Origin of the sequence: Paraburkholderia silviterrae (assembly GCF_004353915.1) — a bacterium.
GTDB lineage: Bacteria > Pseudomonadota > Gammaproteobacteria > Burkholderiales > Burkholderiaceae > Paraburkholderia > Paraburkholderia silviterrae.
Genome location: NZ_SMRP01000004.1, coordinates 115344 through 227243 on the forward strand (window position 1 = coordinate 115344; position 111900 = coordinate 227243).

General features: G+C 64.6%; 108 protein-coding genes and 2 tRNA genes (2 of these 110 running past the window's edge). 48 read left to right on the top strand and 62 right to left on the bottom strand.

Translation table 11 applies throughout. The features are described 5' to 3' along the window. The 4 genes in view from gspK to EYW47_RS10880 are tightly spaced (at most 34 nt apart) and all read left to right on the top strand, a layout consistent with a single transcriptional unit that may run on beyond the window. Positions 1 to 387, top strand: partial view of a type II secretion system minor pseudopilin GspK gene (gene gspK / locus EYW47_RS10865; RefSeq protein WP_165976529.1) — the final stretch only. It extends 780 nt beyond the left edge of the window; only the last 387 of its 1167 coding nucleotides appear in the window; its start codon lies beyond the left edge, outside the window; it ends in the stop codon at positions 385 to 387. Positions 388 to 421: 34 nt separating this feature from the next. Continuing rightward, the gene (gene gspL, locus EYW47_RS10870) at positions 422 to 1864 is read left to right on the top strand and encodes a type II secretion system protein GspL (RefSeq protein WP_133194865.1); all 1443 of its coding nucleotides are present in this window, start codon (positions 422 to 424) and stop codon (positions 1862 to 1864) included. Then, complete coding sequence (locus EYW47_RS10875) at positions 1840 to 2391, top strand: type II secretion system protein M (RefSeq protein WP_133194866.1); 552 nt, start codon at positions 1840 to 1842, stop codon at positions 2389 to 2391. Before gspL ends, EYW47_RS10875 begins: the two co-directional genes overlap by 25 nt. 28 nt (positions 2392 to 2419) lie before the next feature. Next, positions 2420 to 3199, top strand: a complete 780-nt coding sequence (locus EYW47_RS10880) for a type II secretion system protein N (RefSeq protein ID WP_133194867.1) — start codon at positions 2420 to 2422, stop codon at positions 3197 to 3199. Positions 3200 to 3322: 123 nt separating this feature from the next. On the opposite strand, the gene EYW47_RS10885 is transcribed toward EYW47_RS10880, so the two are convergent. Together EYW47_RS10885 and EYW47_RS10890 are read right to left on the bottom strand one after the other, a co-directional pair. Further along, on the bottom strand, positions 3323 to 4855 hold the full coding sequence (locus EYW47_RS10885; RefSeq protein ID WP_133195109.1) for an efflux transporter outer membrane subunit: 1533 nt from the start codon (positions 4853 to 4855) through the stop codon (positions 3323 to 3325). A 389-nt stretch (positions 4856 to 5244) separates the two neighbouring features. Beyond that, positions 5245 to 5676, bottom strand: coding sequence for a hypothetical protein (locus EYW47_RS10890; RefSeq protein ID WP_133194868.1), 432 nt, complete (start codon positions 5674 to 5676; stop codon positions 5245 to 5247). A gap of 232 nt (positions 5677 to 5908) precedes the next feature. Here EYW47_RS10890 and EYW47_RS10895 point away from each other — a divergent pair, with 232 nt between their 5' ends. Both EYW47_RS10895 and EYW47_RS10900 read left to right on the top strand, forming a co-directional pair. Beyond that, positions 5909 to 6439 carry a MarR family winged helix-turn-helix transcriptional regulator gene (locus EYW47_RS10895; protein WP_133194869.1) on the top strand — a complete coding sequence of 177 codons (531 nt, stop codon included), beginning with the start codon at positions 5909 to 5911 and terminating at the stop codon, positions 6437 to 6439. A gap of 192 nt (positions 6440 to 6631) precedes the next feature. Continuing rightward, positions 6632 to 8200 carry a DHA2 family efflux MFS transporter permease subunit gene (locus tag EYW47_RS10900; protein ID WP_133194870.1) on the top strand — a complete coding sequence of 523 codons (1569 nt, stop codon included), beginning with the start codon at positions 6632 to 6634 and terminating at the stop codon, positions 8198 to 8200. A gap of 84 nt (positions 8201 to 8284) precedes the next feature. Here EYW47_RS10900 and EYW47_RS10905 read toward each other — a convergent pair whose 3' ends face one another. The 5 genes from EYW47_RS10905 to ada form a co-directional block, all read right to left on the bottom strand. After that, on the bottom strand, positions 8285 to 8998 hold the full coding sequence (locus tag EYW47_RS10905; protein WP_133194871.1) for an OmpA family protein: 714 nt from the start codon (positions 8996 to 8998) through the stop codon (positions 8285 to 8287). 230 nt (positions 8999 to 9228) lie between these two features. After that, positions 9229 to 9723 (bottom strand): DUF859 domain-containing protein, encoded by a 495-nt coding sequence (locus EYW47_RS10910; protein WP_240763637.1) that lies wholly within the window; start codon positions 9721 to 9723, stop codon positions 9229 to 9231. Between the two features lie 265 nt (positions 9724 to 9988). Next, positions 9989 to 11611, bottom strand: a complete 1623-nt coding sequence (gene gshA / locus EYW47_RS10915; protein WP_133194872.1) for a glutamate--cysteine ligase — start codon at positions 11609 to 11611, stop codon at positions 9989 to 9991. A gap of 246 nt (positions 11612 to 11857) precedes the next feature. After that, entirely contained in the window at positions 11858 to 12790 is a 933-nt protein-coding gene (locus tag EYW47_RS10920) for a DNA-3-methyladenine glycosylase family protein (RefSeq protein ID WP_133195110.1), read from the bottom strand. 101 nt (positions 12791 to 12891) lie between these two features. Further along, on the bottom strand, positions 12892 to 14106 hold the full coding sequence (ada, locus tag EYW47_RS10925) for a bifunctional DNA-binding transcriptional regulator/O6-methylguanine-DNA methyltransferase Ada (RefSeq protein ID WP_133194873.1): 1215 nt from the start codon (positions 14104 to 14106) through the stop codon (positions 12892 to 12894). Between the two features lie 466 nt (positions 14107 to 14572). Between ada and EYW47_RS10930 the strand changes: the two genes are divergently transcribed. Next, a complete protein-coding gene (locus EYW47_RS10930) occupies positions 14573 to 14983 on the top strand; it encodes a VOC family protein (RefSeq protein WP_133194874.1) in 411 nt (136 codons plus the stop codon). 90 nt (positions 14984 to 15073) lie between these two features. Here EYW47_RS10930 and EYW47_RS10935 read toward each other — a convergent pair whose 3' ends face one another. Both EYW47_RS10935 and sap1 read right to left on the bottom strand, forming a co-directional pair. Next, positions 15074 to 15628, bottom strand: a complete 555-nt coding sequence (locus EYW47_RS10935) for a YaeQ family protein (RefSeq protein WP_133194875.1) — start codon at positions 15626 to 15628, stop codon at positions 15074 to 15076. A 339-nt stretch (positions 15629 to 15967) separates the two neighbouring features. Continuing rightward, complete coding sequence (gene sap1 / locus EYW47_RS10940) at positions 15968 to 16309, bottom strand: surface attachment protein Sap1 (RefSeq protein WP_377785241.1); 342 nt, start codon at positions 16307 to 16309, stop codon at positions 15968 to 15970. Between the two features lie 555 nt (positions 16310 to 16864). Between sap1 and EYW47_RS10945 the strand changes: the two genes are divergently transcribed. From EYW47_RS10945 to EYW47_RS10955, 4 genes are all read left to right on the top strand, one after another. Continuing rightward, a complete protein-coding gene (locus EYW47_RS10945) occupies positions 16865 to 17491 on the top strand; it encodes a LysE family translocator (protein ID WP_133194876.1) in 627 nt (208 codons plus the stop codon). A 279-nt stretch (positions 17492 to 17770) separates the two neighbouring features. Then, positions 17771 to 17932: a hypothetical protein gene (locus EYW47_RS40825; protein ID WP_165976530.1), complete on the top strand. Its 162-nt coding sequence runs from the start codon at positions 17771 to 17773 to the stop codon at positions 17930 to 17932. A 91-nt stretch (positions 17933 to 18023) separates the two neighbouring features. Further along, entirely contained in the window at positions 18024 to 18248 is a 225-nt protein-coding gene (locus EYW47_RS10950; RefSeq protein ID WP_133194877.1) for a hypothetical protein, read from the top strand. Between the two features lie 161 nt (positions 18249 to 18409). After that, a complete protein-coding gene (locus tag EYW47_RS10955) occupies positions 18410 to 18787 on the top strand; it encodes an ecotin precursor (protein ID WP_133194878.1) in 378 nt (125 codons plus the stop codon). A 97-nt stretch (positions 18788 to 18884) separates the two neighbouring features. Here EYW47_RS10955 and EYW47_RS10960 read toward each other — a convergent pair whose 3' ends face one another. From EYW47_RS10960 to EYW47_RS10970, 3 genes are all read right to left on the bottom strand, one after another. Then, positions 18885 to 19913 (bottom strand): S1C family serine protease, encoded by a 1029-nt coding sequence (locus EYW47_RS10960; RefSeq protein ID WP_133194879.1) that lies wholly within the window; start codon positions 19911 to 19913, stop codon positions 18885 to 18887. A gap of 434 nt (positions 19914 to 20347) precedes the next feature. Next, positions 20348 to 20563, bottom strand: coding sequence for a hypothetical protein (locus EYW47_RS10965; RefSeq protein WP_133194880.1), 216 nt, complete (start codon positions 20561 to 20563; stop codon positions 20348 to 20350). Positions 20564 to 20779: 216 nt separating this feature from the next. Further along, positions 20780 to 20977: a hypothetical protein gene (locus tag EYW47_RS10970; RefSeq protein ID WP_133194881.1), complete on the bottom strand. Its 198-nt coding sequence runs from the start codon at positions 20975 to 20977 to the stop codon at positions 20780 to 20782. Between the two features lie 298 nt (positions 20978 to 21275). On the opposite strand from EYW47_RS10970, the gene EYW47_RS10975 reads away from it, so the two are divergent. Further along, positions 21276 to 21968 carry a phosphatase PAP2 family protein gene (locus EYW47_RS10975; protein WP_133194882.1) on the top strand — a complete coding sequence of 231 codons (693 nt, stop codon included), beginning with the start codon at positions 21276 to 21278 and terminating at the stop codon, positions 21966 to 21968. A gap of 44 nt (positions 21969 to 22012) precedes the next feature. Here EYW47_RS10975 and EYW47_RS10980 read toward each other — a convergent pair whose 3' ends face one another. Continuing rightward, positions 22013 to 22459 carry a hypothetical protein gene (locus EYW47_RS10980; protein ID WP_377785242.1) on the bottom strand — a complete coding sequence of 149 codons (447 nt, stop codon included), beginning with the start codon at positions 22457 to 22459 and terminating at the stop codon, positions 22013 to 22015. Between the two features lie 405 nt (positions 22460 to 22864). On the opposite strand from EYW47_RS10980, the gene EYW47_RS10985 reads away from it, so the two are divergent. The 3 genes from EYW47_RS10985 (at position 22865) to EYW47_RS10995 (ending at position 23840) form a co-directional block, all read left to right on the top strand. Then, positions 22865 to 23077, top strand: coding sequence for a helix-turn-helix domain-containing protein (locus EYW47_RS10985; protein WP_133194883.1), 213 nt, complete (start codon positions 22865 to 22867; stop codon positions 23075 to 23077). Positions 23078 to 23096: 19 nt separating this feature from the next. Continuing rightward, positions 23097 to 23438, top strand: a complete 342-nt coding sequence (locus EYW47_RS10990; protein WP_133194884.1) for a pyocin activator PrtN family protein — start codon at positions 23097 to 23099, stop codon at positions 23436 to 23438. A gap of 195 nt (positions 23439 to 23633) precedes the next feature. Further along, positions 23634 to 23840 carry a hypothetical protein gene (locus EYW47_RS10995; RefSeq protein WP_133194885.1) on the top strand — a complete coding sequence of 69 codons (207 nt, stop codon included), beginning with the start codon at positions 23634 to 23636 and terminating at the stop codon, positions 23838 to 23840. Positions 23841 to 23992: 152 nt separating this feature from the next. Here the strand turns inward: EYW47_RS10995 and EYW47_RS11000 are convergent, their stop codons facing one another. From EYW47_RS11000 to mnmE, 17 genes are all read right to left on the bottom strand, one after another. After that, positions 23993 to 24499: a DUF2280 domain-containing protein gene (locus EYW47_RS11000; RefSeq protein ID WP_133194886.1), complete on the bottom strand. Its 507-nt coding sequence runs from the start codon at positions 24497 to 24499 to the stop codon at positions 23993 to 23995. Positions 24500 to 24751: 252 nt separating this feature from the next. Continuing rightward, a complete protein-coding gene (locus EYW47_RS41340; RefSeq protein WP_205710053.1) occupies positions 24752 to 26821 on the bottom strand; it encodes a hypothetical protein in 2070 nt (689 codons plus the stop codon). A 116-nt stretch (positions 26822 to 26937) separates the two neighbouring features. Further along, a complete protein-coding gene (locus tag EYW47_RS11010) occupies positions 26938 to 27141 on the bottom strand; it encodes a hypothetical protein (RefSeq protein ID WP_133194887.1) in 204 nt (67 codons plus the stop codon). A 9-nt stretch (positions 27142 to 27150) separates the two neighbouring features. Then, positions 27151 to 28134, bottom strand: a complete 984-nt coding sequence (locus EYW47_RS11015) for a phage protein (RefSeq protein WP_133194888.1) — start codon at positions 28132 to 28134, stop codon at positions 27151 to 27153. A 46-nt stretch (positions 28135 to 28180) separates the two neighbouring features. Continuing rightward, positions 28181 to 29113 (bottom strand): hypothetical protein, encoded by a 933-nt coding sequence (locus EYW47_RS41775; protein WP_240763638.1) that lies wholly within the window; start codon positions 29111 to 29113, stop codon positions 28181 to 28183. Next, entirely contained in the window at positions 29103 to 29231 is a 129-nt protein-coding gene (locus tag EYW47_RS42420) for a hypothetical protein (RefSeq protein ID WP_276322940.1), read from the bottom strand. Before EYW47_RS42420 ends, EYW47_RS41775 begins: the two co-directional genes overlap by 11 nt. A 608-nt stretch (positions 29232 to 29839) precedes the next feature. Further along, the gene (locus tag EYW47_RS11025; RefSeq protein ID WP_133194889.1) at positions 29840 to 30097 is read right to left on the bottom strand and encodes a hypothetical protein; all 258 of its coding nucleotides are present in this window, start codon (positions 30095 to 30097) and stop codon (positions 29840 to 29842) included. After that, the gene (locus EYW47_RS11030) at positions 30094 to 30969 is read right to left on the bottom strand and encodes a hypothetical protein (protein WP_133194890.1); all 876 of its coding nucleotides are present in this window, start codon (positions 30967 to 30969) and stop codon (positions 30094 to 30096) included. The genes EYW47_RS11025 and EYW47_RS11030 overlap by 4 nt, the downstream gene beginning before the upstream one ends. Then, the gene (locus EYW47_RS11035) at positions 30969 to 31217 is read right to left on the bottom strand and encodes a hypothetical protein (RefSeq protein WP_133194891.1); all 249 of its coding nucleotides are present in this window, start codon (positions 31215 to 31217) and stop codon (positions 30969 to 30971) included. Before EYW47_RS11035 ends, EYW47_RS11030 begins: the two co-directional genes overlap by 1 nt. Then, entirely contained in the window at positions 31207 to 31515 is a 309-nt protein-coding gene (locus EYW47_RS11040) for a helix-turn-helix domain-containing protein (protein ID WP_133194892.1), read from the bottom strand. Before EYW47_RS11040 ends, EYW47_RS11035 begins: the two co-directional genes overlap by 11 nt. A 72-nt stretch (positions 31516 to 31587) precedes the next feature. Beyond that, positions 31588 to 32067, bottom strand: coding sequence for a hypothetical protein (locus EYW47_RS11045; protein ID WP_133194893.1), 480 nt, complete (start codon positions 32065 to 32067; stop codon positions 31588 to 31590). A gap of 329 nt (positions 32068 to 32396) precedes the next feature. Continuing rightward, positions 32397 to 32861 carry a hypothetical protein gene (locus tag EYW47_RS11050; protein WP_133194894.1) on the bottom strand — a complete coding sequence of 155 codons (465 nt, stop codon included), beginning with the start codon at positions 32859 to 32861 and terminating at the stop codon, positions 32397 to 32399. Beyond that, on the bottom strand, positions 32858 to 34507 hold the full coding sequence (locus EYW47_RS11055) for a YfjI family protein (RefSeq protein WP_133194895.1): 1650 nt from the start codon (positions 34505 to 34507) through the stop codon (positions 32858 to 32860). The genes EYW47_RS11050 and EYW47_RS11055 overlap by 4 nt, the downstream gene beginning before the upstream one ends. A gap of 150 nt (positions 34508 to 34657) precedes the next feature. After that, the gene (locus tag EYW47_RS40830; protein WP_165976531.1) at positions 34658 to 35026 is read right to left on the bottom strand and encodes a hypothetical protein; all 369 of its coding nucleotides are present in this window, start codon (positions 35024 to 35026) and stop codon (positions 34658 to 34660) included. Between the two features lie 323 nt (positions 35027 to 35349). Then, entirely contained in the window at positions 35350 to 35595 is a 246-nt protein-coding gene (locus tag EYW47_RS11065; RefSeq protein WP_240763639.1) for a helix-turn-helix transcriptional regulator, read from the bottom strand. 375 nt (positions 35596 to 35970) lie between these two features. Next, on the bottom strand, positions 35971 to 37197 hold the full coding sequence (locus EYW47_RS11070; protein ID WP_133194897.1) for a tyrosine-type recombinase/integrase: 1227 nt from the start codon (positions 37195 to 37197) through the stop codon (positions 35971 to 35973). A 234-nt stretch (positions 37198 to 37431) separates the two neighbouring features. Continuing rightward, positions 37432 to 38841: a tRNA uridine-5-carboxymethylaminomethyl(34) synthesis GTPase MnmE gene (gene mnmE / locus EYW47_RS11075; RefSeq protein ID WP_133194898.1), complete on the bottom strand. Its 1410-nt coding sequence runs from the start codon at positions 38839 to 38841 to the stop codon at positions 37432 to 37434. A 446-nt stretch (positions 38842 to 39287) separates the two neighbouring features. Between mnmE and EYW47_RS11080 the strand changes: the two genes are divergently transcribed. Then, positions 39288 to 39710, top strand: a complete 423-nt coding sequence (locus EYW47_RS11080) for a transcriptional regulator (protein ID WP_133194899.1) — start codon at positions 39288 to 39290, stop codon at positions 39708 to 39710. 169 nt (positions 39711 to 39879) lie between these two features. Here the strand turns inward: EYW47_RS11080 and yidC are convergent, their stop codons facing one another. From yidC to rpmH, 4 genes are all read right to left on the bottom strand, one after another. Continuing rightward, the gene (gene yidC / locus EYW47_RS11085) at positions 39880 to 41574 is read right to left on the bottom strand and encodes a membrane protein insertase YidC (RefSeq protein WP_133194900.1); all 1695 of its coding nucleotides are present in this window, start codon (positions 41572 to 41574) and stop codon (positions 39880 to 39882) included. Positions 41575 to 41604: 30 nt separating this feature from the next. Beyond that, entirely contained in the window at positions 41605 to 41835 is a 231-nt protein-coding gene (gene yidD, locus EYW47_RS11090) for a membrane protein insertion efficiency factor YidD (RefSeq protein WP_043287862.1), read from the bottom strand. A gap of 98 nt (positions 41836 to 41933) precedes the next feature. Further along, on the bottom strand, positions 41934 to 42401 hold the full coding sequence (gene rnpA / locus EYW47_RS11095; RefSeq protein ID WP_240763640.1) for a ribonuclease P protein component: 468 nt from the start codon (positions 42399 to 42401) through the stop codon (positions 41934 to 41936). A gap of 65 nt (positions 42402 to 42466) precedes the next feature. Beyond that, positions 42467 to 42601 (bottom strand): 50S ribosomal protein L34, encoded by a 135-nt coding sequence (rpmH, locus tag EYW47_RS11100; protein ID WP_004198824.1) that lies wholly within the window; start codon positions 42599 to 42601, stop codon positions 42467 to 42469. 422 nt (positions 42602 to 43023) lie between these two features. Here rpmH and dnaA point away from each other — a divergent pair, with 422 nt between their 5' ends. The 3 genes from dnaA (at position 43024) to gyrB (ending at position 48687) form a co-directional block, all read left to right on the top strand. Further along, positions 43024 to 44652, top strand: a complete 1629-nt coding sequence (dnaA, locus tag EYW47_RS11105; protein WP_240763641.1) for a chromosomal replication initiator protein DnaA — start codon at positions 43024 to 43026, stop codon at positions 44650 to 44652. Between the two features lie 343 nt (positions 44653 to 44995). After that, on the top strand, positions 44996 to 46099 hold the full coding sequence (gene dnaN, locus EYW47_RS11110) for a DNA polymerase III subunit beta (protein ID WP_028221544.1): 1104 nt from the start codon (positions 44996 to 44998) through the stop codon (positions 46097 to 46099). A gap of 113 nt (positions 46100 to 46212) precedes the next feature. Then, complete coding sequence (gyrB, locus tag EYW47_RS11115) at positions 46213 to 48687, top strand: DNA topoisomerase (ATP-hydrolyzing) subunit B (RefSeq protein ID WP_133194902.1); 2475 nt, start codon at positions 46213 to 46215, stop codon at positions 48685 to 48687. Between the two features lie 406 nt (positions 48688 to 49093). On the opposite strand, the gene EYW47_RS11120 is transcribed toward gyrB, so the two are convergent. The 3 genes from EYW47_RS11120 to adh form a co-directional block, all read right to left on the bottom strand. After that, positions 49094 to 49573, bottom strand: a complete 480-nt coding sequence (locus tag EYW47_RS11120; RefSeq protein WP_133194903.1) for an AraC family transcriptional regulator — start codon at positions 49571 to 49573, stop codon at positions 49094 to 49096. Positions 49574 to 49725: 152 nt separating this feature from the next. After that, a complete protein-coding gene (locus EYW47_RS11125) occupies positions 49726 to 50106 on the bottom strand; it encodes a DUF779 domain-containing protein (protein ID WP_133194904.1) in 381 nt (126 codons plus the stop codon). Positions 50107 to 50282: 176 nt separating this feature from the next. Continuing rightward, a complete protein-coding gene (adh, locus tag EYW47_RS11130; protein WP_133194905.1) occupies positions 50283 to 51803 on the bottom strand; it encodes an aldehyde dehydrogenase in 1521 nt (506 codons plus the stop codon). 415 nt (positions 51804 to 52218) lie between these two features. Here adh and EYW47_RS11135 point away from each other — a divergent pair, with 415 nt between their 5' ends. Continuing rightward, positions 52219 to 52413 (top strand): hypothetical protein, encoded by a 195-nt coding sequence (locus EYW47_RS11135; protein WP_133194906.1) that lies wholly within the window; start codon positions 52219 to 52221, stop codon positions 52411 to 52413. Positions 52414 to 52438: 25 nt separating this feature from the next. Here EYW47_RS11135 and EYW47_RS11140 read toward each other — a convergent pair whose 3' ends face one another. Next, the gene (locus tag EYW47_RS11140; RefSeq protein WP_133194907.1) at positions 52439 to 52756 is read right to left on the bottom strand and encodes a hypothetical protein; all 318 of its coding nucleotides are present in this window, start codon (positions 52754 to 52756) and stop codon (positions 52439 to 52441) included. Between the two features lie 242 nt (positions 52757 to 52998). On the opposite strand from EYW47_RS11140, the gene EYW47_RS11145 reads away from it, so the two are divergent. Then, a complete protein-coding gene (locus EYW47_RS11145; protein ID WP_205710054.1) occupies positions 52999 to 53280 on the top strand; it encodes a hypothetical protein in 282 nt (93 codons plus the stop codon). Between the two features lie 86 nt (positions 53281 to 53366). On the opposite strand, the gene EYW47_RS11150 is transcribed toward EYW47_RS11145, so the two are convergent. After that, positions 53367 to 53442: transfer RNA gene (locus EYW47_RS11150), tRNA-Lys, on the bottom strand. 315 nt (positions 53443 to 53757) lie between these two features. Here EYW47_RS11150 and EYW47_RS11155 point away from each other — a divergent pair. Both EYW47_RS11155 and EYW47_RS11160 read left to right on the top strand, forming a co-directional pair. Then, entirely contained in the window at positions 53758 to 54162 is a 405-nt protein-coding gene (locus EYW47_RS11155) for a PaaI family thioesterase (RefSeq protein WP_133194908.1), read from the top strand. Positions 54163 to 54201: 39 nt separating this feature from the next. Then, a complete protein-coding gene (locus EYW47_RS11160; protein ID WP_133194909.1) occupies positions 54202 to 55110 on the top strand; it encodes a patatin-like phospholipase family protein in 909 nt (302 codons plus the stop codon). A 73-nt stretch (positions 55111 to 55183) separates the two neighbouring features. Here the strand turns inward: EYW47_RS11160 and EYW47_RS11165 are convergent, their stop codons facing one another. Continuing rightward, complete coding sequence (locus tag EYW47_RS11165; RefSeq protein ID WP_133194910.1) at positions 55184 to 56197, bottom strand: D-2-hydroxyacid dehydrogenase family protein; 1014 nt, start codon at positions 56195 to 56197, stop codon at positions 55184 to 55186. A gap of 385 nt (positions 56198 to 56582) precedes the next feature. Here EYW47_RS11165 and EYW47_RS11170 point away from each other — a divergent pair, with 385 nt between their 5' ends. Both EYW47_RS11170 and EYW47_RS11175 read left to right on the top strand, forming a co-directional pair. After that, positions 56583 to 58433 carry a phosphoenolpyruvate carboxykinase (GTP) gene (locus tag EYW47_RS11170; RefSeq protein WP_133194911.1) on the top strand — a complete coding sequence of 617 codons (1851 nt, stop codon included), beginning with the start codon at positions 56583 to 56585 and terminating at the stop codon, positions 58431 to 58433. Positions 58434 to 58798: 365 nt separating this feature from the next. Beyond that, positions 58799 to 59902 (top strand): LysR family transcriptional regulator, encoded by a 1104-nt coding sequence (locus tag EYW47_RS11175; RefSeq protein ID WP_133194912.1) that lies wholly within the window; start codon positions 58799 to 58801, stop codon positions 59900 to 59902. 128 nt (positions 59903 to 60030) lie between these two features. On the opposite strand, the gene EYW47_RS11180 is transcribed toward EYW47_RS11175, so the two are convergent. From EYW47_RS11180 to dprA, 3 genes are all read right to left on the bottom strand, one after another. Then, the gene (locus tag EYW47_RS11180; RefSeq protein ID WP_133194913.1) at positions 60031 to 62673 is read right to left on the bottom strand and encodes a DNA topoisomerase III; all 2643 of its coding nucleotides are present in this window, start codon (positions 62671 to 62673) and stop codon (positions 60031 to 60033) included. Positions 62674 to 63084: 411 nt separating this feature from the next. After that, the gene (locus EYW47_RS11185; protein WP_133194914.1) at positions 63085 to 63462 is read right to left on the bottom strand and encodes a thioredoxin family protein; all 378 of its coding nucleotides are present in this window, start codon (positions 63460 to 63462) and stop codon (positions 63085 to 63087) included. A gap of 76 nt (positions 63463 to 63538) precedes the next feature. After that, positions 63539 to 64780, bottom strand: coding sequence for a DNA-processing protein DprA (dprA, locus tag EYW47_RS11190; RefSeq protein ID WP_133194915.1), 1242 nt, complete (start codon positions 64778 to 64780; stop codon positions 63539 to 63541). 323 nt (positions 64781 to 65103) lie between these two features. Here dprA and def point away from each other — a divergent pair, with 323 nt between their 5' ends. The 14 genes from def to EYW47_RS11260 all read left to right on the top strand — a co-directional run bounded on the left by def (position 65104) and on the right by EYW47_RS11260 (position 78245). Then, positions 65104 to 65607, top strand: coding sequence for a peptide deformylase (def, locus tag EYW47_RS11195; RefSeq protein ID WP_028221529.1), 504 nt, complete (start codon positions 65104 to 65106; stop codon positions 65605 to 65607). 51 nt (positions 65608 to 65658) lie between these two features. Next, positions 65659 to 66657, top strand: coding sequence for a methionyl-tRNA formyltransferase (fmt, locus tag EYW47_RS11200; RefSeq protein ID WP_133194916.1), 999 nt, complete (start codon positions 65659 to 65661; stop codon positions 66655 to 66657). A gap of 158 nt (positions 66658 to 66815) precedes the next feature. Beyond that, positions 66816 to 67469, top strand: coding sequence for a LysE family translocator (locus EYW47_RS11205; RefSeq protein WP_133194917.1), 654 nt, complete (start codon positions 66816 to 66818; stop codon positions 67467 to 67469). Between the two features lie 135 nt (positions 67470 to 67604). Continuing rightward, positions 67605 to 68462 (top strand): zinc metalloprotease HtpX, encoded by an 858-nt coding sequence (gene htpX, locus EYW47_RS11210; RefSeq protein WP_133194918.1) that lies wholly within the window; start codon positions 67605 to 67607, stop codon positions 68460 to 68462. 228 nt (positions 68463 to 68690) lie between these two features. Further along, on the top strand, positions 68691 to 70316 hold the full coding sequence (rsmB, locus tag EYW47_RS11215; RefSeq protein WP_133194919.1) for a 16S rRNA (cytosine(967)-C(5))-methyltransferase RsmB: 1626 nt from the start codon (positions 68691 to 68693) through the stop codon (positions 70314 to 70316). Beyond that, positions 70313 to 70903 (top strand): DUF4390 domain-containing protein, encoded by a 591-nt coding sequence (locus EYW47_RS11220; RefSeq protein ID WP_133194920.1) that lies wholly within the window; start codon positions 70313 to 70315, stop codon positions 70901 to 70903. Before rsmB ends, EYW47_RS11220 begins: the two co-directional genes overlap by 4 nt. Further along, on the top strand, positions 70893 to 73328 hold the full coding sequence (locus EYW47_RS11225; RefSeq protein WP_133194921.1) for a sensor histidine kinase: 2436 nt from the start codon (positions 70893 to 70895) through the stop codon (positions 73326 to 73328). Before EYW47_RS11220 ends, EYW47_RS11225 begins: the two co-directional genes overlap by 11 nt. Beyond that, positions 73329 to 74021, top strand: a complete 693-nt coding sequence (gene esaR, locus EYW47_RS11230) for a response regulator transcription factor EsaR (RefSeq protein ID WP_133194922.1) — start codon at positions 73329 to 73331, stop codon at positions 74019 to 74021. A gap of 65 nt (positions 74022 to 74086) precedes the next feature. Beyond that, positions 74087 to 74162, top strand: a tRNA-Phe gene (locus tag EYW47_RS11235). A 315-nt stretch (positions 74163 to 74477) separates the two neighbouring features. Further along, positions 74478 to 75179 carry a 7-cyano-7-deazaguanine synthase QueC gene (gene queC / locus EYW47_RS11240; protein ID WP_377785268.1) on the top strand — a complete coding sequence of 234 codons (702 nt, stop codon included), beginning with the start codon at positions 74478 to 74480 and terminating at the stop codon, positions 75177 to 75179. 189 nt (positions 75180 to 75368) lie between these two features. Continuing rightward, entirely contained in the window at positions 75369 to 76001 is a 633-nt protein-coding gene (gene queE, locus EYW47_RS11245) for a 7-carboxy-7-deazaguanine synthase (protein WP_133194924.1), read from the top strand. A 35-nt stretch (positions 76002 to 76036) separates the two neighbouring features. Then, complete coding sequence (queD, locus tag EYW47_RS11250) at positions 76037 to 76480, top strand: 6-carboxytetrahydropterin synthase QueD (RefSeq protein WP_133195115.1); 444 nt, start codon at positions 76037 to 76039, stop codon at positions 76478 to 76480. A 227-nt stretch (positions 76481 to 76707) separates the two neighbouring features. Further along, entirely contained in the window at positions 76708 to 77490 is a 783-nt protein-coding gene (locus EYW47_RS11255) for an HpcH/HpaI aldolase family protein (protein WP_133194925.1), read from the top strand. Beyond that, positions 77487 to 78245: a tetratricopeptide repeat protein gene (locus tag EYW47_RS11260; protein ID WP_133194926.1), complete on the top strand. Its 759-nt coding sequence runs from the start codon at positions 77487 to 77489 to the stop codon at positions 78243 to 78245. Before EYW47_RS11255 ends, EYW47_RS11260 begins: the two co-directional genes overlap by 4 nt. A 133-nt stretch (positions 78246 to 78378) precedes the next feature. Here EYW47_RS11260 and rodA read toward each other — a convergent pair whose 3' ends face one another. From rodA to EYW47_RS11285, 5 genes are all read right to left on the bottom strand, one after another. Then, positions 78379 to 79545 (bottom strand): rod shape-determining protein RodA, encoded by a 1167-nt coding sequence (gene rodA / locus EYW47_RS11265; protein ID WP_133194927.1) that lies wholly within the window; start codon positions 79543 to 79545, stop codon positions 78379 to 78381. 114 nt (positions 79546 to 79659) lie between these two features. After that, entirely contained in the window at positions 79660 to 82134 is a 2475-nt protein-coding gene (gene mrdA / locus EYW47_RS11270; protein WP_133194928.1) for a penicillin-binding protein 2, read from the bottom strand. A gap of 105 nt (positions 82135 to 82239) precedes the next feature. Further along, positions 82240 to 82752 carry a rod shape-determining protein MreD gene (gene mreD / locus EYW47_RS11275; protein ID WP_133194929.1) on the bottom strand — a complete coding sequence of 171 codons (513 nt, stop codon included), beginning with the start codon at positions 82750 to 82752 and terminating at the stop codon, positions 82240 to 82242. Then, positions 82752 to 83807, bottom strand: a complete 1056-nt coding sequence (mreC, locus tag EYW47_RS11280) for a rod shape-determining protein MreC (RefSeq protein ID WP_133194930.1) — start codon at positions 83805 to 83807, stop codon at positions 82752 to 82754. Before mreC ends, mreD begins: the two co-directional genes overlap by 1 nt. A 169-nt stretch (positions 83808 to 83976) precedes the next feature. After that, the gene (locus EYW47_RS11285; protein WP_004189550.1) at positions 83977 to 85020 is read right to left on the bottom strand and encodes a rod shape-determining protein; all 1044 of its coding nucleotides are present in this window, start codon (positions 85018 to 85020) and stop codon (positions 83977 to 83979) included. Positions 85021 to 85402: 382 nt separating this feature from the next. On the opposite strand from EYW47_RS11285, the gene gatC reads away from it, so the two are divergent. The 5 genes from gatC to EYW47_RS11310 all read left to right on the top strand — a co-directional run bounded on the left by gatC (position 85403) and on the right by EYW47_RS11310 (position 90631). Continuing rightward, complete coding sequence (gene gatC, locus EYW47_RS11290; protein WP_028217261.1) at positions 85403 to 85702, top strand: Asp-tRNA(Asn)/Glu-tRNA(Gln) amidotransferase subunit GatC; 300 nt, start codon at positions 85403 to 85405, stop codon at positions 85700 to 85702. Between the two features lie 169 nt (positions 85703 to 85871). Next, positions 85872 to 87362, top strand: a complete 1491-nt coding sequence (gene gatA / locus EYW47_RS11295) for an Asp-tRNA(Asn)/Glu-tRNA(Gln) amidotransferase subunit GatA (RefSeq protein ID WP_133194931.1) — start codon at positions 85872 to 85874, stop codon at positions 87360 to 87362. Between the two features lie 2 nt (positions 87363 to 87364). Further along, complete coding sequence (gene gatB, locus EYW47_RS11300) at positions 87365 to 88840, top strand: Asp-tRNA(Asn)/Glu-tRNA(Gln) amidotransferase subunit GatB (RefSeq protein WP_133194932.1); 1476 nt, start codon at positions 87365 to 87367, stop codon at positions 88838 to 88840. Between the two features lie 108 nt (positions 88841 to 88948). Continuing rightward, a complete protein-coding gene (locus tag EYW47_RS11305; protein WP_133194933.1) occupies positions 88949 to 89785 on the top strand; it encodes a PPK2 family polyphosphate kinase in 837 nt (278 codons plus the stop codon). A 63-nt stretch (positions 89786 to 89848) separates the two neighbouring features. Further along, positions 89849 to 90631: an exodeoxyribonuclease III gene (locus tag EYW47_RS11310; RefSeq protein WP_133194934.1), complete on the top strand. Its 783-nt coding sequence runs from the start codon at positions 89849 to 89851 to the stop codon at positions 90629 to 90631. A 17-nt stretch (positions 90632 to 90648) separates the two neighbouring features. Here the strand turns inward: EYW47_RS11310 and EYW47_RS11315 are convergent, their stop codons facing one another. The 8 genes from EYW47_RS11315 to argB all read right to left on the bottom strand — a co-directional run bounded on the left by EYW47_RS11315 (position 90649) and on the right by argB (position 99160). Next, the gene (locus tag EYW47_RS11315) at positions 90649 to 91941 is read right to left on the bottom strand and encodes a M48 family metallopeptidase (protein WP_240763643.1); all 1293 of its coding nucleotides are present in this window, start codon (positions 91939 to 91941) and stop codon (positions 90649 to 90651) included. Next, a complete protein-coding gene (locus tag EYW47_RS11320) occupies positions 91938 to 93365 on the bottom strand; it encodes an AmpG family muropeptide MFS transporter (protein ID WP_133194935.1) in 1428 nt (475 codons plus the stop codon). Before EYW47_RS11320 ends, EYW47_RS11315 begins: the two co-directional genes overlap by 4 nt. A gap of 94 nt (positions 93366 to 93459) precedes the next feature. Continuing rightward, positions 93460 to 94068: a methionine biosynthesis protein MetW gene (gene metW / locus EYW47_RS11325; RefSeq protein WP_133194936.1), complete on the bottom strand. Its 609-nt coding sequence runs from the start codon at positions 94066 to 94068 to the stop codon at positions 93460 to 93462. Next, on the bottom strand, positions 94065 to 95210 hold the full coding sequence (metX, locus tag EYW47_RS11330; protein WP_133194937.1) for a homoserine O-succinyltransferase MetX: 1146 nt from the start codon (positions 95208 to 95210) through the stop codon (positions 94065 to 94067). The genes metW and metX overlap by 4 nt, the downstream gene beginning before the upstream one ends. Before the next feature lie 272 nt (positions 95211 to 95482). Beyond that, the gene (locus tag EYW47_RS11335; protein ID WP_133194938.1) at positions 95483 to 96064 is read right to left on the bottom strand and encodes an HdeD family acid-resistance protein; all 582 of its coding nucleotides are present in this window, start codon (positions 96062 to 96064) and stop codon (positions 95483 to 95485) included. Between the two features lie 150 nt (positions 96065 to 96214). Next, positions 96215 to 96901: a nucleoid occlusion factor SlmA gene (gene slmA / locus EYW47_RS11340; protein WP_133194939.1), complete on the bottom strand. Its 687-nt coding sequence runs from the start codon at positions 96899 to 96901 to the stop codon at positions 96215 to 96217. 327 nt (positions 96902 to 97228) lie between these two features. Continuing rightward, entirely contained in the window at positions 97229 to 98005 is a 777-nt protein-coding gene (locus EYW47_RS11345) for a pyrimidine 5'-nucleotidase (protein ID WP_165976542.1), read from the bottom strand. 255 nt (positions 98006 to 98260) lie between these two features. Further along, positions 98261 to 99160, bottom strand: coding sequence for an acetylglutamate kinase (gene argB, locus EYW47_RS11350; RefSeq protein WP_028203194.1), 900 nt, complete (start codon positions 99158 to 99160; stop codon positions 98261 to 98263). A 341-nt stretch (positions 99161 to 99501) separates the two neighbouring features. Between argB and EYW47_RS11355 the strand changes: the two genes are divergently transcribed. Next, complete coding sequence (locus EYW47_RS11355; protein ID WP_133194940.1) at positions 99502 to 99732, top strand: cysteine-rich CWC family protein; 231 nt, start codon at positions 99502 to 99504, stop codon at positions 99730 to 99732. 127 nt (positions 99733 to 99859) lie between these two features. Here the strand turns inward: EYW47_RS11355 and EYW47_RS11360 are convergent, their stop codons facing one another. Further along, positions 99860 to 101542 (bottom strand): hypothetical protein, encoded by a 1683-nt coding sequence (locus EYW47_RS11360; RefSeq protein ID WP_240763644.1) that lies wholly within the window; start codon positions 101540 to 101542, stop codon positions 99860 to 99862. 117 nt (positions 101543 to 101659) lie between these two features. Between EYW47_RS11360 and EYW47_RS11365 the strand changes: the two genes are divergently transcribed. Together EYW47_RS11365 and EYW47_RS11370 are read left to right on the top strand one after the other, a co-directional pair. Next, the gene (locus EYW47_RS11365; RefSeq protein ID WP_133194941.1) at positions 101660 to 103225 is read left to right on the top strand and encodes an ATP-binding protein; all 1566 of its coding nucleotides are present in this window, start codon (positions 101660 to 101662) and stop codon (positions 103223 to 103225) included. Between the two features lie 17 nt (positions 103226 to 103242). After that, entirely contained in the window at positions 103243 to 103785 is a 543-nt protein-coding gene (locus EYW47_RS11370) for a response regulator transcription factor (RefSeq protein ID WP_133194942.1), read from the top strand. A gap of 152 nt (positions 103786 to 103937) precedes the next feature. Here EYW47_RS11370 and hslU read toward each other — a convergent pair whose 3' ends face one another. The 4 genes from hslU to EYW47_RS11390 all read right to left on the bottom strand — a co-directional run bounded on the left by hslU (position 103938) and on the right by EYW47_RS11390 (position 108402). After that, the gene (hslU, locus tag EYW47_RS11375) at positions 103938 to 105287 is read right to left on the bottom strand and encodes an ATP-dependent protease ATPase subunit HslU (RefSeq protein WP_133194943.1); all 1350 of its coding nucleotides are present in this window, start codon (positions 105285 to 105287) and stop codon (positions 103938 to 103940) included. 49 nt (positions 105288 to 105336) lie between these two features. Beyond that, complete coding sequence (gene hslV, locus EYW47_RS11380) at positions 105337 to 105873, bottom strand: ATP-dependent protease subunit HslV (RefSeq protein WP_133194944.1); 537 nt, start codon at positions 105871 to 105873, stop codon at positions 105337 to 105339. Between the two features lie 404 nt (positions 105874 to 106277). Continuing rightward, entirely contained in the window at positions 106278 to 106697 is a 420-nt protein-coding gene (gene dksA / locus EYW47_RS11385) for an RNA polymerase-binding protein DksA (RefSeq protein WP_090541141.1), read from the bottom strand. A gap of 610 nt (positions 106698 to 107307) precedes the next feature. Continuing rightward, a complete protein-coding gene (locus EYW47_RS11390; RefSeq protein ID WP_133194945.1) occupies positions 107308 to 108402 on the bottom strand; it encodes a CobW family GTP-binding protein in 1095 nt (364 codons plus the stop codon). A gap of 719 nt (positions 108403 to 109121) precedes the next feature. On the opposite strand from EYW47_RS11390, the gene EYW47_RS11395 reads away from it, so the two are divergent. Beyond that, the gene (locus EYW47_RS11395) at positions 109122 to 111575 is read left to right on the top strand and encodes a YadA family autotransporter adhesin (RefSeq protein WP_165976533.1); all 2454 of its coding nucleotides are present in this window, start codon (positions 109122 to 109124) and stop codon (positions 111573 to 111575) included. A 100-nt stretch (positions 111576 to 111675) separates the two neighbouring features. Here the strand turns inward: EYW47_RS11395 and EYW47_RS11400 are convergent, their stop codons facing one another. Next, on the bottom strand, positions 111676 to 111900 hold the 3' portion of the coding sequence (locus tag EYW47_RS11400; protein WP_133194947.1) for a class I SAM-dependent rRNA methyltransferase. Its footprint extends 984 nt past the window's final position; only the last 225 of its 1209 coding nucleotides appear in the window; the start codon falls outside the window, past its right edge; its stop codon occupies positions 111676 to 111678.

The window sequence follows — 111900 nt, forward strand, 5'->3', positions numbered from 1 at the left end:
GTGCCGGGTTTCACACCCGACACCGTCGCGCGTCTGCGGCCCTTCGTGACGATCCTGCCCACCACGACGCCCGTGAACATGAACACGGCCAGCGCCGAGGTGATTGCGGCGATCGTGCCGGGCATGAGCCTCTCGAGTGCGCAAGCCTTCGTGGCGCGGCGCCAGACGGTGTTTTTCCATAACCTCGCCGACGTGCAGCTCGCGCTGCAAGGCGCCGGAACTCCACAGAGCAGCGTCGATTCGACGCTCTGCGACGTCAATACGAGCTATTTTCTGGTCCATGGGCGCGTGCAGCACGAGCGCGCCGTCGTGGACCGGATGACGCTCGTGTGGCGCGACCCGCTCACCCATACGACGCGCATCGTGCGCGTGCGCGACGAACCATGAAACCGTACCCGTCCCACATCGAAAAGAGGTGCGTTTGAGCACGCTGATCGTCCTGATGCCGCCGCGCGATCCGGCGGTCCACTCGCAGGAATGGCAGTTGCCGGAGCTGCCGTTCGTGCTGCTCGACAAGGCGGGCCAGACGCAGCGCGCGGGCCGCGCGGCGCTCGGTCTCTTGCCGAAAGCATCCGCCACCGTGCTGCTGATCGCCGCGCGCGACCTGCTCACGGTCGCCGCCGCGGTGCCGCCGCTCAAAGGGCCGCGGCTGCGACAGGCGCTGCCGAATGTCGTCGAGGATCATCTGATCCAGGATCCGCAGACCTGCCATCTCGCGCTGGATCCCGCGCGCCTGCCCGACGGGAAGCAGACCGTCGCGGCCATCGACCGCGGCTGGTTCCGCTTCCTCGTCGAAGCTTTCACGGGCGCGGGGCACCGCAACCTGCGCGCAGTGCCGGTGGCGTGCTGCCTGCCCGTCCCCGTCCCCGTCGCCCAGGGGGAAGCCGGCGCCGCGGTGGCAGCAGCCACGCAAGCCGGCGCGGGCGCCGCCGACGCGCATGCGGGCAAGCCCGCCGGAGCGGCCGGTCCGGCCGAAGCGGCCGGCTCCGCTGAAGCTGCCGGCAGCACCGGTGTCCCGGTGACAGCCTGCGTATTCGGCCCGGTCATGTCGACGGCGCCGGCGCTGTTGCCGGACATGGCAACGCCCACGGCCAGCACCGTTGCAACGGCGCTGGGCGCGCTGCTCGAGCTCACGATCGTGCGCGGCCCATCGGCGGAGGGCTTCGCGGTGCCGGCGGCGAGTCTCGCCGCGACCGTCGAGGCGCTGGCCGGCGACGCGAGCGTCACGCGCTATGTCCTGACCGGCGTGCCGGGCGAGCCCGCGAGCGCCGCCGAGAAGGCCGCGCTCGCTGCCACGCTGCCCGGCGCACAGCCGCTCGGCTTCGAGACGCTCGCGAGGCGTGCGCTCGCGTGCAAATTCGACCTCTGCCAGTTCGAGTTCGCGGTGCAGCCGTGGCGACTCGACCGCGCGACGCTGCGCCGGCTGCGCGTGCCCATTGCGCTGGTGGCGGCCTCGCTCGTGGTGGCGATCGTTGGCGCGAACGTGCAGTGGCTGATGCTTGCGCGTCAGCGCGACGCCATCAACACGCAGATGACCGAATTGCTGCTCAACGCCTTCCCGAAGACCACCGTGGTGCTCGATCCCGCCGGGCAGATGTCGCGCCAGCTTTCGCAACTGCGCGTGGCCGCGGGCGAGCCCTCGCCCGACGACTTCCTCGTGCTCGCGGACGGCCTCGCACGCTCGCTCGGGCCCGTGCCTTTGAACGGGATTGCGGCGCTCGACTATCACGACCGGCGCCTCGACGTGACCTTCAAGCCGGGCGTCAATGTCGACGCCGACCTCAACAAGCGCCTCGCGCGCAATGGCCTTGCGGGCACGCAGGACAGCAGCAGCGGCAAATGGACGATCAGGAGCGCATCGTGAAGACATCGGGTTCGAGCGGCGCATGGGCTCAGGCTCTGAGCGAGCAGTGGAGCAACTTCTGGGAGGGGCGCACGGCGCGCGAACAAGTGCTCCTGACGTGGGGCGGTGCGCTGCTGGCTGTGGCGATCGGCTATTCGGTGCTGTGGCAGCCGGCGGCGGACGGCCGCGCGCGTCTGCGCGAGAGCCTTCCCGCGCTGCAGCGAGGGCTCGCGCAGATGACCGCGCAGGCCGACGAGGCCCGCGCGCTCGCGGGCGCGGCGGCGAGCGTGGCGCCGGGTGGCCAGGCGCTCAAGGACGCGCTCACCGCTTCGCTCTCCGACCACGGCATGCCGGCCGCGCAGGTCCAGTTGATCGGCACGACGGCGCAGGTACAGATGAAGAATGCGTCGTTCCCTGCCTGGTCGGCCTGGCTCGACGACGTGCGCAAGCAGTACAAGGTGCAGGTGGTCGAGGCGCACATCACGGCGCTCAAGGCCGACGGTCAGGTCGATTTGACCGCGTCGCTGCAGCCGGCGAACGCGCGTTGAGCGCGGGCAGCGACAGGAGATCCTTAGCATGTCTTACTGGATGCGGCGAGCCCGCGCCGTGTTGCCCTGGCTTTTCGTAGCCGTGTTGTCCGTGGGCGTGGTGCTGCTCGTACGTCTGCCCGCTGCGTGGATCGCGCCGCAGTTCGCGCGCGCAACCCAAGGCCACATCAATCTCGTCGATCCGCAAGGCTCGCTCTGGCGCGGCTCGGCCACACTCATGCTCGCCGCTGGCCACGACGTGCAGGGGGCGACGCTCCTGCCGGGCCGCATCGAATGGCGCACTTCGTTCTGGGCGCTCCTCACGGGTCGTGTGCGCATGCAGATGCGCCAGACCGAGGCCATGCCCGACCCCGTCGACGTCGAAGCGACGTTGCGCGGCGCTACCGTCACGCCAGGCGCGATCGCGGTGCCCGCGTCGCTGCTCACCGGGCTCGGCGCACCGTTCAACACGCTCGATCTCGATGGCAACGTGCGGCTCGCGTGGAGCCCCTGGCGCGTATTCGGCACCGATGCGTTCGGGCGGCTCACCGTCACGCTCGCCGAGATGAGCTCGCGCGTCTCGCTGGTGAAGCCGCTAGGGTCGTATGAGGCGGTGCTCCAGGCGCAAGGGGCGTCGTCCACGCTCGATCTGAGCACACAGAAGGGGCCGTTGCTGCTCGATGGGCACGGCACGTTCTCGCGCACGTCGGCGTCGTTCAACGGCACCGCGAGCGCAACGCCCGATCAGCGAGAGAATCTGGCGGGATTGCTGAACCTGCTGGGACGGCCCACTGGGGAAGGGGCCGTGGCGTTGAGTTTCATGCGCTGAGATTCGCCGTTCACGAGCTCGCGCCGCGCAAAGCGTCCCAAAGCGGCCCGTAGCAACACTAAACAGCCCCAAATGGCCCCAAGCGGCCCCAAGCGGCCCGTGGCGCCGCCCGCGTCTGCGGGCTTACTCCGAGCGTGTGCCTTGCGCCGCCGCGTCCTGTGTTGCACCGCGCGCGGATGAAACCGACCCTTGCACGCCCGATGCCTCGACAGGCGCCGGCACTGCAACGCCCCCCGTTTCCCGATCCATCTGCGAGACGTCCCAGCCGCCGCCGAGCGCCTTCACGAGTCCCACCGATGACACCATGCGCTGCCCCGCGATGCTCGCGAGCTTCTGCTGCGCCGTGAATGCCGTGGTCTGGGAGGACAGCACGTTCTGATAGTCGGTTGTGCCCGCCTTGTATTCGTTCGTGACGATCTGCAGCGCGTGCTGCGCCGACTGCACGGCCTGCAGCTGCACCACGATTTCCTGCGCGAGGATGCGCTGCGACGCGAGATTGTCCTCGACGTCCTGGAACGCGGCCAGCACGGTCTGGCGGTAGACCGCGACCTGTTGGTCGTAGGCCGCGCGCGCCGCTTCGGTCTGTGCGCTGCGCAAGCCCGCGTCGAACACCGTGGCTGCGAGCGACGGGCCGAGCGTCCAGAAACGTGACGGCATGGAGAGCAGCTGCGAGAGCACCGAGCTTTCGAAGCCACCGCTGGCCGAGAGCGTCAGCGTGGGAAAGAACGCGGAGATCGCTACGCCGATCTGCTCGTTCGCCGCCGCCGCCTTGCGCTCCGCCGAGGCGATGTCGGGGCGCCGTTCGAGCAGCGCCGAGGGCATCGTGACTGGCACGGTGGGCGGCGTGGCCGTCAGCGGCGAGGGTGGAACCGAGAACGCCGAGGCCGGCTGGCCGACCAGCACGGCGATTGCGTGTTCGTCCTGGGCGCGGGCCACGCCATTGTCGATGGCGGCGGCCTGTGCCGACTGCAGCTGCGTTTGCGCCTGAATCACGTCGGCGCGCCCCGCGACGCCCTGCGCGTACTGGTTCTGCGTGAGCTGCAGCGACTTCTGATAGGCCACGACGGTATCGTCGAGCAGCTTTTGCTGCGCATCGAGCGAGCGCAGCGCGAAGTACGTCTGCGCGAGCGTGGCCTGTGCGGAAAGGCGCGCGTTGGCCAGGTCGGCGGCGGCGCCCTGCTGGCCGGCTTCCTGTGCGCTGACCGTGCGGCTCACCTTGCCCCAGAGGTCCGGCTCCCAGGTGGCGTCCAAGCCCAGGTTGACGTTGTTGGTGATCGAGTTGCCGCCCGTAAAGCCGCTGTTCGAGCTCGACACGCGCGAGGGGCTGCGCGAGCGCGAGCCGGAGAACGAGGCGCTCACCACCGGGAAATACGCGGCGCGCGCCTCGCCCACCAGCGCGCGCGCCTGGCGGTACGCGGCGGCGTATTGCGCGACGGTCTGGTTGCTGGCGTTGAGCTGATCCATCAGCCCGTTGAGCTGCGCGTCGTCGTAGATGAGCCACCAGGGCCCACGATCGGTGGTATCGCCGGGCTGCGCAACTTTCCAGCCTTCCGGCGCCTCCTTGTAGGACGCGGGTACCGCGGTGGCCGGCTTGTGATAGTCGGGACCCACGGCGCAACCGCTCAACTGAAACGCGAGCGCCGCCGCCGCGCACATCAGGGCAAGCCTGGGCGCACGACGCGCGCTGCGGCTAACGTGGGCAGCGCCATCGGCTAGCGCGCCCTCGCGCAGGCGGCTCGACGCTTGAAGATGGCGGTCGGAATGGACGAAACGGCAAGACATGCAAGGAATTCCTGTCGATGCGGCTGGCGAATTGGGCGAAAGTCCAGGTCGAGAGTCCAGGGCGAAAGTCGCGAATGGCCAGGGCGCGTAAACACTCGGCGGCGCGCGCCATTGTCATTGTGTGCGCAGCTACGGCCAGGCCCGACTCGGATCGAGGGGCCAGCAAGTTGCGGCAATGGTAGCGCACACGCCGCGCGCAGCGCGGAACCTGCAAGGGTAAGCCGGGAGTGTCTGAGGGTGTGTTACGGCGCGCCGGCCGCAAATTACGCGTCGTTACGGCGCCAGCGGCGCAGCGCATGGACGGCGTGCAGGGCGGCGGTGCCCGCGCGCGTATGCGTGCCACGCGTGGTGCTGGCCCGGCGGCACGCGACCTGGACGCCAGAACACGCGGCTTTTGCTGCCGCCGTGGTGGCTGCCGCTGCGCTCATGGCCGCAGCGACCACGGCCGAATCCGCTGCACGGGGCGTCACGGCGCCGGCGGCCACGGATGTGTCCGCCTCGCCGCGCTGGGCGCGGCGGCGGTCGGCCCACATCATCAGCACGACGGCAATCGAGCCGCCGGGCAGGACGAACATCGCTGCGTAGACCGCAAGCTTGCGCCAACGCGCCGCCCCGCCGGCTTGCGCGAAGGCAAGTCGGGCAGTGCAGGAGACCGAGCGGCCGATGCCGCCGAGCGCGTTCTTGAGGTACAGCATGGCGCAATGAACAGGAGAATTGGGGATTACCGGGAGCCTAAGTGCTTGCCTGTAATAATATTGACTATGCAATCAAACCACAACATACTTTGCATCGCATCAATTGTGCTGTTGTTTTTACGCCGCGATAGCGACGAATCGATGACCGATGCGTCACTCGATTTACCTGCCCAGGCAGACATATTACGGGCTAAAATTCGCCGGTCTTCGAAATGCATGAGAGCCATTCCCCATGAGCGAGGGTTCGTACGTGCCAGGCAAGGTCGGTGTCGAGCCGAGCCTCGGCTATTTCCTGTCAACGGCGCGCAACGTGCTGGCCGCGCGGATGGACCGCGCCGTTGCGCCGCTCGGGCTGACATCGTCGCAGATCGGCGTGATTTTGCTGCTGTGGTTCGAGCGTGCCAGCACGCCCAACGAGATGTCGCGCGTGTTGTCGTACGACACCGGCTCGATGACGCGCATGCTCGACCGCCTGGAAAAGAAAGGCTTTCTCGTACGCCAGCGCAGTCATGCGGACCGCCGCGTGGTCGAGCTCGCGCTCACGCCACTCGGGCGCGACGCAGCGCAGCAATTGCCCGCTCGGATTGCCACGGTGATGAACGACCAGTTGCGAGGCTTTTCCGCCGACGAAGTCACGACGCTCGTCACCCTGTTGCAACGCTTCATCGCGAACGACGCCCATGCGACGATGACGTGCGGCCAGGCGCAAAGCCCCACGGATTGGCCATCCTGGACATCTGACGAAGATCACGGCGAGGCATAGGGTAGATTTCGCGGCGCTTTTGCGCCAGATAGACTTCGCCTCGGCCGCGTCGTATTGCGCCTGGATTACTGTCTGGGCAGACAATGCCTCGACATGAAATTGCGGACTGTCGCCCGCGTGCGGTTCGTTGCAGCAGCAACGCTTCGCCTGAACCCGAAACTTCAGTAATGAAACTGAGCAAGGATCCTGAAGATGGACGCTTCCACCGCCGCGCCCTCGCCCGCTCCTGCCCGTGCGGAGCCCGCACCGTTCTCCGGCGGCACGCTCGCGCTGCTGACCGTGGGCCTCGCGCTCGGCACCTTCATGGAGGTGCTCGACACCTCGATTGCCAACGTTGCCGTGCCGACCATCTCCGGCAATCTCGGCGTCGCCAATAGCGAAGGCACGTGGGTGATCTCCTCGTATTCGGTCGCCTCGGCAATCGCCGTGCCGCTCACCGGCTGGCTCGCGCGGCGCGTGGGCGAAGTGCGCCTCTTCACGCTCTCGGTGATCCTGTTTACGTTCGCCTCTGCGGCCTGCGGCTTTGCCTCCAATTTCGAGACGCTGATCGCCTTCCGTCTCGTGCAAGGCCTCGTCTCCGGTCCCATGGTGCCGCTGTCGCAGACGATCCTCATGCGCTCGTATCCGCCCGAGAAGCGGGGGCTCGCGCTGGGGCTCTGGGCCATGACGGTGATCGTCGCGCCCATCTTCGGGCCGGTCATGGGCGGCTGGATCACTGACAACTACAGCTGGCCGTGGATCTTCTACATCAACGTGCCGATTGGCCTGTTCTCGGGCGCGTGCGCGTACCTGCTGCTGCGCGGGCGCGAGACGAAAACCACGAAGCAGCGTATCGACGCCGTGGGGCTCGCGCTGCTCGTGATCGGCGTGTCGTGCCTGCAGATGATGCTCGACCTCGGCAAGGACCGCGACTGGTTCAACTCGAAATTCATCGTCGCGCTCGCGATCATCGCGGCCGTATCGCTGGCGTTCATGCTCGCGTGGGAAGCCACGGAGAAGGAGCCCGTCGTCGATCTCTCGCTCTTTCGCGACCGAAACTTCGCGCTCGGCGCACTGATCATTTCGTTCGGCTTCATGGCGTTCTTCGGCTCGGTCGTGATCTTCCCGCTCTGGCTGCAGACGGTGATGGGCTACACGGCCGGAATCGCGGGCCTCGCGACTGCGCCGGTGGGACTGCTCGCGCTCGTGCTCTCGCCGCTGATCGGACGCAACATGCACCGGCTCGATCTGCGCATGGTGGCGAGCCTCGCGTTCATCGTGTTTGCGTTCGTTTCGCTATGGAACTCCACATTCACGCTGGACGTGCCATTCAGCACGGTGATCCTGCCGCGCCTCGTGCAGGGCATAGGCGTGGCGTGCTTCTTCGTGCCGATGACGACCATCACGCTATCGAGCATCTCCGACGAACGCCTCGCGAGCGCCTCGGGGCTCTCCAATTTCCTGCGCACGCTCTCGGGCGCGATCGGCACGGCGGCGAGCACGACGTTCTGGGAAAACGCGGCGATCTATCACCACGCGGTGCTATCGGAGTCGGTGAGCGTGTATTCGCCGAACACCAATGCGTACAGCGACGCGTTGAAGGGCCTTGGCTACGCGGGGGCGAACTTGACCGCGAAGCTCAATGAAGTGGTGACGGCGCAGGGCTACATGATGGCGACCAACGACTTCTTCCGCATTTCGTGCGCGGTATTCATCGTGCTTGCGGCGCTGGTCTGGATCACGAAGCCCAGAAAAGGAGCGGGACCGGCAATGGGCCATTGATGGCCCGCTGACGGTCCCGAGGTGACCGCCCGCGTGAGAGGTGCGGGCGGTGTGTGCTGTTGCAGCCGTGACGACGCGCGCGTATTAGCGTGCCGTGATGCCGCTGGTCTTGATTTCGACGCGGCGGTTTTGCGCACGGCCTTCGGCCGTGGCGTTCGATGCGATCGGCCGCGACTTGCCGTAGCCGTGCACTTCATACTGGCCGACATGCAGGCCATGCGACTGCAGGTAGTTGCGCACGGTTTGCGCACGGCGCAGGGAGAGGCGGTCGTTCAGTGCATTCGAGCCCGTGGAATCGGTATGGCCGTCGATCACGACCGTGCCGATGTTCACGCCGTCGCTGTCCGCGATGAGCTTGTTGAGCGCCTGCTTGCCTGCCGGCAGCAGGTCGTACTTGTTGACGGCGAAGTTGGCGTCTGCGCCCAGCGTGATGGTTTGCGGCTGCGTGTTGGCCTGCGGAGCCTGCGGCGGCGGGGGCGGCGGCTGGACAGCGGGCGGCGGCGGCGTCTGGCAAATGAACATGATCTCGCGCGGATCGTTCTCGGGCTTGAAGCCCGACACGGCGCGATCGGTCGACGAGACGCGCAGCGGCTCCTTGTCGCCGCAAATCTCGGTGACCTTCTTCATACAGGCCTTGGAGCTTTCGAACAGGCCGAGACACTGTACGCGATAGGCCTGCGTGCCGTTGGCGAGCGTCACGATGTCAAGGTTGTAGGTCGGGCCCGACGCGGTCGTGCAACCAGCCGCGACGACGATAAGGGCAGCCAGTGCGCTGACTGGCAGAAGTCGCATTTTCATTTTCGATTCGAATGATGGAAGAGGAATGTACTGTCGTCCGGCGCACGCCGAAGCAGTGCCACGATACGACCCCTCGACACGTCACCCAATCAGATAATGCTTAAATGCACAATCGAAGTGATTCGATTCGGAGTCCGCGCGATCAGGATGAGCGGGCCGCTTTGTGCTGGTCGCGGCGCGCGCCCTGACAGACTCAGCGCGTCGTCAGGGCGCAGACTCATCACGCAGATTCAAGGAGAGGAGGCAGTGGGGGCCGCGCCCGACACCGCCGATGCGGGTTCCTGCGCGGGCGCCGCACTCGTGTCGGCGGCGTCGTTGGCCGCGCCCTGGATCGGCTGCTCGATACCGGTGCGCACGTATTGCTTGAATGCCGCGCCCGCAGCCCACGGGTCGGGCTTGCAGCCGAGCGAGCTGTCGCAATGCGCCGCGAAGCCGATGGTGGTCGTGCCGTCGCTGTTGTGAGTCCGCGTGATTTCGTAGGCGAGCGCGCGCTTGCCGCCGCCGGGGCCGGCGGTCTGGATCAGCGTGTCGGTCACGGTCTGCACTTCGTATTTCGAATGACCGCGCACCCAGTCCTGGGCGCGCTGCCACCAGATGTCGCACTGTGGCTTGTCGCTGCAGGTGAGCGGCGCGGTGGCGATCTGCATGACGTCGGGATTCACCTGGCCCGGTGGCGCGCAGGCCGCAAGCGCCGCGCAAAGCAGGATCGGCAGAGTTCGTTTCATCGCGTGGGTTCCTCCCTGAATGGGCACGCGTCGCGCGCGGCCCGGTCGTCTTGTCGTTGGCATGCGGGGCATCGGCGTGCACGGCGTATTTCGGCGCGCAATGCCCATAAAACATTGGACCGCGCACGCGCATTCGCGTTTCAAGCAAATGGGATGCCCGAATCGGGCGACGCAGCGCGCTGCATGGCGCGCGCTGCCGTCACGCGCCATCCGATGGCGTTTTGCGTCGCGCAGAATGCGGCGCAAAACGCGGCACGGCAACGGGTCAAACGCTGAAGCGGTTGAGCGTGTAGGCGCGATACGCGGTCACGAAGGCGTCGAACGAGCCGACTTCCTCGCGCTCGAGCTTCGCTTGTTCATCTAGCGACTCGCGCGCGAGCGCTTCGAATTGTGCCATCGCTTGCGTGTCGAGCGGACGCGAGAGGAAATGCGCCGCATGACGCTCGCTTTGCGCGAGCGCAAATTGCAGGAAGGATTGCTGGTTGTCGCGCATCGTTTGCAGCACGCGCGCCGAGGGCGTGAGCGATGCATCAGCGAGCTTCGCGCGCTGTGTCGCGAGCGAGCGCGCATGCTCGTCGCCACCGTGCAGCGCGTCCAGCACGGCTGCACTGTGCTCGATCTTCGCGAGCAGTTCGGCGGCCCAATCCTGCAGCGAGATCGTCTCATTGGCGCGCTTGAGCTCGAGGCCCGGGCGGCGCCCCTCTTTCGTGACGAGCCCGAAGTTCTCGTTGGCCTGCTCATATTCGGCTGCGGGCAACAGCGGGCTGTCTTCGAGCGCGCAAGCGAGCAGGTAGGCGTCGAGAAAACGCGCCGTCTCGAGCGAGATGCCGGTGGGCTCGAACGGATCGATGTCCATGCAGCGCACCTCGACGTATTGCACGCCGCGCGCGGCGAGCGCATGCAGCGGCCGCTCGCCGGGGTACGTGATGCGCTTGGGGCGGATCGTCGAATAGAACTCGTTTTCGATCTGCAGCACGTTGGTGTTGATCTGCACCCACTCGCCGTCGCGGTGCGTGCCGATCGCCTCGTACGGCGGATACGGCTGGCTCACCGCCTGCGCGAGCGCGTCGAGATAGCCCGGCAGCGTGTCGTAGTCGGCGCGCAGCGCGGACTGGCCCGTGGTGTTCGAGTAGCCGAGGTCGCTCATGCGCAGGCTCGTCGCGTACGGCAGATAGAGCGTGTTCGCGTCGAAGGTGTCGAGCGCATGCGCGCGGCCGCGCAAAAAGCGCCCGTCGAGCGCCGGCGAGGCGCCGAACAGATACATCAGCAGCCAGTTCGTGCGGCGGAAGTTGCGGATCAGCGCCAGGTAGCGCTCCGACTGATAGTCCGTCTGCGTGGCTGTGGACTGCTCGTGCGCGTGCAGTGCGCGCCACACTTCTTCGTTAAGCGAATAGTTGTAGTGGATGCCCGCGATGCACTGCATGGTGCGGCCGTAACGCAGCGCGAGCCCCATGCGGTAGACGTACTTGAGGCGGCCGATGTTCGAGTCGCCGTAGCGGGCGATGGGAATGCCGTCGTCGGTGTCGGGCAACAGGCCCGGCATCGATTCGTTCCACAGCATTTCGCCGTCGCGCGCGAGCACCCCGTAGACATAGCGATGAAGCTCGTCGAGCTTCGCGAGCGTGATGGAGGCGTCTTTTTCGGCGGGCGTGATGATCTCGATCAGCGCTTCCGAATAGTCGGTCGTGAGCGACGGATGCGTGAGGGCCGAGCCAAGCGCTGTCGCATGCGGCGTCATGGCGAGATGGCCGTCGCGCGTCACCCGCAGGCTTTCCTTTTCGATGCCGCGCAGACCGCGTGTGAGCGCGTCGCGGTGTGGCCCGGCGCTCAGCACGGAAAGGCGCTGCGTGAGAACGTCGTTCGTGCGTGTAGAGGTCGTGTCTGGCATTGAAGGCAGGTCGGGCTCTGGCCGGCGACGCCGTGCTGCACGCGCCGCCGACAAGGGATTTTCGGTAGCGGGCACTTTAACATCTCGCCGGAAGACCTGCTTGAGGCCCCTTCGGGCGGGGTTTTGCGGCTGGCTCAGCGCGTGCGCGCGACGGCCCGCCATGGCCCGCCGCGATCGGGTGTGCGGATCGGCGAGCGTTTCGCGCGCTCGCGCGAGCGCCGTAATCGGATGGATGTCGCGGAAGCGCTAGCCGCCGCGCGCCGCGCCAGCGCGATCGGCAATCTCATTCCAGAGATGCATCGCGGCATAGGCGCGCCAGGGCCGCCACGCCTCGGTGCGCGCGCGCTGCTGCGTCGCGCGCACGAGCGCGGGGTCGCGTGCGGCGATGGCCTGCATGAGCACGAGGTCGGTGGCGGGCCACGCATCGGCGTCGCGCCACGCACGCATGGCCACATACTCCACCGTCCAGGGGCCGATGCCAGGCAGTGCGAGCAGTCCGGCGCGCATGGCGTCGAGGGTGGCGCGCTCGGCGGCCCTGTCGGCACTGGGCTCGCCAGGACAATTGCGGCGTTTGCTGGCTGCGCGAGGCGCGGCGTGTTGCGCCGGCGCACGCTCGATGGCGAGCTCACCGCTTGCCACCGCCGCCGCGAAGCCCTGTAGCGCGGCCACACGCTTGCCTGGCATGCCGATGCCTGCGAGGTCGGCAGCGGCCAGCGCGGCCGGCGTTGGAAAGCGCCACGCGGTGCGTGCGTGCGCGTGGCCGTCGATGCGCTTGCCTACGCGCTCGACTAGGCGGCCCACGATGGTGGTCGCGGCTTTCACGCTCACCTGCTGGCCGACGATCGCGCGCACCACGAGCTCGAAGCCCGACCACGCACCCGGCACGCGCAGCCCCGGCGCCGCGGCGACGAGCGGCGCGAACCATGGATCGGTGGCGAGACCCGCACCGATTGCAACCGGATCTGCCGCCACGTCGAAGATGCGTGCGAGCGGTGCGGCAAGCGCGGCTGCATGAGCGCTCACTGGTCCGTCGATCTCGACGACGAGGCAACGCTTTCGCGCATGGCGGCGCACGGCCAGCGTGCCGCTCGCACCGTTGAAATCAATCGCGCGCAGCCAGGCACCGTCCTCCACGGCCTCGACGCCGGGCGTGGCACGCCCGGCCAGAAAGCGCAGCATGCGCGGCCAGTCGTACGGCGCGCGAAACGGCAGCTCGAGGGTGGCATCCGGCTGCGGGACGGCGTTTCGCGATTGCTGCGGTTCGTTCGGCAGGACGGCGCTCAAGCGGTGGTCTCCGGCGTGGCGGTAGCGCGGGCGCGCTTCGAGCCCCGCACCGGTGGGTCATCGGCAAGTCCCGGTTCGGCTACGCGGACTTCGCCCGCGCGCGCCTCGGCATCGATGAGCGCTGCCTTGCGCGCGAGCCCCCAGCGGTAGCCCGCGAGCGCGCCGCCCTTTTGCACGACGCGGTGGCACGGAATCGCCAGTGCCACGGGGTTCGACGCGCACGCGCTCGCGACGGCGCGTACCGCGCGCGGCGCGCCGAGCGTTTCGGCGATCTGCGTGTAGCTGCGCGTCTCGCCGTACGGAATGTGCTGGAGCGCGTCCCAGACACGTTGCTGGAATGCCGTTGCGGCAATGTCGAGTGGCAGCTCGATATGTTCGCGGCGGCCATGCAGATAGGCGTCGATTTGCGCGACGAACGGCGCGAGTCCCGCCGCGTCCTCGATGCAGCGCGCGTTCGCGAAGTCGGTGGCGAGGCTCGCGCTCAGCTCGCCCGGATCGTCACCGAATGCGATCCGGCAGATGCCCTTGTCCGTCGCCGCGACGAGCACGCGCCCGAGCGGTGTGACCGCGTTCGCATAGCGGATCGTGAGTCCCGCGCCCTTGCGGCGAAACGCCGACGGTGCCATGCCCAGCTCGCCCGCCACGCTCTCGTAGAGCCGCGATGACGAGTTGAAGCCGGCGTCGGCGCTCGCGCGCGTGACGTCGGCGCCTTGCGCGAGCGCGTCGCGCAGCACGGCGCCGCGGCGGGCGGCCTGGTATTGGCGCGGCGAGACGCCCAGCACGCGCTTGAAGAGACGCTGCAGATGAAACGGGCTCAGATGCACGGCCTCGCCGAGCTGCGCGAGCGTGAGGCGCGCCTGGGGATCGGCGTCGAGGGCGGCACAGGCGCGGCGCACGATCTCGAGCTCGCGCGGCAGGCCGCCGGGCCGGCAACGCTTGCATTCGCGGTAGCCAGCAGCGCGCGCGGCGTCGGCATCGGCGAACAACTCTACGTTCTCGCGGCGCGGCAGGCGCGACGCACAGGACGGACGGCAAAACACGCCCGTCGTGCGCACGCCGTAGAAGAACTGGCCATCGGCACGCGCGTCGCGCGCCGCGATGGCGGCCCAGCGCTCGTTATCGGTGGAAAAAGCGGTGGCAGACCCGGAGACAGACGCGCTGTCGAAGTCGGCGGCGAGCTCGCCGTGAGCGGCGGTCGGGATGGCGTTCATTTCGTGACTCCCGGAAATGGCGGATTCGATGGTCCCACTGTAGCGGCTTGTACGCATGACGGCCTGCCGGATCTTGCGCTGTCGTTCAGATGCGGTCGGCTAGATGCGGTCGGCCAGATGCGCTCAGCTAGACGCGGTCGGATAGCCGATCTGGCACCGCTTAGACGCCGCCGTTACCTGGCTGCCGCCTGACTGCCATAGGGATGCGACAACGAGTGCGTCAATTTGGCACGATTGCGGGTTTTCCCTTAAAAACTTGTTGCGTCGCGTCAGGCCGCTGTGTATAGTGGTTCCTGTCTCCTCCATGTCTCCTCCTGATATGGATTAAGCCCGCTCACCGTAGCGGGCTTTTTTTCGTCCAGCGATTCCATCGCCCTGCCAGCTGGCTCCCCGTGGCCGCGCATCGCCATTTTCCGCCTGATCTCCCTCCCCTACACTGTGTAGATGTGCCACTTTGGGAAGAGCCATGCAAATCCAGATTCGCGAAATCGACCATGTTGTGATCCGCGCGGCTGATCTCGCCGCCATGACGCGCTTCTACTGCGACGTGCTGGGCTGCAGCGTCGAGCGCGAGGAGCAAAAATTAGGGCTCGTGCAGTTGCGCGCGGGCCGCTCGCTCGTCGATCTGGCCGCGGTCGGTGGGCCGCTCGACCGCGATGGCGGTGCGGCGCCGTCGAGCGCGGCCGGCAATATGGATCATCTGTGCCTGCGTGTGGAGCCCTTCGATGGCGAGGCGCTCAAGGCCTGGCTTACGCAGATGGGCGCACGCCCGGGTGAGGTGGTCGAACGCAACGGCGCAGAAGGTATCGGACCGTCGTTGTACCTGTTCGACCCCGAGGGCAACATGGTCGAACTGAAAGGGCCGGCTGCGCGCTGATTGCTTCGTTCGGCCGCCCGGTAGCCGCGCTTTGGCCCTGACCGGCTGCATCAAGTCTGGCGCGGCGGCCGCGAGGCCCCCGCTGCCCAATCAAACGTTCTCAGGTGCCTTTAAGACGGTCCATTCGACCGCTACCGGCTCGCTCACGGTATTGCCGATCCAGGCGGCGCGGTCCTGCACGGTGCATTGCAGGCGCATCGTACGCTCCGCCAGTGCGCCGAGGGACGCCGCCACGCCCTCGCCCAGCGACCAGACGGTCACGTTGCGCAGCCGTTCCACCTTGCCGCGCACACCCTGCCACCAGATCTCCGAGGTGCGTCCACCGTAGGCGATCACGATCACCTCCTCGGCGCGCGAACTCGCTTTGGCGATCCGGCGCTCGTCGGGCTGCCCCACTTCGATCCACGTCTGCACCGCGCCGGTGTAGTCCTTGCTCCAGAGGTCGGGCTCGTCGGTGTCCGACAGGCCCTTGCAGAATTCGAGACGCTCGCTCGCGAAAAGCGCGAATGCGACGATGCGCACCATCATCCGCTCGTCAGTTTCGGACGGATGACGCGCGATCGTGAGCGCATGGTCGGCGTAGTAATGCCGGTCCATGTCCGCGATCTGCAGTTCTGTCTTATAGATGGTCGATTTGAGTGCCATACCGAGTCCAGCGCGAGTTCAGCGCCGCGCAAAAGCCGCACATGATAGCGAGTTTCCAGCACATCCTGTGCCGCAATCATCGAACGGCGACGCGCTGGACCGTCAGGATGGTCGGTCGCAAAAATGACGGTGCAATGACGGGATTAAGGCAGGCGGGCCGCTTGAAGACCCGATCGGGGTGCGCATGCCGCTCGTGGCGGGCCGAGTGCCATGGGCCCGACGCGCTTGCGGCATGCCTTTGGAGCGTTGGTGCAACGGACGATGCGCGAGCGGCATGGCTCGCGTGGGACGCGTAGAGATCGGCGGCTTGCAGGCGCGCCGGGGTCCAGCTTGCGTGCGTTACTGCTTGATGAAGCGGTCGGTGGTCCAGAGCCCTTGATCGTCTGCATTCGCCGCGTTGACGAACTCGACATCGTGGCCCACTACGCGCACGACGCGGAACGACTGATTCTCAGGCGTGGAGAGGCAACGGTAATCGGCGAAATACTCCTGCACCTGCTGATGCTCACCGGCTTGCTCGTGCATGGAGACCGCGTCGAGCTTGTCCTTCGAGAGGCAGCCATACGAACCGGCCTTGAGCTGCACGGTTTGCTGTGGTTTCACCACGAAATCCTGCGCCTGAGCGGAAACGGCGCAAAAGAGACCGGTGGTGAATGCGGTCATCGCGAATAGCATTTTCATGATTGCCTCCTGTCTTATCAGAGCTGGCACTTTACGGCTTACTCCGATCCCGTATAGAGCTGCGGACTTATACTCAGGTTAGCTATGTATTTAACTTCCACTCACGAGGCAACTTTTCCAATCTAGAAGACTGCAAAAGAACTGCAAGAAGAACTTGTGTGCGAGCGCAGCAGTCATGCATGGCCACATCGGGCTTAGGGTCCGCCAAAATCTGCCCCGACTCTGTTCCAGCGCGATTGGCTGGAGCGCGAACGCTATCGAGTCCGGCGCTCACCCTTGCAAGACAAGGCAGACGCCGCTCAAAGACTGTTTGATGAAGCGTGCGAATGAAGTGCTTTAATACATTGCCCGCTTATTTGACGCGGTGCACATCAAGTCGAAGCATAGCCACTCGAGCGCCTAGCCAGTTAGTCATCGAATGCAGAATAAAAACGATGCCAGGCACGCACCGGGGTGTCGTTCTGCCAGGCGCTCGTTGCGTGAAATACACTTTCGTCTTCACTTGCGCGACTGCAATCTTCGTGGATAAATCGGGCTTCCCCACTGGAGAAACCCATGACTCTCGCCCACTGGTTGCCGTTCGCGATCGCGTCGGCCATTCTCGTTGCCATTCCCGGGCCCACCGTTCTGCTAGTCGTGTCCTATGCGCTTGGCCATGGCCGCCGCTACGCGCTGGCGACGACTGCTGGCGTCGCGCTCGGCGACTTCAGTGCGATGACGGCATCCATGCTCGGCCTTGGTGTGATCCTGGCCGCCTCTGCGGCGCTTTTTTCGATGCTCAAGTGGGTGGGTGCCGTGTACCTGATCTATCTGGGCATCAAGCTCTGGCGCGCACCCGTGAGCACCGCAGAGGCGCCCGATACCTCCGAAACCCGCACCGGCCGAATCTTCGCGCACGCCTACGCCGTCACCGCGCTCAATCCGAAGAGCATCATTTTCTTCGTCGCATTCGTCCCGCAGTTCATCGACCCGCATGCGGCCGCGCTGCCGCAGATCGTTGTGTTCGAGGCCACGTTCCTCACCCTCGCCACGCTCAATGCGTTCGGCTACGCCTTGCTCGCGGCGGCCGCACGCAAGGCGGTGCGCAGCCCGCGTGTGCAGCGTCTCGTCAATCGCATTGGCGGTTCGCTGTTGATCGGCGCGGGGCTTTTCGCCGCCGCATGGAAGAAGTCGGCGACCTGAGCGCCCTTACTCCTGTGGCCGCCAGTTCGCAATCCATGTTTGCACCTGGTCGTCGCATTTCGCTCCTGCTTTGCGGCGCTGCCTTGCGCAGCGCGTCTGCGCCTGGCCGTGTCCGCCGGCCCGCTCATGCTCTACCATTACCGCCCAGGCATGCACGCTGCTGCACGGGGTGCGTGCGGCAGCCCACCTTGGCTCACGAGACCAGGTAATCACCTGTCGCACACGCTGTAGCTTTCCGGCTACAATGGAATCGCACCGCTTGACAACCAGGAGGTTATCGTGATCGAACACGTAATACTGGGCGCGTTTCTGGTTATACCCCTCGTCATTGTCGTCTTCCTGTTTTCCGACGAAATCCTCGAGGAGCATAGGCAGCGCGTGCAAGCGGGGGCTCCTCATATCGACTGGCGTCATCCGCTGCGTAGCATCCTGCACCACTGAGCCCCAGTGGCAGGATTGCAGCCCGGGCTGATTCCCGGGCAAATGGCCCGCGCGCCACGCGGGAGGACGCGCTTGAGCGTGGGAGGCACTCGTGGAATTCGAGTTCTCCTGGATGGCGTATTTCCTCTCGCTGTTCGCGCTGATGGTGTGCTCCATCGCGCTCACCCTGCTCTGTCCTGGCGCCGGCAAGCGTGAGGACGGCGTTGCGCGCGAGCGCGGCGCCGATTCGGCTCCATCCACGGAAGAAGCCGCGCACGGCGCGTCGCAACCCTGCGATCGCGGTACCTTGCCTGCGCATCCGGGCGATGACGCATGACCGGCGTGCGCGCCTGCGCCTGCCGTCAATTCCACGCGCTGAGCCGGCATCCGCGTAATTCTTCGCTCGCGTAATTCGTCGTTACCACTTGCAGCACCTGTATCCGTGCTTCGCACCCACAATCCCACGCATGTATTCGAACGGTTCTCGAGGGGAACAACATGCGAAAGATTGCAGCCGTACTGCTGACGGCGGGATGCGTGATGGCGGCTGGCCCGGCCAGTGCGCATGATCATGGCGGCGACGTGGTGGGTGCACTGGTCGGCGGAGCGCTGATCGGTGCGGTTGTGGGTGCCGCGATGAACAGTGCCCCAGCGGTGGTTTATCAGGCGCCGCCCCCGGTCTATGCCGAGCCGGCACCGGTGGCCGCTCCGGTCTACGCGGAACAGGCCCCCATGTACGCCGCCGCGCCTGCACCGGCGCCTGGCGGTTGCTACGATCAATACTCGGGCCGCTACGTGCAATGTGCGCCGGCACAACTTGCTCCGCCGCCGCCGGCACAGTATGACGACGACTACGGACAGCCTGCCGGTTGGTAAGCCAGATAGTTCGGTATGCAAACCAATGTTGGATTGACCCCACTGAAACACGGCTGCCTTTCGGAAACCGGAAGGCAGCCGCGAGCGCGCTCATCGCCTACAGCAAAACCGCCTGCTCTACAGGTGTGACCTGCAGATTCAGTTTTTGCGTCAGCCGGACCACGGTGAACTCCACCGCGCGCCCGATGCGCGAAGCGTCGAGCAAGCGCTGCAGCGCATCGATTCCATCGACGGCCAAGCCGTCGATCGCGACGATCGTATCGTCGACCCGCAGACCACCTAACGCGGCGGGGCTTCCCTTGACGATTTCCATCACACGCACACCGCTAGTCGTTGGGAGTTCGAAATAACGTTGCACCTTGCGCGCGACCGGCACGGTGGTGCCGGCAATGCCGACGTGTGCGCGTCGCACGCGTCCGTGAGCGAAGAGTTGCGTGATGACCCATTTGGCGGTGTCGATAGCCGTGGCGAAGCAGATGGCCTGCGCGCCGGGAATGATCGCGGTATTCACGCCGATCACTTGGCCCGCCGAATTCACGAGCGGACCGCCGGAATTGCCGGGATTGAGCGCGGCGTCGGTCTGGATCACGTCGTAGATCATGCGCCCGGAGTTCGAGCGCAGCGAACGGCCGAGCGCGGAGACCACGCCCGTGGTGACGGTTTGCGCGAGGCCCAGTGGACTGCCTACGGCAATCGCAATCTGTCCGACGCGCAGCTTCGCTGATTCGCCGAGTTCGGCGTGCGGCAGAACCTCGGACGCGCCGATGCGCAGCACGGCGAGATCGGTGCTCGGGTCGTCGCCGATGAGGTCGGCGTCATAGGTCGAACCGTCGGCAAGCGTCACGCGCAGCGCGCTTGCGCCGTGAACGACATGGCTATTGGTGAGCAGATAGCCGTCGGGCGTGAACAGAAAACCCGAGCCGGTGCCACCGCGTACGGCGGCGCTGCCAGGCGTTCTGCGCTCGACAGCAATATGGGCGACGGATTGCTGGACACGTTCGAGTGCCCCGATGACGGTTCGCGAATAGGCGTCGAGGAGGGCGCCGTCGTCCTCAGCGCGAGGGTGTGCACCGTCAGACGAAAGGCCGCGAGCGAGATCGTCAATGAAGGAGGGTCGGCTTCCCACGATCAGAATTCTCCGATGAGTGTGGGCCGTACATGCAGGGAACACGCGGCAATTTCAAGAGGCCCGCCGATTTGGCAAAAAGCTGCGGGAGGCCGCGTATCGAGGGTCGGAAGATCTTGTCTGCACGAAGGTTAACGATTGTCAGATCGACGGCTCGGCCATTGATGGTCAAGAAGCGAGCCGCGCCAATGATTTGGCGGCGACGTCCCCTCGCGCCGTGTAGTTAGTAGTGGCAAGCTCTTGGCCGCGGCCCCTGCCGCGGCATTTTTTTTGTCTGCGAATTCATCTGAAGAGATCACTGGCGCGATCGCGGCGGCGTGCCCGAAAAGAAAGAAGCCCGCTCTTTGGCGGGCTAATCCATGCTCGGGTTACATGGCGAGGACAATCGGTTGTGCCGTGCCGCCATGAAGGTGGCGGGCAGGCCGGTAGTGCGTTCAGGCCGCAGCGCTCCTTGTCTGGAGGCGCTCGAGTTGCGTCATGAGCGAGTCAATCGTACGGAACTGGGCGTGCGAGAGCTGTGCGGTATCGAGCAGATTTGAAAGGCGCTGGTGCCAATAGTCGAACGAGAGAAAGGGGATCGTGCCCTCCGTGAGCAGCGACGGAACCATGACGCGCATGATGTGCGCAATTTCCTGATCGATGAATTTCACTGTGCGCCCCGGTGAACCGTCGAGATCTCATGGTTGGATACGTCGTCTTGCCACTCTAGTGCGCCGGCAAAGCGTGTACAGCTATCACAATGGATAGGGGGCAAAGAGGGCGGCATGCCCGGTGCGCCGAACCCTTGTCAATAGGGGCGTCGAGCCCTCCCGCCGCGTGCCCGGCAGGCTCGAATCGGGGCATATCCTGGTGTCGTGCCGTGGCACTCAGTGTCGCCAGCCATGGCCGTAGCCGCCAAAGCCGACCCCAATATCGACGGACGGCGCCGCATAGTAGCCCGGCGCATAGCCGTAACCGTAGGCCGGTGCCGGCGCATAGGCATACGGCGGGGCGACGATGCAGCCTGTGAGGCTCGCAAGCCCCGTGGCTAGCGCGATTGTGCAACAGAGTCGGATTGTCTTCATCGTTTTCTCCCAATGCACCTATTGTTGGCGCGCGCGCCGTGGGAAAACGAAACGATATGTGACGGGAGTTTACGAAGCCGCGGGACTCGTGAGGCAGCAGCCGTGGCCAGACGGTTTCGCGACGTAGCGCATGGCGACGCGCGTTACTTACACTTGCTTTCGATTCCTTACCTTTGTGGATTTTGGCGGAATTTACGATGCGGTATTTCCCGTGCAGCTATGGGGCGAAATAGCGTGTCTGAATTATGGCGTCAGACCGCTTTTCATATGATTAAAACAGCGGAATGGCCCACAATCAATGAACGCTTTTGACACAGTCATTCTGACTTTCCTCACACAAATACATCTCGCACCCATCGCCGACCACGCGATAAGGGTGATCGCAGGGCTTTATACCTTCAAAGGCTTTTTGCTGATTCCATTGCTGTGGTGGATGTGGTTTCAGCCCGGCGAGCGCCGCGACTGGCGGCGCGAGATGGTTATCGCGACGGTGGCGAGCGGTCTGATCGCGCTTGCTGTCGGCCGTTTTCTGGCGCATTTTCTGCCGTTCAGGGTACGGCCGATCTTCAACCCGGATCTGCATTTGCACTTCGCAATGGAGTCGCTGCGCGATAGCGGATTGACCGGCTTCAGTTCCTTTCCAAGCGATCACGCGATGCTATGGGCGGCGATTGCCATGGGGATATTTCTGGTTTGGCGGACAGTGGGTGCGCTGGCGCTTGTTTATACCGCGATCTTTATTTGCCTGCCGCGCGCCTATCTTGGCTTTCATTACCCGACTGACCTGCTCGCCGGCGCCGCAATCGGCATCGTCATTACCTGGATCTTGACGCGCGACTGCGTCCGCGAGCGCACCGCCGCTCCGGTTCTGCACTTGACGGTGCGCTTTCCGGGGCCCGCTTCGGTGCTCGCGTTTCTCGTGTGTTTCGAGCTGATCACGCAGTTCGACGACCTGTTGAGGCTCGCGCACTCGGTCTCGAAAGCGGTCTGAGTGGTGCGAGCAGCGGGGAGGGGCTTGGAGCCCTTGCGCTGCGCTCACTCCTCGCACCGAACGTCCTGCTTGCGGACGACGATGATCACCGGATACGTGCCGTGCTCGAGCTCCACGCGCGTGACTACCGACATCGTCGTGTCGCCGCTGTCGTCATACACGCTCACTCGCTCGTTGCGCAAACTGACAACGCCAACGCAGTTGGACGCACGCCCTTCCTCGGAAACCTGGCACTGGATGGGATTGTCGGCCAGGTAGCGATACTTGTTGTCGCTCGACTGGTATTCGCGAAAGCTTTGCGCCGAACCGCCCACGCCGGTGACATAACCGATGGCGCACGATTCGTTCGACGTGTCGCTCGCCGGGGATGTCCCGGCCACTGCAAGCGCGCTCGTGGCCGCGAGGGCCGCTGAAAGTAGCGATACGACGATGGGGTTTTTGGTGCCGTGTTTCATTGGGTCGACTTTGAGTAACGTGGGGCGTCCGGTCATTTCAATACATAACCTTCTAAAGGCCGTCATTGTGCTCTCGTATAAGGGTTTTGAGACGGGCGCGTCGATATTGTGTACTAACCTGTGTACTAAAAACCGAAAGTGCCCCGGTTATCCACAGCCTCCGCCAGTATTTTGCCCAAGTGACACCAACCGCGCAGCGGGCACCGCAAGCGGTCTTCTGGAGAGCGCCTCGTGTTTTCAAAAATAGCCTCCCCACCGACCCGACAAAACTGACGGAATAGCGCTCGCGAGTTTGCAATCACGCCCACCTGGGCACCCGACAGAACCGACAAAAGTATCGGTTCTAGGTCCGTTCTGGCATCGCGATACTACTGCGGTATCGCTCGCCCACAAGCGCGAAATCCTCTGCTAGGCTGAGTTCCCGAACGCTTGGAGATGCCAGTGAACGAAGAACTCCGCATTGCCATTCTCGCGGTCCGACTCTACGCCGAACGTCATCCGCGACCGCCGCAAGTCTCGATGTCACAGGCTGCTGAGATGCTCGGCATCAGCCGTCAAACAGTCGCCAAGATGGTCCGGTTCGGGCAAATCAAGCTGAACAAGTACGGCAGAATTTCAATCGAGCAGGTTGATGCGGTACTCGAGTCGGTGTGAGCAGTAGAGGTATGACCACATGAGTGATCTGCTGACGAGACTCGAGGCACAATTCAACGCGCCGCTCCTGCCCGTCGAGGTTGTTCGCGCGAACTTCTTTCCGCACCTGTCAGAAGAGGTCTTCAACCGCCGCGCGCGGGCCAATGACTTCGGCTTCCCAGTTATGAGCGCCGACCGGTCGCAGAAGGCCGCCATGTTCGTCCACATTGAAGACCTAGCTGCCTACCTGGACACACGGCGCGCCGTCGCTACACGAGAGCACGCAGTGCTGTCCAGTGTTAGGCCGCCTGCGATCCTTGAGGCGTCCAGTCACGATAACCAAGTTATGAACCGCATAGTGCATGAGCGCTACCGCCGCTAACCTTCGCGCTTCAAACGCGACCCTTGCTCGGATTTGAAATCTCACCAAGGCGCGTCGAAAGTTGCTATGATCGTGCCGTGTTCCGGTTACCGTTGCTCCTGCAACGGTCGACTCGCGGTGAGGCATGGAATTGCGGACGGGCAGCGCCCGGAACATATGACCCTCCCCCGCTTCTTGCATTCGAAGGAGTGGCACATGTCGCAGCAACAAGAACGCAGTTTGGATCAGAAGGCACGACGCGCGGCGAAGTGCGCAGGACTGGTTGCAGTTAAGTCCCGCGCTGGCGAGTCGGTAGATAACCTCGGCGGCTTTCGCATTGTCGACCCCAATCGCAACACGATTGAGGCCGGCGAGCGGTTCAATATGACCGCAGAACAGGTTATCGCGTACTGCCGTGACTGATCCAGCAAGAGCCCGCTTCGGCGGGCTTTTTTGCGTCCGCTCGCTCTATGCGTTATCGCCGCTAACGTGCGCTAGTCGACAAGGGCACTGATACAATGAGGTGGCCCCGGAGGTTCAAACCATCCCGCCCTGGCAGCGGCGAGGTACCTCACTCAAACGGGGCCCTTCTTCTGCACTGCCTGCTCACCCATTACCCTGCGATAGATCTTCTCCGCCTCCCCGAGATCTTCATTCGAGGGTGGCAGCCATTGAATCGGGCCGCCGCCCTTGCCGGTGTGCTCCAGCTTGTGAGTGGTGGTGTACATCCCGCCGACCTCTTTCGCCGCTTGCTCGAGCAATTTCATCGTCAGCTTAACGTTTCCCCGTGCCTCGGCCTCATTGCACATGCGATCCAGAATGCGTAGTCGCCTGGCTCGATGAGCAATCGGGATCAGCTCCTGGTCTTGCAGGTACGCTGCACGCGCCGCTTCGAAAATCGCGCGGTACTTCTTCCCCACGCCTTTGCCAGCCGCCTTGGTCGGGTCATACGCCTCACATTGTTGCGGCGTGACCGACAGCCCGAACTCCTCTTTGATGGCCCGAGCCACCTGAGATGGTGTGTCGTAGCAGGCAAGGCCTTGCACGATCCGCCGCTTTACATCGTCAGTAAGGGTCGCCATTTTCAGAATCTATCTATGTTCCTTCTGGGTTTCGGGGCGCCGAACCCGTGGAAACCAGTGGAAACCTCCGCGCGTGGAAACCGCGTTTGCCGTGGTAACCGGGGTGGTAACCGACCGCTGGTAGCCACCGCCAGATGGGCGTTTCCCGTGGCTACCAGAGTGGCTACCAGTCGGTTTTGCTGTTACATACGCTATAACAATCGCCAATACGCCGTTACCGCGATTCTTCCACCTCGACCGGCGCCACTGCCGTCAGTTCCCGGAGACGGAGTACGCGTAAGTGTGCCCCGCCGTCGCAGTAGTGATCGTGATGCCGGTCTTGCTGATGGCGTAAGGAGGCACGCTCCCGGCTTTGTCGACGACTGTTCCGTTGGCACTATTCGGGAAGCCCGCCCCGGGAAATGAAAGCGAGCAGGCCGTGCCGCCACTCCCAACAGTCACACTGCCTGACAGTGCAGTCGATCCTGCGGTAACGGTCGGACTTGTTCCGCAAGAACTAGCGATGGGCAGGTAGTTGAATCCGGTCGTGCTCGGGACGATAAAGAGCATCGAATGCGGATCGGTGTATGCATAGTTTGTTTGAGCACCAGAATATATCGAGCTGTCACTCTGGTATGTCTGCCATACATACGACCCGACACGAACTGCAAACGGTCCTGCGGCAGACGTCTCGCGGTCGAAGATGAAGAAGTTGCTGACGCCAGACAGCCCGTTACCACTCGTGACCTGCGGCCCGTCGTTCAGACCATGCAAGTTCAGGGTGCCGATCTCGAGGAGCGCCTGGTTGTACAGACTCGCGACGTTACCCGTCAGGTTCGCAGAATCGTAGATTCGCGCCACATACCAACCTGTCGTCTTGATAGGCGGATAGTAGATGCTCAACGAACCAATGCGCCCGGTCGAATTCCGCCATTCAATCAAGCCCGAATAGTTATTTCGCAGCGTGATCTCTTCGAGGTGAAACGTCCCGGCACTCACCCCGGTAACACCGCAAAAGCGAATCGCATTCGCGACGGTCGCCCATTCAACGTTGATCTGGTTGAACGATGCCTCGGAGATGTCTGTGTTCGATACAACCCCCGAGCTACTGCACTGTCCGAATACCGCCCCAGCATCCGCGCCGGCGGTGAACAGGTTGGAGCCATTGTTGTTCGAGATGTACAGGTTCTCGAATACGGACCCGGTTTGTAACGGCCCGGCAATGTCGATTCCCCGGAACGAATACCCGTTGATTTCAAGGTTCATGACCTGCGCCGAGAATAGGCTGGTCATCGCCGATGACGGCGGGTTATAGATGCCGGTACCGGTGTAGCTGATGTACAGGTTTTCGATTCGGCCGCCGCGTTGCAATGCGAGTCCAGATGTTGGCGAATACGCCTGAACGCCTACGCGCTGGCCTTGCGTTTCCGCGCCGGTGATCAGCGCCGAATTGAATCCGATCCCGACATTTCCGATGCGAGCGGCCGCGCCCATTGTGACGACCGGGTCTGATGCGTTTGAATCGTAGTCAACGATCCGGGCAAGGTGCGCGCCGGCACCAGCCAGCGTCTGATTGCTCAAGTCAAGCGTTGCGCTTGTGCGATAGCACCCGTACGGCAACCAGACGGCGCCATAGGTATTCACAGAGCTCTGAATGACAGACGTGACATCTTGCGTCAACGTGCACGCCTGCACATCCGAGATCTGCGCCGGCGTCATCGAGTTGAAGACGTTGTAGTAGCTGGTCGGGTTACCCCAGACCGGATCAGCGCTCGATCCCTGCGACTGGAGGAATTGGCCCGCCGCTCCAGCACCAGGCGACGACGAGATCGCGCCCGATCCTTGCCCGATGAGCGGCGCATGCGCAGTCTGTGACGTTGCGCCCATGCCGCCCTGCGCCACTGACAGAGCCGTCGTCAGGCCGGTCAGAGACGTAATATTGCCATTCGCGCCGGCCGAGGCGACCGTGCCGCAGGTAAAGCCACTGCCAGCCGTCCACTGTAGGGCGCTCGACGACGAACTGCAGCTCGGCATCGTGAATGCGATCGGCGACGCGGAAGACGACGTGGCGTTCGCAAGGACCGTATTAGCTGCCTGAGTTGCGAGGTCGGACGTTGTCACCAGTCCGGTTGCTGTCAGAGCGCCTGTGACCGTCATTGTCGGCACCGACAGCGGCCCAGTCAGCGTACCTCCAGCGAGCGGCAGATAGTGCGCAAACTGGCTGTTCAGTTGCGCGGCCGTCAGTACCTGCCCGGGGTTAAACTGGGCAAATGTTGGTGCCGCCGCCAATAGAGCGGGGACTGCGTAGAGAAGCCTTCTGAACCTTGATGCGGTCTGCCGCATAGATTCTCCTGTGTATGTGGGTGTGATACGACGAGTGCGTTTTCATGGCTTCCTTCCTTTGTTGGTTTAGATGTGTGTTCAAAGGGCACAAACTCTGTGCCTGATGCGTAATCGGCCTAAGCCGCTCTTCGTCGCTTCCGTTCTTCGATTGGCTCTTTCGGAGCAATCGTCCACTCGAGCTCCAGGCAACTCGCGACGATGCGATCAAACGCAATGACGGCGGCGCTGGTGCTGCGCGAGCCCAGAGGCCGCGTAGCGATCGCTGCAGGCCTTGCGTGGCAAGCAACGTTGGCGATCGCCGCGTGCGTCATATCGAACATGTGTGCCTCCTAGCCATACGGGTTGATGACGCCCAACTTCGCCGGTGCCGGCGCGCTTACGCCACTCGCGGCATTTCGCAGCTCGATGCCGCCTGTCGCGTCCACCGCGAGGCAAATCACCTCGGTGTAAAAATCGTTGCCGCGCGTGTCGCCCCAGATTTCCGACGTCATCACGTAGTAGTACCCATCGCCGTTGATCTTGTTTTGGCTTGCAATCTTGTAGTTTTCAGGCTGCTGGCTGATCGACAACCCGAATTCGTACTTCTGGATGCTCGAGTTGTCGAGCTGGATCAGGCGACCGATCTTGATGCTCGGATTGAGTAGCATCCGCACCTTGATGCCGTTCTGGATCTGCTCCGGCATACCGACCATGCCCGTTTGCGCGTTGATCACGGGGACGGCGCCGGGCACGTACGACGTTTCGGGGACAATCTGCAGCTTGCCGTCTTGGATCGACCAGAGGCTCTGCGTCGACTTCGCGACGGTCGACAGGTGATCGCGCGCCATCCCAAAAAGCACCTTGCCGCGCGACAGTGGATTCGCCGGCAAGTCGGCAGCAACGTACCCGACGCTGACACCGTACGGAGCCATCGCGTCCGCGCATACCTTGATGATGTCCGCCTGAGTCGATCCCGCGGCGAGTGTCGTGTTCACGGTGGCGAAGTTGTACGCCATGTCGCCATCGGCAGCCGTGATGTCGAGATACGTGTCTGTCGGGTTCTCGCGTCCGCGGCGAACCTGGATAACATTGCCGTCGAAGACGATGCCAAAATTGCCCTCGTAGCCGGCCTGCAACACCACGCGTGTGAATTCCTTCTCGATGCGCTGCGCGGTGTTGTTGGACACGTTGTAGACCCGGATGCGCGCCGAGTTTGGCGTCTGCAGGTCGCCGCGCTGCACGTTGAAAACGATGCGTAGATCGGACAGGTCAAGCGCTGCGCCCGCGTCCTGCCCAATGATGAGAGAAATTTTCCTGCCGAATTGTTGAGACATCGGAAGTCCTCATACGGACGATGACATGGGCGTATTGCCCCATGGATCATCGGCTGCCAAATTCAAAAATCATTACCCACCCATCGCCGCCGTTCCCGCCGCCGACGAGAGGACTCAACGGACCTTGTGCTGCGCCTCGTCCACCACCGCCAAGAATGCCCGCGATTCCTCCCGTACCCGGAGGCCCTTGAGTCGCAGCAATGCTATTACCGAGAGGCGAAGGACCGCCGCCGCCGGCGACCAGACCAGCAGTTCCAGCGCTAACCTGTATCGCCATTCCGAACGTTCCAGCCCATCCCTGCGAGTTGCAAATGTTGCCGCCGGTTGCCACCGGCGCAAGCGATGTCCCGGTCGTCCACGGGATGCTCGTGCTTTGCAGGCCACTCGTCGATCCGCCGACGCCACCCGGGCAGGTAATCAACGAGCCAACGGAAGTTGTGCCGCCATTTCCACCGGCCGCGCCAGGAACGGTGAAGCCTCCAGCGCCAATCGTGATCGGGATCGGTGTCGCACTGGCTAGTTGATAAAAGCCTTCGGCGTATGCTCCGGTAGAGCCACCGCTGGCGATCGCGTACTGGTTGGCGCCGGTGGCTGGAGTGCTGCCACCGGCGGCGCCAGCGCCCATTGCACGCATATAGATCGACGAGTTGGGCGTGGCAGGTATGAAATTTACATTTCCGTGCGTCGCAAACATGTTGACGGTGAGGAGGCGTCCTTGAAATGCACTCTTCAGATTCGCCAACAGCGTCGTCGTTGTGCCGTCATCGATCGCCGGCTGTCCGGTTTCATCGACGATGAGCTGTGCAAGCACGGCCGACATGATGCTCGCCTGACGCCATACCTTATTCACCGCAGCAGACTGCGCAGTGCCAGCCTGAAATCCGGAACTAACTGCCGCCAATGCAGCATAGTCAGATTGGGCAAGCACGTTCGCCCCCGGGCCAGCAGCGAAAGCGAGAAAATCATTTTCAACGGTCATTACCGCCCTCCGTTTCTTCGCCTACTTCGCGAGCCATCACGCCTTCATCCATGCCAGCGCCAGGCTCATCGAGCGCAAACGGCACCAACTCTTTTTCTTCGATTTCGCTTCCCTGCATGTAGGAGGCTCCTAAGTACAAGATGGAATAGAGATTTGCCTACACTGGAGGGAGCGGTGTCTATACGCCACCTCCGTATCGGCCGTTCGCGTCTCCTAGTGAACTCTCCACGATCTGCCATTACAGAGAGCTAGGATCACAGACGACGCGCCACCGACGAGGGGCCCGTTGTAGGTCGGGGACTTCGCGTCGGACACTACGACCAGCAGTCCAACCCGCGAGGGATCGCACACGGGAAGCGCAGCGACCGTCGTCGTCGCGTCAGAGCGGACATTGGCATTCGCCTGCGAGATTGGCGCCAAGGGCTCAGACGCGCCATTGGCGAACGACGCGCTACAGCCGAGCAGGACGGCTGCTGCGCAGAAAAGTCCGATAAGTTGCTTGGTTCGCATAAAGCCTCTATACAGTTGCTGGCTAGCTACCAGCGAGGACGTGTGTCGCTACGCCGGAAGAAAGCGGGAACTCCCGCCTCCTTCCGGCCAGCGGCCGGCCGCGCCCATTCCAGGGCCGCCGACAGTCGGGGTTTTGTAGAGCCGCGGCACTCGCCGACTAATCCGCGCCGAGCAAAAAGCCCAAACAGCTCGGCAATGGCTCCGCATGGCAACTGGTTACGCCTTGTGCTTCGCCCAGAAGCGGCGATGGCGCTCGTTGATGTCGTCCGCGCGTGAGGTGCTATCGGCCGTTTGCGTGGCCTCGCCAGCGCCAGCGCCGGCGTCCAGCACGGACTGTTGAGCCCAGAACTTGCGGTTCCGCTCGTTGATGTCTTGCCGGGCCCGGGGGGCTGTCATTTGCGGCTTGGCGTCCTTCGAGCGCGCGGGCTTGAACACACTTCGATCGATCGTGCGGCAGCGGATTCGGCGCGTCATGCGATCACCTTCTCGGGTTGATCAGCGAACGCAGCGTCCGCGTTCTGCAAGAGCGCCTTGCGATAGTTGGCAAGCTGCCCGACGTAACGGGCCCCTGCGTTCGGCGGCAGCTCCGGCGGCTGCAGTACTGCCAGCGCGTCCACGCCGGGCGGAAAGCCGACGTAGCGCGCGCCGTCGATGGTCAGCTTCAACGGCACGATCTTCTGCCAGAGCTGTTTCAGTTCCGCGAGCATGTATTGAAGGTCAGCATGAATCAGCGCATCGACACTTCGCTCAACGGCCTGTTCAGCAGTAGCAAGCGCGTCTTCCGCTGCTGATACTTCAGAATTGAGTAGAGCTGCGGCCTTTCTTGCTGCATCACAGCGAGCCTCGGCATCGAGTAACGCGTGGCGCCCGGTCCGCAAGTTGGGCTCAAGCGATGCGGATGCGCCAGCCTTAAATCGTGTCGCGAGCGTTGCACCAGCGGCAGCCACCTCGGCTTCGTCGGCGGCACGCAGGCGCACCACTTCGGCAAGGCAATCGGAGTAGTGCGCTTTCCCACGTTTCGCCGCATCGGCGGCAAGATCGAGCACGTCACGCGCTTCCGAGCGTCGCGCAAAGCACTCACGAAGATGGTCTCGCTCAGCACCATCTGCAATCACTGGCAGTCCGATAGCGCGGTTCTCGACATGCGTGGGGAACGTTTGAAAGTGCACGCGAACCGGTGGAACGTCGGTAATCGGCTCGTTCGGTTTGATCAGCAGAGTAACGCCGCCGCCACTTCCCGCATACTTTGCGAGCCATTCATCCCGCAGTGCCTGCGCGCCGCCATAGGTGAGCCCGCGCGAGATAACGTCACCGTCACTGTCGACCAACATGAACAGGTCGCTCATCACGCGCCTCCAGATTGGTCGTCCAACGGTGGCGGGAACAGTTGGTCGGCCGGCACTTCTTGGAACGTGAAGCGCACGCTCGGATTGATCATGTGATGCATGAGTTGCACGAAATGCCAGACGGCGTTGTGAGGCAGAAAATTGACGACGATGCGGCCGTCCGGCGCAACGAGCTGGTAAAGCTTGCCCTGCACGCCTGGCAGGAAGTAGTCAGCAGGGAGATTCGGATTGTTCGGGTTAGCGGGCATCGGGGGTACTCAGATGGGGTTGCAGGCACAAGCGGGCCGGCTCGAACTTGAGCTCGTACATCGCGACGCGGGGATGTGAGAAGCCATCGCCATCGACCGTCGTGACCCGGGTCGATTTGATGTCGCAGCCGAGCGCGATCAGTTCCTTGATTCGCTGCGCGGGGTGGCTGACGCCTTGTCGGCGGAATTCGTAAGTACTGCGCGGTTGGCGGCGCAGCATCGCGAGCATCTTGAGGCGTTGCGCCTGGACGCTGTTATCCGAGCGCTTGGCGCGCCCGTTTGCAGAGGGGGAAGACATTCGGAGATCACTCCGTTCGATTGGTACGAACGAAGTGTCTCAACCTAGATTCACGGGTTCGCTAACCCGTGATTAAGGAGGCGCTATCCCGTGATTTTCGAGCAGCTTTCTCTCCTTCGACGCGGCGTTCCCGAAGGTACGAAAACTCATGTTTTGGCCGGCTCGCGGGCCTTCGATGTAGCGTCCTTGGCGGTTGTCGAAGAACGCCCAACCACGCGGCGGCTTCTGTGCTACGAGCGTCCAGAGCGTCTCGGTCGACGCGCTGGGATCACGCTTGAGCTCGCGCCTGATTGCCAGGCGGACAGGGCCCACGGTGTTCCGTTTGCGGCCCTGCAGAAACTTCTCGCCAATCTCTCCGACGTGCTGCAGATAGGCGGCGACCACGGCTTCCTCGAAGCCGATCGCGAAGCCGCCCAAGATCCGCGCACGAGCTTCGTCACGGCTGATCATCTGCATAGCGCGCCGCACGATCGCCGGCTGCGCAACGGCCCTGCGGAACTGCTCGTTACGAGCCGCCCAGAATTCCTGTAAGTACGCGTTGTCGATCTTCATGTTTCACCTTTCGCTATCGCGTTAGTGGCATAGTTATTGTGATTCAATAACTATGCGCGTGCAAGAAGTTTTTGTGATTCAGTTTCTTGAGTAGAATGGGGGTATGGAAAAGACAAAACACCCCGGCGGCCGCCCTCGACTCCCAGACGAGCAGCGGCTAATCCAGCGCTCAATACGGCTCTCTGCGGAGCAGTGGGCGAAGATTGATGAATGCGGGCTCGAGTGGCTGCGCCAACTCATCCAGCGAGCGAAGCCGCCTCGTGAAACGGCGCCGCGATCGGACGATTGACCTCCGGAACGAAGCGGGCGTTGATGCCCGCTCCCCCCCACTACGGACGCGCCCTTGCTATGCGATCGATGGCGCCACGCACGGCGAGCTCGGCGCGCCTCTCCTGCAGCCTGCTGGCAAAGTGGCCTAGGTCAGATGCCAGTGCCGAGAGCGGGCCGCGCATGGCGCGCGTGAATACATCCTTCAGGCTGTGCTCTGGCCAGCGCTCCAAATCAGCCAGCGCTACGATCGTTTCCGCCAGATCGCGACGCATCCGATGCACGTCGCTGGCTTGCATGTACGGCGCCCACGGCAGGTAATGGGCTCCGCTCTCGTCGTCGATCAACGTACCGATGCAGTCGTCGGGCAAGGTCGCCCAATCGTTCGCGACGTCACGGATTTGCGGAATTGGGTCATGCGAACTCCCGACAAAACCGACGGAATTACCGTTCATGAGTTTTGGCAGTTTTGTCGGTGAGGTGGTATGGATATTTTCAGATTTCAACATCGCGAGATATTTGCTCATCGCATCGTCTCCGGGTTGATTACGTATCGCGGCTCGGGTGGCCGGCCTTTCCTGACGGCTCCTTCCGCCTCGCGCACCTCGACGAGGTGCCCGTGTTGCACGAGAACGTTCACAGCCTGGGCGGCCTCGTCTCGGTCGGTCAGCATCGACCATTCGTGCCGGTAGATGTCGCGTAGCGTGAATGGCTCGGCTGGCAGGCGTCCTTCCTTGATCCGTCGCAGCAGAGCGCGCGCACGGTCTATTTGCGTCACCATGCCCGTGCCGTACGCCCGTAAGGCGTGAGACTTCAGGTAGTCGGACCAAGCCAGCGCGCGGACCATCGCATCCGCCGTTACCGGCCCGCGCCCCTCGTCTGCCAGATGACAGATCAGTGCCAGTGACGGTACGAGTTTTCGGTACTTGGCGAGGTGCGATTCGATTGCGGGGTGCAAGTCTCCCGTGCGCAGGCCTACCTCCCACTCACGCCGCCACTCGCGGAAAAGCTCGAGCGCGGCGTCATTCAGGCGAAGGTATGGCGGTGTCCCTTCTTCCTGGCTGCCTTCGTGGTCTAAAGCAATCTCGGCTTGCCAGTCGGTTACCGGATCGGCTTCGGCCAGTCGCTGGAACACTGCAAAGGCGGCGCTCTTCTTGCTGGCGTCAGGCGCGCGGTCGACGTCCGTCCAATCGGGCGATATGTCCGGCCAGATCAACAGGCCGAAGCGCTGCATCAGGCCGTCATTGCCGGCGCCATCCGAAATTGCTTCATTCAGATATGACGTGACACGGCCCGGCTGCGTGCTGCCGAGAAGGGATAGGCATACGGCTTCCGCGCGAAGGTTGCGCCCTCGCCCGATCCGGTCAACGGTATAGCCGCCATTGCCATTCCAGCCGGTTAGGTAAAATCCGCGCGCTGATTCCTGGCCCTCACGGTCCAAGCTCTTGAGAAGCGAGACGAGCTCGTCGCGAAACACGCCGACGCCCTGCGGGTTCTCGGAGCAGATCTCGTGAAGCGACTCAACGTAGGCATCGTTGACCAAGTATCTCCGAAGCAGCGGAGCTTGCGGCTCATCCAGCTCGATGCGATCGACGCGGGCCGTTGGGTCTTTGATAAGCGCCTTCTTCGTATTCTTTTGGGCCGCCTCGACGCGCATCTCGTGCAGGTCTTTTTCCTCGTTGTAGCCCTGCATTTCGAACTCATACTGCTTGATCGCCTCTGCTTCGAGGCGCTTAAATGGCGCGAGTGCTGCCGTCATGGCGGGCGACTTCATCACGCTCGGGCGGCCGACGATGCAGACCCACTGATTGGCGTATTCGGTCCAGTCATCGTTGGCCTTGGGACGAATGCCAACACGGCGCCCGATGACGACGCCGAGCGCGGCCATGATCGTGGCGGCGACGAAATCGGCCGGGCACTGCATACGCTCGGCAATGTCGGCGCCCCATGGTTGCAATGACTCAGGCAGCAACGCCGTATCGAACGGTTGGACTGACGCCAGATCCTGCTTTGGAAGCGGGACCGGTGTCGGCAGTGCCGCTCCGGTTTGCCAGGTCGCCCAAAATGTATCGCGCGCATCATCCTCGGGCGTCTTGCTGCGCTTCACGCGGTCAATTCGCTTAACCGCGGCGTCCATGTCGTAATCGCTAAGGTGATCGATAGTGGCACTCATGCGCGGCCTCCCGCCCCTTGATTGAGCCACTGTTTGGCAGATGCGACAACGTTCGAGGTTACCCAGTCACCGTGGGCTCGCCATGCCTCTTGACTCATCGCAGCACGGCAACGGGCAAGCTCCCTCTCGATCATCGCGTTGATGCGGTCCTTAAGCGTTTGCGCGCGGCCCATGCGCCCCCTTTGCCGAAAGCGGCTGTTGGAACGCCGTAAAGATGCCGGGCGAGGACGCGCGAACGAGAAGCTCATCGACGCGCGTCCAAAAGCCAACGGCGACTCCGTGCGAACAATCTGTGGAGGTGAGGTGATGCGAGATCTGGCCTAATAACCCGAAGCCGACCCAGCGGCGGTCATCACGAAGGCACGCGGCAAATTCGTCAGCGGCTCGTTTGCCTATCTGGCAGGCGGCGCCGTAGTTTTCAGTGCGGGTGTTCAGAAGCGTGAGCACATCGCGCAGAATCGCGGAATGGCCGGCGGCGTTGGAGTGGACTTTCGAGGGACGAGCGGACGCTTGGCGCATGATGCGGCCTCCTTTTGCTGGGTACGGGACCCGGCCCCCAACGCCAATTGGGGTGGCCGGACACATGACGGAGTTGGCGTACCGGCGCAAAAGGAAACCGGCGTGCCCGAAGGCACCCCCGCCAAGGCCCGACCATTGAAGGCGCTTAGCGTGCGGACGTAAAAAAACCGCGCTGCGGCGGTTGTCCGCCTTTTGCATTACCCGGACGCCAATCCGGTGGCCTGTTGTTTCAGGCACGAGACCAGCATAAGTCACCGGGTTTACCAATGTCAAGAGAGCATCGGCACTTTTTGCGACGACTCCAGACGGCGGTGCGAATGGCATCATGCGGCCTCCGCGTGATCGTCGTTGCGTGCGGATTCGCGCGATGCGAGCCAAGCTTCGATGTCGTCAATACGCCAGCCGACCGCGCGAGGCCCAAGCTTTACCGGTGCCGGCGCGAGACCACGTCTCACCCAGTCGTACCAGCTCGACTTCGACATGCCAACACAATCCAACACGCCAACGAGGCGCAAGATCTTTACGGCCATATTTAGCACTCCAAATTGGCCGGAGTCGTAGTTCACCATGCGAGCGCGGACAAGTGTTGACAACGCATGAGGATGTCTTTAGTATCGCGCCATAGTCGATGCTCAAATAGCATCTTCTAGGTGTTCCGGGTAAGGGACTCCAGCAGTTTCAAATGTCGGTCGCGGTGTTTGTCCACCTAGATCGACGCTCAATAGGCCTCCAATGCGGGGCCTATTCGTGCTTCTACGTCCAGTACGGGGGGAAGTATAACTGCAAAATTTCCACTTCCCTAAATTGGGGGCGATTTGGAGTTTTGTCGGTTTTGTCGGGCTGCTACGTGGGCGGTTTCGCGTATCAGCGCCCGCCCCAGCGAACCTTTTGTCGGTTTTGTCTGGACCTTAGGTGGGCGCTTTTAGAAAATGCTCCTGCATCGACTACGCTGTACCGAACCTCCCGATAACCACCTTCCGGCCTTCGTCGATCTGCGCATCCACGAACTCAGCCCAGAGCTGCAGGATGCGTTTCCGCTCTGGGGCGTACTCGGCGCGGTTGTACACACCCTTGATGCCCTTGATCGTGTGCGCGAGTGCCTTCTCGATCGCGTCCGATGGCTGGCCCATCTCGTGCAAGTGCGTGGATGCAGTGCGGCGGAAGTCGTGCAGGACGAAGTGCTGAACCTCCATGTCGAGCGCCCGGATAGCCTGGTTGAGCGTGCTCTTGGCAATGGGTCGATCGACGCCGCGGACGGTTGGGAAGACGTATTCGGCGCTGGTGCGGCTGTCGAGGAGTTCTCGGAACATGGCGACGGCCTGCGACGACAGATACACCCAGTGCTCCCTGTCTTTCTTCATGCGATCAGCCGGAATGCGCCAAATGGCGTCGTCGAGATCGAGTTCATCCCATCGAGCCTCGATCAGTTCAGACTTGCGAACCATCGTCAGCACCAGAAGGTGAATCGCCAGCTTCAGCGGCCGGCGGATGCTCGATGCGTACACGGCACGCAGTACGCGACCGATCTCTTCCGGAGACAGCACGCGGTCTCGGCTTTCCTGCGTGGCCACAAAGCGGGCCACGATAGCGGACGCGGGGTTGGTGAGCACTAACTGGCGCGCAATGGCGTACTCGAACATGCGCTTGATCACGTTGCGCGTATGGAGCGCCATCTTCGGCGCGCCGCGCTTCTTGATGCGGTCGCAAATTGCCAGCACGTCGCCTGGCGTCACTTCAGCAAGTGGCTTGTTGCCAAGAGCCGGATAGACGTCCTTCTCGAGCGCGCGCTTCGTCGTTCGCTGATATTCCGCGGACTTGTCCGCCATCTGCTGCTCGATCCAATAGGCGCCGAACTCCTTCACCGTGTCCAAGTTCTTGACGGCGCCGCGGTCCTTCTTCGCGTCAGCCACCGGCGAGATACCGCCCGCGACGATTTCAGCGTAGCGACGGGCTCGCTCCCGCGCAGCGAGGAGGCTGGTGGACGGGTACTCGCCGATCGTCACCATAGGCTGCTGCTTGCCGTGCAGCGAATACCGGTAGCGCCAGATCTTCGAGCCTGACGCCATCACCTCCAGTATCAAGCCGCCGCCGTCAGAGACGCTGTAGCGGCTCGGCTTGGGCTTCAAGGACTTGATGCGGGTATCAGTTAGCGGGGTAGCGGTCTTTGGCATGGTCTAGTACACAGGGATTGTGGAGCGCCGCAGCCCGCAAACCCTTTCCAGCGTTGACTTTCACTGGCTTAAGTACACAATATGCAGGGGCGTCCGGCTTTGCGTACTAAAGTGTGTACTAACGAAGGCTGGTTTGCAATGCTCCGATCTGCTCTTTGCTGGACCATAAATCCCTTACCCATCGGGGGATTCACAGGGTCGGCTGCACTGTTCCGCCCTGCACTGGACGACAACTTATTTTCCAATACAGAACCGACTAAAAATCACCCCAAGCAAATCATCGGACGTGAACTCGCCCGTGATTGAATTGAGTGACTCCTGCGCGAGTCTCAGCTCCTCGGCGAAGAGGTCGAGCGCTTGAGCGTTCTGGTCCGCGTGCGCTGCCGCCTGCGCGAGATGCTCGCGTGCCGTGCGCAGCGCGATGAGATGGCGCTCGCGCGCGAGGTAGACACTCTGCGCGTGCGCTTGCCAGCCTGCGATGCGCAGCAGTTCGGCACGCAAGAGCGCAACGCCGTCGCCTTGCTTCGCCGATAGCCGCACCTCACACACTTCGGCGCCATCACCTGCCTGGCCCACGGGACGTCTGGCCACCTCGGGCGCCACGCCGGTCAGATCGGTCTTGTTGAGCACGCGCACGACCGGCACGCCCGCAGGAAAGCGCGCCGCGATCGCTTCGTCCTCGGCGGTCATGCCAGTGCGCGCGTCGAGCAGATGCAGCACCACGTCCGCGCGACCGATCTCGCTCCAGGTGCGCTCGATGCCGATCTTCTCGACTTCGTCCTCCGTGTCGCGCAGGCCTGCCGTATCGATCACGTGCAGCGGAATCCCTTCGATCTGGATCGTCTGCGAAATCTTGTCCCGCGTCGTACCGGCTACCGGGGTGACGATCGCGAGCTCGGCGCCCGCAAGCGCATTGAGCAGCGACGACTTGCCCACGTTCGGCTGTCCGGCGAGCACGACTGCGAGCCCTTCGCGCAACAGCGCGCCCTGACGCGCCTCCGAAAGCACGTGATCGAGTTGCGCCCGAATGTTCGACAACTTGCCGCGCGCGTCGGCGGCCTCCAGGAAGTCGATCTCTTCCTCGGGGAAGTCGAGCGTGGCCTCCACGAGCATGCGCAGCGTCACGACGTCGTCCACGAGCGCATGGATGTCGCGCGAGAACGCGCCGTCGAGCGAGCGGCCCGCCGAGCGTGCGGCCGCTTCCGTGCTGGCTTCGATCAGATCGGCGACGGCCTCGGCCTGTGCAAGGTCGAGCTTGTCGTTGAGGAACGCACGGCGCGTGAACTCGCCCGGCTCGGCAAGGCGCAGGCCGAACGCACGGCCCGCCTCGATACAGCGCTGCAAGACGAGCTGCAGCACGATCGGGCCGCCATGGCCCTGCAATTCGAATACATGCTCACCGGTGTACGAGTGCGGCGCCGGGAAGTAGAGCGCAATGCCGCGGTCGAGCACGGTGCCCGCGCCGTCGAGGAACGGCACGTAGCTGGCATGGCGCGCACTCAGCGTCTGGCCGGTCAGCGCCTGCATCAGCGCCTCGGCAGCGGCGGCGCCCGCGCGGCCAGCCGAGACGCGCACCACGCCGATTCCACCGCGTCCGGGCGCTGTGGCAATGGCGACAATGGGATCGGTATCGGTGGCGAGCATGGCGGACTGGATCAACGTGATTCGACGAGGTTAGGTGCGGCCGGCCAAGTGTGACAGGCGAGGTAGCCGACACGTGCAGCCCACCAGGTGCAGTTGGCGAAGCGTGGACTGTGTGATGCGGCTAAACGCGGCGTGCCGACGTCGTCTGGCTGCACCCGCGAAAGTGCGTGGATTGTAACGCGATGCGTGCACGCGCTTCCCGCGAAGATTCCACCAAGACTCATCCGAATTTATCTCAATTTAGATAAGATTAGTCTCTAGATGAATTGGCATTTCTGGGAGTAAAGAGCCTGTCGATCGGGCAAAGCTCCAATCTGGCGGGGCATCCTGTCGGACCACGCTGTTCTTGTGCTACCAACAACTTCAGGTGATATGTAGCTTTCATGAGTTATATATCGCCCAATTGGTTGCTAACTTCGGTGAAAGCTGGTTGCACAATTTAAAACATGCCAACCATCGAAGAAAAAGCCGCCTTTTCCGAACGTCTGAAGTTCGCGATGAAGCGCGCCCCGGAAAAGCTGCGTGGCAGCACCGACCTCGCGAACAAGTTCAACCTGCGCCACCACGGCGATCAGCCGGTGTCTCCGCAGACTGCCCACAAGTGGCTGAGCGGCCGCACCATTCCCACCAATGACAAACTGGAAACGCTTGCGCAATGGTTCGACGTAGACGCACACTGGCTCCATTACGGGCCGTCGCCGGGCAACGCCTTGGGCGCCGTTCCCCAACCACGCAAACCGGACGAAAAATATCCGCTCTCCGAGGAAACACTGGAGCTGGCTTCGAAGATCGAGGCGCTGAGCGTGCATCACCGCTATCTCGTTGAAGAGCTGGTCTCGCAGTTCTACGGCAGCGGCAAGAAGCTCTAGCAGAGCAGTATCGCCCGACCGCGCTTTGGCACGGCAAGCAGACAAAACGCCGCACGCGAAGCACACCCCGCGCAGGAAATAAAAAAGCCGCCCGGCTCTTTGCCGGGCGGCTTCATTTTTGGCGCGCCTCATTGCGAGGCGAGGGCGGCGTTCAGCGCCGCCCCCGCACTCAGGCGGCGTCCTTCTTCGGCGCGATGTCTTTCTTCGCCTTGCCTTTGCCCATCATGCGCGTGATGTAGTACTGCTGCGCGATCGACAGCACGTTGTTCACGACGTAATAGAGCACGAGGCCCGCCGGGAAGAAGAAGAACATGACCGAGAACGCGATCGGCATGAACATCATCATCTTGGCCTGGACCGGGTCCGGCGGCGTCGGGTTCAGCTTGGTCTGCACGAACATCGAAACGGCCATCAGGACCGGCAGGATGAAGAACGGATCCTGCTGCGAGAGGTCGTGAATCCAGAGCATCCACGGCGCGCCACGCATTTCCACCGACGAGAGCAGCACCCAGTACAGCGAGATGAACACCGGAATCTGGATCACCACCGGCAGACAGCCGCCGAACGGATTCACCTTCTCGGTCTTGTAGAGCTCCATGAGCGCCGCGTTCATCTTCTGCGGGTCGCTCTTGAAGCGCTCGCGCAGCGCCTGCATGCGCGGCGTGATCTCCTTCATGCGCGCCATCGACTTGTAGCTGGCAGCCGAGAGCGGGAAGAACACGGCCTTGATGAGCAGCGTGAGCAGCACGATCGCCCAGCCCCAGTTACCCACATAGCTGTGGATCTTCTCGAGCAGCCAGAACAGCGGCTTGGCGATGATCGTCACCCAGCCATAGTCCTTCACGAGCTCCAGACCCGGCGCGATGCCTTCGAGCATGCGCTCTTCTTCCGGACCGGCAAACAGTTGCGCCTGCACGTTGTCGGTCGCGCCCGGCGCGATCGTGCCGAGCGGCTGCTTCACGCCCACGCGGTAGAGCGAGTTGTCGAACTTCTCGACGTAAATATCACGCTTGGCGCCCTGCTGCGGAATCCAGGCCGTCGCGAAGTAGTGCTGCACCATCGCAATCCAGCCGTTGTTGGCCTGGTTCACGTAGTCGGCCTTGTTCTTGTCGATGTCGCTAAACGAGATCTTCTGGAAGTGATGCTCGTTCGAGTACACCGCCGGGCCGATGAAGGTGTGCGAGAAGCGCGGCGTTTCCACCGGTTCGCTGTCGCGCACGAGCTCCATGTAGAGCGTGGGCGAGACCGGCGCGCTGCCGACGTTCTGCACCTTCGTGTCCACGCCGATCACATAGCTGCCCTTCGTGAACGTGTAGGTCTTGGTGACCTTCACGCCGCCCTTTTCGGGCGACTCGAGGCTGATCTGGAACGAGCTGGCGTCGCCGCTCAGCTCGCGCGGACCGTTGGCCGCCGTGTACACGTCGTTGTGGTTCGGGAAGTCGCCACCGAGGAGCCCCGTACGCGCGAGGTACGTGTGGTCCTTGGTGTGGTCGAACAGCGTGATGTACTGATTGGCCTTGCCGTTCTCTTCCTTCACGAGCGAGAGCTTCACGAGCGTGCCGCCGCGCGTGTCGATCTCACCGTCATAGACGTCGGTGCGGAAGTGCACGAGCTGCGCGGCCGCTTCGGCGGGCTGGGCCGTCGTCGCGGGCGCCTGGCCCGCGCTGGCTGCCGGCAGGTCGGATGCGGCGTTAGCCGCGTTCGCCGAACTCGTGGGCGCGGCGCCGCTGGCGGCGCTCTGCTGGGTTTGCGTCGCGCTCGGGAAGAACATCGACTGGCGTCCGTGGTCGCGCTGCCAGTTGTCGTACAGCATGACCGCTGACATGAAGAAGATGACCCATAGGACGGTGCGTTTGATATCCATGCGTTGTCTCAGTGTCGATGGAATGGCGCGTCAGCGCTTTTTCGGGGGTGCAGGGGGGACCAGGTCGACGCCGCCCGCCGAAAACGGGTGGCAGCGGCACAGCCGCTTCGCGGCGAGGTAAGTCCCACGCGCGGCGCCATGATACTGGATTGCCTCGCGCGCGTAATCGGAACAAGAAGGATAAAAGCGGCACCGGTTGCCGAGCAGAGGACTCACGGCAAGCTTGTAGAAACGCAGTAACGCGATCAGTACCGTTTGCATGGCGTGGCGGCCGGACTGCGCCGCATAGAAGTTCGAACCTCGAGCCGTGCCGTCGGGCGCGGCCCGCACAGCGCGAACGCCGGGTTCGCGCGCGCTCGTCATGAGCCGGCGGGCGCTGGCGGCCCAGACTCATGCATGCGGCGCTTTCCGGCCTCACGAGCCGCCTTCTCGAGCAAGGTCTCGATTTCGGCCCGGCACAACGCCTTGAGCGGCGGCGACGAGGCACCCGGCATGGCCTTGCGGTCGAATTTCGTATGCAGGCGCAGCAGCAGGTCGAAGCCTTCGAACTGCGCGCGGCGCACGCGAAACGCCTCGCGGGCCATGCGGCGCACCAGGTTGCGCGTGACCGCGCGCGGCGCGTACTTCTTGCCAATCACGAGCCCAAGCCGCGCATCCTTGCCGGTGGGCCGCCCATACACGACGAAGTGCGCGGTGCGGCGCCAGGGGCGCAAACGAAAAACGGATGAGAACTCATCCGTTTTCAGTAGCCTTGCGGCTTTCGGGAAAGCGGCCTGCGTTCGCAACAGGGTAGTGCGCGCGTCGTCCGCTTGTTCCGACAGTTTCACGTCAGGCCCGCTATCGTTGATTGTGCTGATAGCGATGCTATCGACAAAACTGGAAAGCGGCGCGCTTAGATGGCGAGGCGCTTGCGACCCTTCGCACGGCGTGCGTTGATCACTTTGCGGCCACCGGCGGTCTTCATACGCACGCGGAAGCCATGGGTACGCTTGCGGCGGGTAACGGAAGGTTGGTAAGTACGTTTCATGTTGCTCTCACTTGTTGAGAATTGACCGCGGCGAGCATCGCGGAAAAAGCAATGGCCGGTGGTACAAGGGATTGGTTTTCGCGGAACCCGCTATTTAATCCCGTTTTTCGTTGGCCGTCAACAGGTTAGAGCATCACCGCAGCAAGATCGCCCCTGGCGTGATCCTGCCCCCACATGTGCGGAGCAGGGTGCGCCGCGCTGATCCGTCCCTGTGGATAACTTCCTGGCGAAGGGATTTCGGCGTTAGAATCTCGCCTATCCCAAGAATCCTGCATGCCGCTCTGGCCCGCCTGCTTGCCGCAAAACCCTTGCCGCGCGGGCGTCCGGAGCATTTGCCGTCGTCCCGTCAGGGCCTCGTTGCATTTGTGCAACACACACGGGCCGGCCGCAACGCATGCAAACAAAACGACCACAGCAACTCGATGAACGAATTTTGGCAACACTGTTCCGCACTGCTGGAGCGCGAGCTAACGCCCCAGCAGTACGTGACGTGGATTAAACCGTTGGCCCCGGTTGCCTTCGATGCTGCGGCGAACACGCTGCAGATCGCCGCCCCCAACCGTTTCAAGCTCGATTGGGTCAAGAGCCAGTTTTCGGGCCGGATCACCGATATGGCGCGCGACTTCTGGCAGACGCCCGTCGACGTGCAGTTCGTCCTCGACCCGAAGGCCGGCATGCGTGCGCCGCACGTCGCCCCGGCGGCCGCGCCGCGCGCGCCGCTGGCCGCTGCGCACGCCGAAACCGCGCACGCGGCGGCTCAAGCGCAACATCTGACACGCCAGGCAGCCTTGTCCCAGGCGGGCATATCTCAGGCGGGCACGTCCTACACGAGCCCCGCCGCCGCGGCGCTCGCGGGCATGACGCACGCGGCAACGCAGAGCGCGGCTGCCGCGCAAGCGGCCGAAGACGCCGCCGACCTCGACCTGCCGAGCCTCGACGCCAACGAAGCCGCTGCGGGCCGCCGTGGCTGGCGGCCAGGGCAGAGCGCGGCTGCGGCCGCCTCGAGCGGCGAACCCGACCCGACCTACGAGCGCTCGAAACTCAACCCGGTGCTCACGTTCGACAACTTCGTGACGGGTAAGGCGAACCAGCTCGCGCGCGCCGCGGCCATCCAGGTGGCCGACAACCCCGGCATTTCGTACAACCCGCTGTTTCTCTACGGCGGGGTGGGCCTCGGCAAGACTCACTTGATCCACGCGATCGGCAATCAGCTGTTGATCGACAAGCCCGGCGCACGCATCCGCTACATCCACGCGGAGCAGTACGTGTCCGACGTGGTGAAGGCGTACCAGCGCAAGGCGTTCGACGACTTCAAGCGCTACTACCACTCGCTCGACCTGCTGCTGATCGACGATATTCAGTTCTTCTCGGGCAAGTCGCGCACGCAGGAAGAGTTCTTCTATGCATTCGAGGCGCTGGTCGCCAACAAGGCGCAGGTGATCATCACGAGCGATACGTATCCGAAGGAGATTTCGGGTATCGACGACCGCCTGATCTCGCGCTTCGACTCGGGCCTGACCGTGGCGATCGAGCCGCCCGAGCTGGAAATGCGCGTGGCCATTCTGATGCGCAAGGCGCAATCGGAAGGCGTGAGCCTGAACGAGGACGTGGCGTTCTTCGTCGCCAAGCACCTGCGCTCGAACGTGCGCGAGCTCGAAGGCGCGCTGCGCAAGATCCTCGCGTATTCGAAGTTCCATGGCCGCGACATTTCCATCGAGCTGACCAAGGAAGCGCTCAAAGACCTGCTGACGGTGCAAAACCGCCAGATTTCGGTGGAAAACATCCAGAAGACGGTGGCCGACTTCTACAGCATCAAGGTCGCCGACATGTACTCGAAAAAGCGCCCCGCGAACATCGCGCGGCCGCGCCAGATTGCGATGTATCTCGCCAAGGAGCTTACGCAGAAGAGCCTGCCGGAAATCGGCGAGCTGTTCGGTGGTCGCGACCACACGACGGTGCTGCATGCCGTGCGCAAGATTGCCGACGAGCGCACCAAGGACGCCCAGCTCAACCACGAGCTGCACGTCCTCGAGCAGACCCTCAAGGGCTGACGCTTCCCGAGTGCCGGTTAGAGCCCTGACTCTAACCGGCTGTAAAGCAGCAAGTCACACAGCACAGAAGTCTGGGACCACGCGGGTGCCCGGGTAGCCAGGCTGCCGGGGCACCCGCGCAGCCCGACCTGTGACCTGTTTATTGCGCGGATCGCCCCCAATTTAGGGAAGCGGTCCGTTTTCAGGCACAATATGGGTTTAACCGCGCTGCGGCCAGGCTGCCGCGCGGATTTCACGCCGCGGCCTGCGCTGCAGGGCGGCTCCAGGGTTTGGGGCGCTGGGTTCAACGCTGGCGCCGGCCCTGGACGGGGTGCGCAGACCGTCACATCAACGAAGGAACTCTATGCAACTGGTCAAGACCGAACGCGATAACCTGCTGAGGCCGCTGCAAACGGTGAGCGGCATTGTCGAACGCCGCCACACGTTGCCGATCCTCGCCAATCTGCTGATCACCAAAACCGGTTCCGACGTCTCGTTCCTGTCGACCGACCTCGAGTTGCAGATCACCACGACCGCCGACTTCGGCGTCGGCAACGACCAGGTGGCCACGACGGTCGCGGCCCGCAAGCTGCTCGACATCCTGCGCGCGATGCCCGACGGACAGGTCACGCTCACGCTCGCCGACAAGCGCCTCACGGTGCAGTCGGGCAAGAGCCGCTTCGCCCTGCAGACGCTCGCCGCGGACGAGTTCCCCACGGTGGCCCAGGCGAAGGACTTCGGCGCGAACCTCTCCGTGCCGCAGAAGACCTTCCGCCAATTGCTCGGCATGGTCTACTTCGCGATGGCGCAGCAGGACATTCGCTACTACCTGAACGGCATGCTGCTCGTCGTGGACGGCGACCAGCTCATGGCGGTCGCCACCGACGGCCACCGCCTCGCGTTCTCGTCGATGAAGATCGAAGGCTCGTTCGCGCGCCAGGAAGTCATCATCCCGCGCAAGACCATTCTCGAACTCCAGCGCCTGCTCGAAGACATCGACGACACGCTGCAGATCGACATTGGCTCCACGCAGGTGAAGTTCACGTTCGGCCAGGTCGAGCTCGTCTCGAAGCTCGTGGAAGGCAAGTTCCCCGACTTCCAGCGCGTGATTCCGAAGGCGCACAAGAACACCTTCCAGATCGGCCGCGAAGAACTGCAGCGCTCGCTGCAACGCGCGGCGATTCTCACGTCCGACAAGTTCAAGGGCGTGCGCTGCATTATTGAGCCGGGCCAGCTCAAAATCATGTCGACCAACGCCGACCAGGAAGAGGCGCAGGAAGAGCTGGAAATCGCCTACCAGGGCGACACCATCGACATCGGGTTCAACGTCACGTATCTGCTCGACGTCCTCGCGAACCTGAAGGTCGACACGCTGGAAGTGAGCCTTGGCGACGCCAGCTCCAGCGCGCTCATCACGATTCCCGAGAACGAGGAATTCAAGTACGTCGTGATGCCAATGCGCATCTAAAAAGCGCGACAGAAGAAGAACACCAGGGGGCGCTGCGCCCCTTTGGCGTTTTTATGGCTTTTTGAAAAAGTCTCGAGCAGTAACCCAGGCAGTACGCAGAACCGGAAAATTCCATGACTGATACGAACAACTCGCAACCCGACAACAGCAGCTATGGCGCCTCGTCGATCCAGATCCTCGAAGGACTGGAGGCAGTGCGCAAGCGGCCCGGGATGTACATCGGCGACACGTCGGACGGCACCGGTCTGCACCATCTCGTCTTCGAAGTGCTCGACAACTCGATCGACGAAGCCCTCGCCGGCTACTGCAACGACATCCACGTGGTGATTCACGCGGACAACTCCATCTCGATCACCGACAACGGCCGCGGCATTCCCACGGACGTGAAGATGGACGACAAGCACGATCCGAAGCGCAGCGCCGCCGAAATTGTGATGACCGAGCTGCACGCGGGCGGCAAGTTCGACCAGAACAGCTACAAGGTCTCGGGTGGCCTGCACGGCGTGGGCGTGTCGTGCGTGAACGCGCTCTCGAGCTTTTTGCGCCTCACGGTGCGCCGCAACGGCAAGAAGTACTTCATGGAATTCCACCGTGGCGTGCCGCAGAACCGCGTGCTCGAAGAGCGCGACGGCCACATGGTCTCGCCCATGCAACTGCTCGGCGACACGGAAAACCGCGGCACCGAAGTGCACTTCATGGCCGACGAAACCATTTTCGGCAGCGTCGAGTACCACTACGACATTCTCGCCAAGCGTATTCGCGAGCTCTCGTTCCTGAACAACGGCGTGCGCATTCGCCTGACCGACCAGCGCACCGGCAAGGAAGACGATTTCGCGTTCGCGGGCGGCGTGAAGGGCTTCGTCGAGTACATCAACAAGCAGAAGCAGGTGCTGCACCCGAACATCTTCTACGTGTCGAGCGAGAAGGACAGCGTGGGCGTTGAAGTGGCGATGCAGTGGAACGACAGCTACAACGAAAGCGTGCTGTGCTTCACGAATAACATTCCGCAGCGCGACGGCGGCACGCACTTGACCGGCTTGCGCGCGGCGATGACGCGTGTGATCAACAAGTACATCGCCGATAACGAAATCGCGAAGAAGGCCAAGGTCGAGACCTCGGGCGACGACATGCGCGAAGGTCTCTCGTGCGTGCTCTCCGTGAAGGTGCCGGAGCCGAAGTTCAGCTCGCAGACCAAGGACAAGCTGGTTTCGTCGGAGGTGCGTGCGCCGGTCGAGGAAGTCGTGGCGAAGGCGCTGGAAGAGTTCCTGCTGGAAACGCCGAACGACGCGAAGACCATTTGCAGCAAGATCGTCGATGCCGCGCGTGCGCGCGACGCCGCGCGCAAGGCGCGCGAGATGACGCGCCGCAAGGGCGTGCTCGACGGCGTGGGCCTGCCGGGCAAGCTCGCGGACTGCCAGGAAAAGGATCCGGCGAAATCGGAAGTCTATATCGTCGAGGGCGACTCGGCAGGTGGCTCGGCCAAGCAGGGCCGCGACCGCAAGTTCCAGGCAATCCTGCCGCTGCGCGGCAAGGTGCTGAACGTGGAGAAGGCGCGTTACGACAAGCTGCTGTCTTCCGAGCAGATCGTCACGCTGATCACGGCGCTTGGCTGCGGCATCGGTAAGGACGACTACAACCTCGACAAGCTGCGCTATCACCGCATCATCATCATGACCGACGCGGACGTGGACGGCGCGCACATCCGCACGCTGCTGCTCACGTTCTTCTATCGGCAGATGCCGGACATGATCGAGCGCGGCTATGTGTATATCGCGCAGCCGCCGCTGTACAAGCTCAAGGCGGGCAAGGACGAGCGCTATCTCAAGGACGAGACGGAGCTCAACGCGCATATGCTGCGCCTCGCGCTGCAGGGCTCGGAGCTCGTGCCGAACGAAGGCGCGACACCCATTTCCGGCGACGCACTGGGTGAGCTCGCGCGGTCGTACCAGCTCGCGCGCGGCGTGGTGGATCGTCTCTCGCGTTTGTACGACGAGCGTGCGCTCGAAGCGATCATGGATGGCGTGTCGATCGATCTGTCGAGCGAAGCTTCCACCGAGGCTTCGGCGCGTGCGCTCGAAGCGCAGTTGCGCGACGATCCCCTGAAGCCCGAAGTGACGGTCGTGCCGATGTACGACGCGGTGCGCGAGCAGCGCTCGCTGCGCGTGGAGCGCCGTCATCACGGCAACGTGAAGGTCTCGGTGATCGACGAGGAGTTCCAGCTCACGGCCGATTATCAGCAGCTCGTGAATACGTCCAATACGTTCAAGGGCTTGATCGGCAAGAACGCCCTCATCAAGCGCGGCGAGCGCAGCATGGCGGTGACCAACTTCAAGAGCGCGATGAAGTGGCTGATCGCGGATGCCGAGCGCAATGTCTCGAAGCAGCGTTATAAGGGGCTCGGCGAGATGAACCCCGGGCAGCTCTGGGAAACGACGATGGATCCGACCGTGCGGCGTTTGCTGCGCGTGCAGATCGAGGACGCGATTGCCGCCGATGGCATCTTCACGACGCTCATGGGCGACGATGTGGAGCCGCGTCGCGCGTTTATCGAGAGCAATGCGCTGCGGGCGGGGAATATTGACGTTTGAGGCGTTATAACTCCGTTTGAACAACAAAGCCGGCGCGTGCCGGCTTTGTTGTTTCTGGCGACAAGAGAGCGGCAAACCCGGCGCGAAGCTATCCACAGAAGCCTGCGGATAACCCTCGGAAAACCCCTGGAAATCGCTGTGCACGAATCGGGGATAACTTCGGCGCCGGGAAAACGCCCGAAAAGTTACCAGCAGCATCCTGGTGTTGTCCCGCTCTCGCCCGCAGAGTTATGAATTATCCACAGCTTTGTTTACTCAATGGTTTTTCCCGCTTATCCACAGGAAACCCAGGGGCTTGTTAACTACTACTATGTTTACGTATACATAGATTAAAAAAACCTTAGAACCCTCGTGCCGGAAGCGTCTCAAGCCGCCGGGTACGCCTTCGCCGGCGGATGGAGCAACATCAAATCAGCCGGATATACAACTCCGTGCGCAAGTCTTCAGGCGCCACTTCATCGGGCGTATTCAAATAGATCTCGAACGAAGGCATCGAAAAATCCGCCTTGCGCCCCGACTTCGGCAGCCACTCGTTGTAGAACCACATCCACGAGTCTCCGAGACCCTCATACGGTCCCTTGTGCAGCAGCATCGCGTGATCGCCGCCGCGTAGATGGATCTTCTCGACGGGCGAAATGACTTCGACGTCCGTTTCCTGCTTCAGATGAATCGCCGCTTTCGAACGCAGTTTCGACTCTTCGACCTGGGTGGGATCGTCGTAGAAAATGCCGACCATGTGTGCGCCCGACGTGCGCACCTGACGCTCGCCGAGCCATTGCGCGAGCGTGGAGAACGCGTCGCTGATCTTCATGTACGGCCCCACGTGGCCGACGGCGAGCAAGTCCATCGGATCGAGGGTGAGGATCTTTACGTCGCTGAGTTGCATGGTGGCGTCTCCAGGTTCGACGGCCGCTCGGGCCGCGCAGGTTCGGATGCTTGAACGCGCAGGTTCATGCGCTTCAAGATAGCACCGCGCTTCGGGAGACGTTCTTTACTGGGCCTCGTGCACCTCGGGCGCAACTCGCGCCTCCCAGACGCTCACAGGCTGACCCGCGTCACCGGATGCGCCTGAAGCCACGCGCTTTCTTCATCGTCATAAAGCCGCGAGCGCGTGAGAAAGCGCAGCCCCGTGGGCCGCTCCAGCGAAAACATGCCGCCGTTGCCCGGCACCGCGTCGATGATGAGCTGCGTATGTTGCCAGTACTCAAACTGTGCCTCGGTCATATAGAACGGTATCCCGCCGATCTCGCCGAGCTGCACGTCGGCGTTGCCGACCATGAACTCGCCGGCGGGAAAGCACATGGGCGCGCTGCCGTCGCAGCAGCCGCCCGATTGGTGGAAGAGCAAGGGGCCGTGCTCGCGTGCAAGCTGCTCGATCAGTGCGAGTGCGGCCGGCGTAGCGGTAACGCGTGCAACCATGAGGCGGTTCTCCGGACTTCGTGGTCTGGCCGGCGCGGGCGAACAGGCGCAAGCGCAAACGGCTGCATACAGGTGTCAGTGCGCCGCCGGTTCGCGTCGCGCCACGCAATGCGTCTGCGCCAGGGCGACCGGGAAAGCTCCTCGGCCCGCTCGCCCCAGCCGCTCAGCCGTCGCGATCAGAAGAAGCCAAGTGGCTTCTCGCTATAGCTGACGAGCAGGTTCTTCGTCTGCTGATAGTGGTCGAGCATCATCTTATGGTTCTCACGGCCGATGCCCGACTGCTTGTAGCCACCGAACGCCGCGTGCGCCGGATAGGCGTGATAGCAGTTGGTCCAGACGCGTCCGGCCTGGATCGCCCGGCCAAAGCGGTACGCGCGCGTGCCGTCGCGCGTCCAGACGCCGGCGCCCAGGCCATAGAGCGTGTCGTTGGCGATTTCCAGCGCTTCCTCTTCGGTCTTGAAGGTCGTCACGGAAACGACCGGCCCGAAGATCTCTTCCTGGAAGATGCGCATCTTGTTGTGGCCGCGGAAGACCGTGGGCTTCACGTAGTAGCCGTCGCCGAGCTCGCCGGCCAGCTTGTTGCGCTCGCCGCCGATCAGGCATTGCGCGCCTTCCTGCTTGCCGAGGTCGATGTACGAAAGGATCTTTTCGAGCTGCTCCTGCGAGGCCTGTGCGCCGATCATCGTCTTCGTATCGAGCGGGTGACCCTGCTGGATCGCGGCCACGCGCTTGATCGCGCGCTCCATGAAACGGTCGTAGATCTTCTCGTCGATCAGCACGCGCGACGGGCAGGTGCACACTTCGCCCTGGTTGAGCGCGAACATCGCAAAGCCCTCGAGCGCCTTGTCGAAGTAGCTGTCGTCGTGGTCGAGCACGTCGGCGAAGAAGATGTTCGGGCTCTTGCCGCCGAGCTCCAGCGTCACGGGAATGATGTTCTGGCTCGCGTACTGCATGATCAAGCGGCCCGTGGTGGTCTCGCCGGTGAAGGCGATCTTGGTGATGCGGCGGCTCGAGGCGAGCGGCTTGCCGGCTTCGAGGCCAAAGCCGTTCACCACGTTGAGCACGCCCGGCGGCAGCAGGTCCTGAATCAGCTCGACGAGCACGAGCAGCGAGGCGGGCGTCTGCTCGGCGGGCTTGAGCACCACGCAGTTGCCGGCCGCGAGCGCGGGCGCGAGCTTCCAGGCGGCCATCAGGATCGGGAAGTTCCACGGAATGATCTGGCCGACCACGCCGAGCGGCTCGTGGAAGTGATAGGCGACCGTGTCGTGATCGATCTCCGAGATGCCGCCTTCTTGCGCGCGCACGCAGCTCGCGAAGTAGCGGAAATGATCGATGGCGAGCGGGATATCGGCGGCGAGCGTCTCGCGCAGCGGCTTGCCGTTATCGATGGTTTCGGCCACGGCGAGCTTGTGCAGGTTCTGCTCGAGGCGGTCGGCGATGCGGTTGAGGATGTTGGCGCGGTCGGTCGACGAGCGCTTGCCCCACGCGTCCTTGGCCTTGTGCGCGGCGTCGAGCGCGAGCTCGACGTCGGCTTCGCGCGAGCGCGGAATCGAGGTGAACGGATGCCCGGTGATGGGCGAAATGTCGTCGAAATACTCGCCGCCGAGCGGCGCCACCCATTCGCCGCCGATGAAATTGCCGTACTGCTTCTTGTAGGGGAACTCGGTGTTCAGAAACTGCATGTCCGCGTGATTCATCTGCGTGCTCCTCACTGATCTCTGTCGATATGGATGGGCGCGGAAGCCCCGATGCTGCTGGCGGTCGCGCAACCGGAGCGCACATACGCCAGAAGCGTGCCAGTGAGCACGCATTCACGGTGCGGCGGGCGTTTGCGGGATCATCGGATCAAAAGAAGGGCGTCGGGCGCCGCTTGCGCGCGCGAAGCGGTCTGTGCCCGCTGTGCCGCGGAGGAACAGCGCGGCACGAGGCTGCTCAGAAAAGGAACAACCGGCCAACGGTGCCCGGAACACTGCACTGAGCATCACGCAATACGAACGCGGCGAGCAAACGAGGGCGCGGGCGAGCAGAAAGCGCAGCGCCGCGCGGGAAAAATGCGGCGCGCGGGGCGCGCATGCTGTAGGCTTTGCACCCGTAACAGCAAGGAGAGTTTGCATGTCGAGCACATTCGTCTGCCGCAATCAGTCGTGCGGCACCCCGTGGGAACAGAGCGAGGTAGTGATCAAGAACGAGGGCCAGGGCCCGCTGTTCCGTTGCCCGCTGTGTGGCGCCCGCAATTACCTCGAGCAGTTGGAAGACGACGAGGGCAATGTCGTCTACGAGCAGGTGGACGGCAAGCCGTTCCTCTAAGCCCGGCGCGCGCCCCCGCGGTTCGTTAGAGAATTTCGGAAGCGAGCGAGATACCGAAGATCAGGCCGCCGATCAGACCGAGCGCGCGGCCTACGAGCAGCAGATTCAAGTCTTCGTCGAGCATGCCGGCGTCGCGCCGCTCGCGCAGCACGGTCCGGTGCAGCAGGGGGCGCGGGAACAACAGGCAGGCGGAAATCAGGGCCGGCACGGCTAGCCGGACGGCTGCGCTGTAATGGCGGTCCGAGGGAAAATCGAGCCAGACTAGCAGCACAACGAGGAGCGCGGTGATGATTGCGCCGACGATTGCGCCGGCGACGAGTTTGTCGGTGGGATGCCCGTGCATGACAACTGCCTAAGAGGATTTTCAGTAGCACCATCATCTGATGTACGTCAGAAAAACCCCATCGGAGCAGTCTTAAAACACAGGCGTGCTGTCTGGCGGGGCGCAAAAGCATAGTGCGTGCCAGCGCTCGTGTTTTGCGATGGGTTTGCACCTATCCGTTCGAGTAGGCTGGCGTCGCCGTCCCAGCGTCCTACAGTACCGTCATACGATAAGAATGACTGTCGGACATTACGGGGTGTGCCATGACATTTGTCGAACAAGAAATCGCGCATATCGCGCGCGTGATGCCGCTCTCGCTCGCGAGCGACTTCGAGGAGCCGGTCATGGGCGTCGATTACTGGCGCAAACGGCTGCACACCCTGCTCAAGCAGAATCACCTGACCCACTTTCAGCTTGCGACTGTCGACACGCTGTTGCGTCAACTCGACGGCTTCGAGGCGCTGGGCCGCTGGCTGCCGGAACCGAATAAGGTCGCGCGGCTGCCGGTGCGGATGAGAGAAAGCCGCGCCATGGCGGCGGTTTGAATCGGTTTGCCCACCCGTCCGCGCAAGGCAGGCGCGGAAAAGCAAAAAGCCCGGTCGCGGTGACCGGGCTTTTTGCATGAATTCGCTGGTGGGGCGTGAGTGACTCGAACACTCGACCTACGGATTAAGAGTCCGCTGCTCTACCAACTGAGCTAACGCCCCAACAGAAAAAAGATTATGCCCGGCTTTTTGAGAGTTGGCAAGCCCTTTTCGCAAATTTCCTAAAAATAGTTGTCGGCAGGTAGAGGTTCCCATCGGCGGGGGGCGGATGAGCTTCGGCCATCGCTTTGACATCGTGCCGTGTTGAGCCGTCGGCGATGCCTCCCGGTATGATGTCGCCACGCCGCGCTGATTCCCAGCCGGCAAGCCGCTTGGTGTTTCCCGATTCCGCTGCCCGATCGATTCGATGCGATTCGATGCGCCGGGTCAGGCGGCCTTGCCGCGCGGCATGAATCCCAGACAAGAAGGCATAAGACGATGGACGATAAGGCAATCGACGCGCTGCTCGAGCGCGTGCTGGCGCCGTGGGTCAAGGCGCTCGGGATGAGGCCGGTCGAAGTCACGGAGGAGAGCGCCACGATGCGTCTGCCGTTTTCCGGCGAGTTCCGTCACTCGGGCGGCGTGATCTGCGGCCAGGTGTTCATGGCGGCCGCGGATACGGCGATGATCGTCGCCATTGTCGCGGCGCTCGGCGAGTTCAAGCCCATGAGCACAGTTGCACTGAACACCAACTTCATGCGCGCCGTGCGCAAGGGCGACGTGACGATCACGGCCCGCGTGCTGCGCATGGGCCGCAATCTGGTGTTCGGTGAAATAGAACTCTACGACGAAGAGGGCCGAATGGCCGTCCACGCCACTTCGACCTACGCGCTGCTCGATTAAGCTCTTGCCTTCAGGACTTTATCGAGAGTTAGAGGGCGCATGTTCGATCAGGTTGTCTTTGCCGGCGGCGGCAATCGTTGCTGGTGGCAGGCGGGGTTCTGGGACGTCGTGCAGCCGCAACTGCAGATACGCCCGCGCGTGATCACGGGCATCTCGGCGGGGGCGGCCACCGCCTGCATGCTCTACATGCGCGACTCGCAGTGGGTCATGCGCTATTACGAGGAAGCGCTCAAGCACAACAAGCGCAACGCCTATTGGGGCAATCTGCTGCGCGGCGAAGCGGTTTTTCCGCACTACCGCATCTATCGCCAGGCGCTGCTCGACATCTACGGCCCGCAGTTCGCCAGGCTGCAGGACGCGCCCGAGATCCGCATCGGCGTGTCGCATCTGCCGCGCTGGCTGGGCGCGCGCAGTGCCGTCGCGGCGGGGCTCATCGCGTACAACATCGAAAAGCACGTCCGCAAGACGCTGCATCCCACGCTCGGGCGCAAGCTCGGCTTTCATCCGGAATTCGTCACCGCGCAGGATTGCGAGCGCGTGGACGACCTCGCCGATCTCGTATTGCAGTCCTCGTGCACGCCGCCTTTCACGCCGGTCCTGCGCCGCAACGGGCGGCCGGTGCTCGACGGCGGCATGGTCGACAACGTGCCCGTGGACGCGCTCGACGACACGCCGGGCCGCGTGCTCGTGATGGTGACGCGTCTTTATCCGCGTCCGCAGATGTTTGTCGTGCAGCACCGCACGGGCGCTGCCGGCGGCGCATCAGGTGGCGAACCGGCCGGCGTGCAGCAGCGTCTGTATGTGCAGCCCTCGGCCAAGGTGCCGATTTCGAGCTGGGACTACACGAGCCCGCTGCAAATGCAACACGCATACAACCTCGGCGCTCAGGACGGCGAGCGCTTCCTCGAGCGTCTGCCTGCGGTGTTCGCAGCGGCTGCGCACGCGTGATGGCAGCCTGTTGCGCGCGCACATGAAAAAAGGCGGCCCGAGCCGCCTTTTTCGTCCTTTTAGCGCCTGGCGCCTAGCGGCGACGCCCGCCCTGCAGCGCTTCGGGATTCGCAACGTGCGAGTGATCGCCCGCGTCGAACGCGAGGATGTTGCGGAACGCCGCGCCGAAGTAGAGCTCGTAGCTCTCGCGCTCCACATAGCCGATGTGCGGCGTGCAGATCACGTTTTCCATGCGCAGCAGGCTGTAGCCCTGCAGGATCGGCTCGCTCTCGAACACGTCGATGGCGACCATGCCCGGCCGGTTGTGCGAAAGCGCGCCAAGCAGCGCGTTTTCTTCCAGCAACTCCGCGCGGCTCGTATTGACGAGCAGCGAAGTCGGTTTCATGCGCAACAGATCCTCCTGCTTGACGATGCCGCGCGTGTCGTCGTGCAGGCGCAGGTGCAGCGAGAGAATGTCGCTCTCCTCGAAGAGCGCTTCGCGGCTGGCGGCTGCTTCATAGCCGTCGGCGCGCGCCGCTTCGAGCGAATGCTCGCGGCCCCACACGATCACGCGCATGCCGAACGCCTTGCCGTAGCCGGCCACGAGGCGCCCGATCTTGCCGTAGCCCCAGATGCCGAGCGTCTGACCGCGCAGGACCTGGCCCAGACCGAAATTGGGCGGCATGGCCGAGGTTTTGAGCCCCGACTGTTGCCACGCCCCTTGCTTGAGGTTGGCCACGTACTGCGGAATGCGCCGTTGCGCCGCCATGATGAGCGCCCACGTGAGCTCGGCGGGCGCGACCGGCGAGCCGGTGCCTTCGAGCACGGCAATGCCGCGTTCGCTGCAGGCCGCCATGTCGATGTGTGGGCCGGCTTTGCCGGTCTGGCTGATCATGCGCAGATGCGGGAGCTTGTCGAGCAGTTGCGAGGAGATGCGGGTGCGTTCACGGATCAGCACGAGCGCATCGACTTCCGAGAGGCGGCTTGCGAGCTGGCCGAGACCGCGCACGGTGTTGTTGAAGACCTTGACCTCGTGATCGGCAAGCAATTGAAAGCAGTCGAGCTTGCGGACGGCGTCCTGGTAGTCGTCAAGGATGGCAATTTTCATGGCAGCTTGGGTGAGGGGTGGCGCACATCTCGGTGCGACTCATGTTCATCTGGTGGTTATCCCACTATGCAGCGCGCGGCAGGCTGGTATGAATACAAGGGAGCCTTCCGGTGCACGGAACAGCCAGGCACTGCAATTGCTGTTCTATGCGATGGCGCTCAATACGGCCAGACACAGTTTGAATGAGAATTTCCCCCCTTTTATCAGCTTGAAGGGTCACGACGCAAGCCGCTTTACAGACGGTTGCGAACCCTCGCTGACAGGGTCTTGACGGCCTGCCCGACTGCGCGAACGAAGGTGTTCATTCGTGCAGATCATGCCTCTCGCATGCAGCGTCGAAAAGGGCCCGACTCGAATTTTTATCAGCCCTCACGGAGACATATCGATGAATCATCCCGACTTCCCCGCTCAGGCAGCCGCCCAGGCGCCGGCCTGGGTCCGGCACCGGAAACTGATCGAGTGGGTTCAGAAGATCGCGGCGCACACGCAGCCCGAGCGCATCGTCTGGTGCGATGGCTCGCAGGAAGAGTACGACCGCCTGTGCCAGCAGATGGTCGACGCAGGCACGATGCGCCGTCTCAATCCGCAGAAACGCCCGAACTCGTATCTCGCGTGCTCCGATCCTTCGGACGTGGCGCGCGTGGAGGACCGCACCTTTATCTGCTGTGAAAAGAAGGAGGACGCCGGCCCGACCAACAACTGGATGGCGCCCGCCGAGATGCGCTCGACGCTGGACGGCCTCTTCGCCGGTTCCATGCGCGGCCGCACGATGTACGTCGTGCCGTTCTCGATGGGTCCGCTCGGCTCGCCCATCGCGCATATCGGCGTCGAGCTTTCCGATAGCCCGTACGTGGCCGTGAACATGCGGATCATGACGCGCATGGGCCGCGCCGTGTACGACGTGCTCGGCGAGGACGGCGCGTTCGTGCCGTGCGTGCACAGCGTGGGCGCGCCGCTGGCGGCGGGCGAGCAGGATGTGCCGTGGCCGTGCAACAAGACGAAGTACATCGTTCATTTCCCGGAATCGCGCGAGATCTGGAGCTATGGCTCGGGTTACGGTGGCAACGCGCTGCTCGGCAAGAAGTGCTTTGCGTTGCGCATCGCTTCGACGATGGGCCGCGACGAAGGCTGGCTCGCCGAGCACATGCTGATTCTTGGCGTGCGCTCGCCGGAAGGCCGTAAGTACCACGTTGCGGCGGCGTTCCCGTCGGCGTGCGGCAAGACCAATTTCGCCATGCTGATTCCGCCGGCTGCCATGAACGGCTGGGAAATCAGCACGATCGGCGACGATATCGCCTGGATCAAGCCGGGTGCGGACGGCCGCCTCTACGCGATCAACCCGGAAGCCGGCTATTTCGGCGTGGCGCCGGGCACGAGCGAAAAGACCAACTACAACGCCATGGCGACGCTCAAGGAGAACGTGATCTTCACGAACGTCGCGCTCACCGACGACGGCGATGTCTGGTGGGAAGGCATGACCGACGAGCCGCCCGCGCACCTGATCGACTGGCAGGGCAACGACTGGACGCCCGCTGTGGCCAAGGAGACGGGCCGCAAGGCCGCGCATCCAAACGCGCGCTTCACGGCGCCCGCCTCGCAGTGCCCGTCGATCGATCCTGCCTGGGAAGATCCGAAGGGCGTGGCGATCGACGCTTTCCTGTTCGGCGGCCGCCGTTCCACCACGGTGCCGCTCGTGACCGAGGCGCGCGACTGGACGCAGGGCGTCTACATGGCCGCGACCATGGGCTCCGAGACCACCGCGGCCGCGGCCGGCCAGCAGGGCGTGGTGCGCCGCGACCCGTTCGCGATGCTGCCGTTCTGCGGCTACAACATGGCCGACTACTTCGGCCACTGGCTCAAGATGGGCGAGCGCCTCTCGAAGCTGGGCGCAACGCAGCCGCGTATCTTCTGCGTGAACTGGTTCCGCAAGGGCCCGGACGGCAAGTTCGTCTGGCCGGGTTTCGGCGAGAACATGCGCGTGCTCGAATGGATGGTGCGGCGCATCGAGGGCAAGGCCCAAGGCGAAGACCATGCGTTCGGTGTTTCGCCGCGTTACGACGACCTGAACTGGGGTGGCCTGAACTTCACACCGGCGCAGTTCGAGCAGGTGATCTCGGTCGATGCCGACGCGTGGCGCGCGGAGCTCGCGCTGCACTCGGAACTCTTCGAGAAGCTCGCTCACGGCTTGCCGAAAGCGTTGAGCGATGCGCGTACGGCGCTCGAAGAGCGTTTTTGAGCACCGGCGCGAAATGAAGGTGAGTGCTCACTAGCATTGCTGCACTGCCTTTTTAGCCTGTCCAGGAAACACAAGCCGCCTTCGGGCGGCTTTTCTTTTGGGGGTCTGATTACTACTCTCGACACTGGATCAGCTCGGTGAGGCCGCTGTGCATCGGGCCTCGGGTTATTTCGCTGCAGTGCGCAGAATTGTTTCGGCTTGGGAAACAAACGCCGATCTGACAGTGCGTCTTGGGTGACAGTCGCGAAAATTACAAAGAATTTCCGACATTCTTAGGCAACTTCTGCACGATTTCTCATGTCGTAGGAGAATTCGCGGTTTCCGCCGCCGTTTTTCGGCGGACCGTAACAGGCAGGAGTTGTCACATGGATCATTTGCAGTCGATGCGAGTATTCGTCAAAGTGGCCGACCTCGGCAGTTTTGCCCGGGCCGCTTCCGCGATGGATATCTCCAATGCGGTTGCAACGCGTCACGTCGCCGACCTCGAAGGGCGGCTTGGCACGCGTTTGCTCAATCGCACGACCCGCAGCCTTTCCCTCACCGAATCCGGGCAGGTCTATCTCGAACGCGCCCGCCAGATCCTCGACGAGCTCGAAGATGTCGAGCAGATGGTGGTGGCGCGCAATCATGAGCCGGTCGGCACACTGCGTATCGTCGCGCCGGTGGTTTTCGGGCTGCACAACCTCGCGCCCGTGCTGCAGACCTATACGCAGCGCTACCCGCAGGTCGTGCCGGACGTGACGCTGGTCGACCGTCAGGTGGATCTCGTCGAAGAAGGTTTCGATCTGGGCGTCGTGACCGCGCGCCAGATGCGCAGCGCGAGCATCGTCACGCGCCGTCTCACGACGGGCTGCATGACCGTGTGCGCCACGCCCGCCTATCTGGAGAAGCACGGCACGCCCACGCGCCCCGAGCATCTGATGGAGCATCCGTCGCTTTCGCTGCCCTCGGAGTACTGGGGCGACGAGCGGGTCTTCACGGGGCCGGATGGCGAGGTGCGCGTGCGCCCGACCAACGTGATTGTCGCGAACAACACCGAGATGCTGCGCCAGTTCGTGCTGCTCGGCATGGGGATCTCGATCCTGCCGAGCTACCTGATCGGGCGCGACATGACGCGCGGGCGCCTCGTGCGCCTGCTTGGCGACTATCGGCTGCCGCAGGTCGAGATCAACGTCGCGTATCCGAGCCGCCGCCACTTGCCGGCGAAGGTGCGCACGTTCATCGACCACCTCGTCGAGCACTTCAGCCAGACGCCGAACAGCCAGCTCGGCGAGCAGTGGGTCAAAGACGGGCTGGCGCGCCCGGCAAGCGGCGCCGGGCACCCGGCGGTGCCCGAGGCGTTCGACGGTCTGGAGCCGGTTTCCGGCTTGCTCGACGGCGATCATCACAGCTCGCCAGGCGATCGTGCGACGAAGGCGCAGCGCGTGGCTGCGGGGCGCGCGCGGACGTCGGCGCTGTCGCCGCTATAAGCGTGTTGCGGCGCCCGGCGCGCGGGGCCGGACGGCAATAAAAAAAGCGCAGCTTCGTGAGAAGCTGCGCTTTTTGCTTGCGCGCGCCGCCGGGAGCGGCGGCTGAGCGGTGCGCGAAACTGGCCCGATTACGAGCCGGTCTTGCGCGCCGCCGTCTTGCGGGCAGCGGTCTTTTTCGCGGGCGCGGACTTGGCGGCAGCCGTTTTGCGCGCTGGCTTCGCGCTCGTTTCGGCGGCGTCGTTCGCGGCTTCGTCCGTTTCCGCCGTGGCAGCCGACTTCTTCGCTGCCGTCTTGGCCGCAGTCTTCGCGCTCGGCTCCTTCTTCTCGAACTCGAAGCCAATCTTGCCGTCGCTCTGCTTGACGAGGAACGCCTTGAAGTTGCGGCCCGTGCGCGAGGACTTGAAGTTCGTCAGCAGGTCGGTGCGGCCTTCGGAAAGCAGCTTTGCCATCTGCTCGCGTGCGATCTCCTGCTGCAGGATCACCTTGCCCGAGCGGAAGTCGCAGGTCTTCGGATTCGCGACCGAATGCTCGCAGACATAGCTCATGCCGTGCTCGAACACGCGGCCCTTGCACTTCGGGCAGGCGCCTACCGGCTCCTGCTGCGAGAAGTCGGGCGCTTCGCCGTCCTCGCTGCCCTGGTCCTGGCCGAAGTCGAATTCGAGCTTGAAGTTCTTGATCTCGTCGTCGAAGGAGAGCTTGAGGATGGCCGAGAACGGCCGGCCCATCTTGCTGCGGAAGCCCGAGAGCGGGCCGATCGTCTTGTTCTGCAGCAGCTCTTCCACTTCAGGGATTTCGAACTGACGGCCACCCGGAATCTTCGAGATCGAGAACTCGCACTTCGTGCACGCGAAGCGGCGGTAGTTTTCCTTCACCTGGCCGCCGCAGTTCGGGCACGGCGTTTCCAGCGTCGCGTAGTCGCCGGGAATGGTGTCGGAGTCGTATTCCTTCGCGCGCTTCACGATGGTCTGCGTCATGCGGGCGATTTCCTGCATGAACGCGTCGCGCGGAAGCTTGCCGCGCTCCATCTGCGAAAGCTTGTATTCCCATTCGCCGGTGAGCTCCGGCGCGGTGAGTTCCTCGACGCCGAGGCCGCGCAAGAGCGTCATGAGCTGGAACGCCTTGGCTGTGGGAATCAGCTCGCGGCCTTCGCGCACCAGATATTTTTCGCCGAGCAGGCCTTCGATGATCGCCGCGCGCGTGGCTGGGGTGCCCAGGCCCTTGGCGGCCATCGCCTCGCGCAGCTCCTCGTCGTCGACGAGCTTGCCCGCGCCTTCCATGGCCGAGAGCAGCGTCGCTTCGTTGTAGCGCGCAGGCGGCTTGGTCACGAGCTGATGCGCCGCGATCTTGTCGGTCTTGACCTTCTCGTCCTTCTGCACCGGCACGAGGTTGGCGTCGTCGCCGCCCGCGTCGCGGCCGTAGACCTGCAGCCAGCCCGGCTCGACCAGCACCTTGCCCTCGGTCTTGAAGTGATGGCCGGCGACTTCGGTGATACGCGTGGTCACGCGGTACTCCGCTGCCGGGAAAAACACGGCGAGGAAGCGCTTCACGACGAGGTCATAGAGCTTCTGCTCGGGCTCGGAAAGCGACTTCGGCGCCTGCAGCGTGGGGATGATGGCGAAGTGGTCGCTGATCTTCGAATTGTCGAAGATGCGCTTGTTCGGTTTCACCCAGCCCTTGTCGAGCACCTGCTTGGCATGCGGCAGGTAGTTGTTGCTCTCCTTGAGCATCTCGAGCGTCTCTTTCACGGTGCCGATGTAGTCCTCGGGCAGCGCGCGCGCGTCGGTACGCGGGTAGGTGAGCACCTTGTGCTTTTCGTACAGCGCCTGGGCGAGGCCAAGCGTGTTCTTGGCCGAGAAGCCGAAGCGGCCGTTGGCTTCACGCTGCAGGCTCGTCAGGTCGAAGAGCGCGGGCGAGAGCTGGGTGGACGGCTTCGATTCCTCGGTGACCGTGCCTTCGCGGCCATGGCAGGCGGCCACGATGGTCTCGGCGGCCGGCAGGCTCCAGAGGCGCGAGTCGCGCCTTTCCGGGTCGAGCTCGTCCTTCTTGAATTTCGGGTCGTACCAGCGGCCCTCGTAAAAGCCCTTGGCGCAGACGAACTCCGCGCGCACTTCCCAATAGTCGCGCGGGACGAAGCGGCGGATTTTCTCTTCACGTTCGACGACGATCGACAAAGTAGGCGTCTGAACGCGGCCGACCGTGGTGAGGAAGAAGCCGCCGCCCTTGCTGTTGAAGGCGGTCATCGCGCGCGTGCCGTTGATGCCCACGAGCCAGTCGGCTTCCGAGCGGCAGCGGGCCGCGTCGGCGAGCGGCAGCATGTCGTGGTCGCTGCGCAGGTTCCCGAAGCCGTCGCGGATCGCCTGCGGCGTCATCGACTGGAGCCACAGGCGCTGGACCGGTTGCTTGGCCTTCGCGTGCTGCGCGATCAGGCGGAAAATCAGCTCGCCTTCGCGCCCCGCGTCGCATGCGTTGATGAGTTGCGTGACGTCCTTGCGCTTGAGCAGCTTGGTGAGCACCTTGAGCCGCGACTCGCTCTTGGCGATCGGGTTCAGGTCGAAATGCGGCGGGATGACCGGCAGATGCGCGAAGCTCCATTTGCCTCGCTTGACTTCGTACTCTTCGGGCGCGGCGATTTCCAGCAAGTGGCCAACCGCCGACGAAAGCACGTAGTCGTCGCTTTCGTAGTACTCGTCATGCTTGGTAAATCCGCCCAAAGCGCGCGCGATATCGTTCGCGACGGATGGCTTCTCGGCGATGATCAGGGCTTTGGACATGACTGGTCGTGTGTGGGTGATTCCGGGCTTGGGATAGGGTTCGCGCCCCGCGGCTATGCCGTCTGGGTTTGCTTCGGGGCCGGCGCGGCGCGTTTCGCCTCTCGCTTAACGACCGCTTTATAGCACATGGCGCAGCGGCGGCGATTTTCGTGTCATCGGATGTGTGCCGCCTGGCGCTCGCGGCGATGTTGCCTGCATATCGTCCGCGGGGCGCTCACGGGGCGCTGCTGGGTTGCTTTTGGGTCGCTTCTGGGTCGCCTTCGGGCGCCCATCATAAGGGCGCGGCGCGCCGACGGGCAAGCGCGCACCCGTGTGGAGCCAGACCGGATGATGGGCGATACGCACGCGGTTGCCTGATGCTTCATTGATGCGGCTTCACGGTCATGACACTGCTGGGTCCCCGGTCGCGCGCTACGCCTCGGCCAGCACGGGCCGCAGCTTCGGTGCATCGGCGACGCCCGGCAGCGCGGTGAGATCCGCGAGCATGCGCTCGACCACGGCGCCGTGCGGCAGCACCGTGCCGAAAAAGCGGGTGGCCTTGCTGTCTTCGATCAGGATGGTGGGGAAGTTCTCCACATCGAGGTCGTCGAAGCGGTCGGCGTGCGTTTCGATGTCGATCCACGCGAAGCAGATCTCGGGATGGGCTTCGGCGATACGGTCGAACGTCGCCCGATAGTCGCGACAGGTGCCGCACCACTGAGCGCACAGACAGGCGACGAACAGCGTGTCGCGGTCCGTGACGCGCTCGGCGATCTGGTCGGCGTCGGTGTCGAGGTCAAGCGCGGGCATGATCGTTCCTTGCGTTCTCTTATATATAGTGTGGGCGTTTGGCGGGTGTTTGGCGCGAATGTAACACGGCGGCGCGCTAGTAGTGGGACGCCCGCGTAAACCGGCCTCCGGGCAGTGTGCTCACGTGTCCGGCCAGCTCGAGTTGCAGCAGCGTGGCCTGCAGAACCGCCTCGGTCATGTCGGTGCGTTGCGCGAGGATTTCAAGCGTAGCGGGGGCGTGGCCGAGCGCGGCAAGCAGCGCGCGGGCCTCGGGCCCGATTGGCGCAGCGGGTGCGCGTGCCGCTTCGGCTGGCGGCTGCGTCTGGGCGGAGTCTTGCTCCAGGCGGGGAGGTTGCGCTTCGAATTCGAGGTCAAGCGTCATTGCGCAGGCAGGGCTTCGTTCACGCGGCACCGCGGGGCGCCGCGCTCGTGGCGCCGGCTGCGTGAACCGCAGCGCCTCGAGTATTTCCTCCGGTGTCTCGACTAGTTGCGCGCCTTCTTTGATCAGCCGATGGCAGCCGCGCGAGAGCGGCGCGTGGACGGAGCCGGGCAGGGCGAACACATCGCGTCCCATTTCGTTGGCGAGCCGCGCGGTGATGAGCGAGCCCGAGCGCATGGCGGCCTCCACCACGACGACACCCTCCACGAGCGCCGCGATCACGCGGTTGCGCTGCGGGAAATTTGCCGAGCGCGCGGGCGTGCCGAGCGGCCATTCGCTGACGAGCGCGCCGCGCGCGGCAATCTGGGTCGCGAGTGCATGATGCGCGGCGGGATAGACGAGGTCGGCGCCGGTGCCGGTTACGGCGACGGTGCCGCCGAGTTCGTCGAGCGCTCCCCGGTGCGCTGCGCCATCCACACCGAGTGCGAGGCCCGAGACGACCGTCACCCCAGCCGAGGCGAGCGTGCGAGCGAAGCGCACGGCGTCCTCGAGGGCTTGCGGCGTGGCGCTGCGGCTGCCCACCACGGCCACGCTGCGCGCGTGCAGCAGATCGAGCCGCCCTTTCACGTAGAGAAGCGGCGGCGGGTCGGGCATCGTCAGGAGGCGCGGCGGGTAGGCGGGATCGGCGAGCGTGACGAGCGCATTGCCGGGCAGCGCGCACCAGCCGGCCACGGCGGCGACTTGCTGCGCAAAGTCCGCTGCGGGCGGCGCCAGCACGGCGCGGGCCGCTTCATAGCCCGCCGCGGCCGCGAGCGCGTCGAACGGCTGCGCGAGCACATGCTGCGGCAGCCCGAATGCGCCGAGCAGTGCGCACAGCGCCGCCGGCTTCAGGCCCCGTGTGTTCGCGAGGCGCAGCCAGGCGCTGAGTTCGTCGGCCCCGAGCGGCAAGGTGGCGAGCATCGGCGATTCTCCGTCGACGGGCGAACCGTGGCCTGTCGTGTTAAAATTTTCACCATCCGAAATTCATTTGCGGCGCTGTGACGCATGGTCACGGCGCGCTGCTGGCGTCGCTTTTTGCCCGATTTCGTGCCGATTCCGTTCGTGCAATGGCAGAGCGGACACGAGAAGTGCTTGCGAGGCCGGCGGCGCGTTGATTCCGGTCATTTCGTTCGTATCTGTCCGACTATCTTCTGTATTCCGCAAGGGGCGCACCAGTTGGCCGAACGGCCAATTTGCGCGCTTGTCGCGCGGTCCGCGGCGCCCAACCAGGAACCTGACAAACCATGGCTCTACTGAACATTCTTCATTACCCGGACAAGCGTCTGCACAAGGTCGCCAAACCCGTCGAAGTGGTCAACGACCGTATCCGCAAGCTCGTCGCCGACATGGCCGAGACCATGTACGCGGCACCCGGCGTGGGCCTTGCCGCCACCCAGATCGACGTGCACGAGCGTGTCGTCGTGATCGACGTCTCCGACGCGCACGACGAACTGCGCGTGTTCATCAACCCGGAAATCGTCTGGGCCAGCAACGAGAGGGAAGTGCACGAAGAGGGTTGCCTCTCGGTGCCGGGCATCTACGACAACGTCGAGCGCGCGGAGAAGGTGCGCGTGCGGGCGCTCAACGAGAAGGGTGAGACTTACGAGGTGGACTGCGAAGGCCTGCTCGCCGTGTGCATCCAGCACGAGATGGATCACCTGATGGGCAAGGTGTTCGTCGAGTACCTCTCGCCGCTCAAGCAGACGCGCATCAAGAGCAAGATGAAGAAGCTCGAGCACGCGATGTAACGCTCGCGCGCTGCGCCGCTCCCTTCTTCATTTGCCGATCTTCAAGCGTCCATGAGCCATTCTCTTCGCGTGATTTTTGCCGGTACGCCGGAATTCGCCGCCGCGGCGCTCGCCGCGATTCACGAGGCGGGGTTTGCCGTGCCGCTCGTGCTGACCCAGCCCGACCGTCCTGCCGGACGCGGGATGAAGCTCCAGGCGAGCCCGGTCAAGCGCTACGCGCAGGAGCATGGCATTGCCGTGGCGCAGCCGCCCTCGCTGCGGCGCGCGGGCAAGTACCCGGAAGAGGCGGTCGCGGCGCTGGACTTGCTGCGCGCGACGCCGCACGACGTGATGGTGGTGGCCGCCTACGGCCTTTTGCTGCCGCAAGAAGTGCTCGACATCCCGCCGCACGGCTGTATCAACATCCACGGGTCCATCTTGCCGCGCTGGCGCGGCGCGGCGCCCATACACCGGGCGATCGAGGCCGGCGATGCCGAGACCGGCATCACCCTCATGCAGATGGACGCGGGCCTCGACACCGGCCCGATGATCTCGGAAGTGCGCACGCCGATCGCGTCCACGGACACGACCGCGACGCTGCACGACCGCCTCGCGGCGCTGGGCGCACAGCTTGTGGTGGACGGGCTGATCCAGCTGGAGCGCGACGGTGCGCTGCCTGTCACGCCGCAGCCCGCCGATGGCGTGACCTATGCCGAGAAGATCGGCAAGCAGGAGGCCGCGCTCGACTTCCGTCGTTCCGCCGAGGCGCTCGCGCGGCAGGTTCGCGCGTTCGACCCGTTCCCGGGCGGCGCGGCCACGCTGGACGGCGCGCTGCTCAAGCTGTGGTCCGCCGAGCCGGCCGAGGGCGCCAACCTGCCCACGGGCGCTGCGCCGGGCCAGATTCTCGACGTCTCGCCCGCGGGCGTCGTGGTGGCGTGCGGCGAGGGCGCCTTGCGCGTGACGCAGCTGCAGAAGCCCGGTGGCAAGCGCCTGCCTGCACGCGAATTCCTCGCTGGCATGCCGCTCGCGGCCGGCCAGCGCTTCACGCTGAACGACGCCGGCGCGGCGTAAGCACCCGCAGGCGATTCCTGGCCTCGCCTGTCGAGCATCCGGCCGTGCGGCGAGGCAACGCACACGCCGCTGCGCGCGTTAGAATTTGAGGGATTCGGCGAGGCGGCTGCACAGGGCGGCTCGATCCCTCTTTCCGAGTCGCTTTTGCAGGAAACGTCATGCTTGGCATCACTCATTTTGGCTTCTTTCTCGTCGCCGTCTTTCTCCTGAACGTCACGCCGGGTCCCGATACGGCCTATATCGTCGGCCGCAGCGTCGCGCAGGGCCGCAGCGCCGGGCTCGTGTCGGCGCTGGGCATTTCCGCGGGCTGCTGTGTGCACGCGCTGGCCTGCGCGTTCGGGCTGACCGCGCTGCTCGCGGCCTCGGCCACGGCGTTCACGGTCATCAAGCTCGTGGGCGCGTGCTACCTCGTGTATCTCGGCGTGCGCCTGATCTTCGCGAAACAACAAGCCCCGGCACGCGCCGCCGACACAACGGAATCCGCTGTGCACGCCAGCGCGCCGCGCCCGCTGCGCCAGCTCTTCCTCTCGGGTTTCTGGACCAACGTGCTCAACCCGAAAGTCGTGCTGTTCTTCGTGTCGTTCTTCCCGCAGTTCGTGAACGTGACGAGCCCGCACAAGGTGCTCGCGTTCCTCGCGCTCGGCGTCGTGTTCGTCGTCATGAGCACGATCTGGAACAGCTTCGTCGCGTGGATCGCAGGCAGCGTGACGCAGCGCTTCTCCGGCAAGCCGGGCATCAAGAAATGGCTCGACCGCACGGTGGGCTCGGCGTTCGTCGGCCTGGGCTTGAGGCTTGCCACCGCCACGCGCTGAGATTGAATTTTTCAGATCCGCCCATATCTAACAAATCGCTTACAATGCGCTCGCCGCCCCACCGGCGCAATGATGGCCGGGGCTCGTGGCGGGCGTCCAACGATTTGATCCCTGATGGGTGAAGGAGCACAGCACATGTTCAACTGGGTCAAGACCGCGATGTTGATGGCCGCGATTACGGCCCTTTTCATCGTGATTGGCGGCATGATCGGCGGGCATCGCGGCATGATGCTCGCGCTGATGTTCGCGCTCGCCATGAACTTCTTCTCGTACTGGTTCTCGGACAAGATGGTCCTGCGCATGTACAACGCGCAGGAAGTGGACGAGACCACGGCGCCGCAGTTCTACCGCATGGTCCGCGAGCTGGCCACGCGCGCGAACATTCCGATGCCGCGCGTCTACCTGATCAACGAAGACGCACCCAACGCGTTCGCCACGGGCCGCAACCCCGAGCACGCGGCGGTGGCGGCCACCACGGGCATCCTGCGCGTGCTCTCCGAGCGCGAGATGCGCGGCGTGATGGCCCACGAGCTCGCGCACGTGAAGCACCGCGACATCCTCATTTCGACGATTTCGGCCACCATGGCCGGCGCGATCTCGGCGCTCGCCAATTTCGCGATGTTCTTCGGCGGCCGCGACGAGAACGGCCGTCCCGCCAACCCCATCGCCAGCATTGCCGTGGCGCTGCTCGCGCCGATCGCCGCCGCGCTCATCCAGATGGCCATCTCGCGCTCGCGCGAGTTCGAGGCCGATCGCGGCGGCGCGCAGATTTCGGGCGATCCGCAGGCGCTGGCTTCGGCGCTCGACAAGATCCATCGCTACGCGCAGGGCATTCCGTTCCCGGCTGCCGAGCAGCATCCGGCCACGGCGCAGATGATGATCATGAATCCGCTCGCGGGCGGCGGCATTGCGAACCTCTTCTCGACCCACCCCGCCACCGAAGAGCGCATCGCGCGTCTCATGGAGATGGCGCGCACCGGCCGCTTCGACTGAAGCAGCGCGGCACGCATGCGAAGGGCAGACCTGCGGGTTTGCCCTTTTTTATTGGCGCGATGCAGGTGAGATGCGGGCGCAATCAGCGCGCGCCGATTGCGCTGGGCGAGCGGCGTTGCGCCCACGCCACGCTACAATGGCTCGCTTGTGGTTTGCTTTTGCACGCGTCATTGCACGCGCGTTTGTACGATACGCCGCGCCTTGCCGCGGCCCGCTTCCGGTTTTTCCATGACATCGAGTTCCTCCCGCCGCCCGTCCGGCGCATCGTCTTCCGGCCAACCCCGCACCAAACGTGCCGGGCGCCCCGCATCGCCAGCGCGCCGGACTGGGACGGCCGGGCCGCGTCAGGCCGGGCCGCGTGAGGCTGAGCCGCGTCAGACCGGGCAGCATCAGGCCGCGCAACGCCAGGTCGTGAATCTGGCCCCAGACTCGCTCGGCTTCGCGCTCGACCAGGCGGCGCACGCCGTGGGCGCGGTGCGCACGGGCGCGGCGCTCCCGGCGGCGCTCATGAGTGCTTTCTCCGCGCTCCCGCACGATATCGCAGCGATGGCGCGCGGCGCCGTGCAAGACATCGCGTATCGCACGATGCGGCGCCTCGGCACCGTGGACTGGCTGATCAAGCAGCGCGTGAGCAAGGCCCCGCCGCCGCCCGTGACGAATCTGCTCGCGTGCGCGCTGGCGTTGCTCGTCGACGACGAGGCGCACGCCGCCTACACGCCGTTTACCGTTGTCGACCAGGCGGTGCGCGCGATCGGTGCGCGCCGCGACGTGGCCTTCGCAAAGGGCCTCGTGAACGCGGTGCTGCGCGGCTTCCTGCGCGAGCGCGAGAGTGCCCTTGCCGCTGCGCAGGCCAACGAAGTCGCGCGCTGGAACTATCCGCAATGGTGGATCGACGCGGTTCGCCGCGCGTGGCCCGATCGTTGGCAGGCGATTCTCGAAGCGGGCAACACCCAGGGGCCGCTCACGCTGCGCGTGAACGCGCGCCGCGCGAGCGTCGCCGACTATCTGCAGCGCCTTGGCGAGGACAACATCGCCGCGACGCAGATCGGCGAGCACGCCGTGCGACTTGCCGCGCCGCTGCCCGTCGATCGCATTCCGGGCTTCATGGCCGGCGACGTCTCGGTGCAGGACGCGGGCGCGCAAATCGCGGCGCAAATCGTGGGCGTGCGCGACGGCATGCGCGTGCTCGACGCGTGCGCCGCACCCGGCGGCAAGAGCGGCCATCTGCTCGAGCTCGCCGACATCGACCTGATTGCGCTGGAAAGTGACGCGACGCGCGCGACGCGCATCGGCGAGAACTTCGAGCGCCTTGGCTTTTCGGCCGCTCGACCGGATGACGAGGATGACGATGCGCAGCATCCCGCGCGGCATGCGCGCGTCGTGATCGGCGACGCGGGCGCGCCCGCGAGCTGGTTCGACGGCGAGCCGTTCGACCGCATTCTTGCGGACGTGCCGTGCTCGGCCTCGGGCATCGTGCGCCGTCATCCCGACATTCGCTGGCTGCGCCGTCAAACCGATATCGAGGCCTTGGTGCAGGAGCAGCGCCGCATCGTCGATGCGCTGTGGGCGCTCGTCAAGCCGGGTGGCGAGCTGCTTTACGTGACGTGCTCGATCTTCCCCGAAGAAGGCGAGGCGCAGGCGAGCTGGTTTGAAACTACCCACGCGGATGCGGTACGATTGGACGCGCCGGGGCAACTGTTGCCCGCGGCCGACGGCGCGCCGGCCGGGGGGCCTGACGATGGCGTAGCCAGCGTGGCGCGGCCGCATGCCGAAGTGCAGCACGATGCCCACCCCGTTCCCGATCGCACCGCAGATCACGACGGCTTCTTCTACGCGCGCTTTCAGAAACGGTGACCATTAAACGCTTCTTCCCGCTACGCTTCGCGGTCCTGATCTGGATCGCACTGGCTTTCGGCTTGATGGCCGTCACGCCGGCGCGCGCGGATTCGATCTCGGTGCAGCGGGCCTCGCTGCAGGCCGACGGCTCAGGATGGAGCCTCGATGCCCGCTTCGACTTCGATCTGAACAGCAGCCTGGAAGACGCGGTCAACAAGGGCATTCCGCTCTACTTCACCACCGACTTCGAGCTCACGCGCCCGCGCTGGTACTGGTTCGACGAGCAGCCCGTGAGCGTTTCGCAAAGCATCCGCCTGTCATTCCAGCCGCTCACGCGCGAGTACCGCGTGTCGAGCGGCGGGCTGCAGCTCGGCTTCTCGACGCTCTCGGATGCGCTCGCCGTCATCAAGCACGTCACGTCGTGGCACGTGATCGACAGCAAGCAGGTGCATCCGGGCGAGACCTATACGGCGTCCGTGCGCATGCAGCTCGACGTCGCGCTCATGCCCAAGCCCTTCCAGATCGATGCGGTCAACAACCGCGACTGGAACCTCGCTTCCGACTGGAAGCGCTTTAACTTCACGGTGACCGAACGTGCTAAATAAAGTGCGCCGCGCCACCAGCGTCAGCAGCATCGTCGTCAGGCTGCTCGTTTCCACCGTCGCGTTCACCGCGACGCTGCTGCTCGTGCTGCTCGCCGCCGCGAGCGCGAACACCGAGTTCTTCGATCGCTACTACGGCTGGCTCTATGCGGCCAACATCGTCGTCGCGCTGATCTTCCTCTCGGTCGTGACGGCGCTCGTGATCGTGATCGTCGTGCGCTTGCGGCGCGGCAAGTTCGGCACGCGCTTGCTGGCCAAGCTCGCATTCTTCTTCGCGCTCGTGGGCGTGGTGCCGGGCGGCATTATCTACATCGTCTCGTATCAGTTCGTCTCGCGCTCGATCGAGTCGTGGTTCGACGTGAACGTGGAAACCGCGCTCACGGCGGGCCTGAATCTCGGGCGCGGCATGCTCGACGCCTCGCTCTCCGACCTCCAAACCAAGGCCCGTCTGATGGCCGAGCAAATTGCGAACGGCGAGGCCGCAGGCACCACACTCACGCTCTTGCGCGCGCGCGACCAGTTCGGCGTGCAGGACGCCACCATCGTCGAGCCGGTGCGCAGCATGTCGGGCGCGGCACCGGACATGCACGTGGTCGCGCAGGCGTCGAGCAACTTCTCCTCGCTGATGCCGGCTGATCTGCCCACGCCGCTCATGATCGATCAGGCGCGCGGGCGCGGCTACGCGGCGATCGAAGGCGAAGTGGACGGCGACCCGCATCTGCATGGCCCGAAGGGGGCGCTGCGCTTGCGTGTCGTCACGCGCATTCCCGATGCGAACACCACCGACCTGCAGCCCGTCGAACGCTTCCTGCAACTGGAGCAGCCGGTGCCTGCCGCGCTCGCGCGCAACGCCGACGCCGTGCAGCGCGCCTACCGCGAGTACCAGGAGAAAGCGCTGGGCCGCACGGGCTTGCGCAAGATGTACATCGGCACGCTCACGCTCGCGCTCTTTCTCGCGACCTTCGTTGCGATGATGCTGGCGCTCGCGCTCGGCAACCAGTTGGCAAGACCGCTGTTCCTGCTCGCGCAGGGCACGAAGGAAGTGACCGAGGGCGACTACACGCCCAAGCGGGAGATCAAGTCGCGCGACGAGCTGGGCTTTCTCACCCAGTCGTTCAACGCGATGACGCGCCAGCTCTCCGAAGCGCGCCTGGCCGTGGAGAAGAACCGCGTCGCGCTCGAGCATTCAAAGGCGTATCTCGAGAGCATTCTCGCGAACCTCACGGCGGGCGTGTTCGTGTTCGATCGCCAGTTCCGGCTGACGACGGCCAACCCAGGCGCTGAGCGCATCTTCCGCCACCCGTTCCAGACACAGCTCGGCCTGCCCATCGATCACGTGGCGGCGCTTGGCGATTTCGCGGCGATGGTGCGCAAGGCGTTCGCCGACCAGGAGGCATCGCGCACGGATCGCGACAACGGCGACGTGCACCATGGCCACTGGCAGCAGCAGTTCTCGGTGCCGATGGCCGGCGAGGCCGACCCGCTCACGCTGCTCGTGCGCGGCGCGCGACTTGTCTCCGACACGGGCCGCGACGCTGGCGACATGCAGACCTCGGGCTACGTGGTCGTGTTCGACGACATCTCCGACGTGATCTCGGCGCAGCGCTCGGTCGCGTGGGGCGAAGTCGCGCGGCGCCTCGCGCACGAGATCAAGAATCCGCTCACGCCGATTCAGCTTTCCGCGGAGCGCCTGCAGATGAAGCTCTCCGACAAGCTCGCGCCCTCGGATGCCGAGGTGCTCAAGCGCGGCGCGACCACGATCGTCAATCAGGTCGCGGCGATGAAGCAGATGGTCGACAACTTCCGCGACTACGCGCGCACGCCGCCGGCGGTGCTCGCGAGCTTGCAGCTGAACGACCTCGTGAGCGAGGTGCTCATGCTCTACGGCGCGGAGGAAGGCAAGAGCGCGATCAAGGTCGAGCTTTCGGCGCTGCCGGTCATCCGGGGCGATGCGACGCAACTGCGCCAGGTCATTCACAACCTCTTGCAGAATGCGCAGGACGCGGTGGCCGACATCGAGACGCCACGCGTGACGCTGGAGACGCGGGCCGTAGAATACGGCGATCCGGACGCGGACGGTCACACGCGCGTGGCGGTGCGTCTCACGGTGTCGGACAACGGCTCCGGTTTCCCGGCGCGCATTCTCACACGCGCGTTCGAACCCTACGTGACGACCAAGGCCAAAGGAACAGGACTCGGGCTTGCGATGGTCAAGAAGATCATCGACGAGCACGGCGCGCGCATCGACATTCGCAATCGCATGAAAGCGGGCGATGTGATCGAAGGCGCGCAGATCTCGATTCTCTTTCTCCAGCTGGCGGACGACACCAGCCCGAGCGCCACCGCTGCCACGCGCGGTCATGGCTCAGCGGGGCGCGCGGCAACGGAGCAAGGATCAAAAGCAACAGTGCAGACAAGGGCAGCGTAAATGGCAACCATCCTGGTGGTAGACGACGAAATGGGCATCCGGGAATTGCTCTCGGAGATCCTCAGCGACGAAGGACATGTCGTGGAGCTCGCGGAGGACGCGCAGGAGGCGCGCGCGTTCCGTCAGCGTCAGGTGCCGGACCTGGTGCTGCTCGATATCTGGATGCCGGACACCGATGGCGTCACGCTGCTCAAGGAATGGGCCGCGCAGGGCGAACTGACGATGCCCGTCATCATGATGTCGGGGCATGCGACCATCGACACGGCCGTCGAGGCGACCAAGATCGGCGCGCTCAATTTCCTCGAAAAACCGATCGCGCTGCAAAAGCTCCTGAAGGCGGTCGAGCAGGGACTCGCGCGCGGCACCGCCGCGCCGGTGCCGGCGAGCGCGCCTGGTGGCGCGAAGCCGTCGGCGGGCGGCCCGGCCGTGGTGGCGTCGGCGGCGGCACTGCCGGTGCTGGGCGCCGACGGCGCGCAGGGCGGGGCAACCGCCGTGGGCGTGGCGTCGATCTCGTTCGACATCCCGCTGCGCGACGCGCGCGACGCGTTCGAGCGTGCCTACTTCGAGTACCACCTCGCACGCGAGAACGGCAGCATGACGCGCGTAGCCGAGAAGACCGGCCTCGAGCGCACGCACCTGTACCGCAAGCTCAAGCAGCTCGGCGTGGACCTCGGCAAAAGCAAGGGCGAGTGAATTAACTTTTTTGCGAAGGCACTTGCGCGGCTCCGTCAGACCCGCTATACTCTTCTTTCTTCGTTGGCCCGGTAGCTCAGTTGGTAGAGCAGCGGATTGAAAATCCGCGTGTCGGTGGTTCGATTCCGCCCCAGGCCACCAGAATGCAGCCCCAGGAGATCGTAAGATTCCTGGGGCTTTTTCGTTGTCTGGTTGCTTTCGTGGTGTGTTTGCTTCCTGCTCGGGCTTGTTGTCAGTGACGATGCCGGTGAACGCCAGGCGCGACCACGCGGCCGGGATATCAACGGTATAAAGTGACGCCGATATCCACAAAAAAGCTGCGCCCTATACTGCATTGGCCGGCGGATGTCAGATCAGGCCGGTCCGTGCGGCGGGTTTCCAGGGCTTGCGACCGCGCGGAACCTCTCAACACGGAGTTTCACGGTGACTCGAACAGAACCCAGGAACGGCGCGCTCGTGCTGTTTTCCGGCGGCCAGGACTCGGCTACGTGCCTTGCCTGGGCGCTCGACCGTTACGATACCGTCGAGACGCTCGGCTTCGATTATGGCCAGCGTCATCGCGTCGAACTGGAATGCCGTGAAGGCTTCCGCGCGGCCATCGCGCAGACCTTCCCCGCGTGGGGCGAGCGTCTCGGCGACGACCACATGATCGATCTCGCGGTGCTAGGCTCGATCAGCGACACGGCCATGACGCGCGAAATCGAGATCGAAACGGCGGCAAGCGGCTTGCCGAACACCTTCGTGCCGGGCCGCAACCTGATGTTCATGAATATCGCGGCGGCGATTGCTTACCGGCGCGGGCTCAAGGTGCTCGTCGGCGGCATGTGCGAAACCGACTTCTCGGGCTACCCCGATTGCCGCGACGACACCATGAAGGCGCTGCAAGTCACGCTCAATCTGGGCATGGACAGCCGCTTCGTGCTGGAAACGCCGCTCATGTGGCTCGACAAGGCCGACACATGGCGCCTCGCGCACACGCTTGGCGGCGAAGCGCTCGTCGAGCTGGTGCGTGTGGAAACGCATACGTGCTACGTGGGCGAGCGCGCCGAGCTCCACGAGTGGGGCTTCGGCTGCGGTGAGTGCCCGGCGTGCAAGCTGCGCAAGCGCGGCTACGAAGCGTACCTCGCGGGCGAAAAGGTGACGCAAGCGCCGGTCTGAACCGATGACGGGCGCAAGGCCAGCATGGTTTGCATGCTGGCAGGATTGGGGCGGCGCACGGGCGGCGCGCCCCGCACGGATCGTGCAGATGAAGTTCCAGCGCCCGGTATAACCGGCTCAGAGCCTCCGGGGCGATACTCAGGGATCAAGCTCGGGATTCGAGTTCAAGGATCACATTCAGGCAGCAGTATGACTTACGCAGTAAAGGAAATTTTCTATACGTTGCAGGGCGAGGGCGCGAACGCCGGGCGTCCGGCCGTGTTCTGCCGGTTTGCCGGCTGCAATCTGTGGTCGGGCCGCGAGGAAGACCGCGAAGCGGCGGTCTGCCGTTTTTGCGACACCGATTTCGTGGGCACCGACGGCGAGAACGGCGGCAAGTACCGCACGCCGGAGGAGCTCGTTGCGATGATCGCGTCGCTTTGGCCTGAAGGCGAAGGCAACCGCTTCGTCGTCTGCACGGGCGGCGAGCCGATGCTGCAGATCGATCAGCCGTTCGTCGATGCGCTGCACGCCGCCGGCTTCGAGATCGCCATCGAGACGAACGGCTCGCTGCCGGTGCTCGATACCATCGATTGGATCTGCGTGAGCCCGAAGGCCGACGCGCCGCTCGTCGTCACCAGGGGCAACGAGCTGAAGGTCGTGGTCCCGCAGGACAACCAGCGCCTCGCCGACTACGCGAAGCTCGATTTCGAGTACTTCCTCGTCCAGCCGATGGACGGCCCGTCGCGCGACCTGAACACGAAACTCGCCATCGACTGGTGCAAGCGCCATCCGCAATGGCGCCTTTCGATGCAGACTCACAAGTACCTGAACATCCCCTGATTCTTTGCCCCTGAATTTTTCAGAATAGCGCCGTGCTGACGATCACCCGAAAACTCGAATTCGACGCGGGCCACCGCATTCCCGACCACCGCAGCCAGTGCCGCAACCTGCACGGGCATCGCTACGTGCTGGAAGTCACGCTGCAAGGCGACACTGTCGAGACGGAAGGCGCGCCCGACCGTGGCATGGTGATGGACTTCGCCGACGTGAAGGCGCTCGCGAATCAACATCTCGTCGATCTGTGGGATCACGCGTTCATCGTCTTCGAAGGCGACACGCAGGTGCGCGGTTTCCTCGAAACGCTGCCGGGCCATAAGACGGTCGTGATCGATCGCATCCCGACCGTGGAGAACCTCGCGGCCATCGCGTTCGAGATTCTGGCGAACGTCTACGACGCGCATTACGGCGTGAATCTGCAGCTCTCCAAAGTGCGTCTGTACGAGACGCCGAACTGCTGGGCGGAAGTCACGCGCAGCTAGGGCCTGTTATTAGCGGGAACAGGCGCTAAGGTTCGATCGAGCCCCGCAAGCCCGGGTTTTCCACCCGGCCCGCGAACTTTTGTCGCGGTATGATCGCTCCGGCAAGGCCGCGCATCCGACGCGCGGCCCAATAACACAACGGAGCGAGACATGCCGGCTGCGGCGCTGCCGGGCCGCCAGGCCCGCGCGGGACGCGCGCGTCCCGCAGCCTCGCCGGGAGCACGGCGATGAGCACCTTCACCAATCCCCTCAAGGAACGCCTCAAGGAAGCCGAGCCGCTCTATGGCCTGTGGCTTTCGATGGGCAGCGAGACCGCCGCCGAGGCGCTCGCGCACGCTGGTTTCGACTGGCTGCTGATCGACATGGAGCACACGCCCAACGACAGCGGCGACGTGATCGCGCAACTGCGCGCCATCGCGGCGGCGCATCTGCCGACCGAGCCCGTCGTGCGCCTGCCGGCCAACGAGCCGTGGCTCGTCAAGCGCGTGCTCGACGCGGGCGTGCGCACGGTGATGTTTCCCAACGTGGCATCCGCCGACGAAGCCGCCCGCGCGGTGAGCTACACCCAATATCCCGATGCGAATACGCCGGACGGCCAGCGCGGCGTCGCGGGCGTCGTGCGCGCGGCCGGTTATGGCATGCGGCGCGATTATCTGCAGGGCGCGAACGCGCAAATCGCGTCGATCGTGCAGATCGAATCGGCGGCGGCACTCTCAGAGGTCGAGAAAATCGCGGCGGTGCCGGGCGTCGATTGCCTCTTCGTCGGGCCCGCCGATCTGGCCGCGAGCCTCGGCCATCTCGGCGACTCGAAGCACCCCGACGTCGTCGCCGCGATGACGCACATCGTTGCCGCCGCGCGCGCGGCGGGTGTGGCAGCAGGCATTTTTGCGATGGATGCCGCGCAGGCGAAGCAGTATCGCGAAATGGGCTTTAACTTCGTCGCGCTGGCCGCCGACGTCATCTGGCTCATGCGCGCGACGCGCCAGGCGCTGCAGGAGGCAAGGTCATGAGGTGTCCGAAAGCATTGCTGGCGCAGCTTGCCCGCGTGGCGGCGACGGCTTGCGTCGCTGGCGCGGCGCTTGGCGCGAGCGGCCTCGCGGCTGCTGCGGGCGCCGCTGGGGCGGCGAGCGCAGCGGCGGCCACCACGTCTGCACCCGTTGCCGATGCGCAATCCGATCCGCAGACGGCCAATGCCGTAGCCGACTACAACGCCGGCAATCTTGCCGCTGCGCGCGCCGGATTCCAGGCCGCCGCCGGGCGCGGCAACCGGCTCGCGGAATTCAACTACGCAATGATGCTGGTCAACGGCGAAGGCGGCGCCGCCGACGTGAGCGAGGGCCGCAAGTGGCTGCGCAAGGCCGCCGACGCGAACATGTCCCACGCTCAATACGTGTACGGCAAGATGTACGACGACGGCGACTTCGTCGGGCGCGATCCGGTCGAGGCGCATCAGTGGTTCCTGAAGGCTGCGAAGCAGGGGCACGTGCAGGCCGAGCTCGCACTCGCGAACCAGTACCTCGACGGGCGCGGCACGTCGCGCGACAACAAGCAGGCGTTCTACTGGTACAAGAAGGCCGCGGAAGGCGGCGACATGACGGCGCAGTACGTGACCGGCTCGTTCTACGAGCGCGGCGGCGACGGCGTGCCGAAGAACCTGAACGTTGCGCGCGCCTACTATGCAGCGGCGGCGGCGCAGGGCGACCCGGTTGCGCGGCTCAAGTATCAGCAGTTGAGCACGCAATTGATGAAGTCGGCGCCGCAATAGCCGCGCCGAACTCGAACGCCCATTCCCTTCCAGCAACGCCGGAAAAAGAAAACGCGCCGTGGCAAGACGGCGCGTTCCTTCGGGGAGCCTGCAAGTCGGCGTGACCGGGGCCTGTTATTTGCGTGAACAGGCCCTAGCTCTGCATGAGCCGCTTTTGCCGCCCGACGCTCATGATCAGCCCGATGGCGACGCCGAGCGTCGTGAGCGCGGTGCCGCCATAGCTCATGAACGGCAGGGGCACGCCCACCACGGGCAGGATGCCGCTCACCATGCCGATGTTCACGAACGCGTAGGTGAAGAACGCCATCGTGAGCGAGCCGGCCAATAATCGCCCGAACAACGTCGCGCCGTTGGCGGCGATATAGAGTCCGCGCGCGATCAGGCACATGTAGAGCGTGAGCAGCACGATCCCGCCCGCCATGCCGAACTCTTCCGAGAACACCGCGAAAATGAAGTCGGTGTGCTTTTCGGGGATGAACTCCAGATGCGACTGCGTGCCCTTGAGCCAGCCCTTGCCGAGCGGGCCGCCCGAGCCGATCGCGATCACGGCCTGAATCGTGTGGAAGCCCTTGCCGAGCGGGTCGGAGGTGGGGTCGAGCAGTGTGCAGATGCGGTGTTTCTGGTAGTCGTGCATCAGCGGCCAGTTCACCTGCGGCTGGCAGATCCTGTCCTGGAACGCGGCAATCGACCCCACCGCGATGACGCCGGCAATCAGCACCGGCACGATCAGCTTGAACGAAAGCCCCGCGAAATAGATCACGAAGAAGCCCGCGGCGAACACCAGCACGGCGGTGCCGAGGTCCGGCTGCTTGGCGATCAGCCCCACCGGCACGAGCAGGATCACGAAGCCGACCACGAAGTCGTACCAGCGCATCACGCCTTCGCGGCGCTGGTAGTACCACGCGAGCATGAGCGGCGTGGCGATCTTGAGGATCTCGGAGGGCTGGATCACGACACCCACGTTGATCCATCGCTTGGCGCCCTTGCGCGTGAGGCCGAACAGCGCGACCGCTATCAGCATCGCGATGCCGAACGTGTAGACCGGCACTGCGAAGCGCATCAGCGTGGTGGGCGGCACGTTGGCGAGCGCCCACATCAGCACGAAGGTGAGCAAGATGTTGCGCAACTGGTCTTCGACGCGGCCCGGCATGTCGAGGGTCGCGCTGTAGAGCGTGACGATGCCCACGCACAACAGCAGGAACACCGCGAGCGCGAGCGGGCGATCGAAGCCCTTGAACATCTTGCGCAGCGCCTCTAGGGCGGCGCGCTTGTCGATCTTGTCGAACTGGAAGAAAGGCATTGTGACTCCTGTTGATCCGGAGTGAGCGCTTCAGCTGTCGACCGGAGTTGGCGCTTCAGCGCTTACTCCGGTCCCATGCAAAGCGCTTACTCCGGTCCCATGCAAGGTACTTGCTCACTCGTCGATGCCGCCCGTGGCGGGCTTGGGCGGCGGCGCGAGCGTGGCCGCTTCGGGCGCGCTGGCGGGGCGGCGCGGGCGATGCGGACCGGGGCCGAAATGGCGAGGCAGCGGGGTCGCGGAGGGCCGCTGCGCCTGCGCATCGCCGTCGGTGGCTGCGCTGCCCGATGCGCTTGCCGACGTGCCGCCGTTGACGGCATCGGTGCCCTTGGGCGCTTCGGGCGTGACCGGTTGCGTGGGCGCCTGACGCACTTGCGCGCTGGCGCTGGCGGGTTTGGCCGCAGCGGCGCTGGCCAGCGGCTTGCCCGGTGCTGATACCGCGGGAGCGCCCGAAGCCGCCGATGCCGCCGAAGCTGCTGCAGCCGCCGAAGCCCCGGATGCCGCCGCGGCAGCCGATGCGGCTTCAGCCGCCGAAGCCGCGCCCGGTATCGGCAGCGGGGTGAAGCCTGCGGCCACCTTGACCGGCAGCGTCGCGGCGCTTTCCGAGGCAACCTGCGGCGCACCGCCGATCGTGGGCGCCGACGCATCCTGCGTGGCCGAGGCCGCCTCGGCCACGGCGGCCTGCTCGACGCCGGGCTTCAGGCGGTCGACGAGCCAGTAGTCGAGCACGCGGCGCGCGATCGGGCCTGCTGCCTGCGCGCCCCAGCCGCCGTTCTCGACGACCAGCGCGACGGCGATCTGCGGCTTGTCGGCGGGCGCAAACGCGATGAAGAGGGCGTGGTCGCGCAGATGCTCGGCGAGCGCGTGCGCCTGATACTTCGCGCCCTGCAGCGAGAACACCTGCGCCGTGCCGGTCTTGCCCGCCGAGGTGTAGGGCGCGTTGCGGAACACCTGGTACGCCGTGCCCGACGGATTCATCGTCACGCCTTCCATGCCGCGCTTCACGACGTCGATATCGGACTGCTTCACGTTCAGGCGCCCGCTTTCGCTCGGCACGGTGAGTTGCTGCGCCTTCGTGATCGGATTTTCGATCTCCTTCACGAGGTGCGGCTTCATGAGGACGCCGTTGTCGGCGAGCGTGGCCGTAGCGTGCGCGAGCTGCAGGATCGTGAACGTGTTGTAGCCCTGGCCGATGCCGAGACTGATCGTCTCGCCCTCGTACCACTTCTGCTGCTCGGGCTTGCGATAGGCCTTGCGCTTCCATTCGGTGGAGGGCAGGATGCCGCGCGCCTCGCCCGCGATGTCGATGCCGGTGAGCTGGCCGAAGCCGAGCGGCTTCATGAAGTTCGCAATGTTGTCCACGCCCAGGTCGTGCGCGAGCATGAAGAAGTAGGTGTCGTTCGACACCATGATCGCCTTGTTCATGTCGACCCAGCCCTGGCCGGAGCGCACGTCGTTGTTGAAGCGGTGGCCGCCGAACATGTAGTAGCCGGGGTCGGAGAAGCCCCAGCCCGGCGTGCGCTTGTGCAGCGTGAGCGCGGCGAGCGCCATGAACGGCTTGTAGGTCGAGCCCGGCGGATAGGTGCCGTGCAGCGGCCGGTTCAAGAGCGGGTGATCGGGCGAGTTGTTCAGCGCGTCCCAGGTCTGCTGGTCGATGCCGTCCACGAAGGAGTTCGGGTCGAAGCTCGGCGCCGAGACGAACGCGAGAATGTCGCCCGTGGAAGGCTCGATCGCCACGAGCGCGCCGCGCTTGCCCGCGAAGGCCTGCTCGGCCACCTGCTGCAGGCCGATGTCGAGCGAGAGCACGAGATTGTTGCCGGGCGTGGCCTGGGTGCGCTTGAGCGTGCGCACGGGGCGCCCGCCCGCCGTCACTTCGACTTCCTCGAAGCCGGTCAGGCCGTGCAGCTCGGTTTCATAGCTCTGCTCGACGCCGATCTTGCCGATGTAGTCGGTGCCCTTGTAGTTGTTCGCATCGAGACGCGGATCGTAATGCTCGGGATCGCTCTCGTTCCTGTCGCTCTCGTCGTCGATGCGATCCTGGTCGCGCTGCGAAATGCGGCCGATATAGCCGATCACGTGCGCGGCGGTGGTGCCGAGCGGGTATTGGCGGAACAGGCGCGCGCGCACCTCCACGCCGGGGAAGCGAAAGCGCTGCGCGGTGAAGCGCGCGACTTCGTCGTCGGTCAGGCGCGTGCGGATCGGCAGGCTCTCGAAGTTCTTCGAGTCTTCGAGCAGCTTCTTGAAGCGGCGGCGGTCGCGCTGATCGATCGGGATCACCGTCGAGAGCTGGTCGATGGTGTCGTCGAGCGTGTCGGTGAGCTTCGAGGGCGTGATTTCGAGCGTGTACGCCGAGTAGTTTTTCGCGAGCACCACGCCGTTGCGGTCGGTGATGATGCCGCGGTTCGGCACGATGGGCGCGACCGAGATACGGTTCTCGTCGGCCTGCAGCGAGTACTTGCTGTGGTTCCAGACCTGCAGATAGAGGAACCGGAACGCGATCAGCCCGAAGCAGACGAACACGAACAGTCCCGCCGCCGCGACGCGCAGGCGGAACTTCGTGAGCTGCTGCTGGGTGTCCTTGAATTCGGTCATGCGGGGAGAACCCCGGGGCCCGCGCCTCGCTCAGGCGCTGCGGCGGGCCGGTAGAAAGGGTGGGTCATCGGTTGCGTCTTTCAACGGTGAGCGGCGCGCGGCCGCTCAGATGGGCCGGGTGTCGTCGGGGTCGACGGGGCGGCGCTGCGGCAGCAGCAGCACGATGCTGGTGATCGGCCAAAGCACGGCCTCCACGAAGCCGCTGACCAGATAGCCCCAGCCGGGGAACGGCGCACCCATCAAGAGGCGAACCACGAACGGCACGACTTGCGCGCCGACGAGCATCGGCATGACGGCGAACATCTGCACGCCAAGCGACATCCACAGCACGCGGCGGTGAATCGTGATGGCGCCATACGAGAGCAGCGTGTAGGCGAGCGCGTGCTCGCCGAGCAGGTTGGCGTTGTGCACGTCCATGAAGAGGCCGAGGCAGAACGCGATGCCCATGCCCACCTTGCGCGGCTGGTGAATGTTCCAGAACAGCAGCACGAGCGCGACGAAATCCGGAATGCCCGGCAGCTTGCCCCACGGCAGCAGGTTCAGCAAAAACGCGGCCGCGAGGCTGAACGCGATGAAATACGGGTTGACCGGTTGCAGGATGTATTGCGGACGCGGCATCAATGGCCCCCCTGCGGCTTCGCGGGCGCGGCCGCCGGGGCCTTCGCTGCGGCATTGGCCGGCACGTTCGCGGCCGGCTTTGCCGGGGCGGACTTCGATTTGTCGTCGGCCTTTTTATCCACACCACTGCCTTTGGCGGACTTTTTCTTCTTCGCGTCCCTGGCGTCGGCAGCCGCAGCGGCGGAAGCGGCCTCGGCCGCCTCGACCGGATTCGGCGGCACTTGTGCCACGTAATGCAGCACCAGCACCTCGCGTGCGCCGCGCACCGCCGCGAGCGGCACGCAGATCACGCGGGCAAACGCCGTGTCGGCCTGCTTGTCGATGCGCAGCACCTTCGCGACCGGCAGCCCTTGCGGATAGATTCCGTCGAGGCCGCTCGTCACGAGCTCGTCGCCGACTTGCACGTCGGCGCTGATCGGCACGAAGCGCAGATCGAGCAAATCGCCCTTGGCAGTGCCGTAGATCACGCTTCGCAGCCCGGTGCGCACGATCTCGACCGGGACGGCCTGGTCCTTGTCGGTCACGAGCGTGACTTCGGACTGCATCGGGAACACGCGCGTGACCTGGCCGATGACGCCGTCTTCGCTCAACACGGGCGAGCCGTTCTGCACACCTTGTTGCGAGCCGCCGCCGATCACGACCTTCTGCGTGAACGGGTCGCGCGTGTCGTACTGGATCTCGGCGGGCGTGGTCTGCGCGCCGATGCGTTGCGAAAGTTGCAGCAGCGAGCGCAGATGCGCGTTTTCGGCCGCGAGCGAGGCGGCGTCATTGGCTTGCTGCGAGAGCTGGAGGTTGCGCGCGTGCAGCTTTGCGTTGTCCTGTCGCAACGAGGCGCTCGTGACGGCGAGGTCGGCTGCGCCCATGAAGAGATCGCGCGGCACGAGAGCGGCGCGTTGCAGCGGATAAAGACCTGCGCCTAGCACGCCGCGCACGACTTCGAGCGTCTTGAAGCGGGCGTCGGAGACGAGCAGCGCGAGCGACAGAACGACGAAGAAGATGAGCCGTGCGAGTGCCGAAGGGCCTTGCTTGAATAGAGGCGGCGGACTGTATTCCATGGTCGGCGCCGGGCGCGTATGCGGTTCGGTGAAACTAACGATGAAACGTGAAATGCAACAGCGGCGCCGGGATGGGCGCCGCGTTGCGGACCGTGCGGCGGCGGGCTTGCCGCTGCCGCCAAGTGTGCGTCAATTGCGCTGCGCTTGCGCGCAGCGCGGCACGGTGCACTTACTCGTACGAGAAGATGCTGCCGAGCTTGTCCATGCGTTCGAGCGCCATGCCCGAGCCGCGCACGACGCAGGTGAGCGGATCTTCGGCCACCAGCACCGGCAGGCCGGTTTCTTCGGCGAGCAGGCGGTCGAGGTCGCGCAGGAGCGCACCGCCGCCCGTGAGCATCATGCCGCGCTCGGCGATGTCGGCTCCCAGTTCCGGCGGCGTTTGCTCGAGCGCGATCTTCACCGACGAGACGATCTGGTTCAGCGGGTCGGTGAGCGCTTCGAGGATTTCGTTGCTCGAAATGGTGAAGCTGCGCGGAATGCCTTCCGACAGGTTGCGGCCCTTCACTTCCATTTCCTTGACTTCGGAGCCGGGGAACGCCGAGCCGATTTCCTTCTTGATGGCTTCGGCGGTTTGCTCGCCGATCAACATGCCGTAGTTGCGGCGGATGTAGTTGACGATGGCCTCGTCGAACTTGTCGCCGCCCACGCGCACCGAGCCCTTGTACACGATGCCGCCGAGCGAGATCACGCCAACTTCGGTCGTGCCGCCGCCGATGTCGACGACCATCGAGCCGGTAGCTTCCGAGACCGGCAGGCCCGCGCCGATGGCGGCGGCCATGGGCTCTTCGATCAGATAGACCTGCGAGGCGCCGGCGCCGTGCGCGGCTTCCTTGATCGCGCGGCGCTCGACTTGCGTGGAGCCGCACGGCACGCAGATGATGATGCGCGGCGACGGCGAGAACATGCGCGATTCGTGTGCAGTCTTGATGAACTGCTTGATCATCTGTTCCGTGACGGTGAAGTCGGCGATCACGCCGTCCTTCATCGGGCGGATGGCTTCGATGTTGCCCGGCACCTTGCCGAGCATCTGCTTGGCTTCCTTGCCGACTGCCTGGATCGTTTTCTTGCCGTTCGGGCCGCCTTCCTGGCGGATGGACACGACCGAGGGCTCGTCGAGGACGATGCCCTTGCCGCGCATGTAGATCAGGGTGTTGGCGGTGCCGAGGTCGATCGCGAGATCGTTGGAGAAATAGCTACGAAGAAAACCGAACATTCAAAAATCCTGTCTCGCTGGTGGCCGACCTTGGGACGAGCGGGTCACGGGGCGGCAGCGGAAAAAATAACAGCCTCAGGACGGGCGGAAAGCGCCGCCGCGAGGAGCCTGAAACTGCGGGAATGGTTACCGGAGTCGGCCACGCTGAGCGCCATCTGAGCGCACATTGCTGCGATCAGGGGTGAAAGGCGGGCGCAAGGCGGTCCGGGTTTGAGTCGAACGCGTAATGATACCTTATAATTTTGCCTGTTTTGCAGGATCCGACGGGCAGTTTTTGACTTCGTCGAGGCTTTCCTCCACCCTCGGATCTGGTGCGATAAACCGCTGTTGCAGCACCGATTTTCCGCGCTGCCTCAGTCTCAAATTTTTTTCCGGTGACCGCATGGCCCTGACCCTGACCGATGTGAAGCGCATCGCGCATCTCGCGCGCCTCGAACTGGCCGAAGCCGAGGCCGGCAATACGCTCGAGCGCCTGAATAACTTCTTCGGGCTCGTCGAGCAGATGCAGGCCGTGGACACCACGGGCATCGCGCCGCTCGCGCATCCGATCGAGCAGATCGAAGACGTCGCGCTGCGGCTGCGCGAGGACGCGGTAACCGAAACCGTGGACCGCGACGCTTTCCAGCGTCCCGCGCCCGCGGTACAGGACGGACTTTACCTCGTGCCGCGCGTAATTGAGTAAACACGCGCGCATTTCCCGTCATTTTCGATGAAGTTCGAGTTAGATAACCTTAACTTCCGGAATGCGGAAACCCGAATCCGGCGCGGCGCGGCCCGCACTCGCGCGCGAGGCGCTCCCGGCGGCGCACGATGTTTAGGGTGCGCCGTTACGTTCTTCCAGGAATCACGCAATGCATGACAAAAGCTTGACCGAACTGCGCGCCGCGCTGGCCGCGAAGGCCTGCTCCGCCGTCGAACTGGCCCAGCATTTTTTGGGTCGGATTGAGGCGCATCAAGATTTGAACGCCTTCGTCGACGTCAATCCCGAATTGACGCTCGCGCAGGCCAAGGCCGCCGACGCGCTCATCGCGAGCGGCAACGCAGGCCCGCTCGCCGGCATCCCGCTCGCGCACAAAGACGTGTTCGTCACGCGCGGCTGGCGCTCGACCGCCGGCTCGAAGATGCTCGCAAACTATGTCAGCCCGTTCGACGCGACCGTCGTGGCGCGCCTGGCGCGCGCGGGCATGGTCTGCGTCGGCAAGACCAACATGGACGAATTCGCGATGGGCTCGTCCAACGAGAACTCGCACTTCGGCGCCGTGAAGAACCCGTGGGACAAGCAGGCTGTGCCGGGCGGCTCGTCGGGCGGCTCGGCCGCCGCCGTGGCCGCGCGCCTCGCGCCCGCCGCGACCGGCACCGACACGGGCGGCTCGATCCGTCAGCCCGCCTCGTTCTCGGGCATCACCGGCATCAAGCCCACCTACGGCCGCGTCTCGCGCTACGGCATGATCGCGTTCGCCTCGTCGCTCGACCAGGGCGGCCCGATGGCGCAAAGCGCCGCCGACTGCGCGCTGCTCCTGAACGCGATGGCGGGCTTCGACGAGCGCGACTCCACGAGCCTCGTGCGCGACGACGAAGACTACGCGCGCCACCTTGGTCAGACGTGGGGCGCGAACGCAACGGCCGACAAGCCGCTCGCGGGCCTGCGCATCGGCCTGCCGAAGGAATACTTCGGCGCGGGCCTCGCCGACGACGTGCGCACCGCCATCGACGCCGCCTTGAAGGTCTACGAATCGCTCGGCGCCACGCTGGTGGAAGTCACGCTGCCGAAGACCGAGCTCTCGATTCCCGTCTACTACGTGATCGCGCCGGCGGAAGCCTCGTCGAACCTCTCGCGCTTCGACGGCGTGCGCTACGGCCATCGCGCCGCCGAGTACACCGATCTGCTCGACATGTACAAAAAGTCGCGCGCCGAGGGCTTCGGCCCCGAGGTGAAGCGCCGCATTCTCGTGGGCACCTACGTGCTCTCGCACGGCTACTACGACGCCTACTACCTGCAAGCGCAGAAGATCCGCCGCATCATTGCGCAGGACTTCCAGGAAGCGTTCAAGCAGTGCGACGTCATCATGGGACCGGTCGCACCGAGCGTGGCGTGGGACATCGGCGCGAAGGGCGACGATCCGCTGCAGATGTATCTCGCGGACATCTACACGCTCTCCACGAGCCTCGCGGGCCTGCCCGGCATGAGCGTGCCGTGCGGCTTCGGCGCGGGCGCGAACGCGCAGCGGCCCGTCGGTCTGCAGATCGTCGGCAACTATTTCAACGAGGCCCGCATGCTGCAGGTCGCCGACGCTTTCCAGCGCGCGACCGAGTGGCATCGCAAGGCGCCGGCAGGGGTGTGAACATGGCTACACAGTGGGAAGTCGTTATCGGTCTCGAGACGCACGCGCAGTTGTCGACGGCGTCGAAGATCTTCTCGGGCGCATCGACCCAGTTCGGCGCGGCGCCCAACACGCAGGCCTGCCCCGTCGATCTCGCGCTGCCGGGCGTGCTGCCGGTGATGAACCGTGGCGCCGTCGAGCGCGCGATCCGCTTCGGTCTCGCGATCGACGCCACGGTCGCGCCGCGCAGCATCTTCGCGCGCAAGAATTACTTCTATCCGGATCTGCCGAAGGGCTATCAGATCAGCCAGTACGAGATTCCGGTCGTGCAGGGCGGCCAGATCACGATCCAGGTGCCGGCCAACGAGAAGGCCGGCAAGGACGCGTACGAGAAGACCATCAATCTCACGCGCGCGCACCTCGAAGAAGACGCCGGCAAATCGCTGCACGAAGACTTCGCGGGTATGACGGGCATCGACCTGAACCGTGCCGGCACGCCGTTGCTCGAAATTGTTACGGAACCTGAAATGCGCAGCGCCGCGGAAGCCGTTGCGTATGCGAAGTCGCTGCACACGCTCGTCGTCTGGCTCGGCATTTGCGACGGCAACATGCAGGAAGGGTCGTTTCGCTGCGACGCGAACGTTTCGGTGCGCCCGGTCGGCCAGAAGGAATTCGGCACGCGCGCCGAGATCAAGAACCTGAACTCGTTCCGCTTTCTCGAAGAAGCGATCCAGTACGAAGTGCGCCGCCAGATCGAATTGATCGAAGACGGCGGCACCGTCGTGCAGGAAACGCGTCTGTATGACCCGGACAAGCGCGAGACGCGCTCGATGCGCAGCAAGGAAGACGCGCACGATTACCGCTATTTCCCCGACCCGGACCTCATGCCGCTCGTGATCGACGCGGCGTGGATCGCGCGCGTGAAGGGCGAGATGCCCGAGCTGCCCGCGACCATGCAGACGCGCTTCGTCGAGCAGTACGGCGTGACGCCGTACGATGCGAACGTGCTTACGTCGACGAAGGCGATGGCGGTGTACTTCGAAGCGGTCGTGGCAAAGACCGGCGCGAGCCAGGCGAAGGCTGCCGCGAACTGGCTGATGGGCGAAGTGTCCTCGCAGCTGAACCGCGAAGGCCTCGACATCGACGCCTCGCCGGTGTCGGCCGCGCAGTTCGCGCTGCTGATCCAGCGCATCGCCGACGGCACGATCTCGAACAAGATCGCCAAGGAAGTGTTCCAGGCGATGTGGGACGAGAAGGCCGCGGACGTTGACGCGGTGGACCGCATCATCGAAGCGAAGGGCCTCAAGCAGATTTCGGACACCGGCGCGCTCGAAGCGATCATCGACGAGGTGCTCGCCGCGAACCCGAAGTCGGTCGAGGAATTCCGCGCCGGCAAGGAAAAGGCGTTCAACGCGCTGATCGGCCAGGCGATGAAGGCCACCAAGGGCAAGGCCAACCCGCAGCAGGTCAACGAGCTGCTGAAAAAGAAGCTGGGCTGATCCGGCGCTTGTCGGGCATCCTTGCGGGGCGGCGTCGCGCGCTTGACGCGTGACGCCGCCTTGCCGTTTCAGGATCCCGCAAAGTGCATCGACAGAGGAGAGCAACGCATGGCGAAGTCCCCGAGTCTCGACGATTTCCGCGTGCCGTATTTCGGCGACAAGAAAGCGGACACCTTCTCGCCCGAGGCGATCGACCCGGCCGCGAAGCCGTTCTCGACCGGCAGCAAGGACGGCGACCGCGAGCACCTCACGGAAATCGGCGTCAAGCTCGACGTGCTGCAGGAGCGCCTGCATGCGCAGCGTCACCATCGCGTGCTGCTGGTGCTCCAGGGCATGGACACGAGCGGCAAGGACGGCACCATCCGCGGCGTGTTCCACGAGGTCGATCCGCTCGGCCTGCGTACCGTGCCGTTTCGCGCGCCCACGCCCATCGAGGCGGCGCACGATTTCCTCTGGCGCGTGCACATGCAGGCGCCGGGCGCCGGCGAGCTGGCCATCTTCAACCGCAGCCACTACGAAGACGTGCTCGTGCCGCGCGTGACCGGGCAGATCGACAAGACGGAATGCGAGCGCCGCTACCGGCAGATCCGCGACTTCGAGTCGATGCTCGCGGAGAACGGCACGACCATCATCAAGTGCTGGCTGCACATTTCGAAAGACGAGCAGCGCCGCCGCCTTCAGGCGCGCATCGACGACCCCACCAAGCACTGGAAATTCGATCTTTCCGACCTCGAGGCGCGCAAGCACTGGGACGCCTATCAAGCGGCGTATCGCGACGCGCTCGCGGCCACATCGACGGAGCTTGCGCCCTGGTACGTGATTCCCGCCGACTCGAAGACGCATCGCAACGTGATGGTGGCCGAGCTGCTGCTGCGCCTGATGGAAGGACTCAAGCTCGAATATCCGCCCGCCAAGGCCGAGCTCAAGGGCGTGAAAATCGAGTGACGCCCGAGTCAAGCGCGCCTCGCGCCTTACCCCCAACCCGCGCAAATCAAAAGGAATGAAGACATGCTGCGTGTGATCACCGCGAACCTCAATGGCATCCGCTCCGCGGCGAAGAAGGGCTTCTTCGAATGGTTCGGCGAGCAAAACGCCGACGTGCTCTGCGTGCAGGAAATCAAGTGCTCGCAGGACGACATGACGCCCGAATTCATGGCGCCGCACGATTTCAAGGGCTATTTCCAGCACGCCGTGAAGAAGGGCTATAGCGGCGCGGGCGTCTACACGCGCCACGAGCCCGACGACGTGATCATCGGCTTCGGCAGCGAGGAGTTCGACGCGGAAGGCCGCTACGTCGAGACGCGCTTCGGCAAGCTCTCGGTGATTTCGGTGTATGTGCCCTCGGGTTCGAGCGGCGAGGAGCGCCAGGAAGCGAAGTATCGCTTCATGGACGCGTTCCTGCCGCATCTGGAGGAACTCAAGCGCGATCGCGAAGTGATCCTCTGCGGCGACGTCAACATCGTCCACAAGGAAATCGACATCAAGAACTGGAAGGGCAACCAGAAGAACTCCGGCTGCCTGCCTGAAGAGCGCGCCTGGCTCACGAAGCTCTTCGACGATGTGGGCTACGTGGACGTGTTCCGCAAGCTCGACCCGCGCCCCGAGCAGTACACGTGGTGGAGCAACCGCGGCCAGGCCTATGCGAAGAACGTGGGGTGGCGTATCGACTACGAGATCGCGACGCCCGGCATCGCGGCCACGGCGAAGGACACGTCCATCTTCAAGGACATCAAGTTCAGCGACCACGCGCCGCTGACCATCGACTACGACTACAAGATCAAGAAGCGCTGAGCGCGCACCCACGCGCCTTAGGGCGCCAACACCACCTTGCGCTTTTGAATGGCCGGAATGCCCTGATAGTCGGGCAAGCTGGCCAGCGGCTTGCCGATCGCCTTGGCGTAGAGCGGCATCATGTCGGCGAGGCGCTTGGCGATGTCCGCGCGCCGCGCCGCCGTGTACGGGTGCACGTAGATGAAGCCCTGGTCGCGGTCGGCGCGTGTGGCCACCGCGAGCTTGTCCCAGAGCGTGAGCGCCGCGCGCGGATCGAAGCCCGCGCGTGCGGCGATGTCGCTGCCGATCACGTCGGCTTCGGTTTCGTCGTCGCGGCCATAGTGCATCTCCACGAGACGCGAGCCAATGCCGAGCGGGAACACGCCGAGATCGGCGAGCCCGAAGAGCTGCGGCACCACGCCCGCCTCGATCTGCGCGGCCTGCTGCTCGCCCAGCCGCTCGCGCACATGCTCGCGCACCGCATGCGCGATCTCATGGCCAAGCAGCATGCCGAGCTCGTTGTCGTTGAGCTTGACGCGATCAAGCAGGCCGCCGTACACCACGATCTTGCCGCCCGGCAGACAGTACATGCGGATGTCCGGCGAGCGGATCACCGCCACTTCCCACTTCCAGAGCTTCACGCGGTCGCTCCACTTCAGCGCGTAGGGCGCGAGCCGGTCGACGAACTCGCGCACGCGCTGCACGTGCGGATCGGACTCGGGGTAGAGCAGTTTCGAGTGCGCCGCGCCGCGCACGATCTCGTTGTATTCGGCGGCGGCCTGCGCCTCGAGCATCGGCGAGGGAATCAGGTTGCGAAACGCGGCGATGTTGCCGAAACGCACGACGCGGCCCGTGCTCGGGCCGCTGGCGCTGGCCGCGTAGTTGCCCGCCGCGCTCGGCGCGTTTGCACCCGACGATGCGGCGGCCGCGCCGGGCGTTTCCGCTGGACTCGCGAGCAGCGGCGCGACAGCCGGGTTGGCCGATGTGCTGCCGGGTGCGGTGGTGGGTGCGTTGGCGGGTGCGCTCGTGGGCCCATTGGCAGGTGCGTTGCCAGCTGCACTGGATGGCGCGTTAGCGGCCCCATTCTCGGCGGCGCTGGCGAGTCCGGCATGGAGGGTTCCCCAAACGGGCAGCGCCGTGGCGAGTGCCAGCGCGAGCGTGCGGCGAGCCGCGCGCATGCGTAGCGCCGATGAACCCGTGCCGCGCGCGTTGCCGCTCGCCTCTGCCCGTGCGTCGCCTCGTCCCTGATCCGCTGTTCGGCGCGCGTCGCTGCGTCCCGGACGGCCGGGCGTCGGGCGGTGGACGGGCACGGCATGCTGGCGGGACTTCACGACCGGATTCTCCACGGGGCGATACGAATGAGCAGGAGCATACCCGGTAGGGCGAGCGCCGTGCAGACGATGAAGTAGTCGAACCAGCCGATCTTCGCGACCAGGTAACCGCTTGCTGCGGACGCAAGCGTGCGCGGCACGGAGGCCAGGCTCGTGAACAGCGCGAATTGCGTGGCGGTGTAGCGCGGATCGGTCGTGCTGGCGATATAAGCGGTGAAGGCGGCGAGCGTGAGGCCGGTCGCGAACGTCTCCAGGCCGTAGACGAGCGTGAGCGCGGCGGCGCGCGGGTCCAGCGCGAGCTGCGCGTTCAGGCCGACCAGGCTGGCAACGTGCGCGACGCCGTGGCTCACCGACATCATGGCGTCATAGATGAGCGCGAGCGAGGGCGAGGCGGGGCCGAGCTGCGCGAGCCAGGCGAAGCCGAGCGTCGAGACCATCTGCAGGAAGCCGAAGATCCACAAACCGCGCCCGATGCCGATCTTCACGAGCGCCACGCCGCCGATGATGCCGCCCGCGAGACTCGCGCATAGCGAAGTCATCTTGGCGATCACGCCGATCTCCGTGCGCGAGTAGCCGATATCGAGGAAGAACGACGTCGAAAGCGTCGTGGCCATCGTGTCGCCGAGCTTGTAGAGGAAGATGAAAGCGAGCACGAAGAGCGCGGCGGCCAAACCATCGCGCTTCACGAATTCGGCGAACGGCTGCACGATCGCCTGGCCCAGATTTTTCGGCGGTGCGCCATGCACTTCGGGCTCGCTCACCACGAGCGACAGGATGATGCCGGGGATCATGAATGCCGCGGTCACGACGAACACGGTGCTCCACGGCAGATGGTCCGAGAGAATCAGCGCGAGCGAGCCGGGCACGAGCCCCGCGATCTTGTACGCGTTCACGTGCACCGCGTTGCCGAGGCCCTGCTCGGTGTCCTTGAGCAACTCGCGCCGGTAGGCGTCGATGCAAATGTCCTGGCTCGCGCCGAAGAACGCCACGAGCGCAGTGAGCGCGGCCACGGTCCAGATCGATTCTTTGGGCGAGACGAAGCCGAGCGTGGCGATCGCGCCCGCCACCAGAATCTGCGTGACGAGCATCCAGCCGCGCCTGCGCCCCGGGCGCCAGCGGGCCAGGTGCGGCACGTAGCGGTCCATGAGCGGCGCCCAGACGAACTTCCACGCGTAGGGAATCTGGATCAGCGCGAAGAGGCCGATTTCCTTGAGATTGATACCTTCGGAGCGCAGCCACGCCTGCACGAGAGAGACGAGCGTGAAGAGCGGCAGCCCCGAAGTGAAGCCGAGAAACACGCAGATCAGCATGTGCGTGTTCAGATACGCGCGCCAGCCGGGGTGTTCTTCGTGTGCGTCCAGGTTGTGAGATGTCTGGGACGTCTGGGGTGTCTGGGAGGAGGCCTCTTGGGGCGGATTCTGCATGTCGTCCGGAGTGTCGGCGGAGGGCGGCGGCGCGGTGACCCGCGTGGTTTCCAGGTCTGTAATCTGTGAAAGATGCGCGACGCCGCTGCCGGCGTCAGCGCTTCTTCACGCGATAGACCGCAAGACTACCACGCCAGTTCACGCCCCATCGAACCGTCTGGCCCCCGTGCAGCACGGCGCGGTCGAGAATCTCGATGCCGACCTCGGGCGCGAGCGCCTCGAAGTCCTTCACCGTGAGCACACGCACGTTCGGCGTGTTGTGCCACTGGTAAGGCAGCGATTTCGAAACCGGCATGCGTCCGCGTAGCACCGAAAGGCGGTGCGGCCAGTAGCCGAAGTTCGGAAACGAAACGATGCATTCCTTGCCCACGCGCGCCGTCTCGCGCAGGATCGCGGCGGTCTGGTGAATGGTCTGCAGCGTCTGCGAGAGGATCGCGAAGTCGAAGCTCGCGTCTTCAAAGAGGCGCAGGCCGTCCTCCAGATTCTGCTGGATCACGTTGATGCCGTTGCCCACCGAGGCCAGCACGCCCGCGTCGTTGAGTTCGATGCCGTAGCCCGTGCATTCGAGCTCTTCGGAGAGCAGCGAGAGCAATGCGCCATCGCCGCAGCCGAGGTCGAGCACGGTGGCACGCGGCTCGACCCAGCGCGCGATGGTGCGAAAGTCGGGACGGGCGGAAAGACTGTCGAAAGCGCTCTGGTTCATGCCCCCACCTCGTTGGCAATGCGTTCGTAATAGGCGCGCATGACGCCGTGATAGCGCGCGTCGTCGAGCAGGAAGGCGTCGTGGCCGTGCGGCGCGTCGATCTCGGCGTAGGTGACCTGACGCTTGTGGTCGAGCAGCGCCTTCACGAGCTCGCGCGAGCGCGCGGGCGCGAAACGCCAGTCGGTGCTGAAGCTCGCCACGAGGTACTTCGCCTGGGTGTGCGCGAGCGCGCGCGTGAGATCGCCGTCGAAGTCCTTTGCCGGATCGAAGTAGTCGAGCGCGCGCGTGATGAGCAGATACGTATTGGCGTCGAAGTAATCGGCGAACTTGTCGCCCTGATAGCGCAGATACGACTCCACCTCGAACTCCACGTCGAAGTTGAAGTTGTACTCGTTCACGGCGCCCTCGGCGCGGCGCAGCGCGCGGCCGAATTTCGCGGCCATGTCGTCGTCCGAGAGATAGGTGATGTGGCCGATCATGCGCGCCACGCGCAGCCCGCGCCTGGGCTTCACGTTGTGCGCGTAGTAGTCGCCGCCGTGGAAGTCGGGGTCCGATAGGATCGACGAGCGTGCCACTTCGTTGAATGCGATGTTCTGCGCCGAGAGCTTGGGCGTGGAGGCCACCACGATGCAGTGCGCGAGACGCTCGGGATAGCGCAGGCTCCATGCGAGCGCCTGCATGCCGCCGAGACTGCCGCCCATCACGGCGGCAAACTTCTCGATGCCGAAGCGGTCGGCCACGCGCGCCTGGGCGTCCACCCAGTCTTCCACCGTCACCACTGGAAAGCGCGCCCCCCATGGCTTGCCCGTGGCGGGGTCGATGCTCATCGGGCCGGTCGAGCCGAAGCACGAGCCCAGATTGTTCACGCCGATCACGAAGAAGCGGTTGGTGTCGAGCGGCTTGCCCGGGCCGACCATGTTGTCCCACCAGCCGACGTCTTTCGGGTTGTCCGCGTAGACGCCCGCGACGTGATGCGACGCGTTGAGCGCATGACAGACGAGCACCGCATTGCTGCGCGCGGCGTTGAGCGAGCCGTAGGTCTCGACCACGAGGTCGTACCCGGCGAGCGCCGTGCCGTTCTGCAATTGCAGAGGCTCGTCGAAATGCAGTGTTTGAGGAGCGACGATGCCGATTGATTCCATTCGTTCCGCCTGGTTTTTTGGGCGGCTAAACGGTGTCGGCGGGCGCGGAGTGCGAAAGGATTGGCGCAGCTGACGACCTCTTTAGCCGCATTTATATCGAACTTCGGGCGCCGTCAGCGACAGGCCAGGAGTTCACGCGCCCGCAATCGAGTCAGCAAATCGGCGCGTGGGTGATGCACAAGGAACGCAAAGTATAACGGAAAACGCCGCGTGCAATGACGCGGACGAACCGGCGCCGCAGCGCCGGCCCGCCCGCTTGCCTGTCGCGCGACTCAGGCGCCGAGCGGGTGCGCGCTGTGCCAGCGCCGCAACTGGAATGCCGCGACGATCATCAAGATGCCGTACAGCACCGCGTAGGTGGCGATCACCCAGATGAGCGAGAGCGCGCCCGCGCCCGGAAACATGATGATGAAAAAGCCCACCGCGGCCGAGAGCAGCCCAGAGAGACCGACTGCCCACGGATGCGCGATCGCGTGCCGGTACTGGATCGCATAGACGATCTCGAAGACACCCACGGCGAGCGCCCAGAAGCCGATGATCATCACGAGGACGATGGCCGTCTCGCCGGGCCAGAAGAACGCCACGAGCCCCGCGATCACGCCGATCAGGCCGACGACGATATAGGACCAGCGCCGCGTTCCGCCGCCGCGCGCACCGTAGAGCAGTGCGAAGGCGCCGTCGACGATCGCGTAGGCGCCCCAGACGATGGCGAGCGTGAGCACGGTGAGGCCGGGCCAGGCGTAGGCGAGCACGCCGAACACGATGGCGGCGACGCCGCGCGCGAGCAGCCACCCCCAATGGGCGGAGAGGCCGGCGAGATTGGGCAGGGCAGTGGGAGGAATGGGACGGCTCATGCGGTTTTTCTCCGTTTGAGCGCACCGGGCGCTTTAACGCCTGGTGCGTGCCCCATGCGAGGCGCTCGGGAGCGCGGCGACGAAACGCGGCGCACTCCATGCCTTGCGTGGGGCGAGACGCGCGAACCTGGTGCCTTTGGCGTGGTTGCGCTATTGAAGAATCACGCGAATCTGCTCGTCGGCATGCTCGCTGGGCGAGCGCTTGAACCCGCTTTGCGCGTAGCGGTGCCAGCAACCGATCACATAGCGCACGAGCAAACTGGCGCGGACAGCGGGATCGTAACCGCTTTTTGACAAGCGACCGTCGGCCGTGCCGCCCTCGGTTTGCGCTTGCTCAGCATTGCTGACGCGCAAGCACTGACGCAAGGTGGCCTCGATGCGGTCGAGCATCTGGTTCACGCGCTCGGCGAGGCGCTCGTGTTCGCCCACGAGCGCCTCGCAGGTCAGCACGCGCGTCATGCCGGCGTTCTTCGCCGAAAACTGAAGCAACATCAAGGCGATCGCGCGGGCCTGCAACGCGCCGCTCGGCTCCTTCGCGACGATCTGGTTGATGAGCTGGAAGAGCGTCTGCTCGATGAAGTCGATGAGGCCTTCGTACATCTGCGCCTTGCTCGCGAAATGGCGATAGAGCGCGGCCTCGGAGACGCCCAGGCGCGCGGCCAGCGCGGCGGTGGTGATCTTTTCTCCGCGCGGCGTTTCGAGCATCGAAGCGAGCGTCTGGAGGATGTGCACACGGCGCTCGCCCGGCTTCGGACGGCTGCCGCGGCGCGGTGCGGCGTCTGGAGAATCGGCTGATGCGGTTGCTACGACTGGGTCACGCGTTTCGGTCGGCTGCATGAATGTCGCCCCCTGAGTCCGGCTGGCGGGCTGCAATCCCGCCCGGCCGCTTGAGTCTTGCCGTTTATTGTCGCTCCGGAGGTGCTGCGGCTCCGGATTCGCTGTTGCTTTGCGGTTTTCTCGTTGCTTTTGTGCTGCTTTTGCGTTGCCGCGGTCCGGTGTTTGGCAGGTTTGCCGCGTTTGCGCTCGTGGTCCGGCGAGCGTTGCGCCTGGGCTGCCTGTGCGTCTGTGCTCTTGTGCGCCTGCGCTCCTGCGCGTTTGTGCTCTTGTGCGCCGCGGCGGTCCGCACGCGGCATGCCCGCTACCTGCGTTTGCGCCCGCAGATGCTCAAGCGCGTGATCGACTGCGCAATGCGCCGCTGTGCAGGCCGCGCCCCAGCGATTTTAGCGAACGAACGCAATGATCGACATAGTGAGGGCGACCGTTGCGCGCCATGCGCGTGGGCAGATGCCCCGTGATCCAGACCGTGCGGATGCCGAGGCGCCGGTAGCGCTTCAGATGCCCGCGCGTGTCCTCGACGAGGATCGCGTCGGCGAATGCGACGCCCACATCGCGCAGCGTCTTGCGCAGCATCGCGGAATCGGGTTTGGCGCGCCAGCGTTCGCGCGTGCGCATATGCTCGATGGCCACGACGCACTCGAACTGCCGCTCGATGCCGAGCGCCGCGAGCACCGCGTGCGCGTAGTCCGTGGGCCCGTTGGTCAGCACGATCTTGCGGCCAGGTAGCGCCGCGAGCGTGCGCGCGAGGCCGCGCTCGGCGTGCAGCATCGCGTGCAGGTCGTCGAAGGTGTGCACGACCTTCAGGAAATCGTGCGGATCGATCCGATGATGGCGCGTGAGGCCCAGCAGCGCTGCGCCGTAGCGGTGCGTGTAGCTCGCGCGCAGATGGTTCGCGACGTCGAGGCTCACGCCGAGCGCGTCCACGATGTACTGCGTCATGCCGCGGTTGATGGCCGGGAAGATCGCGCGCGAGGCGCCGTGCAGCGTGTTGTCGAGATCGAAGAGCCAGACGGGGCCGCGTAAGGTGGGGGCACCGTAGCCCGGGGCGCGATCGCTGGGGGCGCCGTAGCTCCGGGCGCGATCGCCGGGGGCGCCGTAGCCCAGACCGTGATCGCCGGGAGCGCCGTAGCTCGGGCCGCGTAAGCTCGGGCCGCGATCGGCGGGGGCGCCATACTCCGGGCCGCGCGCGGGCAGCGGCGCCGGTGCGGCTTGCGAGGAGCGCCGGGCGTGTTGCGGCCGGCGGCGAAGCGGGCGTGAGACGTTCATCATGCGAAAAGCAGGCGAAGCGCGAGCCTGTACGCCGCAGGCGAGGCCCGGGTGGCCGCGCGGGCCACCGGCGGGCAGCACCCGGTCTGGATTTTAGTGCGAGCGGATCATCGTGCCGAACGGCTGCTCGGTCAGGATTTCGAGCAGCACCGAGTGCTCGATGCGGCCGTCGATGATGTGTACGGAGCGCACGCCGCTCTTGGCCGCGTCGAGCGCCGACGAGATCTTCGGCAGCATGCCGCCCGAGATCGTGCCGTCCTCGAACAGGGCGTCGATCTCGCGTGCGGAAAGGTCGGTGAGCAGGTTGCCCGCCTTGTCCATCACGCCGGGGATGTTGGTCATCATCACGAGCTTCTCGGCGTTGAGCACGACCGCGAGCTTGCCCGCGACGAGATCCGCGTTGATGTTGTACGACAGGCCGTCCTCGCCAAAGCCGATGGGCGAGATCACCGGAATGAACGCGTCGTCCTGGAGCGCCTTCACGACCGCCGGGTTGATCGCCTCGACTTCGCCCACCTGGCCGATGTCGATGTACTGACCCGGGTTGTCGCGGTCCGGCATCATCAGCTTGCGCGCGTGGATCAGGCCGCCGTCCTTGCCGGTCAGGCCGACCGCATGGCCGCCGAAGTGATTGATGAGCGTGACGATGTCCTGCTGCACCTCGCCGCCGAGCACCCACTCGACGACTTCCATGGTTTCTTCGTCCGTGACGCGCATGCCCTGGATGAAGGTGCCTTGCTTGCCGATCTTCTTGAGCGCCGTGTCGATCTGCGGGCCGCCGCCGTGCACGATGACCGGATTGATGCCCACGAGCTTGAGCAGGATGACGTCGCGCGCGAAGCCCTGCTTGAGCCGCTCTTCGGTCATGGCGTTGCCGCCGTACTTGATGACGACAGTCTTGCCGTGGTACTGGCGGATGTAGGGCAGCGCTTCGGCCAGGATTTCGGCTTTCAGGGTGGGCGCGATCTGCGAGAGGTCGATGGGCTCGGACATGGCGGCGGGACTGGACAGGAAAACGGGGCGAAAAACGGCTGAAAAAGGCGCGCTCGCGAAAGCGCGGCTGAAACAGGCCGAATTGTACAGGACTGGCGCGGTGCAGCAGGGTTTTCGACAGGGTGGGCGGGCGACGGCGCAACTGGGCGTTGCCCGTGCGCGCCGCTGCGCACAACGGGCATGAATTCCAGGCGATCATGCACTATTTCCGCCCAAATCCGTCCGATGGGTGAGCGGCCGGGTGAACGCAGGGTGAACGATGGCTGAACTGCGGGCGCAAGCGCCGTCCTGTGGCATCATTTTCCCATCGCTGAATCCGGCCTCGCCAGGAGCGCGCCGCCATGACCGCCCCCGCAAGCCCCGCCCACGCCGTCAAGCGCGCACGCTGCCCGCGTTGCGGCAGTGCCTTCGACTGTGGCAGGCACACCGAGCCGTTCGACTGCTGGTGCAAGACGCTGCCCGCCGTGCCGGCGAGCCAGCTCGATCCGCGCGGACGCTGCCTGTGCCCCGAGTGCCTGGCCGCCGCCGTTGCCGCGGGCGCTGCGCCGCGCAACACCGGCGAAAGCCGCTGAGCGTCCGAATGCCTCCGGGCCGCGCGGGGCGCCGCAGCTGAGCTGTCCCGCGGATTGCACACCGTATCGACCGCCCGCGTTCGCGCTCCGCAAGGCGAGCGCGATTGCGTTGTTGCTACGGCATGGCTTATTGCGCCGGCCGCGGCTCCTGCTGCGCCCGCGACGCCCGATGTTCGACGGCGAGCTTTCGCAGGTCGGCGCTCACATCATCGAGCACCGGTTCCCACTCCCGGAAGCGCTTCTGCCGATACAGCGTCGTGTGCGGATACCAGGGGCTGTCGCGCCGCTCCAGCTCCCAGACCCAATGCGGATTCACGTCCAGCAGCACCCACGTGCGCTGGCCGAGCGCACTCGCCAGATGCGCGCTCGACGTGCAGACCGAGATCACAAGATCGAGCGCGTCGACGAACGCGGCGGTGTCGTCGAAGGTGTGCCACTCGGAGCTGAAGTCCGCGATCTCGAAGCCCGTCGCGCGCGCGGCCTCGATGTCGGCCTGCGCACCCGGTTGCAGCGAATAGAACGCCGCGTCGGCGATGCCCGCGAAGTGCGCCGCGAAGCGCTCGAGCCCGACGCGCCGGAACGGATTGCGCTTGTGTGTGAGGCTGCCCGTCCAGGCAAGCCCGACCTTCAGGCGCCGCTCTCCCGCGAGCCGTTCGCGCCAGCGTGCCGCCGCCGCGGGCTCCGGCGCGAGATAGCGCGCCGGGCCGGGAATCGTGTCCTCGCGCGTGCCAAAAATCAGCGGCAGGCTCAGCAGCGACACTTCGCAGTCGTAAGGCGGCAATGCCTCGACGCCACCGCCGGCGCAGTACAAATCGCAATGACTGCCGAGGCTGCGCGAGAGCAGCGCGCCCATTTGCGGGAACGAATTCCAGACGAGCTTGCCGCCTTCGCGATGCACGCGCTCGGCGAGCATGGGAATGTAGCGGCAGAACTGCAGCAGGTCGCCCTTGCCTTGCTCGCCCCACACGAGCAACGTGCGGCCAGCCAGCGGCTCACCTCGCCATTCGGGTTTGGGGAAGGCCGGGCGGCCCGCGGCCAGCTCGCTCGCCCCCTGCCAGCGCGCCTCGTGTCCGGGCCAGCCTTCGGCGAAGTTGCCGCGCATGAGCTGGATCATCGACAGGTTCAAGCGTGTCGATGCGTCGTTCGGCGCATACTGGCATGCGCTGCGTGCGGCCCGCTCGGCTTCGTCCCATTGCTGGGCTTCCCTGCACGCCATCGCGTAGTTGTTCGCGGCCAGCGCGCTATGCGCAGCAAGTGCGAGCGCGCGGCGACTCGCCTCGAGCGGGCGCGTCACGTCGGTGTCGGTGGGCAGCACCCGGCCGAGGTTGATCCAGGCGTTGGCGTTGTTGGGCTCCATTGCGACAGTCTCGTCGAGCAGCGCGAGGACTTCACTGCTATCGGATTTGATCTGTATCAATGCGCCGGCAAGATTGTTACGCAGATTTGGAAACGTCCGCTCGATTGCGAGCGCGCGGCGGTAAGGTTCAATGGCGTCGGCGTGGCGATTGGCGAATTGGAGTGCGAGACCCGCGGCGAACCATGCAGCGGCACGCTGCGGTTCGAGTCTCGCGATCGCGGCGCTCAGGCGTATGGCCTCGGTGGCCAGTGCAGGATCTTGAGCGCGTGCCGCAATGAGCATGAGCGCATCGTCGTGGAGGCCTCGCAGCGAGGCGCGTGCCTTGGCGAGCAGCGCGTGGGCCGTGGCGTCGCTTGTGCCAGTTATGCCGGTTGCGTCACTCGTTGCGGCGTCGACGAAATCGAGAAATAGCTCACGCGTACGCGCAAGCATGTCGGGAAGCGGAGTCTGCATCTTGTCTTCTACCTTGCCGGAAAACGCCGTTTCGAATGTAGCCAGCGGATGACTTAGATTGAAGCAAACCTTTTCAAGATAATGAATCAGACGAGTCCGAACAGGTAAACTGGCACCATGCATCGCATAACCGTCAGTGCTCGCGTCAATCTCAGCCATTTGTTCTGGCTGCGCAGTCTCGCCATCATTGGCCAGCTCTGCACGATCGCCTTCGTGCAATTCTTCTTCGGCGTGCAGTTGCCGCTGCCCGCCATGCTGTTCGTGATCGCCATGGAAGTGGCGTTCAACGGCGTCACCTGGCTGCGCGTCACGCAAGACCGTCCCGAGTCCAATCTCGAATTGTTCGGCCAGATCTGGGTCGACCTCGGCGCGCTCTCCGCGCTGCTGTTCCTCTCGGGCGGCACGACCAATCCGTTCGTCTCGCTTTATCTGCCGTCGCTCGCCATCGCGGCCGCCGTGCTGCCGTGGTATCTCACCGCGTGGCTCGCGTGCTTTGCCGTGGCTTGTTACGTACTACTCGGCTTCGACAACGTCCCGCTCAATCTCGACAATCCCGCGAATCTCTTCGACTACTACCGTGCGGGCATGTGGGTGAACTTCATGGTGAGCGTGGCGCTCATCGTGTGGTTCGTCGCGCGCATGTCGCGAGCGCTGCGCCAGCGCGAAGCCGCGCTCGCCGACGCACAGCAGCGCCTCTTGCGCGATGAGCGCGCGGTCGCGCTTGGGGTGCAGGCGGCCACCGTCGCGCATGAGATCGGCACCCCGCTCTCGAGCATCGCGATGCTCACCGAGGAGTTGCGCGACATCGCGCGTACCGACAAAGGTCTCGCGCCGTATGGCGCCGACCTCGAACTGCTCGACCAGCAGATCACGCTGTGCACGTCGGCGCTCGCGCGGCTGCGCAGCCGGGCGTCGTCCACGGGCAGCCGCCAGGCCGTGAGCGAATGGCTCGGGCCATTCGTCGAACAATGGCGCCTGCGCCATCCGCATGTGAAGTTCGAACTGCCTGGCAATGCGCCTTCTGACCTGTACATCGAGGATACCGTTGCTGTCGGCCAGATCCTCACGATCCTGCTCGACAACGCAGCGCGCGCGAGCCGCGATTTCGTGACGCTGCGTGCGTACCCCGCGTCGCGGGCGGGCTTTATGGATTTCGAAGTGTGCGACGCGGGGCCGGGCATCCCGGTGGCGCTACGCGCGTCGCTTGGCGCGGCGCCCGTGGAAAGCACGCAGGGCGGTCACGGCGTGGGGCTGTATCTCGCGTTTTCGTCTGCGGCGCGGCTGGGCGGTTCGATCGATCTCGCCGATGTATCGGCGGGCGCCGTTGCGTCGGGCGCTGCTGCGTCTGGGGCAGCGGCAGTGAGCGCCAGTGCGCCGGGAGCCGCTGCGCCGGGCGCTGCTGCCGGGGACGGCGCAACGCCGGGTGGCGCCGCGGCGTCTGGCACTGGAGCGTCTCACGCAAGTACGCGGGAGCCACCGGTCACGGGCGCTGCAAACGGCGGCGCCCGCGCACGCAAGTCGCGCGGCACGCGTGCGGTCCTGCACGTGCCGGTGAAGACGGAGGCGCGGGGGGACGCGGTGAACCCGGCGGCTCAGTCGAGCGAGGCGGCGCGCGGCGGCACCGCGGCCCAGAGTTCGGAAATTGGACGAGGCGAAGGACCAGGCCGGCCCGACGCCGGCTGACAACACGGAGAAGCAGTATGAGCGATATGAATTTCCTGGTGATCGACGACGACGAAGTGTTTTCCGACATCCTCACGCGCGGCCTTACACGACGCGGCTACCAGGTGCAGCAGGCGCACAACGCCGAAGAAGCGATCCGTTTCGCGAATCAGCAGAAGTTCTCGCAGGTTACCGTCGACTTGCATCTCGGCAATGACTCGGGTCTCTCGCTGATCGCGCCGTTGCGCAGCCTGCAGCCCGACGCGCGCATGCTCGTGCTCACGGGCTATGCGAGCATCGCCACGGCGGTGCAGGCCGTGAAGGATGGCGCGGACAACTATCTCGCCAAGCCGGCGAACGTGGAAATGATTCTCACCGCGCTGCAGGGCGATGCGAGCGCGTTGCAGGCCGAGGCGGCCATCGAGCATCCCGCGCCGCTTTCGGTTGCGCGCCTCGAGTGGGAGCATATTCAGCGCGTGCTGGCCGAGCACGGCGGCAACATCTCGGCCACGGCGCGCGCGCTCAACATGCATCGGCGCACGCTGCAGCGCAAGCTCGCCAAGCGGCCGGTGCGCCAGTAAGCGCGTCAAAACGCACTAAGCGCACTACGTGCACTTAGTGCACAAGCAGCGCGCAAAAGAAAAGGGGCTCCGCATGGCGCGGAGCCCCTTTTCGTTCCAGCCTGCGCGCGGCAGGCTTCAGTTCGCACGCCTGGCGCGGCAAGCGCGCAGCGTTACAGCACGTAGCGCGACAGGTCCTCGTCCTGAGCGACCTCTCCGAGCGCCTTGTCGACATAGGCGGCGTCGATGGTCACGCTCTGGCCGGCATGATTGCCGGCGGCGAACGAAACGTCTTCCAGCAGCTTTTCGATGACCGTATAGAGACGGCGCGCGCCGATGTTCTCGGTCTTCTCGTTCACGGAGAAGGCAATTTCCGCGAGCCGGCGAATGCCGTCCTCGGCGAAATCGAGCTGCACGTCTTCCGTGGCGAGCAGCGCCTGGTACTGCTTGACGAGGCTCGCATCGGTGGCGACCAGAATCGCTTCGAAGTCCTTGACGGAGAGCGAATCGAGTTCCACGCGGATCGGAAAGCGCCCCTGCAGCTCGGGGATCAGATCGCTCGGCTTCGAGAGATGGAACGCGCCGCTCGCGATGAACAGGACATGATCGGTCTTCACCATTCCGTACTTCGTGTTGATGGTCGTGCCTTCCACGAGCGGCAGCAGATCGCGCTGCACGCCCTGGCGCGAGACTTCGCCGCCGCCGCTGCCTTCGTTGTTGCGCGACGCGATCTTGTCGATTTCGTCGAGGAACACGATGCCGTTCTGCTCGACGTTCTGCACGGCCTTGGCCTTCACCTCTTCGTCGTTGAGCATCTTCGCCGCTTCTTCGTCGGTGAGGACCTTGAGGGCTTCCTTCACCTTGAGCTTGCGGCGCATCTTCTTGCCGCCGCCGAGATTGGCGAACATCGAGCGGATCTGCTCGGTCATGTCTTCCATGCCCGGCGGCCCCATGATGTCCATGCCCACTTGCGGCTGCTCGACGTCGAGCTCGATTTCCTTGTCGTCGAGCTGGCCTTCGCGCAGGCGCTTGCGGAAGGTCTGACGCGTGGCGTTGTCGCCTTCGCTATGGCTCGATGCATCCGACGAACCGAAGCCCACCGGCCGCGCGGTTGGCAGCAGAATGTCGAGGATGCGGTCCTCGGCCTGATCGGTGGCCTTGCTGCGCACCTTGCGCATTTCCGATTCGCGCGTCTGCTTCACCGAGATTTCGATGAGGTCGCGCACGATGCTGTCCACGTCGCGGCCCACGTAGCCCACTTCGGTGAACTTGGTCGCTTCGATCTTGATGAAGGGCGCGTCCGCGAGCTTCGCGAGACGCCGTGCGATTTCGGTCTTGCCGACGCCCGTCGGCCCGATCATGAGGATGTTCTTCGGCGTGATTTCCTGGCGCAGCGGATCGGCCACCTGCTGGCGGCGCCAGCGGTTGCGCAGTGCGACGGCCACGGCCTTCTTCGCGTTGGCCTGGCCGATGATGTGCTTGTCGAGTTCCGAGACGATCTCGGCGGGGGTCATGGTGCTCATCCTGATTCCTTCTCGTCTGTACGCGCGTTGTTCGATGTCGCGCGGCGGGTTACTCGATGGTTTCGATCACGCGGTTGTGATTCGTATAGATGCACATGTCGCCCGCGATCTCGAGCGACTTCTCGACGATCTCGCGCGGCGAGAGCTCGGTGTTCTCGACGAGCGCGCGCGCCGCGGCCTGCGCATACGCGCCACCCGAGCCGATCGCGCAGATGCCGCCTTCGGGGTCGAGCACATCGCCGTTGCCGGTGATGACGAGCGTGGTTTGCTCGTCAGCGGCGATCAGCATGGCTTCGAGGCGGCGCAGCATGCGGTCGGTGCGCCAGTCTTTCGCGAGCTCGACGGCCGAGCGCGTGAGATTGCCCTGATGCTTTTCGAGCTTGGCTTCGAAGCGGTCGAGCAGCGAGAACGCATCGGCCGTGCCGCCGGCGAAGCCCACCATCACCTTGCCGCCGTAGATGCGCCGGACCTTCTTCGCGCCACCCTTCATGACGATGTTGCCGAGAGTGACCTGGCCGTCGCCGCCGAGCGCGACCTTGTCGCCGCGTCGCACGGAAACGATCGTCGTGCCGTGAAATTGCTCCATGTGCGTTCCTTTTTACCGTTGATGCCAGGCAGAGGCTGGAACGACGCGGTCTGTGCAGCCGCGCCGCGTTGTCGGATTCGGTACGTGCCGCTCCCGGCGCGGGGCGCGCGAGCGGGCGTGTCGGTAGAAGTTTAGGGCGGCAGCGGGCAGTTCAAGGGCTCGCGGCGCAGATTTCGGGATAAGCGTGGGCGAGCGGGCCGGCGGGGGCGCGGGCCTTGTGCCGTCGGTGCAGGTTTGCGCGGGATGCCGCCGGCCGTGCGGGATGCAGCCAGCTCTGCGGGAGCGCCGGGCACGAACGCACGCGCATCAATAAGCGCAAACAAAAAAGCGCACGGGACTCCGTGCGCTTCAACAAGGAAGGCAGAAAGATCCGGCACGCGCCGCGCGGCGGCGCCGGCAGCCAATCAGTCGCCGAACAGCTTCTGGCGCAGCTCGCGGCGCTCTTGCGCCTCGAGCGAGAGCGTGGCGGTCGGGCGTGCGAGCAGACGCGGAATGCCGATCGGCTCACCGGTTTCCTCGCACCAGCCGTAGTCGCCGGCGTCGATGCGCGCGAGCGATTGCTGCACCTTCTTCAGCAGCTTGCGCTCGCGGTCGCGCGTGCGCAGCTCGAGCGCATGCTCTTCTTCGATCGTCGCGCGGTCGGCCGGATCCGGCACGATGACCGTTTCGCGCAGATTCTCGGTGGTCTGGCCCGCATTGCGGAGAATTTCCGCCTGCAGCTGTTCGAGCCGGTTTTTGAAGAAGGCGAGCTGATCCTCGTTCATGTAATCCTTGTCGCTCATCTTCAGGATTTCGGCTTCGGTCAAGAGTCGTTTCGTCGTCATCTGGCTTGCTTCTTCAATGAGTGAGGCAAAACTGGCATATCTCGCCTGCACTTTTGTGTTGCCCGCAGTGGCCTCTCCCACTTTACCGCGCGCTTTATCGCGCCAAGGTGCGCGTCGGCGGGCACGAACGTTGAGCTGTCGTGACGCCTAAGCGCCGCTGCGGGGCCGAACTCCTCTGGAAACCGCTATTCAGATGCTCATGAGGCATATTTCGTACCGGCTGCGCGCTGCGACGCGATGCGCGGCCGGGGAGGCGATATTCCTGCCGAAATCCGCATAAGTGGAAATTCCGGGGCGCCTCTCTTTCCAGTGGGGCCGTATTGTAACCGAACCGCAAACTCGCGCCGCAAGTGGGAAATCCCTCAATTGGCGGCTTCCGTCAACGGTCGATATCCAGAAAATATAACGCGCCCATCGTGAAAAAGCGATGGTCGGGTACGTTATTTGACATGTGTAGCGGAGAAACGCAATTTTGCACGGGCACCCCAAGGGGCGTAGTGGCGTGTTTCGCTCACCAGCGGGGCGCCAAACGGCGCCGTGCGAAACGACAACGCCCGGCTGTGGGCCGGGCGTTGCGGGACAACATGGTGCGGCGCGGCAGCGCCCGCCGTCAGGCGAGGCAGGCGTCGAGGCCGTCGGTGATGAGGTCCTGCGGCAGCTCGATGCCGATGAACACCATCTTGCTGCCCTTCTTCTCGATGGGCAGCCACTTGGCGGCGAGGTCGCTGCCCATCATCTGGTGCACGCCCTGGAACACCACCTTGCGGTCCACGCCCTTCATATAGAGCACGCCCTTGTAGCGCAGGAGGCGCTCGCCGTAGATCTGCAGGATGCCGCCGAGGAAGTCCTCCAGGCGGTTCGGATCGAACGCGCGGTCGCTGCGGTACACGAACGACTTGATCTTGTCGTCGTGATGCGCGTGATGATGGTGGTGGCCGTGATCGTGGCCTTCGTGGTTGCACTTGCCGTGATCGTGGTCGCAGTCGCCGTGATCGTGATCGTGCGCGTGATCATGGTCATGACTGTCGTGCGCGTGAGCATGAGCGTGATCGTCTTCGGCGAGGAAGTCGGGGTCGATCTCGAGCTTGGCGTTCAGGTTGAAGCCGCGCAGGTCGAACACTTCCTTGATGTCCGCCTCGCCGAAATTCACCTGGCGGATTTGCGCCCGCGGGTTCATGTGCACGAGGCGATGGCGCAGGTCGTCGAGTTCGTTCTCGTCGACGAGATCGGCCTTCGTGATGAACAGGCGGTCGGCGAAACCGACCTGGCGCTGCACCACTTCGTGCTCGTCGAGCTGGTGGTTGCCGTGCTTGGCGTCCACGAGCGTGATGATGGCGTCGAGCAGGAATTCGTCGGCGATCTCGTTATCCATGAAGAACGTCTGCGCGACCGGGCCCGGATTCGCGAGGCCGGTGGTCTCGATCACCACGCGGTCGAAATCGAGCTTGCCGTCGCGCTTTTGCTGGGCGAGGTCGCCGAGCACGCGCGCGAGGTCGCCGCGGATCGTGCAGCAGATGCAGCCATTGCTCATCTGGATGATCTGCTCCTGGCTGTCCTGCACGAGGATTTCGTTGTCGATGTTCTCTTCGCCGAATTCGTTCTCGATCACGGCGATCTTCATGCCGTGCGGTTCGTTCAGGATGCGCTTGAGCAAGGTGGTTTTGCCGCTGCCGAGAAAGCCGGTGAGGATGGTAACGGGAATCATGCTGTGTGCCTTGAGTGCCTCGAATCGGGGTGGGATACGGCGCGGGAGCCGAACGTTACAACATAACCAGGCATTGAATCATATCTGGGCCGCGCGCGCTCGCGCCGCCCGTTCGGTGAGGGCGCGGACCGCAGCCCCGGTCTGCGCGCGGCGACTGCCGGAGGCTGGCCTCCGCACCTGCTCACCCAGGTGGGGACGACCAGGCGATTAGCAACTGCCGGATTTGCCGTGCGCGGGCGCCCATTATTATTCAGATGCATGTAGTTCATCTCGAATTAATGTCGATCTCTTTAATGTGCATTTGTGCAACACAAATAAGAGTTTAGAAATCGTCCTAAAGCGTCGATTGGGTGAAGCACGCTTTAATTCGCTCACCGACAGCAATTTCCAACGGGATTCCCTTCGGAGTCAGTCGGTGTGACGGTCATCGGGGCGCAGTCCTGGCGGGGAACACCTCCGCCGCATACCTGAAGGGCCGATGTCGTGTTGATCGCACGCCGTGCCGGAGTTCAGACGGACGCCGGCGGTGTTTGCGGCGCCCGTCGTATGTCCAGTAGCCAGCCGGATTTCTCGCGTCTGCCGAGGATTGGGCCGGCGTTTTTCGGCTGCCTGTCTCATTAGTCGGGCGGCTAATGCTGGGCTGTTTGAATTTCCGGGAATCTCGATTAATGAGAAGCCGGATTAATTGCACGTTTAGAGCGGATTATTTTGAGGATTATATGAACAAGGTTTATCGCAGCGTCTACAACAAGGTATTGGGCACGTGGGTCGCCGCATCGGAGCTGACCGCAGCGCGTGGCAAGCCGGCACGCGCGAAGTCGGGGGTCGTGCTCGTGGCAGGTGTGCTCCTTGCATCGACGGGCGCGATGTCCAACCTGGCTCACGCTTCCATCGCGATTTCGGACAATGGCATGCAAACGGTCCAGTCCGGTCCGGCCTCCATGGGCGGCAGCGCGGGCGGCAAGGGTGCATCGGCATCGGCCAACTCGATCGCGATGGTCGGCGACGCCGACTGTAACCTGCTCACGAACGTCAACGCGAAGTCCATCTACGGCGACGGTGTGGCCAACAGCTATAAGGGCGGCATCTACGGCTTCGGCGTGCAGAATTCGGCGCTCAGCTATGACGACATGTACAACGCCGGCCCGGGCCAGAGCGGAATGAAGGCTTTTTCGTCGATGACCGCCGGTTACGTGACGGAAACGGGCAACGGCGTGGCGGCGACCCAGGCGTTCGGCCTGAACTCGACCGCCATGGGCTGCGGCTCCCACGCGAATGGCTTCGGCACGGTCGCGTCGGGTTGGGGGGCGATTGCGAACGGCGCGGGCGCGGTGGCGTTCGGCGTCAACTCGGTAGCGGCGGGCCAGGGTTCGTTCGCATCGGGCATCGCCGCCAATGCGGCAGGCGACGATTCGATCGCGCTGGGCACGCTGGCCACGGCTTCCGCGAACGGCGCCATCGCGCTTGGCGCGAATACGGCAGCGCTTGGCGAAAACGCAGTGGCAACCGGTAACGGCGCGAGCGCCGCAGGTGACGAGTCGGTTGCACTGGGCTCGCTCGCCACGGCCGGCGCGAACGGCGCGGTTGCATTCGGTTCGAACGCAGCAGCGCTTGGCGAGAACGCATTGGCCTCCGGCAACGGCGCGAACGCTCAAGGCGACCAGTCGGTCGCGCTGGGCTCGCTCGCCACGGCAGGCGCGAATGGCGCGGTTGCACTCGGCTCGAACGCGGCAGCGCTCGGCGAGAACGCATTGGCATCGGGTAACGGCGCGAACGCTCAAGGTGACGAGTCGATCGCACTGGGCTCGAACGCCTCGGCTTCCATGAAGGGTGCGATTGCGCTCGGCTCGAACGCGGCAGCGCTTGGCGAGAACGCAGTGGCGCAGGGTACCGGCGCAAGCGCCGAAGGTGACCAGTCGGTCGCGCTGGGCTCGCAAGCCATCGCCTCTGGACTCGGCGCGACGGCACTTGGCTGGAACGCGTCGGCCGCTGGCTTGAGTTCGATTGCCTTTGGCGCTGGCGCAAACGCCGCGAGCGACGATTCAATCGCAATCGGCACGCTCGCATCGGCGCTCGGCAACCGTTCGCTTGCGTTCGGCGTGAATGCGTCGGCCAGCGCAGCCAACTCGGTGGCGCTCGGTGCGGCTTCGGTGGCTGACCGCGCGAACAGCGTCTCGGTGGGTGCGGCGGGCAGCGAACGCCAGATCACGAACGTCGCGGCCGGTACGGCCGCCACCGACGCCGTGAACGTTTCGCAGATGAACACGCAGATCGGCACGCAGATCAACAGCCAGATGAAGAACTCGGGCCTGATCGCTGATGACGGCACGGCGAACGTCGCGGTGACGTACGACAAGAACGCCGACGGCACGAGCGACTACAGCAATCTCACGCTCGGCAACGGCGTGGCGGGCGGCACGACGATCCACAACGTGGCGGCGGGCACCGCCGACATGGACGCGGTCAACGTCGGCCAGCTCAACTCGGCAGTCGGCAACCTGAACGATGCGATCAGCAATGTCGCGAGTGCGGCGCAGAACGCAGCCGATAACGCCTACAACCCGTTTGTCGCCGCCTACGGCAACCGCAGCACGGAAGGTGCGGTGGCGAGCGGCGTGTATTCGGCGGCAGTGGGCGCGAACGCCAACGCCAGTGGCGCCAGCTCGGTCGCATTCGGCGCGAATGCGGCGGCAAGCGCCGAGAACTCGGTCGCGCTGGGTGCGAACTCGGTGGCCGACCGTGCCAACACGGTTTCGGTGGGCTCCGCGGGCAACGAGCGTCAGGTGACCAACGTGGCCGCCGGTACCGAGGGCACGGACGCGGTGAACGTGAACCAGCTCACGGCTGCGCAGCAGCAGGCGCAAAACTACGCCGATTCGAAGATGTCGCAGATGTCGCAGGGCCTCTCCTCGCTGCAGGACTCGATCGGCGACGTGCAGCGCAAGGCATACGCCGGCACGGCGGCGGCGATGGCCGTCGCGGGCCTGCCGCAGCCGACGCAGCCGGGCAAGATGATGGTCGCGATGGCCGGCGGCCGTTACGGCGGCCAGACGGGCGGCGCGCTGGGTTTCTCGTACGTGACCGAGAACAACAAGTGGGTCGGCAAGGTGGCCGCGAACACGAGCACGACGGGCAACACCGGCGTCGTGGTCGGCGCGGGCTACCAGTGGTAATGCCTCGCTAGCGCGAGCCAGCCGCAAGGCTGGCAAAGCTGGCGTTTGACACAGGGTCTACGGCCTTCCGGCCGTAGACCCTGTTTTTTTATGCGTGCGGTTAGAGAACCTGCAACAACAATCCCTTCAGATACTCACCTTCCGGGAACGCCGCGAGCAGCGGATGATCGACGCCCGCGCCGAGGCGCTTGAGGATGCGCGCATCGACCTTCGCATCGGCGGCCGCGCCCGCCACGATCTTCTGGAACAGCTCCGCATCGATCGCGCCCGAGCACGAGTATGTGAAGAGCAGGCCGCCCGGGCGCAGCAGCTTCAGGCCCGTGAG

Excerpts from the sequence above, each read along its gene's own strand:
- EYW47_RS11055 (WP_133194895.1), bottom strand. The coding sequence starts at position 34,507 with ATGAGTGCCACTATCGATCACCTTAGCGATTACGACATGGACGCCGCG.
- dnaN (WP_028221544.1), top strand. The coding sequence starts at position 44,996 with ATGCAACTGGTCAAGACCGAACGCGATAACCTGCTGAGGCCGCTGCAA.
- EYW47_RS11305 (WP_133194933.1), top strand. The coding sequence starts at position 88,949 with ATGGCGAAGTCCCCGAGTCTCGACGATTTCCGCGTGCCGTATTTCGGC.
- EYW47_RS10970 (WP_133194881.1), bottom strand. The coding sequence starts at position 20,977 with ATGAAGACAATCCGACTCTGTTGCACAATCGCGCTAGCCACGGGGCTT.
- yidC (WP_133194900.1), bottom strand. The coding sequence starts at position 41,574 with ATGGATATCAAACGCACCGTCCTATGGGTCATCTTCTTCATGTCAGCG.
- EYW47_RS11125 (WP_133194904.1), bottom strand. The coding sequence starts at position 50,106 with ATGGTTGCACGCGTTACCGCTACGCCGGCCGCACTCGCACTGATCGAG.
- metW (WP_133194936.1), bottom strand. The coding sequence starts at position 94,068 with ATGAACCAGAGCGCTTTCGACAGTCTTTCCGCCCGTCCCGACTTTCGC.
- EYW47_RS41340 (WP_205710053.1), bottom strand. The coding sequence starts at position 26,821 with ATGCGGCAGACCGCATCAAGGTTCAGAAGGCTTCTCTACGCAGTCCCC.
- gatA (WP_133194931.1), top strand. The coding sequence starts at position 85,872 with ATGCATGACAAAAGCTTGACCGAACTGCGCGCCGCGCTGGCCGCGAAG.
- EYW47_RS10975 (WP_133194882.1), top strand. The coding sequence starts at position 21,276 with ATGAACGCTTTTGACACAGTCATTCTGACTTTCCTCACACAAATACAT.
- fmt (WP_133194916.1), top strand. The coding sequence starts at position 65,659 with ATGAGCCATTCTCTTCGCGTGATTTTTGCCGGTACGCCGGAATTCGCC.
- gatC (WP_028217261.1), top strand. The coding sequence starts at position 85,403 with ATGGCCCTGACCCTGACCGATGTGAAGCGCATCGCGCATCTCGCGCGC.
- EYW47_RS10995 (WP_133194885.1), top strand. The coding sequence starts at position 23,634 with ATGTCGCAGCAACAAGAACGCAGTTTGGATCAGAAGGCACGACGCGCG.
- EYW47_RS11390 (WP_133194945.1), bottom strand. The coding sequence starts at position 108,402 with ATGATTCCCGTTACCATCCTCACCGGCTTTCTCGGCAGCGGCAAAACC.
- mreD (WP_133194929.1), bottom strand. The coding sequence starts at position 82,752 with ATGCCGCGTCCGCAATACATCCTGCAACCGGTCAACCCGTATTTCATC.
- rpmH (WP_004198824.1), bottom strand. The coding sequence starts at position 42,601 with ATGAAACGTACTTACCAACCTTCCGTTACCCGCCGCAAGCGTACCCAT.
- EYW47_RS11155 (WP_133194908.1), top strand. The coding sequence starts at position 53,758 with ATGGACGATAAGGCAATCGACGCGCTGCTCGAGCGCGTGCTGGCGCCG.
- EYW47_RS10895 (WP_133194869.1), top strand. The coding sequence starts at position 5,909 with ATGAGCGAGGGTTCGTACGTGCCAGGCAAGGTCGGTGTCGAGCCGAGC.
- sap1 (WP_377785241.1), bottom strand. The coding sequence starts at position 16,309 with ATGAAAATGCTATTCGCGATGACCGCATTCACCACCGGTCTCTTTTGC.
- EYW47_RS11170 (WP_133194911.1), top strand. The coding sequence starts at position 56,583 with ATGAATCATCCCGACTTCCCCGCTCAGGCAGCCGCCCAGGCGCCGGCC.
- def (WP_028221529.1), top strand. The coding sequence starts at position 65,104 with ATGGCTCTACTGAACATTCTTCATTACCCGGACAAGCGTCTGCACAAG.
- EYW47_RS11000 (WP_133194886.1), bottom strand. The coding sequence starts at position 24,499 with ATGGCGACCCTTACTGACGATGTAAAGCGGCGGATCGTGCAAGGCCTT.
- EYW47_RS10935 (WP_133194875.1), bottom strand. The coding sequence starts at position 15,628 with ATGGCACTCAAATCGACCATCTATAAGACAGAACTGCAGATCGCGGAC.
- queE (WP_133194924.1), top strand. The coding sequence starts at position 75,369 with ATGACTTACGCAGTAAAGGAAATTTTCTATACGTTGCAGGGCGAGGGC.
- adh (WP_133194905.1), bottom strand. The coding sequence starts at position 51,803 with ATGAATCACGCGGACATGCAGTTTCTGAACACCGAGTTCCCCTACAAG.
- rodA (WP_133194927.1), bottom strand. The coding sequence starts at position 79,545 with ATGCCTTTCTTCCAGTTCGACAAGATCGACAAGCGCGCCGCCCTAGAG.
- EYW47_RS10990 (WP_133194884.1), top strand. The coding sequence starts at position 23,097 with ATGAGTGATCTGCTGACGAGACTCGAGGCACAATTCAACGCGCCGCTC.
- EYW47_RS11310 (WP_133194934.1), top strand. The coding sequence starts at position 89,849 with ATGCTGCGTGTGATCACCGCGAACCTCAATGGCATCCGCTCCGCGGCG.
- dnaA (WP_240763641.1), top strand. The coding sequence starts at position 43,024 with ATGAACGAATTTTGGCAACACTGTTCCGCACTGCTGGAGCGCGAGCTA.
- EYW47_RS11175 (WP_133194912.1), top strand. The coding sequence starts at position 58,799 with ATGGATCATTTGCAGTCGATGCGAGTATTCGTCAAAGTGGCCGACCTC.
- EYW47_RS10955 (WP_133194878.1), top strand. The coding sequence starts at position 18,410 with ATGCGAAAGATTGCAGCCGTACTGCTGACGGCGGGATGCGTGATGGCG.
- EYW47_RS11160 (WP_133194909.1), top strand. The coding sequence starts at position 54,202 with ATGTTCGATCAGGTTGTCTTTGCCGGCGGCGGCAATCGTTGCTGGTGG.
- EYW47_RS11135 (WP_133194906.1), top strand. The coding sequence starts at position 52,219 with ATGTCGAGCACATTCGTCTGCCGCAATCAGTCGTGCGGCACCCCGTGG.
- EYW47_RS42420 (WP_276322940.1), bottom strand. The coding sequence starts at position 29,231 with ATGCAGGGAAGCGAAATCGAAGAAAAAGAGTTGGTGCCGTTTGCGCTC.
- EYW47_RS40830 (WP_165976531.1), bottom strand. The coding sequence starts at position 35,026 with ATGCGCCAAGCGTCCGCTCGTCCCTCGAAAGTCCACTCCAACGCCGCC.
- hslV (WP_133194944.1), bottom strand. The coding sequence starts at position 105,873 with ATGGAGCAATTTCACGGCACGACGATCGTTTCCGTGCGACGCGGCGAC.
- EYW47_RS11365 (WP_133194941.1), top strand. The coding sequence starts at position 101,660 with ATGCATCGCATAACCGTCAGTGCTCGCGTCAATCTCAGCCATTTGTTC.
- EYW47_RS11255 (WP_133194925.1), top strand. The coding sequence starts at position 76,708 with ATGAGCACCTTCACCAATCCCCTCAAGGAACGCCTCAAGGAAGCCGAG.
- mnmE (WP_133194898.1), bottom strand. The coding sequence starts at position 38,841 with ATGCTCGCCACCGATACCGATCCCATTGTCGCCATTGCCACAGCGCCC.
- EYW47_RS10885 (WP_133195109.1), bottom strand. The coding sequence starts at position 4,855 with ATGTGCGCGGCGGCGGCGCTCGCGTTTCAGTTGAGCGGTTGCGCCGTG.
- EYW47_RS11140 (WP_133194907.1), bottom strand. The coding sequence starts at position 52,756 with ATGCACGGGCATCCCACCGACAAACTCGTCGCCGGCGCAATCGTCGGC.
- gyrB (WP_133194902.1), top strand. The coding sequence starts at position 46,213 with ATGACTGATACGAACAACTCGCAACCCGACAACAGCAGCTATGGCGCC.
- EYW47_RS11260 (WP_133194926.1), top strand. The coding sequence starts at position 77,487 with ATGAGGTGTCCGAAAGCATTGCTGGCGCAGCTTGCCCGCGTGGCGGCG.
- gatB (WP_133194932.1), top strand. The coding sequence starts at position 87,365 with ATGGCTACACAGTGGGAAGTCGTTATCGGTCTCGAGACGCACGCGCAG.
- EYW47_RS11050 (WP_133194894.1), bottom strand. The coding sequence starts at position 32,861 with ATGAGCAAATATCTCGCGATGTTGAAATCTGAAAATATCCATACCACC.
- EYW47_RS11395 (WP_165976533.1), top strand. The coding sequence starts at position 109,122 with ATGAACAAGGTTTATCGCAGCGTCTACAACAAGGTATTGGGCACGTGG.
- EYW47_RS11360 (WP_240763644.1), bottom strand. The coding sequence starts at position 101,542 with ATGCAGACTCCGCTTCCCGACATGCTTGCGCGTACGCGTGAGCTATTT.
- dprA (WP_133194915.1), bottom strand. The coding sequence starts at position 64,780 with ATGCTCGCCACCTTGCCGCTCGGGGCCGACGAACTCAGCGCCTGGCTG.
- EYW47_RS11065 (WP_240763639.1), bottom strand. The coding sequence starts at position 35,595 with ATGGTGAACTACGACTCCGGCCAATTTGGAGTGCTAAATATGGCCGTA.
- rsmB (WP_133194919.1), top strand. The coding sequence starts at position 68,691 with ATGACATCGAGTTCCTCCCGCCGCCCGTCCGGCGCATCGTCTTCCGGC.
- dksA (WP_090541141.1), bottom strand. The coding sequence starts at position 106,697 with ATGACGACGAAACGACTCTTGACCGAAGCCGAAATCCTGAAGATGAGC.
- EYW47_RS11185 (WP_133194914.1), bottom strand. The coding sequence starts at position 63,462 with ATGCCCGCGCTTGACCTCGACACCGACGCCGACCAGATCGCCGAGCGC.
- EYW47_RS11015 (WP_133194888.1), bottom strand. The coding sequence starts at position 28,134 with ATGTCTCAACAATTCGGCAGGAAAATTTCTCTCATCATTGGGCAGGAC.
- EYW47_RS11285 (WP_004189550.1), bottom strand. The coding sequence starts at position 85,020 with ATGTTCGGTTTTCTTCGTAGCTATTTCTCCAACGATCTCGCGATCGAC.
- EYW47_RS11035 (WP_133194891.1), bottom strand. The coding sequence starts at position 31,217 with ATGCCCGCTAACCCGAACAATCCGAATCTCCCTGCTGACTACTTCCTG.
- slmA (WP_133194939.1), bottom strand. The coding sequence starts at position 96,901 with ATGCAGCCGACCGAAACGCGTGACCCAGTCGTAGCAACCGCATCAGCC.
- mrdA (WP_133194928.1), bottom strand. The coding sequence starts at position 82,134 with ATGACCGAATTCAAGGACACCCAGCAGCAGCTCACGAAGTTCCGCCTG.
- EYW47_RS11080 (WP_133194899.1), top strand. The coding sequence starts at position 39,288 with ATGCCAACCATCGAAGAAAAAGCCGCCTTTTCCGAACGTCTGAAGTTC.
- EYW47_RS10890 (WP_133194868.1), bottom strand. The coding sequence starts at position 5,676 with ATGCTGTACCTCAAGAACGCGCTCGGCGGCATCGGCCGCTCGGTCTCC.
- metX (WP_133194937.1), bottom strand. The coding sequence starts at position 95,210 with ATGGAATCAATCGGCATCGTCGCTCCTCAAACACTGCATTTCGACGAG.
- EYW47_RS11205 (WP_133194917.1), top strand. The coding sequence starts at position 66,816 with ATGCTTGGCATCACTCATTTTGGCTTCTTTCTCGTCGCCGTCTTTCTC.
- EYW47_RS10880 (WP_133194867.1), top strand. The coding sequence starts at position 2,420 with ATGTCTTACTGGATGCGGCGAGCCCGCGCCGTGTTGCCCTGGCTTTTC.
- argB (WP_028203194.1), bottom strand. The coding sequence starts at position 99,160 with ATGTCCGAGCCCATCGACCTCTCGCAGATCGCGCCCACCCTGAAAGCC.
- EYW47_RS11070 (WP_133194897.1), bottom strand. The coding sequence starts at position 37,197 with ATGCCAAAGACCGCTACCCCGCTAACTGATACCCGCATCAAGTCCTTG.
- EYW47_RS10920 (WP_133195110.1), bottom strand. The coding sequence starts at position 12,790 with ATGCTGCGCTTTCTGGCCGGGCGTGCCACGCCCGGCGTCGAGGCCGTG.
- ada (WP_133194873.1), bottom strand. The coding sequence starts at position 14,106 with ATGAACGCCATCCCGACCGCCGCTCACGGCGAGCTCGCCGCCGACTTC.
- EYW47_RS10900 (WP_133194870.1), top strand. The coding sequence starts at position 6,632 with ATGGACGCTTCCACCGCCGCGCCCTCGCCCGCTCCTGCCCGTGCGGAG.
- EYW47_RS11010 (WP_133194887.1), bottom strand. The coding sequence starts at position 27,141 with ATGTTCGATATGACGCACGCGGCGATCGCCAACGTTGCTTGCCACGCA.
- EYW47_RS11335 (WP_133194938.1), bottom strand. The coding sequence starts at position 96,064 with ATGAGCCGTCCCATTCCTCCCACTGCCCTGCCCAATCTCGCCGGCCTC.
- EYW47_RS41775 (WP_240763638.1), bottom strand. The coding sequence starts at position 29,113 with ATGACCGTTGAAAATGATTTTCTCGCTTTCGCTGCTGGCCCGGGGGCG.
- EYW47_RS11355 (WP_133194940.1), top strand. The coding sequence starts at position 99,502 with ATGACCGCCCCCGCAAGCCCCGCCCACGCCGTCAAGCGCGCACGCTGC.
- EYW47_RS11165 (WP_133194910.1), bottom strand. The coding sequence starts at position 56,197 with ATGAAAATTGCCATCCTTGACGACTACCAGGACGCCGTCCGCAAGCTC.
- EYW47_RS11370 (WP_133194942.1), top strand. The coding sequence starts at position 103,243 with ATGAGCGATATGAATTTCCTGGTGATCGACGACGACGAAGTGTTTTCC.
- EYW47_RS10945 (WP_133194876.1), top strand. The coding sequence starts at position 16,865 with ATGACTCTCGCCCACTGGTTGCCGTTCGCGATCGCGTCGGCCATTCTC.
- mreC (WP_133194930.1), bottom strand. The coding sequence starts at position 83,807 with ATGGAATACAGTCCGCCGCCTCTATTCAAGCAAGGCCCTTCGGCACTC.
- EYW47_RS11180 (WP_133194913.1), bottom strand. The coding sequence starts at position 62,673 with ATGTCCAAAGCCCTGATCATCGCCGAGAAGCCATCCGTCGCGAACGAT.
- EYW47_RS11120 (WP_133194903.1), bottom strand. The coding sequence starts at position 49,573 with ATGCAACTCAGCGACGTAAAGATCCTCACCCTCGATCCGATGGACTTG.
- gshA (WP_133194872.1), bottom strand. The coding sequence starts at position 11,611 with ATGCCAGACACGACCTCTACACGCACGAACGACGTTCTCACGCAGCGC.
- EYW47_RS10980 (WP_377785242.1), bottom strand. The coding sequence starts at position 22,459 with ATGACCGGACGCCCCACGTTACTCAAAGTCGACCCAATGAAACACGGC.
- EYW47_RS11040 (WP_133194892.1), bottom strand. The coding sequence starts at position 31,515 with ATGTCTTCCCCCTCTGCAAACGGGCGCGCCAAGCGCTCGGATAACAGC.
- hslU (WP_133194943.1), bottom strand. The coding sequence starts at position 105,287 with ATGAGCACCATGACCCCCGCCGAGATCGTCTCGGAACTCGACAAGCAC.
- EYW47_RS10910 (WP_240763637.1), bottom strand. The coding sequence starts at position 9,723 with ATGAAACGAACTCTGCCGATCCTGCTTTGCGCGGCGCTTGCGGCCTGC.
- EYW47_RS11045 (WP_133194893.1), bottom strand. The coding sequence starts at position 32,067 with ATGAAGATCGACAACGCGTACTTACAGGAATTCTGGGCGGCTCGTAAC.
- EYW47_RS10905 (WP_133194871.1), bottom strand. The coding sequence starts at position 8,998 with ATGAAAATGCGACTTCTGCCAGTCAGCGCACTGGCTGCCCTTATCGTC.
- EYW47_RS11145 (WP_205710054.1), top strand. The coding sequence starts at position 52,999 with ATGACATTTGTCGAACAAGAAATCGCGCATATCGCGCGCGTGATGCCG.
- htpX (WP_133194918.1), top strand. The coding sequence starts at position 67,605 with ATGTTCAACTGGGTCAAGACCGCGATGTTGATGGCCGCGATTACGGCC.
- yidD (WP_043287862.1), bottom strand. The coding sequence starts at position 41,835 with ATGCAAACGGTACTGATCGCGTTACTGCGTTTCTACAAGCTTGCCGTG.
- EYW47_RS10930 (WP_133194874.1), top strand. The coding sequence starts at position 14,573 with ATGCAAATCCAGATTCGCGAAATCGACCATGTTGTGATCCGCGCGGCT.
- EYW47_RS11025 (WP_133194889.1), bottom strand. The coding sequence starts at position 30,097 with ATGACGCGCCGAATCCGCTGCCGCACGATCGATCGAAGTGTGTTCAAG.
- EYW47_RS11320 (WP_133194935.1), bottom strand. The coding sequence starts at position 93,365 with ATGCAGAATCCGCCCCAAGAGGCCTCCTCCCAGACACCCCAGACGTCC.
- esaR (WP_133194922.1), top strand. The coding sequence starts at position 73,329 with ATGGCAACCATCCTGGTGGTAGACGACGAAATGGGCATCCGGGAATTG.
- EYW47_RS11030 (WP_133194890.1), bottom strand. The coding sequence starts at position 30,969 with ATGAGCGACCTGTTCATGTTGGTCGACAGTGACGGTGACGTTATCTCG.
- EYW47_RS10875 (WP_133194866.1), top strand. The coding sequence starts at position 1,840 with ATGGACGATCAGGAGCGCATCGTGAAGACATCGGGTTCGAGCGGCGCA.